Genomic DNA, 115,343 nt, shown 5'->3' with positions numbered 1-115,343 from the left:
GTAGATGGTGTTTTCTACTCAAGCATTATTTGCGAAAGAGACAAAATCGAAGAAATCATCGATGCTCGTACTTCCGATGCTATTGCATTGGCTTTGCGTTTTAACGCTCCTATTTTTACTTACAAAAACATTTTAGACAAAGCCGGAATTTATTTAAGCATCAATCCGTCGGAAACTACAAATGAAAATCCAGATAACGACAATATTTTAACTCCAACAGACACTTACGAAGAAGATGTTGTGGTTCCGGCGGATAACTATTCTGGTTATTCCCTAAAAGAATTGTACCAAAAATTAGACGAAGCGGTTCAAAACGAAGACTACGAAAGAGCCGCAAAAATTAGAGACGAAATTTCAAAAAAAGAATCATAAACTTCATACGTATATATGTATAAATATATTTTTTATGTATTGGCTTTATTTTTAAGCTTTACAACTTCAGCTCAAGAAATTGAGAAAAAATGGCAACTTTCTTCTTCAAATAAAGATTATTTAGAATTAAAAGGTGGAAGCTACGAACTTCACATTTCGTCAGACAGCTTAAAACAAAAAGGTGACTATTTAGTTCAAGATAATTTTATTTTCTTATTTGAAAATGGATCGGATTCTCCAACAAAACGTTTCGTAATTGAAACCAAAACCGACTCTACACTTACTTTAAAGAACAGAGGAAAAGCCTATTCGTTTTTCGCTTCAAACAAAGCTACTAAAGCGGAAGTAATCAATGGAGAAATCAAACCAAACGAAGGTTTTTCATTAAACAGTTTGTTAAGAGGAATATTAGGAATGTTAGCCTTATTAGGAATCGCTTATATTTTTAGTTCTAACAGAAAAGCTATCAACTGGAAAACCATTGGAATTGGATTAGGCGTTCAGTTAATCTTAGCAATTGGTGTTTTAAAAGTAGGATTTGTTAAAACCGGATTTGAATTCGTAGGAAGCTTATTCGTAAAAGTGTTAGATTTCACAAGAGCGGGAAGCGAATTCTTACTTGGAGGCATGATGAATGTAGATAATTTTGGATTCATTTTCTTATTTCAAGTATTACCAACAATCATTTTCTTTTCCGCATTGACTTCTTTATTATTCTATTTAGGAATCATTCAGATTGTTGTTAAGGGAATGGCAACGGTGTTAACCAAATTAATGAATATTTCAGGAGCAGAAGGTTTATCAACAGCTGGAAATATTTTCTTAGGTCAAACCGAAGCACCTTTGATGATTAAAGCCTATTTAGAAAAAATGAACCGAAGCGAAATCTTCTTAGTAATGACTGGAGGAATGGCTACAGTTGCAGGAGGAGTTTTAGCGGCTTACATCAGTTTCTTAGGCGGAAACGATCCTGTATTGCGATTAGAATTTGCGAAACACTTATTAGCGGCATCTGTAATGGCGGCTCCTGGTGCGATTATCATCTCAAAAATGTTATGCCCTCAAACAGAATCTGTAAATACAGATGTGGAAGTTACCAAAGAAAAAATTGGTTCCAATATATTAGATGCCATTGCAACAGGAACAACCGAAGGTTTAAAATTAGCAGCAAACGTAGCTGCAATGTTATTAGTTTTCATTGCTTTCATTGCGATGATTAACTACACTTTTGGAAAAATCGGACTTTGGACAGGCTTAAATGATGTTATTGCAGCAAATACTCCATATAAATCATTCTCATTAGAAACTATTTTAGGAATTATCTTTTCACCCTTAATGTGGTTAATTGGAATTGCTAAAGAAGACATGATGTTAATGGGACAATTATTAGGAATCAAATTAGCCGCATCCGAATTTGTGGGTTATATCCAATTAGCCGAATTAAAAAACGTAGCTAACGAAGTTCATTTCACTTTCAACAAATCGGTAATTATGGCAACCTATATGTTATGTGGATTTGCAAACTTTGCTTCTATCGGAATTCAAATTGGTGGAATTGGTTCATTAGCACCTAACCAAAGAAAAACATTATCAGAATTCGGTTTAAAAGCCGTTTTAGGTGGAAGTTTAGCCTCACTGTTATCAGCGACAATTGCAGGAATGATTATTGGGTAAAATTGGTAATAGGCAATTGGTGATAGGTAATAGGTTTAAAAACAGTATAAATTGATATGAGAAATTTTAGAGATTTAGAAGTTTGGAATTTATCTAGAGAACTAGTTAAAGAAATCTATTTCCTAATGAAAACCATGCCAGATGAAGAAAAATTTGGTTTAATTTCTCAGATAAAAAGAAGTGCAATTTCTATTCCTTCGAACATAGCTGAAGGTTGTGCAAAAAAATCAAATAAAGATTTTTCAAGATTCTTAGAAATTAGCCTAGGCTCTTGTTACGAATTAGAAACCCAATTAATTCTTTGTTCAGATGTTGAATTAATAAAAGAAGATATTATCGAAGAAAAAATCATATTGCTTCAAACTTTAGAAAAGAAAATAACCTCTTTCATAAATTATTTAGCAACACAATAACCCATCACCTATAACCCATTACCCATTACCAAATAATATGAAACAATATCACGATTTAGTAAAACACGTATTAGAAAACGGCAACCAAAAAGGCGACCGTACCGGAACTGGAACCTTAAGTGTGTTTGGTTACCAAATGCGTTTTGATTTAAGCGAAGGTTTCCCAATGGTAACCACTAAGAAACTCCACTTAAAATCGATTATTTATGAATTGTTGTGGTTTTTAAAAGGTGATACGAATATCAAATATTTACAAGAAAACGGTGTGAAAATTTGGGACGAATGGGCGGATGAAAATGGCGACTTAGGTCCGGTTTATGGACACCAATGGCGCAATTGGAACAGCGAAGAAATCGACCAAATTACCGAATTAATCGAAACATTAAAAACCAATCCAAACAGCAGAAGAATGTTGGTTTCTGCTTGGAATCCTAGTGTTTTACCTGATACTTCTGTTTCGTTTGCGGAAAATGTTGCCAATGGAAAAGCGGCTTTACCTCCATGTCATGCCTTTTTCCAGTTTTATGTGGCGGATGGAAAATTAAGTTGCCAGTTGTACCAACGCAGTGCTGATATTTTCTTAGGCGTTCCTTTTAATATTGCGTCTTATGCTTTGTTTACAATGATGATTGCACAAGTGTGTGATTTACAAGTAGGCGAATTCATCCACACCTTTGGTGATGCGCATATTTACAACAACCATATCGAGCAATTACAATTACAATTATCGCGCGAGTGCCGACCTTTACCAACGATGAAATTAAACCCAGAAATTAAAAATATTTTCGATTTCAAATTTGAAGATTTTACGTTAGAAGGGTATGACCCGCATCCGCATATTAAAGGTGTTGTGGCGGTTTAAATATTTAAATTATGAAAAACACTCTCTTACTTTGCTTTACATTATTTGTAATTAACGCCTTTTCTCAAAATGAACACACTAAAGACAATGTAGTCATACTTACTACAAATGACTCATTAAGCGGAAAAACGGTAGGAGATATCCCATTTGCCATAATTGAAGAAGTTCCAATTTATCCAGGCTGTGAAGACATTGAAAGAAAAAAAAGAATAGATTGTTTTCAAGAAAAAATGGGGGAACATATTAATATAACGTTTAAATACCCTTTAAAAGCACGCAAGAAAAACATTGAAGGAAGAGTACTTGTTTTATTCGTAATAAGCAAAGAGGGAGAGATTACGAACATCGAGACTAGAGGTGGCGATCCAATTCTACAAACCGAAGCATTACGAATAGTTAGACTTTTACCTAAAATGAAACCTGGAATGCAAAAAGGAAAACCTGTTAATGTAAAATACGCTCTTCCAATAAACTTCAAACTTCAATAACATGCTTACCATAATCGCAGCGGCATCAGAAAACAACGCTTTAGGAAAAGACAATCAATTGGTTTGGCATTTACCAGATGACTTTAAACGTTTTAAAACCATTACTTCTGGTCATTATATTGTGATGGGTAGAAAAACCTTTGAAAGTTTTCCGAAACCGTTACCAAACCGAACACACATTATCATTACGCGACAAAAAGATTACGAAGTTCCAGAAGGTTGTTTAGTAGCGAGTAGTTTGCAAAAAGCTATTGATTTGTGTCCAAAAAATGAAGAAGTTTTCATTATTGGCGGTGGTGAAATCTACAAACAATCTATTGAAATTTCGGATAAAATCGATTTAACGCGTGTGCACACCACTATTGAAGCGGATACTTTTTTCCCAGAAATTGACAAGACCAAATGGGAATTGGTTTTCGAAGAATTCCATGCTAAAGACGAAAAACACGATTACGATTTTACTTTTTTGACGTACATTAGAAAATAGTTTTTTAGAACGCGGATGACGCAGATTTAAGGAATTTTCACAGATTTTTTAAATTTCTTAAATCTGTATTCTAAAAAATATTTCTTTAATTTGAATTTTGAAGTTCAAATTGAATTTTGAAGTTGTATTTGATTTTTTATCAGTACTTTTGTGTTCCAAAAAATTGCAAAATGTCAAAAAATATTACGCCATATCAAGATTCTAACTTAGGAAAAAAAGAACAAGTTGCTCAAATGTTTGACACCATTTCTGAAAATTATGATGGGTTAAACCGAGTTATTTCTTTTGGAACCGATGCCAAGTGGAAAAAGAAAATCTTAAAAATGATTGCGGCAAAACAACCGAAAACCATTTTAGATATTGCTACTGGAACAGGTGATTTAGCGATTTTATTTGCAAACACTTCGGCAACCGAAATCATTGGTTTGGATATTTCGCAAGGTATGCTAGACATTGGGAAGAAAAAAATTACAGCTCAAAACTTGGATTCTAGAATTCAAATGGTTTTAGGTGACGGTGAAAATATTCCGTATCCTGATAATTATTTTGATGCCATTACGGTGGCGTATGGAGTTCGTAATTTTGAAAATTTGGAAAAAGGTCTAACAGACATTTTAAGAACATTAAAACCTGGCGGGCAATTGATTATTTTAGAAACTTCGGTTCCTACACAATTTCCTTTTAAACAAGGATATTATGTTTATACCAATTTCATCATGCCAACTATTGGAAAATTATTTTCAAAAGATAAAAAGGCATACCAATATTTATCCACTTCGGCACAAAATTTTCCTTTTGGAGAAGCGTTAAACAATATTTTGAGAAAAATTGGGTTTATAGACGTGAAGCACCTACCTCAAACATTTGGAGTTGCTACCATTTATCAAGCATCTAAAAAATAATATGAAGAAGTTTTTATTTTTATTACTTTTTTCACCCCTACTCTTTGCTCAGGAAGGCATGTTTAGTAAAGACCCAATTATCAATAAGGAAAATTGGAACAAACAGCGCGTTCACTGGGGCTATTACCTTGGTTTTAACAATTTAGATTTCAAATTTGATTATGCTTCGGTTACAGATGATATTGAAGTGGGAACCTCAACAGGATTTAATGTAGGATTGATTGGAAATTTACGATTAGCAGAATATTTCGATTTACGTTTTGAACCCGGATTAATTATTACCCAAAGAAACTTAACGTATCCTAACATTACCGATTTAGGTGATCGATTGAGAGAAGTTAAATCTACTTATATTTTCTTTCCAGTTCTTTTGAAATATTCAGCTTTGAGAACAGGAAATGTTAGACCTTATTTAGTGGGTGGAATCTCAACAGCGCTAAATCTTGGTAGTAATGCAGATTCGCCAGATGACAATTTCAACAATCGTTTTAGAATGACCAAATGGTCAAATTTTTACGAAGTTGGTTTTGGAATCGACTTGTATTTGGAATATTTTATCTTTTCTCCATCTATCAGAGGAGTTTTCAGTATGAACGACGAGTTAATCCGTGATAACGACCCGAATAGTCCTTGGACAGGAGATATTCAATCTATGAAAACTCGCGGGTTTTTCATCAATTTTTCGTTCCACTAAGCGTTAACTTCTTTTAAATTCACTCAGAATAATAGCGGTTGCAGTTGCTACATTAAGACTTTCTGTAATTTGAAGATTTCCAAAACGCGGAATAGCAATTCGATCCGAAACTAATTTTTCAACGGAAGACGAAATCCCATTAGCTTCATTTCCCATGATGATGATGCCTTCTTTTGGTAATTTTTCTTGGTAAATGTTTTTTCCATCCATGAAAGTTCCAAAAACCGGCAACTTGGTTTGCGATAAGAACGCTTCTAAATTTCCATACACCACATTTACTCTACTGATAGAACCCATCGTAGCTTGCACTACTTTTGGATTATAAATATCTACCGATTCTTCAGAACAAAATAACGTTTCAATTCCAAACCAATCACACAAACGAATAATCGTTCCCAGATTCCCAGGATCGCGAACATCGTCTAACGCCACAATTAGTCCTTTATCAACCATTTCTTTAGCTTTCGGAATTTTAAAAACCGCCAAACAAGTATTTGGAGTTGTTAAAGCACTAACTTTTTTTAATTCGGCTTCAGAAATGGCATGAACTTTGTTTTTTGGAACTGTAAGAAAATCTTGCTTTGTAGTAAACAAATCTTGCAATTCAAAGTTAGAATGTAACAATTCTTGAACTACCTTTACGCCTTCGGCAAAGAAAAGTTGTTCTTGTTTTCTATATTTTTTTTGTTGTAAACTCGTTATTAGTTTAATTTGGTTTTTACTAACCATAAAAATTGTATTTTTGACTAACTTTTAAAAAGTGCTTTGAGAAATAATTTATCAAAAATAACATTATTATTTGTAATCGGAACAATAATTTATTCGTGTTCGTTAGTTAAACGAGTACCCGAAAGCGAAAAATTATTGGTCAAAAACGAGATTTATATCAACGATAAAATCAACAAAGAAGAACGAATTAATAATTTATTAGTCCAACAACCGAATACTAAATTCTTAAATTATCCTTTTGGACTAACGCTTTACAACGCGGCAAAGCCAAATCCAGATTCCTCTTACAAAGCTTGGTTGAACCGAAAACCAAATCGAGTTAAAAGATTAAATCGTTTTTTATCCGCTAAACAAGTTGAACGATTAGGGAAATCATTTTTTGTTAGTGGATTGCCTAATTTCATGAAAGAAACAGGTGAAGCGCCTGTGATTATTGACAAAAAAAAGGCAGAACGCTCACAAGAACGATTAAGTGGCTTTTATTACAACAATGGTTATATTAAAAACGAAGTCACCCATTCGATAGATTCTGTAGGAAAGAAAAAAGGAAAAATTACGTATAAAGTCACCACTGGAAAGCCTTATTTCATTGATTCTATTTTCAAAATTATCGAAACTCCAATAATTGATACTCTTTATGCTCGTGAAGAAAAAAAGAGTTTTATAAAAAAAGGCGACCAATATAATTACACCAATTTTGATATCGAACGGAAAAGAATCACTCAATATTTAAGAAATAATGGTGTGTATCATTTTCAGGAAAGTAATGTGCGATATGATGCCATTCATGATGATTCCACTCAAAAAATGAATGTTAATATAAAAATTGAAGACCGATTAGTAAAAAAGGGAGATACTTTGGTTAAAAAACCTTTTTCGGTTTATAAAATTAGTCAGGTTAATATTTTTACGAACAATACTTCAAGGAAAGAACGCAATCAATTTAATGATAGCGTTACTTATAGAAACTTCAATATTTATAGTGCTGGAAAATTAAAATACAAACCAAAAGCCATCACCAACGCAATTTTTATTGAAAAAGGAAAATTATTCAGCGATAACGACAGAGCCTTAACTTCAAAATCGCTTAGTAATTTGAAAGTATTCAATTATCCAAACATTGAATATGTAGAAGATCCAAGCGACAGTACTAATTCTTCATTGATTGCTAACATCTACTTAATTAGTAAACCAAAATATATTTGGCAACCCTCGATTGATGTTACCACTTCAGATATTCAACAGTTTGGAATCAGCGGAAGAATGGCCTTTACTTGGCGAAATCTATTCAAAAGAGCCGAAATATTTGAGCTTTCAGCCAGAGGAAACATTGGCTCTTCAAAAGATTTAGCGAATCCAAACAATGTGTTTTTTAATATCTCTGAATATGGTTTAGAGGGGAAGCTTAGTTTTCCAAGAATTGTTTTTCCAGTAAACACTCGAAATATCATTAAAAAAGAAATGTTGCCAACTACCAATGCCAACATTGGTTTAACCAGTCAGCGAAACATTGGATTGGATAAAGAAAATTTAACTGGAGTATTTGGATACAATTGGATTCCAAAACAAAAACACACCGTTCGATTTGATTTATTGAGTATACAATTTATCAAGAACTTAAATCCAGAAAATTATTTTAATGTTTACTCCTCTTCGTATAACACACTAAATAATTTAGCTCAGCTTTATAGTGTTAATCCAGATTACTTGGATGATGATGACAACCTAACCGCACAAGGAGCTGTAAATTTTATTAATGATGTTGAAAACGGGGTTATAACATTCCCTTCAGATGATAACAACTATAAAACTATTAGAAGTATTGGAGAAAGAAGAGAACGTTTGATTGAGAACAATTTGATTGTTTCTTCTGGAATTACCTTTTCTAAGAATACAAAGACCAATTTACTTGACAATAATTTTTACTCAATACGAACAAAATTAGAATCTTCTGGAAATGTATTATCACTTTTAGCGGATACTAAGAACGAAGAACTGAATCAAAATGGAAACAAAACCTTGTTTGGAATCGAATATTCACAATATATCAAAGGTGAAGTAGATTTTATCAAGCATTGGGATTTTGGCAAGAAAAACACTTTAGCAATGCGTGCTTTCGCTGGTCTTGCAGTACCTTATGGAAATGCACAATCCATTCCGTTTTCGCGAAGTTATTTTTCGGGAGGATCTAATGACAATAGAGGTTGGCAAGCCTACAGCTTAGGACCAGGAAGAAGTGGCGGAATAAACGATTTTAATGAAGCCAATTTGAAATTAGCTTACAGTTTAGAATATCGTTTTAGAGTAGGAGGTAATTTTTATAGTGCTGTTTTTACAGACATTGGAAATATTTGGAACGTATTTGACAACATTACAGACAAAGATTACACCTTCAATGGATTTAGCTCATTAGAAGACTTAGCTGTTGGTTCTGGAATTGGTTTCAGATATGATTTTGATTTCTTCGTATTCCGTTTCGATTTAGGTTATAAAGCTTACGATCCTGCTAGAGAAGTGGGTGATCGATGGTTGAAAGGAATCAACTTTAGTAGAACGGTGCTAAATTTTGGTATTAATTATCCGTTCTAATTTTTTAAATTATTATTTTTGCACAACTATAACCAAAAAAATACAACTATGAGTCACAATATTAAACCGGGTGTTGCTACCGGAGATCAAGTACAAGAAATCTTTAATTACGCAAAACAAAAAGGATTTGCATTGCCTGCTGTTAATGTTGTAGGTTCAAGTACAATTAATGGAGTTTTAGAAACTGCAGCTAAATTAAAAGCACCTGTTATCATCCAATTTTCAAATGGTGGTGCTCAATTTAATGCTGGAAAAGGATTATCAAACGAAAATCAACAAGCAGCTATTTTAGGAGCTGTTGCTGGTGCAAAACATATCCACACTTTAGCTGAAGCTTACGGAGCAACAGTTATTTTACATACAGACCACTGTGCTAAAAATCTTTTACCATGGATTGATGGTTTATTAGACGCTTCTGAAAAACATTTTGCTGAAACTGGAAAGTCATTATTCAGTTCTCATATGATTGATTTATCTGAAGAGCCAATCGAAGAAAACTTAGAAATTTCTAAAAAATATTTAGAAAGAATGAGTAAAATGGGAATGACTTTAGAAATCGAATTAGGTATTACAGGTGGTGAAGAAGATGGTGTTGACAATTCTGATGTAGACAGCTCAAAATTATATACACAACCTGATGAAGTTGCCTATGCATATGAGGAATTAATGAAAGTAAGTCCAAGATTTACAATCGCAGCTTCTTTCGGAAATGTACATGGCGTTTACAAACCAGGAAACGTAAAATTAACTCCAAAAATCCTTAAAAATTCGCAAGAATACGTTCAAAATAAATTCAATACGGGTCACAATCCGGTTGATTTTGTTTTCCACGGAGGTTCGGGTTCAACTTTAGAAGAAATTAGAGAAGCTATTTCTTACGGAGTAATCAAAATGAACATTGATACGGATTTACAATTTGCTTTCACAGAAGGAATTCGCGATTATATGACGTCTAAAATTGATTATTTAAGAACTCAAATCGGAAGTCCAGACGGAGCAGACAGTCCAAATAAAAAACACTACGATCCAAGAAAATGGGTTCGTGAAGGAGAAGTTACGTTCAACAAACGTTTAGAACAAGCTTTTGCCGATTTAAATAACGTAAACACATTATAAATTTAGAATTTAGAATTTAGAATTTAGAAAAATCACTTCTAAATTCTAATTTCTAATTTATGACTTCTAATTTCAAGAAATATGGCTTGGTTTAAAAGAAAAGAAAAAGGAATTACAACTCCTACAGAAGCTAAAAAAGACGTACCAAAAGGTTTATGGTATAAATCTCCTACAGGAAAAATCGTTGATCAAGACGAATTAGCGAGAAACTTATGGGTAAGTCCAGAAGATGATTATCATGTAAGAATTGGTAGTAAAGAATATTTCGAAATTTTATTCGACAACAATGAATTTACAGAGTTAGATGCAAATTTAACTTCAAAAGATCCATTGAAATTTGAAGACACTAAAAAATACAGCGAGCGTTTAAAAGACGTTATGGATAAAACCAAACTAAAAGACGCAATTCGCACGGGTGTTGGAAAATCAAAAGGAAAAGATTTAGTAGTTTCTTGTATGGACTTTGCTTTCATTGGAGGTTCTATGGGAGCGGTTGTAGGTGAAAAAATTGCAAGAGCAATTGATTACTCAATCAAACATAAAATTCCTTTTGTATTGATTTCTAAATCAGGTGGTGCTCGTATGATGGAAGCGGCTTTCTCTTTAATGCAGTTAGCTAAAACTTCAGCAAAATTAGCTCAGTTAGCAGAAGAAAGAATTCCTTACATTTCATTATGTACGGACCCAACTACTGGTGGAACTACCGCTTCTTATGCAATGCTTGGTGATATTAACATTGGAGAACCAGGAGCTTTAATTGGTTTCGCTGGACCACGTGTTGTTAAAGACACAACTGGAAAAGATTTACCAGAAGGTTTCCAAACATCAGAATTCTTATTAGAGCATGGTTTCTTAGATTTCATCGCTCATAGAAAAGAGTTGAAAAACAAAATTAACTTGTATTTGGATTTGATTCAAAATCAACCAATCAGATAAAAAAAATCCCGATAGTTTCCTATCGGGATTTTTTTTGTTCTTTATATTCTTAGAAAGTGTATTTAATTCCACCATAAATATTTCTACCAGGAGCGTTAATTCCTGAAGCAAATACTCTGTATTGTGTATCTAAAATATTCTCTACTCCAGCAAAAAGAGTTCCGCCTTTTAACACTTGGAAACCTGCTTTAAAGTTATAAGTTTCCCAAGCTGGCATACCATTAGCTGGTGCATATTGTGCATTATCTTCACCACTTGTTGAATAATCTTTACTATCCTTTTTCCCATTGTACAACATATAACCTTCTAAGTTAAGTTTGTTATGTGTGTATGACAATCCAACTTTACCAAAATAAGGTGCAATATGATCTAATGGACGTTGTGAACCATCTTCCACTACTCTACCAAGCGTATAATTGAAATTAGCACTAAATAATAAATCAGAAATGATATAAACACTTACGTTAGTTGAAAATCCAGTAACAAAAGCTTTTCCTTTATTTTGATTGGCTTTTACTTGAGCATCAAATCCGTTGTAGTTAATAATACTTTGTCCGTTGTATGTAAAATCATCTGTTACAATGGCATCATACATTCTTGTATAGAAATACGTGCTTTCTAATTTTATTCTTTTAGAATCAGATTGAATTACGATACCTAAATCTCCGGTAATTGTTTTTTCTGGTTTTAAATCTTCGTTTGGCACAATTAAAATTCCTAATGAAGAAGAAGAACCTGCTCTTGATTCAAACACTTTAGCTAAGTCATCAATATTTGGCGCTCTAAATCCAGTAGCAATATTTCCTTTTAAAGCAAAGTTTTTTGATGTATTATGCATAATCCCTAAAGTTCCACTATAAGTAAAGTTTCCTTGAGAAATTGAGTTAAAAGGCAATGAAAATACCGAATTATCAGCAATTGTACTTTTTAAACTTGTATATCCAGCTCTAGCTCCTACATTCCAAAATGTTTTATCCGACACTTTTTCGTTATAAGAAATATACAAATCATTACGCATCATATTGTTATCTCCGTTTGGATAACGCGTGTTGATATCAGTTACAACTCCCGTATTGATATTATTAGCATAAGCCGTTGATTTTAAAGTTTCGTAATACGATTCAAAACCATAAAACAATTCTCCTTTAGTAAATTTCTTATCCAAATCTAACGAAACCGAGAACATGTCTACATTCTCTTCGTTGTGTTGTAAATTATAGTTTCCAAATCTTCTGTTGTGACGACTTTCTTTTACGTTTTGATAGGCTACATTAATTTTTAAATCGCTATTTAAAAACGCTTTCTCTTTTTGTAACGAATAAATCGCCAACAATCTATCCTGTGGACCGTAATACCATTGTGCAAATTTCAATCCTGAACCAGCCGTTTCGGTTAATCTATCATAACGATTAATATCGGATGTTGTTGAATACTGTAAATTCAAACCGTGTACAAATCCTGAATTTGTTTTGTAGGCAAATTTCTGCATGAAATTATACTGTTTGTAAGCCGACCCCACTTGTGTGTACTTATCATCATTTACATTTAATTGGTCAACACCACCAACTGTTGAAACATAATTAGGTCTTTCTCCAAAGTAATCCCCATTATGATTTCTTTCTTTACCCATTTTTAAATCTCCAAAATCATTAAATGAAAAGAAAGTCAAGGAAGCAAACTTTGAAGTAGCATAATTTAAATTCAGAGCAATCGATTTTTCCTCATTTACACTACTATAACGTGTATTAACCCCTCCAGTAAATTTGTTGTGAACCTCATTTAAAAACTTAGTATTCTTAGTTGTCATTGCAACTGAACCACCGAGTGCATCACTACCAAATAACGTAGAAGATGGACCATAGAAAACACCCACATTTTCTAACATATTTTCGTCAACTGTAATTACATTTTGCAAGTGACCTGCTCTGAATATTAAGTTATTCATTCTTACACCATCAACAGTGATTAAAACTCTACTTGCTTCAAATCCTCTAATCACAGGACTTCCACCGCCTTGTTGGGATTTTTGCACAAATAAGGCTCCTGAATTAGAAAGCATCTCAGCCGTACTTTGAAAGTTTTGAAAGTCGATTTGTTTTGCTGTGATTACCTCAACTTGATTAGGTAATTGTGTATACTTTTTGGGAACTTTATTAGAAATAACTACTTCATTCAATTCAGTAGCAGTGGTATCTTGTGCCGTTTGTGAAAACCCTAAAAAAGGCAATAACACTACAGCATAAAAAATAATTTTTTTCATTTTTATGGATTATTTATTCTAACTTAAACATGTATTAATATTGAATTACTGTATAACAATATTCTAATTAATTAAAAAGATTAAGAATAAATATTGGGCGGAGGCGAATCTACAATTAAAGATTTTGATTGATAAAAACCTGCATACACATTAACCTTAGTTGGGCGGTTTTTATCTATAAAAGGGAACCATGAAAAAACAGGTTGAAAATAAACCGATTTATAAAACTTATAAAGTAAATCTTGTTTTTCTTTGGATTTAGAATCGTGCTGACAAACACCAACCAAAAGTTCGTCTAATTGTTTGTTTAATTTTGTTTCTTTAAAATCCCACCAGCACCAATACTTGATAGAATCTTTTGAAACTACTTTATCTACAATATCATACATTTGATTGTTGAATTCAAACTCTTTTGAATGTTTCCATTGTAACTTTGTAGTCGTTTCAGTTTTGGCAAATTTTAAAAGAACTAATTCACTTTTATCAATTCCCGCAATCATTTTCCATTTCACTTCTTTTTTAACAACGCGCTTTCGTTGTTGAAGCCAAGAATAGGTTACAACAGCAGGCGCTATCAACATAAATAGCAAAAATATACTAATGATTTGCTTTTTCAATTTGGGATATTAACCTCCAAATATACTAAAAATTACATTCCGCTTCTAATGGCTTCTACAGGGTCTAATTTTGAGGCAGAAATTGCAGGAATAATTCCAGAAATCAATCCAATTAAGGCTGCTAAACCAGAACCTAATAACATATTTGCGGCACTCAAGACAAATTCAAAATCAAGAGCTGCTGAAAGTCCTAAAGCAATAATCCAAACTAAAAACATTCCCACAATTCCTCCAATTAAGGAAAGAATTACCGCTTCGAATAAGAATTGAAACAAAATGAATTTATTTTTAGCTCCTAACGCTTTTTGAATTCCAATTAAGTTGGTTCGCTCTTTTACCGATACGAACATAATATTCGCAATACCAAAACCTCCCACTAAAAGTGAAAACGCACTGATAATCCAACCAATCATATTCATTTGACCTACGATATTATCAATAAAATCAGTAAATCCAGAAAGCACATTCAAAAAGAAGTTATCGATTTCACCCGTTTTTAAACCTCTGAAATTTCTTAATTTCTGACGCAATTCGGCTTTGAATTCTTCGATGTCAATTCCTTTTTCAGGCTTAATTAACATGGCTGGAGTTAACGCTTTACTGTTATCGCCATACATTTTTCTTAGAAAATTTACAGGAAAAAATACGGCAACGTCATTACTATCACCAAACATGCCTTGCCCTTGTTTTTTCAAAACACCAATAACGGTAAAACGTTGGCCATATAAACGTACTTTTTTTCCGATTGGATCAGTGTTTTCAAACAAACCAGTAGCCACTTCACTTCCAATTACAATAACGGGACTTCCCGAATTGGACTCCGATTCATTAAACAAACGCCCTTTATCGATTTTAACCGGCTCGATATCAAAAAATTCTTCCGTTGAAGGTTTAACTCGAATAGAATTAACCGTTTTGGAATCGTATTTTATACTTTCGTTTCGGGTAAACAAATTGAACGACATTTTATCAATTCCATTAACACTTCGTCTTAAATACTCGTATTCTTCGTAAGTTACATCAGGAAATTGCTCACGCTTCCATCTTGGCACTTCAGAAGGACCGAATGAAAAACGCATTAAATAAACAGTATTCATATCCATATCACTCAAATCTTCCTTGATTTTTTTATCCATAGAATCTACCGCAGCCAACACCGCAATAATGGAAAAAATACCAATAGTAACGCCTAACAACGACAAAAGGGTACGCAATTTATTGTTGCGCAATGCATTGATGGCAAAACTGAAACTTTCTGAAAGTAATCGTAAATATAAAAGCATAATACTGAGCTATTACTTATAAGTAGAGCATTGAGGGAAAATGTTACAGTTGGAGGGAATTTATTTATATTTGGGAAATGAAATTAAACTAATGAAAAAGATAGAGTATTATTATTTTCTATTTTATTACAAAATATACAATTCGATTGAATATACTTCAAACCTATTAGGTGGTTCCTTTTTATCAGAAATGAAAACAGGAATTATCATGATAGCTTTAGAGTTTTGGTTAGTTTTATCTTCCTACAATTACTACACAGTTTTAACAAATCAAAAATTATATTTATCTTTAAAAAATCCTATAGTTTTTATTCCAATAATTATTATAATTTATTTAAAATATAAACTTTTTACTGATAAAAAGAAATGGTTGGACTACAAAAAAAAGTTCGATAAATTTTCATCAAATAAAAACAAAAAGAGCACATTAGTTACTACTCTTATTTGTTTAATTATAATTATTAATTTAATTTTTTCTTTTTATCTACTGAGCAAACTTTAGAATTCAAGAAGAACCAGATCAACTCTTCTTACAATCAAAAAATATAAAACAATAAAGTTTGACTATTTTAAGAAGTATAACTACTTTTGCACCACGAAAACAACAACATTTATCTGATACTATTCAGATACAACAACACAACACCATGAACACAACAAAAAAAATTGCTTCGGCATTGATTTCTGTATTTGACAAAAACGGTTTAGAACCTATTGTTAAAGCCCTTCACCAAAACAATGTAACCATTTATTCAACCGGCGGAACCGAAACTTTTATTAAAGATTTAGGTATTCCAGTAGTTGCTGTAGAAGATATTACGGCTTTTCCTGAAATTTTAGGAGGAAGGGTAAAAACCTTGCATCCAAAAATCTTCGGTGGAATTTTAAACCGTCAAGACCATGCTGGTGATGTGGAACAAATGAAAGAATTCAACATTCCGCAAATCGATTTAGTGATTGTGGATTTGTATCCGTTTGAAAAAACCGTTGCTTCTGGCGCTAGCGAACAAGATATTATTGAGAAAATCGACATCGGTGGAATTTCGTTAATTAGAGCAGCAGCTAAAAATTTCAAAGACACGGTAATTGTTCCTTCAGTTGAGCAATATGCCCCATTTTTGAATTTCTACACTGAAAACAACGGCGCTACAACTTTAGAAAACAGAAAATTATTAGCTTCAAGAGCTTTTAATGTTTCTTCACATTATGATTCGGCGATATTTAATTACTTCAACCAAACATTTGAAGAACCGGTTTTAAAAATCAGCGAGCAAAACGGAAATGTATTACGTTATGGCGAAAATCCACATCAAAAAGGATTTTTCTATGGTGATTTCGATAAAATGTTTACCAAAGTTCACGGAAAAGAATTGTCATACAACAATTTATTAGACGTTGATGCAGCGGTGAATTTAATGAACGAATTCAAAAATGATAATCCAACTTTCGCAATTTTAAAACACAATAACGCATGTGGTTTAGCAACAAGAAATACGATGAAAGAAGCGTATTTAGACGCTTTAGCAGGTGACCCAACTTCAGCTTTCGGAGGAGTTTTAATTGCGAATGGAAAAATTGATGTGGCTACAGCTAACGAAATCAACCAATTGTTCTGCGAAGTAGTAATTGCTCCGTCTTATGACCAAGAAGCGATAGATATTTTGGAAGAAAAGAAAAACAGAATTATCTTAATTTTAAACGATGTTGAATTACCTCAAACAACCGTAAGAACTTGTTTAAATGGAGTTTTAGTTCAGGATAAAGACAATGTTACCGATTCAAAAGACCATTTAAAAACGGTTACATCGGCAGTTCCAACAGCAGAAGAAATTGAAGATTTATTATTTGCTTCAAAAATTTGTAAACACACAAAATCAAACACGATTGTATTTGCTAAGAACAAACAATTATGTGCTTCTGGAACCGGACAAACTTCAAGAGTTGATGCGTTAAGACAAGCGATTGAAAAAGCGACTTCATTTGAATTTGATTTAACTGGAGCGGTTATGGCAAGTGACGCGTTCTTCCCTTTCCCAGACTGTGTTGAAATCGCAAATAAAGCTGGAATTACTGCGGTGATTCAGCCAGGAGGTTCAATAAAAGATGAGTTAAGTATCAATTATTGTAATGATAATAATATGGCAATGGTGTTCACTGGAATTCGTCATTTTAAACATTAAAATTTCACTTACAAAACATATTTCACAAGCGCATTAAAAAAAATATTTTAATGCGCTTTTAATTTGTATTTATTCCAGATTATTTTTATAATTTTGCGAGTTGAATACAATTATACAAAAAACGCTAAACCCTTATCAAACTTATGGGATTTTTTGATTTCATGACCGAGGATATCGCAATCGACCTTGGTACCGCAAATACTCTAATCATTCACAACGATAAAGTCGTGATTGACAGTCCATCTATCGTTGCAAGAGACCGAATTACTGGCAAAATTATTGCTGTAGGTAAAGAGGCCAACATGATGCAAGGTAAAACTCATGAAAACATCAAGACCATTCGTCCTTTGAAAGATGGGGTTATTGCTGATTTTGATGCGTCGGAACAAATGATAAAAATGTTTATCAAAAGCATTCCGGCTTTAAAAAAGAAATTATTTACGCCAGCACTTCGTATGGTAATTTGTATTCCATCTGGAATTACAGAAGTAGAAATGCGTGCAGTAAAAGAATCTGCTGAGCGTGTTAATGGTAAAGAAGTATATTTGATTCACGAACCAATGGCTGCTGCAATTGGTATTGGCGTTGACATCATGCAACCAAAAGGAAATATGATTGTAGATATTGGAGGTGGTACTACTGAAATTGCCGTTATTGCTCTAGGTGGAATTGTTTGTGACAAATCAGTTAAAATTGCGGGTGACGTTTTTACAAATGATATCATTTATTATATGAGAACCCAACACAATTTATTTGTTGGAGAAACTACCGCTGAAAAAATTAAAATTCAAATTGGAGCAGCTACTGAAGATTTAGATAGTGCTCCAGAAGATATGTCGGTTCAAGGACGTGACTTGTTAACAGGTAAACCAAAACAAGTAGATGTTTCTTACCGTGAGATTGCAAAAGCGTTAGACAAATCGATTCAACGTATTGAAGACGCCGTAATGGAAACCTTATCGCAAACACCACCAGAATTAGCAGCGGATATTTACAATACAGGTATTTATTTAGCAGGTGGAGGTTCGATGTTAAGAGGATTAGACAAACGAATTTCATCAAAAACAGATTTACCGGTTTATATTGCCGAAGATCCATTAAGAGCCGTAGTTAGAGGAACAGGAATGGCGCTTAAAAACATAAACAAATACAAAGGAATCCTGATTAAATAAAAAATAGTCCATGCAGCAAATAATTAATTTTATCATAAAAAACAGCCATCGATTGCTGTTTTTGCTGCTTTTGGGCATCTCATTTTCTTTGGTTGTAAAATCGCACTCCTATCACCGAAGCGAGTATGTAAATTCAGCTAACGTTGTTACTGGTGCCTATTATGAAAAAGTGAATGAGGTAAATGAATATTTCAGTTTAAAGCAAAAAAACAAAGATTTAGCTTCGGAAAATGCATTGCTTAAAGAATTGTTATTCAACAAAAAAGACACCATTTTGACTTCTAAAACATTATTTAGAAACGACCTCAACAATTACAATGTCGTGGTAGCCAAAGTGGTAAAAAACACCTTTAACACAAGGGAAAACTACATCACCATCAATTCTGGAAAAAATTCGAAAATTGAAATCGATATGGGAGTGGTGAATGACAAAGGAATTGTTGGTATTATAGAAAAAACTTCTGCAAATTATTCAACTATTTTAAGTGTCTTAAATACAAAATCAAAGATTAATGCTAAAATTAAAAATTCAAATCACTTTGGATCTTTAATTTGGGATGGACGAAATGTAGGTTTTGCACAACTAATTGACGTTCCAAGATTGGCTTCCTTAAAACACGGGGATTCAATTGTAACAGGTGGAAATTCAGATATTTTCCCAGAGAATATTCCAATTGGAAAAATTGATAAGATCTTCATCGACAAGAAAACAAATTATTATACTATTAATATTCGTTTGTTCAACGACATGACATCGTTAGGCTATGTTTACGTTATTGAAAACAAAAGAAAAAAAGAGAAACAACAATTAGAAGCAGCAACCATAGCACCAAAACAATAAGTGAACAATAGCGTTTTAAATAGCATCCGATTTGTAGTTTTTTTACTCTTACAGCTTTTAATATTTAATAATATTAATATGTTTGGGTATTTAAACCCGTATCCGTATGTTTTGTTTATTTTATTATATCCAGTTAATAGCAATAAAAGTGTTTTACTTTTAGGAAGTTTTGCAATGGGAATTCTTTTGGATATGTTTTGTAATTCGGGTGGAATTCACACTATGGCTTCTTTAGTTTTGGCTTACATAAGACCATCGCTTTTTAAATTTGCATTTGGATTAAGCTACGAATATCAAACGGTAAAAATTAATGATAAAATTTCGCCAGAGCGTATTACTTTATTGTTGTTAGCTATTTTTATTCATCATTTTGTTTTATTCTTTTTTGAATATTTTAGATTTGATTTATTCTTTACAATACTGATTCGTACACTTTTCAGTACTATTTTTACGTTTACTATATGTTTACTAATTCTATATATAATTAAGCCAAGTAAGCGATGAGAAAAGCTTTATTACCCGCCGTAATTATAATTACTTCGGTTATCCTGATTGCTAGAATATTTTACCTTCAGGTAATTGATGAAAATTTAAAACTACAATCCGAAAACAATGCCATTAAAAAAGTATTTGATTTTCCGGAGCGAGGCTATATTTATGATAGAAATGGCAAATTATTAGTTGCCAATCAACCATCATATGATATCATGGTGGTACCAAGAGAAATTAAAGATATTGATACTACCGAATTTTGTTCACTTTTACACATTACGAAAGCTGACTTTATTAAAAAAGTAGAAAAAGCAAGAGTGTATAGCCCAATATTACCATCTGTTTTCTTGTCTCAATTGAACAAAGCTGAATACGCAGCATTTCAGGAAAAAGAAAGAAAATTTGAAGGTTTTTATACGCAGAAACGTTCTTTACGAGATTATCAAGTTAAAGAAGGCGCCAACATTTTTGGATTCATAACACAAGTCAATGAAGCCATTCTGAAAAAAAACAAATACTACAACAGTGGTGATTTGATTGGAAAGCAAGGTGTTGAACAACAATACGAAGAAATTTTAAGAGGAGTAAAAGGAGTAAAATATTTACTTCGTGACAAACACAACAAAATTATTGGCCCATACAAAGAAGGAAAGTTTGATACTATTGCTCAACAAGGAAAAGACTTAACCTTAACTATCGATCACGCTCTTCAACAATATGGAACCGAGTTGATGATAAACAAACGAGGTGGAATTGTGGCTATTGAACCAAAAACAGGAGAAATTTTAGCTTTGGTTTCAGCTCCAACATACGATCCTGCACTTTTAGTAGGCAGACAACGCTCTAAAAACTTCACTGCTTTATACAACGATTCGATTTCAAAACCATTGTATGATAGAAGTCTTCAAGCTACATATCCTCCAGGTTCACCATTTAAAATTGTAACTGGTTTAATTGGATTACAAGAAGAAGTTATTGATGAACAAACAACTTTTTATTGTAATCATGGAGCCAATTTTGGACGTTTTATGAAATGCCACTGCGGACTACATACACTTCAGTTGAACAATGGAACTTACAAATCTTGTAATAGTTACTTTGGACATACTTACAAGCGAATTATTGAAAAATACTCCAATTCAAATTACAGTGTGGACAACTGGGCAAATCACGTTAAAAGTTTTGGATTAGGGCAATTTTTAGGAACTGATATGCCTATTGGAGCTAAAGGTTTAGTTCCTGATTCTAAACTTTACAAAAGAGTTTATAACGGTGCTAAAATTAGAAGTTCGTATATAATTTCAAATTCAATTGGTCAAGGTGAAGTTTTAACATCACCAATTCAATTAGCTAACATGATGGCTGCTGTTGCAAATGAAGGATATTACTTTACACCTCATATCGTTAAGAAAATTAAAGGTCAAAATTTAGATAAAAAATACACAACAAAGCATTATACAACAATTGATAAGCAATATTTCCAGCCTATAATTCAAGGAATGGAAGATGTGTATAATTTCGGTACTGCTTCTGGATTAAGAGTAGAAGGAATTAAAATTTGTGGTAAAACAGGAACAGCTGAAAATAAAATTAGAGTTGCAGGCAAAACTTATCAGTTAAAAGACCACTCCATCTTCGTGGCTTTTGCTCCAAGAGAAAATCCAAAAATTGCTTTAGCAGTATTCATTGAAAACGGATATTGGGGAAGTCGATGGGCTGGACCTATTGCCACCTTAATGATTGAAAAATATTTAAATGGTAAAATAACCCGTAAAGATTTGGAAACAAGAATGCTTAACGGAAGTATTGAAGACGAATATAGAAAAATTGAAAACATTATTTTCCAAAGAAAAGTAGATCCAACAAGAGTTCAAGATTCTTTAAACAAAGTCAATGTAGAAATTAGCGAAGCCAAAAAAGAAGAAGAGGAAAACTAAATGAAAAATCAAAGCGTAGGAAATAGAATCGATTACATCAGCATATTACTTTACATTGTTTTAGTGATTATGGGCTGGATGACTATTTATTCAGCTTCGTTACCATTAGAAGAAACTTCTATATTTGATTTATCTCAAATATATGGTCGTCAGATGCTTTTCATTGGACTAACAATTCCTTTGATTTTTATTATCCTATTTACTGATGCAAAAATCTTTGAACGCCTTTCGTTTGTGTTTTATGGTTTAGGAATTATACTACTACTTGGTTTATTTGTATTTGGAGTTACTAAAAAAGGGCAAACCAACTGGTATCAATTTGGTGGATTTGGTTTTCAACCTTCTGAGTTTGTCAAAACAGCAACAGCTTTATTATTGGCAAAATACCTAAGTTATTCCCAAATAAATTTAAAATACACAAAACATCAAATAATTGGATTAGCAATCGTTTTTATACCTGTTTTCTTAATTCGAATGCAACCCGACGCAGGTAGTGCCATGATTTTCGTTTCACTAATCTTTGTTTTAAATCGTGAAGGATTACCTAGTTGGTACTTTTTCTCAGGAATCATTGCCATAGCATTATTCTTTTTATCCTTAGTCATACAACCCATTTACTTAATCGCAGTTATTTTTGTGATAATGATAATACATTATGTTTTCAACAGAAAAATAACCCGAAATCCTATAGTTTACGGATTACTTTATTTAGTAATGGCGGGATTTGCCTTTTCCGTTAGCTATGTTTATGACAATGTATTAGAACCCCATCAAAAAGATCGTATTAATGTATTGATTGGTGATGATGTCGACATGAAGCGAGAAGGCTACAACTTAAACCAATCCATGATTGCAATTGGTTCTGGTGGTTTGTTAGGAAAAGGCTATTTAGAAGGCACTCAAACTAAAGGAGGTTTCGTTCCTGAACAACATACCGATTATATTTTCACAACCGTTGGTGAAGAATGGGGATTTATAGGAAGTGTTATTGTAATTCTGCTTTTTGCTGCTTTATTTTTAAGAATAATCTACTTAGCCGAGAACCAAAAAACCAAATTCAGTCGGGTTTATGGCTATTGTGTGGCAACGTATTTATTTACACACTTCTTTGTGAATATTGCGATGTTGATAAAGTTATTTCCAACGATTGGAGTACCACTACCCTTTTTCTCATACGGAGGATCAAGTTTGTGGGCGTTTACCATTTTACTTTTCATCTTTATCAAGCTCGATGCTAATAAAGTTAATGAATGGTAATTAAAAACTCCATCCTTTATAATCCGATTTTGCTTCTAGTTGATTTTCCAAGTTATCTGGTAAATTAGGATAAAAATCAATTCCGGTCATTTTTTCAATTTCATCAACCGAAACCACAAATTCATATAAAGGTTTATCAGAATCTTGATGTGGAACTAAAAAACCAATCATTTTATTCCCATCTTTTGACAAAAGCACTTTGTAAAAATAATTAGGAACAGAAACACGCTCTTTTCCAATAGTTTTTAAATTATCACTCAAAACCCCACCTGTAACAACATATAATCCATCATATTTTACCGCCCAATATCGCACTTTTTCTTCCAAACGATTCCATATTCCAGAATTAAATTCATGTAATTGCGGACTAATATTAGAAGTAAAAAAAGTTTCGTTGTAATCATCAAGCGTTTTCTTTCTATCTCCAGCCGGACACAAATGACCTTTGTCATAACCTGATTTTTTATAATTTCTCCAGTCTGCCGATTCGGTCTCTACTAATGGATCCTGTTCAAAAAAAGGTCTTTTGAAATTTGAATTTGTAAGATCTTCATTTTCTAAAAAATAAGCCACCCATTCGCTTTGTTCATGCTCTTCTGAATAGGAAAAAGAATAGGAATCGCGTTTATAAACATCACTTGTTGTAGAAGTGGGATAAAAATCGAAATCTGTATTAAGTTTGTTTTTAGAAATCGAAACCTCATCACTTTTAATTAAAAAATCTTCATCAATTCTTGACTCTTTGCACGAATAAAACAAAACTATAATTAGTAAGAAATACAATCTTTTCATGTTTTGGCTAAGTTTTTGTTACCTTTGTAAAGATAATTTTAAAATCCAAAATCATGAAAATTAAATTTTTATTTCTTGTAGCTTTTTTCAGTTTACAAGCTATGATTGCTCAAGAAACAGTTATCGATAGTGTTAAAGTGAAGCAAGAAAAACTACTTCAAGAGCAACAAAAAGCGGAAAAAGAAAGAATTAAAGCTGAAGAAAAAATACTTAAAGAACAGCAAAAGGCTGAAAAAGAGCGTCAAAAAGCTTTAAATGAAGCGGAAAAGGCAAAAAAAGAAGCTGAAAAAGCTCAGAAAAAAGCAGAAAAAGAACTAAAGCAAGCTGAGAAAGCAGCGGCTCAAAGAGAGAAAGCAAAAAATAATATCGAAAAAGCTAAGTCTAAAATTAACAACAACAAAAAAGATTTAGAAAAAGATAAAGAGAAATTTGAAAAGCTTAGAAGAAAAGGAAAATTAAGTACGGAAGACGAATTAAAATGGAGAGAGAAAATTCTTAAAAAGGAAAACAAAGCTTTAGAACTACAATTAGATTTAGAAAAAGCACAAAACAAACTTGACAAACTAGATTAATAAAAAATCCCGATTCTAACGAATCGGGATTTATTTTTAGGATTAATTCATGCTTAGCTTTTGTGGCAATCCTTTACCTTTTGCTAAAGATTTCATGTCTGAAATAATATTTAAAGTTTCTTCCATGTAAACATCTTTCTGCAAATCTTCATGCCAACGTTCTCTTTTTTGTTTCAAAATAGTGTCTTTTTCAAAAAGAGCTACCTCATCTGGTAAAGAAGAGAATTTTAATTTATTATTGTATTCTGAAATAGCTTTAAACTTCTTAGCTTTTGCATCAGAAGCATCCATTTCCTTTTTGAAATCAATCAGATTCAAACTAAAAACATTCTCGTCTTTACGTTCAAAAATCCATTTAGCATTCTCATCAATTAAGTTAAAAGTAGGATTAGCCGTTATTCTTTTCTTACTATTTGCAATTACGTTTTCAAAATTTGCATTCAAAGGTTGGTATTTAGCTGGCGCTATTTTATCCCATGGCATTGCACTTTCTTCATCACGTTCGCCCATATCTAAATAAGAGAAACGATCTGGAAAAACAATATCACTTCTTACGCCTTCTCTTTGAGTTGAACCACCATTAATTCGGTAGAATTTCTGAATGGTTGTTTTCAAAGCACCTAAATCTCCATAAGAATTACCTCTAATAAATTGATTTAAGTCAATCACATTTTGAACTGTTCCTTTACCATAAGAATGTTTACTTCCCACTACAATTCCTCTGTTATAATCTTGAATTGCAGCAGCAAAAATTTCTGATGCTGATGCTGAAAAATTATTAATCATCACTACAAGAGGTCCATCATATTGAACTCTTTTATCTGGATCAGGTAAAATTTCAGGATTTCTGCCTGGAGCTTTTACTTGAACAACCGGACCTTCAGGAATAAATAATCCAACCATTTTCACCACCGTCTCTAAAGAACCTCCACCATTATCGCGAAGATCCATTACTAAACCATCGATATTTTGAGCTTTTAATTTTTCTACCTCAGCGGCAACATCTTTAAAAGCATCTCTATTTTGTTTGTTTTCAAAACTGATATAGAATTTAGGAAGGTAAATAATTCCAAATCGTTTTCCATCTTTTTCAACGATACTCGATTTAGCAAACGTTTCTTCTGTTTCAACTTCATCTCTGATAATTGAAATCACTTTAATCGTTCCATCTACTTTTTTAACTGTTAAGCGAACTTCGGTTCCTTTGGGCCCTTTGATTTTTTTCACTACATCATCTAAACGCATTCCTGCAATATCAAGCGGTTCCTCTTTACCTTGAGCAACTTTTAAAATTAAATCACCCGCTTCTAATTCTTTACCTTTCCAAGCTGGCCCACCAGAAATTAATTCTGAAACTTCAACTCCCGATTCTTTCTTTTGTAAACGAGCACCAATCCCTTGGAATGTTCCGCTCATGCTTACATCAAATTTTTCTTTATCGTCAGGTGAAAAGTAAAAAGTATGCGGATCAAATCGTTCAACAATAGAATTTAAATAAATAGCAAACCAATCGTTTCTATCTAATTCATCTTCGATAAAATCAAAGTATTCGTTTAATGATTTCAAAGAATTCTTTCTCACATCCGCTTCAATTTCATCGAAAGATTTTACAGCTGTATTTGGTTCTTTTTCCTTTTTATCTTCTTCTAATTTTTGCTTATCTGTAATAGAAGAAAGTGCTTGTAATTTCAATTGCTTTCTCCATCTATCTTTTAAATCAGACTTATTTTTGGAGAAAGGCATTTTTTCATAATCTACATTAATCGTTTCCTTTTGATTAAAATCAAACGGTTTTGAAAGTACATCTTCATAAATATCTCGAGCTTCTTTCATTCTCTTTAACAAACGTTCGTTAGTTAAATTAAAGAATGTAAGGTCTTTATTTTTAATCATATCATCAATTGAATTTTCATATTTTTGAAACTCATCAATATCACTTTGAATGAAAAAACGTTTTGTAGGATCTATGTTATCCAAATATTTAGCATAGACTTTTTTAGAAAAATCATCGTTCATTTCGATTGGACTATAATGCCCTTTCTCTAAAACAAACGTTAACAATTCTAATAAAAGTTTATCTTTTTCAGGATCTTCTTTTTTCTGACTTGGAATAAAACTCCACAGTATTGCTGATAAAGCAGTTACCAACAATATAATCTTATAATTTCTTTTCATAAATTCCACTATTCGTTTCATTGAAAAATTTTCAACTAAATTACACAAAAAATCATGCCACAAGTGTGCAAATTACTATAATTTTTTGTTAAACCCACAAAAATTGGGCTTCAAAAAAAAGGTTTCGACATAAATTATTTAATTTAGCAAAAAATGTACAAAAAATGTCAAAACCACTGATACTAGTAACTAACGATGATAGCATTGTTGCTCCTGGAATTCGCGCATTAATTGAAGTGATGAAAGAATTGGGAGAAGTTGTTGTTGTTGCTCCCGATAGTCCACAAAGCGCAATGGGACACGCAATAACCATAAACAACACTTTAAAATTAGAAAAAGTACATTTAGACAAAGACCTTGAACAAGAATACAGTTGTAGCGGAACTCCCGTAGATTGTGTAAAAATTGCGGTGAATGAAATTCTAAAAAGAAAACCCGATTTATGCGTTTCAGGAATTAATCATGGTTCCAATTCTTCTATTAACGTGATATATTCGGGAACTATGAGTGCAGCAGTAGAAGCTGGAATCGAAGGTATTCCTGCTATCGGATTTTCGTTGTTAGATTACAGTTGGGATGCCGATTTTGACCCTATTAAATCTCATGTAAAACAAATTACATCTGAAGTTTTGAAAAATGGTTTACCAGAAGGTGTAATTTTGAATATTAATTTTCCAAAATTAAGCAAAGAAGATATCAAAGGAGTAAAAATTTGTCGTCAAGCGAAAGCCATGTGGCAAGAGGAATTTGACAAAAGAACGAATCCACAAGGAAAAGAATATTATTGGTTAACTGGCAAATTTGTCAATTTAGATAAAGGAACTGATACGGATGAATGGGCTTTAGAAAATGGTTATATTTCGATTGTACCGGTGCAATTTGATTTAACAGCACATCATGCGATGCAACAATTAAATTCTTGGGAATTATAAATTTAGACGATTAGAAAATGAAATATTATATCATAGCAGGAGAAGCTTCAGGCGATTTACATGGTTCAAATTTGATGAAAGCTTTGTATGAAAAAGACCCAACTGCCGAAATTCGTTTTTGGGGTGGTGATTTAATGCAAAACGTTGGCGGAACTCTAGTTAAGCATTATCGAGATTTAGCTTTTATGGGATTTATTGAAGTTGTAATGAATCTAAAAACGATTTTGAACAATATCAAAATCTGCAAAAAAGACATTGAAGCGTTTCAACCCGATGCGATTATTTTTATCGATTACCCTGGATTTAATATGCGCATTGCTACTTGGGCAAAAGAGCGAAATATCCCAACACATTATTATATTTCACCTCAAATTTGGGCTTGGAAAGAAAACCGTATCAAAGCCATCAAACGCGATGTGGATTATATGTATGTAATTCTTCCATTTGAAAAGGATTTTTACGAGAAAAAGCACAATTTCCCAGTTCATTTCGTTGGACATCCGTTAATTGATGCTATTTCTAGTAGAACTGAAGTTTCAGATGAAGTTTTCAGGAAAGAAAATAATTTATCTGAGAAACCAATAATTGCATTATTACCCGGAAGTCGCAAGCAAGAAATTGCTAAAATGCTTTCGATTATGCTTTCGGTAACCAACGATTTTCCTGATTATCAATTTGTGATTGCAGGTGCTCCAAGTCAGGAATATGAGTTTTACAAACCCTTTTTAACGAATGAAAATGTGAAATTCATTTCGAATAAAACTTATGATTTGTTAAGTCATTCGCACGCTGCTTTGGTAACTTCCGGAACTGCAACTTTAGAAACTGCGCTTTTTAATGTTCCTGAAGTGGTTTGTTATAAAGGAAGTTGGGTTTCCTACCAAATTGCTAAACGCATCATCACTTTAAAATACATTTCGTTAGTAAATTTAATCATGGATAAAGAAGTGGTTAAAGAATTAATTCAGGAAGAATTGAATACGAAAAACTTAAAATTAGAATTGAATAAAATTCTAAATTCAGATAGTCGTGCCGTTTTATTGCAAAATTATGCCGATTTAAAACAAAAATTAGGTGGCGAAGGCGCAAGTAAAAAGACTGCTGAGTTGATTGTAAATTCTTTCAAAAAAATAAAGAGAATTCCTATCGATTAAATATAAACTTAACAGATTTTTTATATTTTTGAATAAGAAGTCCCAACTCCTTTAAACTAAACACTACTTCAAAAACAAAAGTGATTGAAAGTATTTAAGTTTCCTTTACTCACCATTACCATTAGTTTCGCGATAGGAATTATTGCAGAATTTCACTTGCAGTGGAGTTTTCAAACACTTGTAATTTTACTATTTTCTTTTTTGGGAATTTTTAGCTTCCTCTTTTGGAAAAGTAAAAAAGCTTTGCTTCAAAATTCTCTTTTCGGAATTGCCACTTACCTACTCGCTTTTACTTTAGGAATGATGAGTTTTTATATTCATTCCGATTTGAATTCGAAACATCATTACACTAAAAAGTCATTTGAAGAATCCAATTCCATTCGAGCTATCGTTACCACAACTTTAAAACCGAATGAGAAATACTATAAATATTTTATTTCACTTTCGCACTTTAATGATTCGATTGCTTCTGGAAAACTATTGCTTTATGTTCCAAAATCAAATATTGAAACCTTACATTCTGGAGATGAAATTTGGCTGAATAGAGCGATTTATCCTGTTCCAAAAGCTTTCAATCCGTACCAATTTGATTATTCGAAATATTTAGAAAAACAAAACGTTTTTCATCAAATTTACACGCAAGAAAATCAAATTAAAATCATTCAAACGCATAAAACCATTGATTTTTACATTGAAAATTTAAGAAACAATCTTAGCCAAAGTTTCGATATTCATCATTTTGATACCAAAACCAAAGCTATAGTTGATGCCTTAATTTTAGGACAACGATTGGAATTAGACAAAGAAACGATTGCCGATTATTCCAATGCCGGTGTGATTCACATTTTAGCAATTTCGGGATTGCATATTTCTATCATTTACTTCTTTATTGTGTTCTTGTTGAAACCTTTGAAAAGAGTGAAATTTGGAGCGGAAATTCAATTACTAATCGTCTTAGCGATTTTATGGCTATTTGCTTTACTTACGGGTTTGCCGGCTTCGGTAACTAGAGCCGTGACATTGTTTAGTTTTATTAGCATTGGAAATTATTTCAATCAGCCGAAAGCGATTTATAATGCTTTAGCTATTTCCGCTTTTTTAATTTTATTGTTAAAACCGAATGCGATTTTTGATATTGGGTTTCAATTGAGTTATGCGGCCGTTTTATCGATTGTTTTGTTTCAACCTTTTTACAAGAAATTCTATTTTTCCGAAAATAAAATAGCAGTTTACTTTACCGATACGATTTTAGTTTCATTAGCAGCGCAAATTGGTGTTCTACCTTTGAGTTTGTATTATTTCAATCAATTGCCTTTGTTATTTTTATTAGCGAATTTAGTTATTATTCCACTTTCAAGTTTGGTTTTGATTGTTGGAATTGTGATTTTACCTCTAAATTATGTACTTCCTACAGTTGCAGTTTTCTTAGGGAAAATTTTAGAATTCAGCATTCAATTTATGAACGATTATATTCATTGGATTGCCCAATTTAAAAGCGGCATTATCACAAATATTTCGTTTTCGGGTTGGTTGACTTTTTCGATGTATTTAGTTATCGTTACTTTTATTTATTGGATGTATCACACAAAAATTAAAAATGTAAAATATATTTTAGCAACGATTTTACTTTTCCAATTGAGTTACATTAGTGTAAAATGGAATGAAAATCAAGGAAGTGAATTAGTTATTTTTAATGAAAAATCGACTTTAATCGGAATCAAAAATCAAAATAGTGTTATTGCGTTTACTGATATTCCGGAAAATCACAACACTACTTTAAATCATTACACTCGAGGAACGTTTTCCGATTCATTACGAATTTTCCCTATGCAAAATGCAATTTCATTCCGAAATAAAAGAATTTTGGTAGTTGATAGTTTAGGAATTTACAAAACCTCAATTAAACCTGAGATTGTAGTTTTAACTCAAAATCCTAAAATCAATCTAATCCGATTAATTCAAGAAATAAAACCAAAAGAGATTATTGCCGACAAAACCAACTACAAAAACACCATTAAACGTTGGGAAGCTACTTGTAGAAAAGAAAAAATCCCTTTCCATGCTATTGCCGAAAAGGGATTTTATAGTTTGAAATAAGTTTATTTCTTCTTGATAATTTGGTTAGCGCCGTCAATCCAAACTTTTGGACCACCAGCTACATAACCAGAACTTCCTAAAGCATTTAAATTTACTTTAGCGTCAGCCGTTTTTGCAGCACTTACAAACCAAACCGTTGGATAACCTCTAACTTGTAATTGTTGCTGTAGCTGCGCATTTTGCATTTTTACAGCATCTGTTTGTTCGTTTTTTCTAGGAAAATCTAATTCTACTAAAACCACATTATCTTTTGCCCATTTGATAAATTCTGGGGTTTTGAAAACTTCTTTTTGTAAACGAATACACCATCCGCACCAATCAGAACCTGTAAAAAACAAAAACATTGGTTTGTTTTCTTTGATTGAAATATCAGTTGCTTTGGACATATCGGTATGCCATGTTAACTCTTCTTGCGCTTGGATTGACATACTAGTCAAAGTTAAAAACGCTATTAGTAAAATCTTTTTCATATTTTAAATTTTATAAAACAAAATTAAGCAAATTAAATGCCAAAAATAGCTGTTACTTAACTTCTTGCATTAATTTTTTAATGATTGGCGAAATAGCAATCAAAAATACTCCAGCAACCAAAGCATAAATAGCTAACGTATAATAGCCATCTGTATAAGATTGTAATTTAGACATTAAAGTTGTTCCTCCATTAGATTGTGATATTGCGGCACCTAATTTTCCAGCAGCTAATTGCCCAAATGCGCTTGCCAAAAACCATAATCCCATCATCATTCCGAACAATTTTTTAGGTGATAATTTTGTGATAATTGACATACCTATTGGTCCCAAACAAAGCTCTCCAATTGTTGTTACTAAATAAGCAAACGTAAAAAGATTTAAAGAAGTTATACCGTCGATGTTTGCAAAAAACTTGGTATAATAGAACAAATAAAAGGAAGCTGAAAGAAATAAAAAACCAATTCCAAATTTAATTAACGTATTAGGTTCTATTTTTTTCTTTGCTAACCACAACCATAATAATCCTATTAGTGGGCTTAAAACAATAACAAAAAATGTGTTTGAACTATTATTAACAACATTAGGATCAATGGTAAAACCTAATAAATTAGAATTTAAATTATCTTTTGCAAATAGCGATAATGAACCGCCACTTTGTTCATAAATTGCATTGAATAAGAAGTAAAAAAAGATAAATGAAAATGCCGCAATTAACTTTTTTTGCAAGCTTATTTCACCTAATTTTAATAACTCAAAAACAAAATAACCAATTGCAACAATTCCAATTGTGTACATGAAATAATCAGTGTAATCGGTATTAATTACCATAGTATAAATGAATGGAATACTTAAAAGAGACCCTACATAAACAGCAATTTCTCTAATTTTTCTTTTCGATTCTGGCATTGCTAATAATGGTGAATCTCCAATTGGCCCAAGGTGTTTCTTTGTTAATAGAAAAGTTATTAAACCTGCTACCATTACAATTGCTGCTGCTAAAAAGCATAACGTCCATGAATGATATTTACCCAAATAAATACAAAGCGCACCGCCAAGTAAACCACCAATATTAATTCCTGCATAGAACATTCCGTATCCTGCATCCCTTCTTGGATCTTTTTCATGGTATAATTCCCCAACCATTGAAGAAATGTTAGGCTTGAAAAAACCTGTTCCTATAATTGAAAAAGCAATTCCATAATAAAACATTTGTTGAGGAGCAAATGCAATCAGTAAATTCCCAAGAATCATAACAATTCCTCCAAAGAATAATGATTTTTTAAAGCCTAAAATTTTATCCGCAAATATTCCACCTATGAATGTAAAAGCATATACAAAGGCCTGAATGGCACCATATTGCAAATTGGCAGCGTCATCTTTTAATAGAAGTTGATCCACCATAAAAAAAGTCAGCACTCCTCGCATTCCATAAAAACAGAAGCGCTCCCACATTTCTACCGTAAATAAATACCAAAGTTGTTTTGGATACTTTCCTTCAAAGTTTTGAATTTCTTCAATTGTAATTTGTTTTTCCATTCTTAGTGAATTCCTTTTTCTTGCATTACCTTATTAAGTTGTTTCAATAAAACAAACATCAACATAGTTGCAAACATTAATAATCCGAAGTTAACCCAAAAGAAATCTTGTTTGTTGTCATAGGTATCCCAAAGACTCGCTAAAACCCCACTTAATTTATTTCCGATAGAAGTAGATAAAAACCAACCACCCATCATTAAAGAAGTAATATTCGTTGGACTTAATTTGGAAACTACTGATAATCCCATCGGACTCAAAAATAATTCTCCAATTGTGATTACTCCATAATTGGCAACTAACCACCAAACGCTTACTTTTTCGGTTCCGTTTGCTCCCATATTTACCGCAGCAATCATTACTAAAACGGATAAAGCCGAGATTAATAACCCGAATGCGATTTTTGTTGGAGTTGATGGTTCTTTCTTTCTATTTCTTAAAAATGTGAAGAAAGCAACAACTAACGGAGTCAAAATAATTACCCAACCAGGATTGATTGACTGACTTAAATTGGTTGCCCAAAGTGAAACAGAAGCGCCTTCTTCAGGTAATTTATCTTTAGCTACGTTTCTAAAGTAAACCGGATAATCTACTGTTTTTTGAACTTCTCCATCTACTTTTTGAATTCGGAAACTCGAGTCGTATAATTCAACGGTATCTTTTTTGTATTCTACTTCTTTGGCTAATTTCAATCCATTGAAAACCGTTTGAGTGGTTCCTGTGATTTCTCTATCAGTATAACGGTCAGCCCAAGTTGTTAAAGCTGAACCATTCAATTTGAATACTGCCCAAAATAAAATTACCACTGCGAAAATGGTTAACAAAGCACCGATTGGTCTTTTGTCTTCTACTTTGGCTTTAAAATATAAACTTCCGTAGAAGAAAATTACAGGAATACAAGCGAAAATAAAAGCATCTGTACTATCCGAACCAAAAATATAACCGTTTGGATTAGCCTCAGAAGTCACTCCTTTTAACAACCAACCAATAACTCCAAAAACTGCAGATGGTACTAAGATAAACATTACAATTTTCCAGAACGGCATATCGCTTGGCTGTACACCTTTTTTCTCTGTTTTATCTCCGTAGTGTTTCGTCCCTAAAATGAAAACGATTACACCAATAAACATTCCAACTCCAGCCGCCATGAAAGCATATTGCCAACCTAATAAAATTTGTAAAGCAGCTCCAAAGAAGTTACAAATGAAAGCTCCCACGTTGATTCCCATGTAGAAAATGTTGTAGCCTTCGTCTTTTTTGTCTTTGTATTGTTCTTCGGTATAGAAATTACCTAAAAGTGTTGAAATATTAGGTTTAAAGAAACCATTACCCACGATAACTAATGTCATAGCGATGTACAGCATGGTAATATCATGAATTCCCATCATGAAATAACCCGCTCCCATCATAATTCCTCCGATTACGATAGATTTTTTGTAACCCCAATATCTATCAGCAACTAAGCCTCCAATAAAAGGAGTTAAGAATACCAAAGCAATAAAAGTTCCGTATAAATCGGATGCTTCTTTCTCGGTCATAGCGAATCCGGCTTCGACATCTTTCAGATAAAGGGTAAAAATACCAATCATTAAATAGTAACCGAAACGCTCCCACATTTCAGATAAAAACAAGTAAGGCAATGCTTTAGGATGACTTTTCCACATAATTTATTGTATTAAAAAAACAAACCTACAAGGGTTTCTTGTAGGTTTGAAAGATATAAAAAATATTTTTATTGACAATTAGCTAATACCATTCATCATTTTTTTCAATCTTGGAGATAATAAAGCTAAAATAACCGCTGCAATTCCACATAAAACAACGAATACCATGAAGAATTCATATAAATTATGGATTTCAAATCCTGCAAATGAAGTATATTCAGTTGGTAATTGTTCTTTTTCAAACAAAGCAATTTGTTCTGCTGTCAAAGTTACTTTTTTGTCTAAAACATCTTGAAGATTTACTCCAATAGCTTCTGCTTTTTGAAATTTATCACCTGTTGCTGGAATAATTGCTCCTAACGAACCCGCTAAAGCATAACCAGCAGCATTTGAGATAAAGAAAACTCCATATAATAAAGAAGCAAAACGTTTAGGTGCTAATTTACCAACCAATGACAACCCGATTGGCGATAAACATAGTTCACCCATAGTTTGAATTAAGTACAACAACATTAACCATTTGATTGCCAACAATCCAGAATTCCCTAAGTCTTTTACATTATGAGCAATAATAAAATAACTTAATGCAATTAAAGCCAATCCCATTGCTTGCTTTAGTGGAGAAACGGGTTCTTTTCCCTTAGCTCTTAACTTATCCCAAAGCAAACTGAATGGCAATGCCAACATTACAACGAAAATACCGTTAAAAATTTGCACCATTGACGGTGGCATGTTCCATCCAAAAATATTCCTATCCGTTTGGTTATCTGCGATAAAAGTTAATGACGAACCTGCTTGTTCAAAAGCCGCCCAGAAGAAAATAATAAAGAAAGATACAATATAAATTACCCAAATTCTTTGTCTTTCCACTTTGTTCTCAGCAGAACTCATAATTAAATAGGCTAAAGCAATACCAGCAGAATAAATAAATGGATAAATTATTCCTTTAATCAATTGTCCCATTGCTACATCCGAGAACCCAAATTCACCCACAAGCAAATATCTGAACACAAAGAATAAAGCTGCAAAAATTCCTATCGCAGTACCAATAGCAGTACCTGTAAATTTAGCTGTTTGTGTTTCTCCTTCCTCAAAATCATCCGCTCCATTATGTTTAGGCAATCCACCAATTGGTCTTCCTTCTGGCGTTACAACATATTTGTTTTTCAACATAATGAAAGTAATTGTTCCAATTATCATTGCGATTGAAGCTGCTAAGAAACCCCATTTGAAAGCAAAAATATCTCTAACTCCAGTAACTTCGTCTTTAACATCACCAACCCAAGGACAAATGAATTGACCTAAGAAAGCTCCGATGTTAATCCCCATATAGAAAATTGTGAAAGCAGAATCTAATTTATTTTTTTCTTGTTTTGGATACAAACTTCCCACCATTGAAGAAATGTTTGGTTTGAAAAATCCGTTTCCAAAAATGATAATAAACAAAGCAATCCACATGAATAATTTTGCACTTCCAATACTAGAATCAAATGTTGAAGCACTAATAAACAGAAGGAATTGTCCAATTGCCATTAATGTTCCTCCTAACATAATACTGTATCTATTTCCAATGTATTTATCAGAAATAAATCCTCCTAAAAGTGGAGTTAAATAACATAATGCCAAAAATCCACCATAAATAATGGCTGCATCTGCTTCTTTGATTAATAATGAATTTACCATAAATAATGTAAGAATTGCTCGCATTCCGTAGAAATTGAAGCGTTCCCACATTTCTGTTCCAAATAAAACCCACAACCCTTTAGGATGCCCCGTTTTTACAGCATTGTTTTCCATATAATTTGTTTTAGTTTAATAGTTAGTTTATAATTTTTCTTTAATGAAATTCGTCATTTTAGTGTACAATTGTAAGCGGGTTTTACCTCCATAAATTCCGTGGTTTTTATCTGGATAAATTGCCCAATCAAATTGTTTGTTAGCTTGAACTAAAGCTTCAACCATTTTCATTGTGTTTTGAACATGAACATTGTCATCAGCAGTTCCGTGAATTAATAAAAAGTTTCCTTTTAATTTACTTACGTGATTAATTGGTGAATTGTTGTCATAACCACTTGCGTTTTCTTGCGGAGTTTGCATGTAACGCTCTGTATAAATACTATCGTAATATCTCCAAGAAGTTACTGGAGCAACCGCAATTGCCATTTTGAATACATCAGCACCTTGGAACAAACAGTTAGATGACATGAAACCACCATAACTCCATCCAAAAATTCCAATTCTAGATGCGTCAACGTAGTTGTATTTTCCGATTACTTTAGCCGCATCAATTTGATCTTCTACTTCAAACTTTCCTAATTCTTTTTGCGTACATTTTTTAAAAGCTGCTCCTTTAAAACCTGTTCCTCTTCCGTCCACACAAGCTACAATGTAACCTTGCTGGGCTAACATCATGAACCAATAATCATTAGTTCCGTTCCAAGTATTCGCTACTTGTTGAGAACCTGGTCCAGAATATTGAAACATGAAAACTGGATATTTCTTTGTAGCATCAAAATTTTTCGGTTTGATTATCCAAGCGTTTAATTGATGTCCTTTTTCTGTAGTTAATACGAAAAACTCTTTTGGAGTTACATCGTATTTTGCTAATTTTTGCTCTACTGCTTCGTTAGAAACAATTGTTTTCACAACTGCTCCTGTCTTCGAATTATTTAGAGTGTACATTGGTGCTGAAGTTGCACTTGAATAGGTATTGATAAAGTATTGGAAATTCGGGCTAAAAGTTGCCGAATTTGTTCCTGTTTTTGATGACAATCTCATTTTAGATTTCCCATCAACCTTGATTGCATAAACATCTCTATTGATAGAACCATTTTCTACCGATTGATAATAAATCATTCCTGATTTTTCATCGAAACCATAATAGTTGGTTACTTCCCATTTTCCAGAAGTAATTTGTTTTTTTAATTTTCCTGATTTGTCATAGTGGTAAATATGATTGAATCCGTCTTTTTCTGATGTCCAAATAAAGCTATTGTCTTTTAAGAACGTTAAATTGTCGGTAACATCAACGTATGCTTTATCTTTTTCGTTTAAAACAATTTTTGTAGTTCCTGCGTTAGCATCTACAAAATGTAAATCTAAATTATTTTGATGACGATTCATTACTTGAACGCTTAAAGTAGCAGCGTCATTCGTCCATTTGATTCTTGGAATATAAAAATCTTTGTAATCTCCTAAATTGATTTTCTTTGTTGTTCCTGATTTTAAATCGAAAATGTGCAACGAAACTATTGCATTTTTTTCACCTGCTTTTGGGTATTTAAAAACCGTTTGTGTTGGATATAATCCTTCGTTGTACATATCCATCGAAAATTCTGGCACTTCGGTTTCATCAAATTTGATGTACGCAATTTTTGTTCCAGTTACATTCCAATCATACGCTTTTACGAAGGCAAATTCTTCTTCATAAACCCAATCTGTAATACCGTTAATGATTTTATTTTTTTGGCCATCTTGCGTAATTTGAATTTTTACACCTGATGATAAATCATGAACATATAGATTGTTTTCAAATGCGTAAGCAATTTTGGTTCCATCAGCGCTAAATGTTGGCTCTTGAATGGCATTTGTAGTAAAACTATTTACCGTTTTTGATGGAATATCGTAGATAAAATATTGTGCTGTAAAAGAGTGACGGAAAATTGGATTTGAATTCGTAGCAATTAAAATTTTTTTCTCGTTTTTATCGAATGAATAACTATCAATTGATTTAACTTCTGGATGATTTTTGGTATCGAAAAGAGTACTCACTTTTTCTAAAGTGGCAAAATCATACAAATCGATTTGGTAACTTTTCGAAGTTCTGTCGTAATTTAATACCGTGTATTGGTTGGTGTTCTTCATGGCGCTCAAAGCATCCATCCCTTTGGTTCTGAAAGCTCCGCCCCAAATTTCTTCTAAAGTAATTTTTTGTTGTGCTACAACTGATAATGAGCTTACTACAAAAAGTAAAATCGCTAAACTGTATTTTTTCATAATATTATGTTCTTAAAAAACTTCCAATTTTAGTGAAAATATATGAATTAACCATAATTTTAACTTGATTTAATAAACTTTTTGATTTTATAAAAATATTTAATTACATTTATATTTGAAACAGTAACATCGCTAAATGACAGTAACTCTACAAAATGGATTCTTTTTTTTATCCAACATCTCGGCTGTTGCCAGTCTATATGTTTTTATTTATTTAATTTTATTACTAACCGTTTTTGGGTTGTTTTTTAACTTTCAATTAAAATCGTCTAATATTGATTTTCGAACTTTAAGAAACACTATAAACCATCATTCCAACGCACAATATCGATATTATTTTTTGTATCTCGGATTGATTTTTCCGGTTGCCGAATTGTTCTATTTGATTTTTAATGAATCTAAAAGCATAAGTTCCTATTTTGAATTTCTCATTGGAGCTTTTTGTGTTTTCATTTTCATAATAACATCAAAGAAAGAAATAGCTAGATACAGTTATACTATTTTTAGAATTTGCTTTTATTTACTGCTTTTATCTGTAATTTATGGTTTTTTTAAAGAAAGCATGAACTTTCTTTTGTTTTCAAAATATTTATTACTGCTATTTTTTGCTTTTGCAATTTTTAAACGATTTACAACCTATATTATTTTTATTGGTATTAACTTTATTCTGTTATTCTTTCTTACCATTTTAAAAAATGAAGAAACATTAAATATCGTAACACTTATAAATGCTTTGTTTATTATTATGATTATTCATTTAGGGCAAATAATAAGAAACATTAAAGCAAATGAAAGGCTCATTTTTACTCAAGACATTATAAACAACACCAATTCAATAATTATTGCAGCAGACAATTTAGGAAATGTTCAATATTGTAATGATTCTATAACAAAAATTTTAGGTTACACTCCTGAAGAAGTTTTGGGAAAAGCATTTTGGTCTTTAACCGAAGACACCGAGTTTGAAGCCAGCGATTATTCAAGTAAATTTAAACCTAACGCTGTTTATTTTAGAAAGTTAAAATGCAAAAATGGCGAATATAAGTTTATTCAATGGACCGATTTTAAACAAACCAACAACACTTATGTAGCAACAGGACAAGATGTTACCTCAAAAATTAGTTTAGAAACTAAATATACCAATTTAATTCAAAATGCTAAAGACATTATCTATGAAAGCGATAGATATGGAAATATTATTTATGCTAACAAATTTTCAATTCAAACACTAGGTTACAAACTTGAAGAACTTTTAGGAAGACGCTTTAGTGATTTCATTAGAGAAGATTTTAAAAGCACTGTGTCAAAATTTTATGTCGATTCTATTTCTGAAACCGATGAATTTGACATTTTAGAATTTCCTATAATTAAAAAGAATGGCGAAGAAATTTGGGTTTCTCAAAAAGTAACCATTAAAAGAGACGAAAATGATATGGTCTCTGGATTTTCGTGTATAATTAGAGATATTACAGCTGCTAAATTAATAGAACTTGAAGAACACAAGCGAATTGAGGAAATCAGTCGATTAAATAATGTCTCAAATAAATTATCCACATTAAACTTTTCAACTTTTCAAGATTTAGATGCTTTAATCCAACATATTTGTAAAGAAACTGCTATCGGATTAAAAATTGACCGAGTGGCGCTTTGGAATTATGAGCAAGACCAAATTGATTTAAAAAACATTTATGTACATAGCAAAGACAAACATTATGCAGATTTGTCAATTCCTAAGAAAAATATTAGCAACTACATTTCAAATATTGAATCGCAACCAATAATTATTGCTTCAAATGTGTTTAAAGATGAATCCCTGGAAGAATTTACCGCAGAATATTTTCCAAAGTATGACATTAAATCATTACTAGATATCCCCATATACATAGGTGGTGAACTAAACAATATTTTGTGTTTAGAAGCTACTCACGAACTCAGATATTGGACAAATGAAGATATTAATTTCTCAAAAACTGTTGCCGAAATAATAGCGCTTGCAATTGAAACCACCAAAAGAAAAAATGCTGAAAACCAAATCATTTACAAAAATGAAATTTTAACCGCAATTGCAAACGTAACCAGCAATTTGTTAATTCACAAAGATAAATCTAAAATATTCGATTCGTCAATAGAGCAAATAGGAAAGGTTTTAAAAGTAGATCGCCTGTATTATTTTGAAAATGATATCAAAACAAATTTAATAAGTCAACGTTTCGAATGGGTTTCTGAAACGGATTTAGCAGAGATAGACAATCCTATTTTTCAAAATATACCTCACGAAGAATTTGCAGATTTTATACAAATTATATTAAATAAGAAACCTTACATAAATTTAACCAAGAATGTTCCAGAAAGCAATTTCAAAGATATCTTAATTGACCAAAATATTGTTTCTATCTTAATAATTCCTCTTTTTTACAAAGATACTTTTTTAGGCTTTATTGGCTTTGACGACTGTAAAACTGAACGCATTTGGAATGACGAAAAAATCAGCATTTTACTTACATTAGCAAACAATATTGCTTCAACAATTATTAGAATCAACAATGAAAAGGCAATTGCAGAAAGCGAAGAAAAATTTAGACTGTTAGCAAATAACATTCCTGCTTCTGTTTTCTTAGTTAAATATGACACTGCTCGAACAAAAGTTTATCTAAACGATGAAATTGAAAAATTAACAGGATACCATCGCGATGATTTTATGAGTAATAAAGTTACATTACTCGACCTTTATCATCCCGAAGAAAAAGAAGAGTTAAGATTCAGAATAGAAGAAGCTTTACACAACAGAAAACCTTACAAAGTTACCTGTAGAATTAGACGAAAAGATGGCAATTACGTTTGGATTGAAGAATATGGTGAAGGCATTATCATTAATAACGAAGTTGCATACATTGAAGGCGTTTTAATTGATATTACAGAAAGAAAAGTTGCCGAAGAAGCCGTTATTGCAAAAGAATTAGCCGAATCTTCCAATAAAGCTAAATCAGAATTCTTGGCTAATATGAGTCATGAAATCAGAACACCATTAAATGGAATTATTGGCTTTAGTAATTTGCTTTTAAACTCCGATTTAACAGAAATTCAAAAACAACATTTAGAAACCGTTAATCAATCGGCATCTACTTTACTAGATGTCGTTAATGACATTTTAGACATTTCAAAAATTGAAGCTGGAAAATTAATTATCAATAACGAAAAAACAAGTTTACATTCCATCATAAATCAATGCATTGATATGATGAAATTAATGGCACATCAAAAAAACCTTGAACTCATTGTAAACATTCATAAAAATGTACATTGTGCTATTTGGGTAGATGAAATGCGATTAAAACAAATTTTACAAAATCTTCTTAATAACGCAGTCAAGTTTACTCAAAAAGGGCAAATTGAGCTAGAAGTTTCGTCGACCAACATAAATGATAACTCGTCTAAAATTAAATTTAGTGTTAAAGATACCGGTATTGGAATTAAAAAAGGAAACAAGAAAAAAATCTTGGAAGCTTTTACACAAGAAGACAATTCTACAACACGAAATTATGGAGGAACTGGACTTGGATTAACCATAACCAACAGCCTTCTTAAATTAATGAATAGTAAATTAGAAATTGATAGCGAACCTAATGTTGGTTCAACTTTTAGTTTTGAATTAGAATTAAAATCAGAATTTTGTAACAACCATTTAAATACAAATAATCAAAATTTAAAAAAAGCTTTAATAATTGAGGAAAATCAATTGGTAGCATCAATAATCCAAAATATGTTGGAAAACATAACTATTGATGCCGACATTTATCAAAATAGTATCGAAAATATTGCTGCATATGCCACAGAAAACAAATACGACTTATTGCTTTTGGATTTAGAATATTTGTCTGAAACACTTACAATTAAAATCATAAACGAATTAAATAATTTACCAAATCTTTCGGTAATTGTGATGCAAAATTCCAATTCTAAATTTAATGAAACTGGAAACAACAAAAACGTTCAGAGTATTATAAAACCTTTAAAACACGAAGCTTTACAAAACTTTCTTAATCAAAATTACTCCGAAACCAAACAACCAACAAAAAACGCTAAGGAAGATATTTCGTTGCATTCACCTAGTATTTTAATAGTTGACGACAACAAAATAAACATGTTGTTAACCAAGACATTAATCCAAAACAAAGTACCAAATTGCATCATTTACGAAGCAAGAAATGGTCAAGAAGCCGTTGATTTAGCAGTAGAAAACAATCCTGACATCATTTTCATGGATATTCAAATGCCAATAATGAATGGTTATGAAGCAACAACTGAAATTAGAAAAACAAATCCAAATACAATAATTATTGCCATTACAGCAGGAATCATTACAGGCGAAAAAGAAAAATGTTTAGAAATTGGGATGAATGATTTTATCATTAAACCAATTGATAAAATTTTATTTGAAACCACTTTAATTAAATGGATAAATAGTCTTCCTAATTAATCCAATTAGTATCTTTGCCTACTATTTGAAAAAAAATTCACCGCTATGAATCAAAATGTTAAAGGCTTTTCAAAATTATCTAAAGAAGAAAAAATAAATTGGATTACCAATACGTACTTTGTTAATCCTGAAGAAGCAAAAGAAAGCATCACTAAATATTGGAATTCCGACGAAAATTTACAAAGACTTCACGACGAATTCATTGAAAATACCTTAACCAACTTTTATCTTCCTTACGGAGTAGCGCCAAACTTTACCATCAACGGAAAAAGTTACACAATTCCTATGGCAATTGAAGAAAGTTCCGTGGTTGCAGCAGCTTCAAAAGCAGCGAAATTTTGGGGTGAACGCGGTGGCTTTAAAGCTACCATTATCAATACCGAAAAAATTGGTCAAGTTCACTTTCTTTTCAATGGAAATTCAGAAAAACTAACTGCTTTTTTCAATAAAATAAAACCAACATTCTTCGAGGACACACAAGAAATCACCAAAAACATGCAAAAGCGTGGTGGCGGAATTTTAGATATTAAACTTAGAGATAAAACCAATGAAATTCCAAATTATTACCAATTACATGCTACTTTTAATACCAAAGATAGTATGGGTGCGAATTTCATTAATACGTGTTTAGAGCAATTTGCTAAAACATTAGAAAATCAAGCGCAAGAATATTCCGATTTTACTTCGGAAGAAAAAAACATTCAAATTGTAATGAGTATTCTGAGCAATTTTGTACCAAATTGTGTCGTACGAGTTGAAGTTTCTTGTCCAATAGACCAACTTTCAGATGATAAAAACATAGATTCAGCTGAATTTGCTCAAAAATTTGCAACCGCTGTACGAATTGCAGAAGTAGAACCCTTTAGAGCAGTAACGCACAACAAAGGCATCATGAACGGAATTGACGCCGTAGTGTTAGCAACAGGAAACGACTTCAGAGCAGTAGAAGCTGGAATTCATGCCTACGCAAGTAAATCGGGACAATATTCGAGTTTATCGCATGTAAAAATTGAAAACGATATTTTTACTTTTTGGATGGAAATTCCTTTAGCATTGGGAACAGTTGGTGGTTTAACTTCGTTACATCCTTTAGTGAAATTCTCAATGGAATTATTAGGAAAACCATCGGCAGAAGAATTAATGCAAATTGTAGCGGCGGCTGGATTAGCACAAAATTTTGCAGCACTTCGTTCGTTAACGACCACAGGAATTCAACAAGGTCATATGAAAATGCATTTGATGAATATCTTAAACCAACATCAAGCTACCAAAGAAGAGAAACAAAAAGTTTTAGAGTATTTCAAAGACACAACGGTTTCGCATAGTTTAGTAGTAGATTATTTGGAAAAAATTAGAAGTTAATGGAAACCCAAACGTTTTATAGTAACGGAAAATTACTCATCACAGGTGAATACGTTGTTTTAGATGGCGCAAAAGCATTGGCTTTACCCACAAAATTCGGGCAAAGTTTAGTGGTAAAACCAGGTATCAATCACCAAATCAAATGGACGAGTTTTGATTCGGATGAAAGTGTTTGGTTTGAAGCTATGATTTCGTTCGAAGAAATAAAGCACAAAATTGTTTCTGACAGCAATTCCGCCGTAAAAAACACTTTGATTGAAATTTTACACCAAGCTTTTATTCAAAATCCATCGTTTTTAGAAAAAGAAGGTTACGAAATTGAAACCCACCTGACTTTTCCAAGACTTTGGGGTTTAGGAACATCTTCTACTCTTATTAACAGCATAGCAGATTGGCTAAATATTGATGCATTTGAACTGTTGCAAAAAAGTTTTGGAGGTAGCGGTTATGACATTGCTTGTGCGAAATCAAATTCGCCAATAGTGTATTATTTAGAAAGCGAAAAACCACATTTCAAAGCGATTCATTTTAATCCATCATTCAAAGAAAACATTCATTTTGTGTATTTGAATCAGAAGCAAAGCAGCAAATTGGCAATTGCGAATTATATGTCGAAACACCATCATGTAAATACTGTAATTTCAAAAATCAACACCATAACTTACGACACCATAGATTGCAAAGAAGGAAAAGAATTTGCTAAACAAATGGAGAAGCATGAAATTATCATGAGTGATGTTTTAGAAATTGAAACCATTCAAGAAAAACTTTTTCCAGATTTTAAAGGTGTAATTAAAAGTTTGGGGGCTTGGGGCGGTGATTTTGTAATGGCAATATCTAAAGACAATCCTACAGCTTATTTTAAAGAAAAAGGATATTCAGTTGTACTTTCTTATGAAGAAATGATTTTATAATACTGCTTTCAAACCGATATAAAACAAAAAAACCACTCATATGAGTGGTTTTTGTGGTACCTCCAGGGATCGAACCAGGGACACATGGATTTTCAGTCCATTGCTCTACCATCTGAGCTAAGGTACCTTTACAATTTAGAGCATTACTGCTTGTTGATTGCGGGTGCAAATATAGAACGATTTTTATATTTTCCAAAACAATTAATAAAAAAAATCAATTTGTATATTTGCACTTCATAAAACAAAACCATGCTTTTAACAATCGATGTTGGAAATTCAAGAATTAAAGTTGCTGTCTTTGAACACAATAAGCAAGTTGACTTTTTTATTTTTGAAACAAAAGAGGCACTAAAAAATTTTAAAAATATTTTTAAAAAATATTCCAATCTTCAAAAAATCATTCTTTCTTCGGTTGGAAAACTAGATGAAGACGTGGTGAATTATATCAAAAGTCAGTTTCAAACAGAAATAATCACACACAAATCAAAGTTTCCTTTCACAAATTTATATACAACACCAGAAACTTTAGGAATAGATCGAATGGTTTTAGCCGCTGGCGCTACTTTAATTTACCCAAATCAAAACAAATTAATTATTGATGCTGGAACTTGCATTACCTATGATTTCGTGAATTCTGAAAATCAATATTTAGGAGGCGCTATTTCACCTGGCATAAAAATTAGATACAAGAGTTTAAACAATTACACTTCAAAATTGCCGTTATTATCTTTAAGTGAAAATTTTGATGTCATTGGAAATAGTACAAAAAGTGCTATTCACAACGGAGTAATTAACGGAGTTCTCTTTGAAATTGAAGGGTTTATTTCACAATATTCTCTTAAAAATCAAGATTTAACAATAATTTTAACAGGAGGAGACGCAGAATTTTTGGCTAAAAGATTAAAAAGCACCATATTTGCCAATTCAAATTTCTTACTAGAGAGTTTGAATATCTTATCAATTTATTTAAATGAAAATGATTAAAAGAATAATTGTTGTATTAAGTATTTTTTTCTCTTTAACGTCGTCAGGACAAGAGCAAACATCTTCACCCTATTCATCTTATGGATTAGGCGAGATAAAATATAAAGGAACTACAGATGTAAAAGCTCTTGGCGGTCTTGGAATTGCAGGAGATAGTATCAATATAAACTTACTAAACCCAGCCTCGTATTCTAAAATAAAATTAATCTCATTTGCTGTTGGAGGAACAACATCTTTCACAAATATTCAGAACAACTCTGAATCCGACAAATCAAAAAGAACAAGTCTTGATTATTTGCTAGTAAGCATCCCTTTAAAAAAACTAGGGGTAACATTTGGCCTTATGCCTTATTCGTCTGTTGGATATAAAACAAAGAGTAATTTTACAGAATTAGATGGAAGTGAAAGGTTTAAATCTAAAATTGGAAGTGGTAATGTCAATAAATTTTTTACTGGACTTGCTTATTCATTTAATAAAAATCTTAGTGTTGGTATTGATTTTGGATATCACTTTGGAACAACAGAAAACGATTTTACCGAGAGTTTATATTCTCCAATAATCTTACAATACGGCACTAAAGAAAGAAACACTTCAAAAACAAATGGATATTCAATAAATACAGGTATTCAATATTCAAAAAAAATAAGCTCAAAATTAAATTTATTAACGAGTTTTACATTTAGTCCCGAAACAAAATTTAAAAACACAAACGACAGAGTCATTGCAACTGTCACTTATTCAAATAGTGGGTCAGAAGCCTCTTTTGATGTAAGCGATGTTGTAACAACAAAAATAAACATGATAAATCCTTCAAAATTTAGTTTTGGAGCTGGAATTGGAGAAGCAAAAAAATGGTTAATTGGAACCGATATTACTTTTATTAATAATAAAAAATTAATAAACAGATTTGATATGGGTTCAGCCGTTTCATTTGAAAATTCTACCAGAATTGCTGTTGGAGGATATTATGTTCCTAAATACGATTCCTTTTCAAATTATCTAAACAGAATTGTTTATAGAGCAGGATTTAGATATGAAAACACTGGATTAGTAATAAATAACACCAGTATTAATGATTATGGCATGAATTTTGGACTAGGTTTACCAGTTGGTCTTTCTAGAATAAACTTAGGAGTTGAATTTGGAAAAAAAGGAACAACTTCAAACAACTTAATAGAAGAAAAATATTTCAACCTTAGTATTGGTTTATCATTAAACGATATTTGGTTTAAGAAAAGAAAAATTGATTAATTATTTATAGTACCCAAAAAATGAAAACGAAATTAACTTTACTATTTATAGCAGCAGCTAGTTTTTTTGTTCAAGCACAAAACACAGAAGCTTGTACTGAAACTTTAAGCTTAATGACTACTTCAGTAAAAGCGAAAGATGTAGCAAGTTATGATTATTTAACAACTTTAAGAAAAGATTGTCCGTCTTTCCATAAAAGCATTTACTCTTATGGTGAATTAGCTATCAAAATGAAAATTGAAAAAGCAACAACACCACAAGATAAAGAAAAATACGTTCGTGATTTATTAAAATTATATGATGAGCACGATCAATATTTTCCTGGAAATGGCGCTGGAAATAAAATGAAAAAAGGTTTAGTGTTGTTTGAAAACAAAGTTGGAACAACTGATGAAGTATTTCAATTACTAGATGTTGCATTCAAAACTGACTATGCAAACTTTAAGTATGCAAAAGCGATGTATGTTTATTTCGAAATTTTAGTAAACAACCACAAAGCTAATAAAGGCGTAGAATTACAACAAGTATTTGATAAATATGACGATATTTCTAAAAAACTTGATGAAGAAGAAAAAGAATTATCTGAAGAAAATGATACTTTTTTAACAAAAGAAGAAGCAGGGCAAGCATTAACTGACAAAGAAAAAGCCAGAAAAGCCAGAATTGAAAACAGTTTAGAAATTTTTGGAAATGTTAGAAATGACATGGACAATATTGTACTAGAATTATCTACTTGTGAAAAACTTATTCCATTTTACCAAAAAGGATTTGAGTTAAACAAAACGAATGAAGAGTGGTTAAAAAGAGCCGCAAATCGTTTAGATGTAAAAGGATGTGATTCTGACCCAATATTCTCAAAAATATCTGAAGCGCTATATAAATTAAATCCAAGTGCTGACGCTGCGTATCAGTTAGGTGTAGTGGAAATTCAAAGAAAAAACACTACTAAAGCTTTAGATTATTTTAATCAAGCTGCTAACTTATTCACAGATAACACTAAAAAAGCAAATGTGTATTACAGAATTGCAACAATGTATAGCAAATCAAACAAGGTACAAGCTCGTACTTATGCGAGAAAAGCTTTGTCTGTAAAACCATCATTTGGTAAAGCCTATTTATTGATTGCACAACTTTATGGAGGTAGCATCAACGAATGTGGAGCAACTCAATTTGAAAAAAGAGCTGTATATTGGCTAGCTGCTCAATATTGTGATAAAGCTGGCGCTGTTGACTCATCAATCAAAGGATTGGCAAGCAAAACTGCCGCAAGTTATAGAGCAGCAGCACCTTCTACATCTGAAATTTTTTCAGAAGGAAAGCAAGGACAAAGAATTGCTTTTAACTGTTGGATTGGTGAAAGCGTAGTTGTACCAAACATTGGTAAATAGTGAAACTATTCATTAAAAATAATATTTTAAACATGGTCACGATATTTATCGTGACTATGTTTTTTTCGTGTGAAAGCGACATCAAAAAAGTACAACAACTTAGCGAAACAAGTTTTATACCTACTGGAGAAGCCGACACAATTAACCTGAAATATACTGATTCTGGCAAAATCAAGTCGATTTTAAAAAGTCCAAAAATGTTAGATTACAGTAACATTACAAATCCTTTTACTGAGTTCCCAAAAGGCATCCATGTTACATTAATTGACAACAATGGAAATACTACTACCGTTGTTTCAAACTATGCCATTTCTTACAAAAAAACAGACATCATTGATCTTCAAGGCAATGTAATAATTAGCTCTCAAAACGGTAAAAAACTAGAAACTTCTCAATTGTATTTTGATCAAAAAAACGAATGGTTCTTTACTGAAAAACATTTCAAATATACCGATGAAGCGGGAGGCTATTTAGAAGGTCCAGGTGTAGATTTCAGCAAAGACTTTAAAGTTTTTAACATGCAACAAAGTAGCGGCGAAGTAAACACTACTGACAAATAATTGTTTTGCAATTTGCTTTTTATTACATTTGATAAATTTATTAAATCATGACTTATTTAAAATTCATTCAATATATCTATTTAATTTTTGCAGTTTTCTCTCTATACGATGCTTTTGATAAATTCAACAAAAATGAAGATTACCTTTTAAGCATTATTATTGCTGCTGTTTCTATAGGGATGTTTTTCTTCAGAAGACATTTTCACAACAAATACCAAAAAAAATAAACTCTAAATGGAGATAGCCATTATTGTAATTTGCTTACTACTTTCGGCTTTCTTTTCTGGAATGGAAATCGCTTATGTTTCTTCAAACAAAGTATATTTATCTATAGAGAAAAGACAACAAAACTTTAATGCCTCTATCCTTAATAAACTTACAGAAAAACCCTCACAGTTTATAACTTCAATGCTCGTTGGAAACAATGTTGTATTAGTAGTTTATGGTATTTATTCTGGAGATTTAATCATCAATTGGCTAGAAGGCTTTTTTGAATTTACAGCATTTATTGGATTGTTGCTTCAAACATTAATTTCAACGGCAATCATCTTATTAACAGCAGAATTTCTTCCAAAAGTTTTCTTTCAAATTTATGCAAATTCCTTTATTAAGTTTTTTGCCGTTCCAAGTTATTTCTTTTATCAATTATTTTTTTGGCCAACAAAATTTATCATTTGGATTTCAGATATTATTTTGAGAAAATTCTTTAAAACTCCGGGCGATCAAGTAAAAGAATATTTCAGTAAAGTAGAATTAGGAAACTATATTACCGAACAAATGAACAATGTTTCGCAAGACAATGAAATCGATTCCGAAATTCAAATATTCCAAAATGCACTTGAGTTTTCCGATTTGAAAGCGAGAGATATTATGACGCCGAGAACCGAGATTAGCGGTGTTGACATATTAGATACTATTTCAGAACTAAAAGATTTATTTATAACAACAGGCTATTCTAAATTACTGATTTACCAAAATTCTATAGATGATATTTTAGGATATGTGCATTCATTCGAATTGTTCAAAAAACCCAAAACCATCAAAAGTATAATGATTCCTGTGGAATATATTCCAGAAACAATTTACATCAAAGATGCTTTAGATTTACTAACTAAAAAAAGAAAAAGTATTGCAGTAGTTTTAGATGAATACGGCGGAACATCTGGAATCATAACCGTGGAAGATATTATCGAGCAACTTTTTGGAGAAATTGAAGATGAACATGATTTAGACGAAGAATTAATAGACGAAATCATAGAAGAAAACACATATTTGTTCTCTGCCCGACTAGAAGTTGAATTCTTAAATGAAAAGTACAACTTACAAATTCCAGAATCGGATTCGTACACAACTTTAGGCGGTTACATTGTAAATTACACAAAGGAAATTCCGACAAATGAAGAAAAAATAATCATCGAGAATTTTGAAATTATCATCCATTCGGCAAGTAATAAAAAAATCGAATTGGTTCGTTTTTCAGTAAAAGAAGAAAAAAGATAAAAATCTTTAAAAATTTGAAGTAAAATATGACTTTACTATTTTATTATTAAATAGATAATTGTATTTTCGCCCTCTGAAAAAAATTAAACACAAATAAAAATGGCAGTTTTATCTAAAATTAGACAACGTTCATTCTTCCTAATTATTATCATTGCTTTAGCATTGTTTTCATTTGTATTAGCAGATGTAATTCAAAGTGGTACATTTAGCACAGGAGCTAATAATGTAGGCTCAGTTAATGGAACAGACATTGAAGCACAAGAATTTATGCAAAATGTTTCAAACATTGAAAAACAAGGTCAAGGTACTAGCACTACTCAAGCAATGAATAGCGCTTGGGAACAAGAAGTTAGAAGAATTATCCTTACAGAAGAATTCGATAAATTAGGTTTAAAAATTGGTAGCGAACAATTAATTAACGTTATCAAACAAAATCCTAACTTAGCTCAAAACCCTCAATTTTTGAATGCTGCTGGTCAATTTGACGAAAATAAATTCAAAGAATTTTTGAAAGGAATCAAAAATGCTCCAGACCAAACACAATGGACAGAGTGGAAAACGTTTGAAAAAAATGTTGAAAGATATGCTGTAGAGCAAATGTATAACACTATGATAAAGTCTGGTGTTTACACTACTAAAGCAGAAGGTAAATTCCAATACAAATTAGAAAACGACAAAGTAGATTTCGAATATGTAACTGTTGCTTTTTCAACAGTAAATGATGATCAAGTAAAAGTTTCTGATGCTGAGATTATCGACTTTATGAAAAAATCTCCTAAGAAATACAAATCTGAAAATACAACAAGTATTGATTTCGTTTTAGTAGAAAACAAACCATCAAAAGAAGACGAACAAGCAATGTTATCTTCAATTGGTGATGTTAAAGTAAAATTTGACTCAGTTGCAAATGTTGGAGAATTTGTAAATGCCAATTCAGATATTAAATTTGATTCTACTTATTTAGCGAAAAAAGATTTACCTCTTGATTACCAAGAAGCATTATTCAATTTACCTGTTGGAGGTGTTTATGGACCATACGTTTTCAACGGACACCAATGTATTTCTAGAATGATTGCTAAAAAAGGAAATGCAAGTGCAAAAGCTAGTCACATTTTATTAGCTTACAAAGGAGCTCCTCAATCTACTGCTACTAGAACTAAAGAAGAAGCTCAAGCTTTAGCAAATGATTTATTAGCTCAAGCAAAAGCAAATCCAGGAAACTTTGCTATGTTAGCAATGACAAACTCAGACGATCCAGGATCTAAAAATAACGGTGGTGAGTATGACAATATCACTCCAGGACAAATGGTACCTAAATTTAATGACTTCGTATTCAATAATCCTGTAGGCTCTATCGGTGTTGTTGAAACTGATTTTGGTTTCCACGTAATCAAAGTTACTGATAAATATGATGCTGTTTTAATGGGAACTGTAGCTCAAAAAATTCAACCATCTGAGGCAACTATTGATGCTATCTATACAAAAGCGAGTCAATTAGAAGCTGATGCTAATGAAAATTCAGATTTTGCAGCTTTAGCTAAAAAAGCAGGATTAGAATTAATACCAGCTACTAACTTAAAAGGATTCGACGAGTACGTTCAAGGAGTGGGTTCTCAAAGAGAAATCATCAGATGGTCATTCAATAAAGATACAGAAATTGGTGATGTTAGACGTTTTGAAGTTCCTCAAGGTTTTGTTATTGCAAAATTAAAAGATAGAAACGAAAGTGGATTATTACCAATTGACGTAGCAAAACAACAAGTTGAACCAATTATCAGAAACCAGAAAAAAGCTGAAATTATCAAGAAAAAAATGAGTGGCGCTTCTTTAGAAGCAGTTGCAAAAGCTTCTGGAGCTTCTGTTCAACCTGCTATGGGAGTTTCATTAAAAATGCCTGTTATTCTTAATATCGGTAATGAACCTAAAGTTGTTGGTAAAGCATTTGGATTAACTGCAGGTAAAACTTCTGAAATTATTGAAGGAAATTCAGGTATGTTTATGGTAAGAGCTAAAGCAGTAACTAAAGCACCTGAAGTACCAAGTTACACAACTTACATTACTCAAGATAGAACTCAAAATCAATCATACGCTATCTCTAAAGCATACACAGCTTTAAAAGATAAAGCAGATATAAAAGATAACAGAGCTAACTTCTAAGAAGAATTTCATATAATAAAAAAAGGCTATCCGAAAATCGTGATAGCCTTTTTTTATTTAATTTGTTTTATAACATAGGTTACAATACCCCAAATTATAAATTCGTTATGTGGTTCAATTTGAATGGGAGCATAACTTGGATTTTCGGGCATTAAAAAAAGAGCTTCATCTGTTTTCTTGATTCGTTTTACTGTAAACTCACCATCTATAAAACAAACCGCTACAGCATTATTTCTTGGCTCAAGACTTCTGTCAATTACTAAAATATCGCCATCATCAATGCCTGCTCCTATCATGGAGTTTCCACTTGCTTTGGCATAAAAGGTTGCTTCTTTATTTTTAATTAATAAATGATCTAAACTTACTTTTGATTCTTCAAAATCAGCTGCTGGCGAAGGAAATCCCGCTTTAATTTCACTTGAAATAAATGAAGTTTCAATCGGATTTTCAAAATCAGGAACGAAGAAAGTTATTTTGGAATTTACTTGCATTTTACTTCTAGTAATTCGTTAAAATTCGTAGTATATCGATTGGATAAATGATTCTGTTTCATTTTCCAAGTTCGTTTTAAATCTTGTGACGCTAATCTAAGTTTACGCTCGCCTGTTTTCGCCTGAACTGCATCCATAACTTCCATAAGTTTTTGGTATTTGGGATTCTCCTCATCAAAAAGCTTAAATTGGCGTTGCGAAGAAGGTACAATCTCTGAAACTATAACACCTGCTTTTTTGTAGGCTGTTCCTTCTTGATACAACTCTTTAAGCATGGAAATCGCAATTTTACTAATTGAAAAAGAAGTATTGGAAGGGAAAGATAAAGTTTGCATGCGATAAAAACTATACTTTTCACCATTAGCGTTAAATGGATCTTTTCGCAAATACAAAGTAACCGCATTACAACAGGAATTTTGCTTACGTAATTTCTCAGAACAAACACTGGCAAAAGTTACTACTCGCTCTTTAAGTTCATTAAAATCAGTAATATCTTTCTCAAAACTTCTCGTTACAGCGATATTTTTCTTTGCCTTAGGTTCTTCCATTTCTAAAACTGATTTCCCTTCTAATTCATACTTCAAACGCATTCCTACAATGCCCATTTCTTTTCGAATAAAGGATTCATTATGCGGAAGTGTAAAATCGTAAGCTGTTTTGATATTTTTAGCTTGCATTTTTTTGGTAAGACGGAAACCAATACCCCAAACATCTTCAATTTTAGTCCATTTTAAAGCTTTAATCCGTTTTTCTTCGGTATCGATAACATAGATTCCATTTGTGCGTTCTGGAAACTTTTTAGCTATTTTATTAGCTACTTTTGAAAGTGCTTTTGTAGGTGCAAAACCGATTCCGATTGGAATACTTAACCATTTCAAAATTCTGTGTTGGATTTCTGCACCATAAACATTGAAATCAGGAATTGTCATTCCTGAAAAGTTTAGAAAAGCCTCGTCGATGCTATACACCTCAACATTTGGCGTATAATTTTCCAAGATCTTCATCACTCTATGGCTCAAATCGCCATACAAAGCATAATTGGAAGAAAAAACGTGAATATCATGTTGCTTTATCAAATCGCGAACTTGAAATTCAGGTGCGCCCATTGGAATTCCCAATGCTTTAGCTTCGTTACTACGCGAAATGATACAACCATCATTATTAGACAATACCACAACAGGTTTGCCATTTAATTGAGGCTGAAAAACACGTTCACACGAAACGTAAAAGTTATTACAATCGACTAAAGCATACATCTTGTAAAGTTACTTCAACTTTCACAAAAAGAAAATGAATCAATTGTTAATGTTAATAAAAAACCCAACAACTAGAAAAAGTCGTTGGGCTAGTAAATTATATAAAATCAAACTACAGCTAGTCATTCAGTTTTAAAACCGCCATAAATGCTTCTTGCGGAATTTCTACATTTCCAACTTGACGCATACGTTTTTTACCTTTTTTCTGTTTTTCTAAAAGTTTACGTTTACGTGAGATATCTCCACCGTAACATTTTGCCGTTACGTCTTTTCTTAAAGCTTTGATAGTTTCACGAGCGATAACTTTTGCTCCGATTGCAGCCTGAATAGGAATATCAAACTGTTGTCTTGGGATTAATTCTTTTAGTTTCTCACACATTTTTTTACCAATGTTGTATGCATTACTTTCATGAATTAAAGCCGAAAGCGCATCTACTGGTTGTGCATTTAATAATACGTCTAAACGAACTAATTTTGATTCGCGCATTCCTATTGGATGGTAATCAAAAGAAGCATATCCTTTAGAAACGGTTTTTAATCTATCGTAAAAATCAAATACGATTTCCGCTAATGGCATATCAAAATTCAATTCTACTCGTTCGGTAGTTAAATAGGTTTGATTTGTAATTAAACCACGTTTTTCGATACACAAACTCATTACATTTCCAACGAAATCAGATTTTGTAATGATGGTTGCTTTGATATAGGGTTCTTCTACTCTATCTAATTTTGAAGGTTCTGGTAAATCCGAAGGATTGTTTACAATTAAAATCGTATCAGGTTCTTTTTTGGTGAATGCATGGTACGAAACGTTAGGAACCGTAGTAATAACGGTCATATCAAACTCACGCTCTAAACGTTCTTGGATAATTTCCATGTGTAACATTCCTAAGAATCCACAACGGAAACCAAATCCTAACGCAGCCGAACTTTCCGCTTGGAAAACTAATGACGCATCGTTCAATTGTAGTTTTTCCATCGAAGCACGCAAATCTTCGTAATCTTCTGTATCTACAGGATAAATTCCGGCGAAAACCATTGGTTTTACATCTTCAAATCCTAAAATTGCATTTTTTGTTGGTTCTTTAGCATCCGTAATCGTATCTCCTACTTTTACCTCTTTAGCTTCTTTAATTCCTGAAACTAAGTAACCAACATCACCAGTCGAAATTACGCTTTTTGGAACTTGATTCAATTTCAATGTCCCAACCTCATCCGCATAATATTCGTTGCCAGTAGCCATGAATTTAATCTTCTGACCTTTTTTGATTTCTCCGTTAAGAACACGGAAAATAACTTCAATTCCTCTAAAAGGATTGTAATGTGAATCGAAAATCAAAGCTTGAAGCGGTTCATCTTTATCTCCTTTTGGAGCTGGAATTTTCTCAATAATAGCTGCCAAAATATTTTCAACACCAAAACCTGTTTTTCCAGAAGCATGAATAATATCTTCTAATTTACATCCTAATAAATCGATAATATCATCACTAACTTCTTCAGGATTAGCACTTGGTAAATCCACTTTATTTAAAACCGGAATAATTTCCAAGTCGTTTTCTAAGGCCAAATACAAATTCGAAATCGTTTGTGCCTGAATACTTTGCGCTGCATCTACAATCAACAAAGCACCTTCACAAGCGGCAATCGAACGAGAAACCTCATATGAGAAATCCACGTGACCAGGAGTGTCGATTAAGTTTAAGATATAATCTTCTCCTTTGTATTTGTACTCCATTTGAATGGCGTGACTTTTTATGGTAATCCCACGTTCGCGCTCCAAGTCCATGTTATCTAATAACTGAGCTTTTTCTTCGCGAGCCGAAACGGTTTGTGTAGCACTCAACAATCTGTCGGCTAACGTACTTTTTCCGTGGTCAATGTGTGCAATAATGCAGAAATTTCTAATGTGTTTCATTCTTCAAGTTCAATGTCAAGTTCAAATTCCAATAGCAATTCTTTCGAACAATTAATCTGCAAATATAAAGCAAAGTTTTGATTTATAAGGCCGAAACTTGAAACCTTAAACTTGAAACCAACAAAAATTTGTATTTTTGCAAAAAAAATTGAAGCACCATGCCTAAAATTGGTAACATCATATTACCCGATTTTCCTTTATTATTAGCCCCAATGGAAGACGTAAGCGACCCACCATTTCGTCGTTTATGCAAATTACATGGTGCTGATTTGATGTATTCTGAATTTATTTCTTCGGAAGGATTGATTCGTGATGCCATGAAAAGCAAACAAAAATTAGATATTTTCGATTACGAACGTCCAGTTGGAATTCAGATTTTTGGTGGTGATGAAGAAGCTATGGAAATGTCATCGCGAATAGTTGATGCCGTTCAACCAGATTTGGTGGATATTAATTTTGGCTGCCCAGTTAAAAAAGTAGTTTGTAAAGGTGCTGGAGCAGGCGTTTTGAAAGATGTTGATTTGATGGTTCGTTTAACCAAAGCAGTAATCAAAGGAACAAATCTTCCGGTTACAGTAAAAACACGTTTAGGCTGGGATGAAAGTTCAATTAATATTGACGAAGTTGCCGAGCGTTTGCAAGATATTGGTGTGCAAGCCTTAACGGTTCATGCCAGAACACGTGCGCAGATGTACAAAGGACATTCCGATTGGAGTCATATTGAACGTGTAAAAAACAATCCAAGAATTACGATGCCAATTTTTGGAAATGGTGATATTGATTCACCAGAAAAAGCTTTGGAATACAAAAATAAATACGGTTTAGACGGAATGATGATTGGTCGTGCTGCGATTGGTTATCCTTGGATTTTTAATGAAATTAAACATTATTTCGCCACAGGAGAAAAATTAGCTCCACCAAGCATGAACGACCGTATTGAAGCCGCAAGAAATCACTTAATTTGGAGTATCGAATGGAAAGGCGAACGTTTAGGCATCAACGAAATGCGTCGTCATTATACCAATTATTTCAAAGGCATTCACGGATTTAAAGAATACAAACAAAAATTGGTTACCACAGATGGTATTAATCAATTGTTAGATGTGTTTACGGAAATTGAGCAGGTGTATGCGGATTATGTTTTCGAGGGGTAATTATCTACCCATGATACACCCTAGAAAACACAATCTTTCCGTCTTTAATTTCTAAAACTTCGGCTACCAACATATCGGGTTCACCAGCTACTTGACGAGTATATTCCATAAAAACTCGGTCGGTATTAGCGGTTAACGAAGTTACTTTGTAGTGTAATGTTGGTAATCTATCAAAAGCGTCTTGCCACCAAACGCGCATCGCTTCTTTTCCGATAATTAAACCATTAGTTTCGGGTTGACGAATTTTTAATTTCGGACTGAAATGTTGGGCTTCGTCGTCGTATAATTCTAATAATTTCTCTAAGTTTTTGGTATTAAAAGCATCGAACCATTTAATGGCGATTTGTTGTAGTTGATTTGGCATAAAGTATAGATTTTAACGCAAAGAGCGCTAAGTTTTTCGCAAAGTTCGCAAAAGGTTATTAAATAAAAAAAGACACATAAAATAATCTATGTGCCTATGTGTTTTAGAAAATGTTTTTATGCATTTTTAATGTTGATGATTTCTTGTTCGGTTAAGAATCTCCAATCGCCTCTTGGCAAATTTTTCTTAGTTAAACCTGCGAAAGTTACACGGTCCACTTTTAAAACATCGTATTTTAAGTGTTCAAAAATTCTACGAACGATTTTTACGTTTGAAGTTTTCATTTTCAAACCGATTTCACTTTTTGGCTGATCTTCAATATAAGTAATTTCTTCCACGTAAACTCTATGATCGTCAATCGTTAATCCCTTTTGGATGTGTTCTAAATCTTCAAACTTTAAGTTCTTATCTAACGAAACTTGATATACTTTCGATGAACGTTGGTTTGGAGCGGTGAATTTTTGGATAATTTCAGTATCATTGGTAAACAACAACAAACCGGTTGTGGTTTTGTCCATTCTTCCCACAGGTTGTAATTTGGCTTTAGTTGCATTTCGAACTAAATCCAAAACATTAGCTGAGCCTTGCGAATCATCTCCTGCTGTAGAAAAGTTTTTTGGCTTATTTAATAAGATATATTCTTTCTTTTCTGGCGTGATGTTTACACCATCAAACTGTACTGAATCGGTCAATTTTACTTTGTAACCCATTTCGGTAACAACAACACCATTTACTTTTACATTTCCACTTTGAATGTAAATATCCGCATCTCTACGGCTACACATTCCCGAATTAGAAATATAACGATTTAGACGAATTTCATCTGGATTAGATGGTTTTTTTGGAGATTTTGGAGCTTTAGGCGCTTCTTTAGCTGCTTCTGGTTTTGTTTTAAACTTAGAAGGTGCTTTACGAATTGGCGCATTTCCTCTTGAATTACTATCTTTTTTGTAACCTCCTTGTCTTCCTGAACCTGGACGACTTTTATCGCTATCTTGATGACGTGACATATTATAAACAATTTTTGCAAAGATATAACTAATATGTGGAAATCAATTTTTTGCCGTGAATTAAAACCGTTGGTTCAATTAAAACAATGCAAAAAACCCCTGAAACAATGATAAATTTCAATAGAAAATGAAGTTTTAGGTACTCCGGCTTTGAAGCTGCTCTCCATAGAAGCAAAAGAAAAAACAGCAGAGCCATTAAACTCAGATAAAAGTAAATATCCATGTAACCTACATCATACACTTCAATTAAAAAATAAACAGGAATTAGAGTAGAAATCGTTAAAACTGAAATAATAGACTTCGCCATTTTTTCTCCAAAAACCACTGGAATCGTCTTGTAATCGGCTACCAAATCCCCTTCAATATTTTCTAAATCTTTAATTAATTCCCGAATTAAAATCAATGAAAATAAAAATGTAGCATGAGCAAACATTACCTCGTAAAAGTTTTTATAATACATCAAAATTCCAAAGAAAGGCAAAACAGCCAAAACAGCGGCCGTGATGTTTCCAATTAAGAACATTTTTTTCAATTTGTGCGAATAAAACCAAATCAAGAAAATATAAGTCGAAAAGAACAAAACCGCACGCCAAGATATGAAAAACATCAATAAAGCGACAATGAAATTAATTCCGAAATAGACTTTCAACTTGGTTTCCTGACTCACCAAACGGTCAATCATGGCTTTTTTTGGGCGATTGATTAAATCCTTTTTCGCATCATAAAAATTATTAATAATATAACCCGAAGCAATGGTTAAAGTAGAAGCGACCACGATTAAAAACAAACGCCAATCGAGAATAATATCCAACGCTCGTTTCTCAGGAGCCAAGATGAATATGGCTGAAAGATATTGTGCTAACGCCACGACCCAAATATTATATCCTCTAATCACAGAAAAGAAGCTGAAGATTTTAGTAAGGACTAACTTGGATTTACGGGTGAGCATTTTTACTTATTTTTTCTTTTATGAATTTAACAACTGTAACCAAAATCATCATACAAATTAAATAAGTAATCAAATTGTCGAATGGATCTGTAAAATAATTCCAAAAATTAATTTGTAATTCCTTCGGAATGGTATCGTTTATCAAGTAATTGTATCTTAATTTGTAAATTTCGATAAGCAATAACTCGTTTAAAGGAGTTAAAAATACTAATGAAAGAATTGAAACCCAAATAAGACTATTTGAAATTTTTTTAATAAAAAACAACAAACCTATTAAAGGCAAAATGAACGGTAAAAAAAACTCTAAATAACTTGAAAAATAAAATGAATTATCATTCTGATTTTTATCAATTGTATGATATAAAATTAGTTCTAATAAGTATTGATAATTCAGCAAAACAAACAAAAAAATCAATAAAAGCAAACGTTTTGGGTATTGGCGAAGTTGGGGCATTCAAGGCACAAATGTTCAATCTAGCACAAATTTTGATTAGGATTCCAATGCTCAAATTTACTACTTCTGCCCCAATTTTGCCAATACCGTGTTAGTGGCAGTTTTATTGTTTCGGCTTCTTTGTCAAGTCAATATTAAAGTTTGCATTAATGATTAACCCGTTGTTATTTTGAAATACATTTTGACCGTTTATTTGTCTGCCGAACTGAACGGTTTGATTTAAATATCCGCCTTCAATTCTAATGTTTTTGTTAAAGCGATACCCAAGTAGAATTCCAATTCTATTCTGGTCAAAGATATTAGCATTTACATTTTCTCCAAATCCAACAAAAATTTCGTCATACAATGCAATGTAAGGTGTCTTGTCTTTTATTTCCTTTCCTTTTAAAGGCACTTGAAGTCTTACCATATATCGCATTCTGTTTAGTAGTGGAAATTCATCTTCCTTTTCTACGTTAGCTGAACTATATCGTCCAACAAATCTTTGCTCTAACATAAAACGGTGAGAAAAATCTACTATACCTTCCTTATGAGATAGTTGCACCATTTGAAATAATCTGTGTTCGGTAAAATCTCTACCAAGTCCGTTTATAGGTATTTCGCCATAGGGAAATGTTTCTATCCAAGCGTAACCTGCTCTAATCAATACTCTTGGATTGAGTTGGTAATTTACGCCAACTCTTAAAAGACTTTGTTGCCATTCTGTTATGTAATTATCCCTACGCCATTGATATTCGGTATGTAATCCAAATTTTTCTGACAATTTGAAAGTGCCAAAATAATTGTACCAACCAATGTTTTCGTGGGTTTTTATACGATTATTTTGACCTGTAACATTATTACTAATGAAACAAGTCAAAACAAGTATAATCAATAAATTTCTATTCATTTTATTTTACAAATTCAAGTGTTCCGTCTGTTAAACGATAAAATGCACCTACAATTTTAATTTCACCTTTGTCTTCCATTTCTTTTAGAATAGGACTTTTTTCTCTAATTTGTTGCATAGCATATTTCACATTGTTTTCACAAACGTGTTTCACAAATTCATCATTCTTTGAAGTTTTTTCTCCTGCAAAATCTTGGCTCATTACCACAGCTGGTTTTATTTTTGCAAGCATAGCAGTAATATTTCCTAATTTTACGTTATCAATAGCACCTTTCACAGCACCACAATGTTGATGTCCCAAAACAAAAACTAATTTTGCACCTGCAACTTTACAAGCAAACTCCATACTTCCTAAAAGGTCTTCATTTACAAAGTTACCTGCTACTCTGCCTACAAAAATGTCGCCTATACCTTGGTCAAATACATCTTCAACTGGCACACGACTGTCTAAACAACTTAAAACAACTGCTTTGGGAAATTGTCCTGGTGCTGATTTACGAGCCTGTTCGCTATGGTCTCTTTGAGTTGTTGTTCCTGACTGAAAGCGTTTGTTGCCATCTACAAGATCTTTAAGAACTGCGTCAGGTGTCAAAGCAGCTTGTTGTTCTTTGGTCATTACGTGATTAATTACTTGTTCTGTTTTGTTTTCTGTTGAAACTTCTTTTTGTGTTTCCGTCTTTGCTCCTTGGTTACAAGAAAATAGGGTTAATGAAACCATTGCTGTTGCTAAAATCTTTCCGTACATTTTTGAATAAATTTTTGTTTTGCCTACTTCTTAATACGGTGTTCGGCTAGTCCGTTTTATGTTCAATTATCGTTAGTTTGACTTTTTTAGGGTGTCTGCGAAAATTGCCACTAACTACAATATTTAATAATTATTTTGGAATACCTAAATCCATTATCCACAAAAGAAAAATAGGAATTTTCTAGAGGATTTAAAAATTCATTATTAAAAATTTCTTTTTTAAAAAAAGCTTTACTCCAGCTGTTGTAAAACAACAAATAAGCAATAGAAAAGCATTTTAAAAAAACAATGTAATATTCCATTAAAAATTATAAACTACCTCTAATTTATAGTCTTTTAAGGATTCTTTTGCTTTGTCTAAATCTTGGGTAAATCCTAAAATATAACCGCCACCGCCAGAACCACATAATTTCAAATAGTAATCGTTCGTGTCGATTCCTTTTTGCCACACTTGGTGAAATTGCTCTGGAATCATAGGTTTAAAGTTATTCAAAACTACTTTTGATAATTGTTTGGTATTTTCTAATAACGATTTTACATCGCCATGCAAGAAATTTTCCACACAAGCATCGGTATATTTTATGAATTGTGATTTTAACATCGTACGGAACCCGTTATCCTTTAAGTTTTCCATGAAAATCGAAACCATTGGAGCTGTTTCGCCCACAATTCCTGAATCAATTAAGAAAACCGCACCTTTTCCTTGTGTACTTTGACTTGGGATTCCGGTTGGTTCAATATTGTCTTTTGAATTGATTAAAATTGGAATACTCAAATAACTATTCAACGGATCTAAACCTGAACTTTTTCCGTGGAAAAACGATTCCATTTGAGAAAATATTGCCTTAAGTTGCAATAATTTCCCCCGAGTTAAATTTTCTAAAACGGTGATTTTATCATTAGCATATCTATCGTAAATAGCCGCCACTAAAGCACCACTACTTCCTACTCCATATCCTTGCGGAATACTTGAATCGAAATACATTCCGTTATTTACATCATTTTGCAATGAAGCTAAATCGAAAGTTACCAACTCAGGTTGCTCTGTTTGCAATTGCTCTAAATAAACAACGAATTTTTTTAAACTTTCGTTAGATTTAATAGCGCTTTCAGACGAATTTCCATCGTTCTTTAAAGCACCATTGTAAAAATTATAAGGAATTGAAAGTCCTTTCGAATCTTGGATAATTCCGTATTCTCCGAAAAGTAATATTTTTGAGTAAAAAAGTGGTCCTTTCATTTTTTAGTATTCAGTTTACAGTTTATAGTAATCAGATTTTTAATTTCTAGTATTCAATGCTTTCAATTAAATCTTCAAGATTCAAAAAATTACCATTTTCATCAAGTATTACATTTTGACAAACAAATGTAACTTGATCCTCAGATAATTTATCTAAAAGACCCATTTTTTCTAATTGAAATATACATTTAATTCCTTTTATCACCTCTGGATCTTCTGTCTCATTGAGCAATTTCAACAATTCTATCTTTTCTAATTCAACGTCCATTTCAATAAATTTATGTTATCTTTTTAGGATTTTGTCTAGTGTCAAACACGGATACAATGTAAATTTTCATGTAATCAAAACGATAAAAAATAGTAACTTGTTTGATGACGACGCATTTATGGTAATTACTACTTTTTGATTTTGGAAACAATTCAGGCGATTTTTGAATTAAATCTAAATTCACCTTTAATGTAACTAAAAATTTATCACTAATCCTAACAGACCATTTATCAATCAGATAATCAACAATCGCTTTAATTTCAGTTTTGCTTTGGGAAGAAAAAACCAACTCTCTCATTTCCAACCAAAGTACTGCTTTATTTCTTCGTAGGAATGAACTCTACCTTCAGCTATATCACGTTCTCCTTCTTCAATTCCTTCTTTGGCATAATTAGGCAACTCATCCCACCAATCCTTCTTTTCATTCACAAAAATATTCTTAATGTAAGTTGCAACCGAAAGATTTTCCGTTTCTCTCAGCATTTTCATAAGCTCTAATTTTTCCAATCGAATATCCATTTTTATTGAAATCTATGGTAAATATACGAATTATTTTAATTGATTTGCACCATTCCCAATTTCATCGCAAATATACTGACCATTTTGACAATAGTCAACTAATTCATCTTGAATAAATTGCAATACATTTTCTTTTACACTTTCAGGATACAAAACGTGTACATTGGCACCAGCATCTAATGTAAAACAAACGGGAATTTGTGTTTCATTTCTGAACTTCCAAATTTTATTGATAATTTCTAATGTATTGGGTTTCATCAAGATAAAATATGGCATTGAAGTCATCATCATGGAGTGTAAAGTCAAGGCTTCGCTTTCTACAATTTTGACGAATTCTTCTATATTTCCAGATGTTAAAATCGCTTTTATTTTGGATAAATTTTCGTGAGCTTGAGCAAAACGTCTTTCTGCATACGGATGATTGTGCATTAAATCGTGCCCAACCGTACTCGAAACTTGCTTTTCTCCTTTATCGACTAACAAAATCGTGTCTTGATAGTTTTTGAAGTTTTGATGAATTTCTGAAAATTCTACTCCAAACAAATCCGAACTTCCGTTAATTTCTGCATGATTTCCCCAAACTACTACTTCACCTTTGATGCTTCTGCACGCGCTTCCGCTTCCTAATCTTGCTAAAAATGAAGCTTTTGAATAAAAATAGTCGTCAGAAATCGTTGGATTAATAGCTTTTTCCAAGCTCATAATATTCATGGCTAAAGCTGCCATTCCAGAAGCAGAAGAAGCAATTCCTGAACTGTGCGGAAACGTATTTTGTGTGTCGATTTTAAAATGATATTCTTTCAAAAAAGGACAATATTTTTCGATTCTTTCGAAGAATTTTTGAATTTTTGGTTTAAAATCTTCTTTCGGTTTTCCTTCAAAAAGTAAATCGAATGAAAAACTATTGGTTTCCGATTTTTTAACTACTTCCAACTTCGTAATTGTCTTACAATTGTTTAACGTAAAACTTATGGAAGGGTTTGCTGGAATTTGATTTTCTTTCTTGCCCCAATATTTTACTAAGGCAATATTACTGGGTGCGCTCCATTCGAAACTAGCCGATTCAATGGAATTATATGAGTTTGCGATAAAATTTTTTTCGGTAAGCATAGCTTAAAATTTTGACAAAAATACCGATTTTGATTGATTTGTTCCCTTGATATTTCGTTAATTTGCCTATAAAATTGAAAACATGAACAAATATCTTAAAATAACATATTGCGTTGCCATTTCTTTGGCGGTTGGTTACTTATCGAGCAACGTAACACAATCTAGTATAAAAACCTGGTATCCAACAATTGAAAAACCAATTTTCAATCCCCCAAATTGGGTTTTTGCACCGGTTTGGACTATGCTTTTCATCCTAATGGGAATTGCTGCTGGAATGGTTTGGAATAAGTTAGAATCGAACAAAGAATTGGTAAAAAAAGGATTGTTATTTTTTACAGTTCAACTTCTTTTGAATGCTTTATGGTCTTATTTATTCTTTGGATTAAATAATATTTTATTAGCATTTATTGAGATTATTCTGCTTTGGTTAATTATTTACGAAACGTATTACATCTTCAAACAAGTTGACAAAAAAGCAGGATATTTATTGATTCCGTATTTGGGTTGGGTTGGATTTGCTACAATTTTAACAGGAACTATTTATTGGTTGAATCGATAGTTATAAGCACTTATTGAGCGATATTCTCAGCAACAATAAATCCGCCTGTCCAAGCATTTTGAAAGTTAAAACCACCTGTTATTGCATCGACATTAAGAATCTCTCCAGCGAAAAACAGATTTGGTAGCACTTTGCTTTCCATAGTTTTGAAGTTAACTTCTTTTAAGTCGATTCCACCAGCGGTAACGAATTCTTCTTTGAAGGTGCTTTTTCCGTTAACCTGAAATTCAGCATTAGTTAATTGTTCGGCTAACGTATTTAGTTGTTTTTTGTTGACATCGGCCCATTTGGTTTCTTCAGTTATTCCGGAAGCTTTAACCAAATTTTCCCAAAGACGTTTAGGCAACTCGAAATGTGCGTATTTAGAGACTAATTTTTTAGAATTTTCTTCTTTAATGGTTTTCAACAAATCGATTGCTTCTTCAAAATCGGTTTCGTTTAACCAATTCACTTGAATGGCAAACTGATATTTTTTATCTGCCAATTCTCGAGCTCCCCATGCTGAAAGACGTAAAATTCCGGGGCCACTCATTCCCCAATGCGTAATCAACAAAGGTCCGGATGCCTGCAATTTTGACTTTTTAACTTTTACCGAAGCAACCGTGGAAAGCCCCATCAAATCTTTAATTCGAACATCTTTAACATTAAAAGTAAATAATGACGGTACTGGCTCTATTATTGAATGTCCTAAATTTTGTAATAACTCCCACATTTTTGGATTACTTCCCGTTGCCATTACCACTTTTTGACAACTAAAAGCCTCATGATTCGTTGAGATTTTCCAATAATTTTCACCTTGATACAATTCCTGAACACTATGTCCAGTTAAAACATCGATTTTTAATTTTTGAGCTGCTTTTAAAAAACAATCTATAATCGTTTGCGAAGAGTTGGAAACCGGAAACATTCTACCATCTTCTTCAATCTTTAATTCTACTCCATGCTTTTCAAACCAGTCAATCGTATCTCCAGAGCAAAATTGATGAAATGGTCCTTTTAATTCCTTTTCGCCTCTTGGATAAAATTTCACTAAATCATTGGGTACAAAACATGCATGTGTAACATTACAACGACCACCACCAGAAATTCGAACTTTTTCTAAAACGCTTTTTCCACGTTCTAAAATAGCTACTTTCAATTTTGAATTTTTCTCTACAATATTAATTGCAGTGAAAAATCCGGCAGCACCTCCGCCAATGATGATAATATCGTATTTTGAGTTCAAATGATTTATTTTTTGCAAAGTTATAATTATTTAAATTGTTTAAATTTAATAATCGAACATAAAAAAACTACTATTTATTTTTTTATAAATAGTAGTTCAAGGCAATTATATTTTGTTTAAAAAATAAATTTAATCCAGTTTTCCTTTTCATTAGAAGTAACTCTAGCAAAGTAAATTCCTCTATCTGATAGCTGCAAGTTCAGTTCATTACCCGATAAAACCAATACCGATTTTATTTTTTGACCCGTAATTGAATAAATATCTAGATGAATGTCATTAGCAGATAAATTTAAAACATTTCCTTTTACGACGCTCACTTTTACCTCTTGTTGAAAATCAACTGAAGATAAGGTGCCCGGGGTAAATCCATAATTGGTTCCAATCAAATCCGCGGATTTTCTGCTACCATTAAAATTTCTTATGATAAAATACCAATTATTCACATAAGTAGACTGAGGAATTAATCCACTAGTTTGAGTAAACTCACTAAAATAATTTCTAGTTGCTAAATTTAAAGTTGCTACATATGCACCAACAGAGCTATTCCAAGTTAATGGAACTAAAGTTCCTGGATCAGTCCAAATATCATGATAATCCCATGTTGATGAAATCCCGTCTGTTTCTAAACCTGTATAGAGATATAAATTAGGGTCTCCTAATGGATTAAATAAAGAATAATCTCCTGTTGAACCATACGTTACAGTTATAGTACCACTATTCATTCCAAAAGGATTCGGAGTAACTATCAACTGAGATTGAACAAACTGAAAAAACAAGATAAGACTAATAAGTAATGTTTTTTTCATAATGATAATTAATTAAGTTAATAAATATTTAAACTAAAAAAGAAAACTTTAAAAATTACTAATTTACCAATACAAAGTATTGCCAAGGCAAAATTGTGTAAACTTGTTTTTCGTTTAGCCCCATCATTTTACCTGTCATATAATTTATAAATTCACCTGTAATCGCAATTTTTGTATTTATTGGATTGTTTGAAAAATTCGCAATATAAACTACTTTTTTACCATTTTTTTCACGAACAAAAGCTAAAACATTCGTATCATCATCTGTTTTAATTCTAGTATATTTAGCTTTGTTTTTTCCTCCATTCAACGCAGGATTTTCAGTTTTTAGCTTTCCTAATTTTGCTCTTAATTCCCAATCTTTTCCTTTTGTTTTTGGAATAGAATCTTTTTCGAAAAACTTCAAACTGTGATTCAAACCATATTCATTTCCACTGTAAATTAATGGCATTCCGGGCATCACATAAGATAAAGCAGTCATCGCTTCTTCTGCTTTTCCTAATCTTCCTTTAACCGTTCCATTCCAAGAATTTTCATCATGATTGTCAACAAAATTCATAAGAATATCGTCAGCACTATATTTGCTTTCGTTTTCCTTCATGAATTTATCCCATTCTTTTACTGAATTTTTCCCTTGAGCGATTCTATTCATGGTATGATGTGACTCCCAATTGTAAGCCATATCAAACAAACCATCTTTTAATAATTCAGGCTCCCAAGCCTCTGCTAACATGAAAATATTTTTTTCTTTTCGCAATTGTGGGATAGCTTGTTGCCAAAAATCTAAAGGCACATTACTAGCTACATCGCAACGGAAACCATCAATGTTTTCGTTTTTAATCCAATGCAACATATCAGAAGTCATTTCCTTGCGAAGTTCTTGATTATCATAATTCAAATCTGCTACATCTGACCAACCCCATGACTTTCCTGTTTCTGGGTTGATTGGATCGATGATTTCTCCTTTAGCATTTTTTGTGTAATATTCTGGATGTTCTTTGATCCAAACGTGGCCCCAACCTGTGTGATTTGGCACCCAATCCAAAATCACATACATTCCATTTTCATGAGCTGTTTTTACTAAATTTCTAAAATCTTCAATTGTTCCAAACTCTGGATTTACTTTTTTGAAATCGGAAACTGCGTAGTAACTGCCTAAATATTTGTGTTGCTCTTCTTTTGGCATTTCAGATGCAAATTTGCTATCATCGCCACCAGTAGCTTTTCTCTTTGTTTGTGAAATTGGAAAAATAGGCATTACCCAAATGATTTTTACTCCTAATTCTTTTAATTGCGGGATGTCTTTGGTAAATGCATTAAACGTGCCTTCAGGAGAATATTGGCGGATGTTTACTTCGTAGATAATTCCGTTTTCTTCCACTTCGGGAGAAAATTTTGCAATTTCTTTTGGCGTTTCTGTTGCTGATGGTTTATTTTCATTTTTGCATCCGATAACCAATATAGCAGTTAATGCAATGACAATTTTCTTAATCATATCTTTTTATTTCAATTCTAAAATCATAGACGTTTTACCTTCAATCGATAATTCGTTTTTCAAATCGATTGTTTTTCCAGAAAGAATATCACTTCCAGAAATAAATGATTTTATGTTCTCTTGAAAACGAGTAAGGTTTAACTTTTGAGTATCCGGTGCATTATTAATGACTACCATTACCGTTTCTTTATCGTTGTGACGGAAATACACATACACATTATTTTCAGGAATGTAATGCGTTAATTTTCCAGTGTGAATCACTTCTTTATTTTTTCTCCAATTCAATACTTTCTTGGAAAAATCGAAATATTTTGCTTGTTCTGCTGTTCTTCCACTAGCAGAAAAAGCATTGTTTTTATCCTCTTTCCAACCACCAGGAAAATCTTGACGAATATCGGCATCTCCTTTTCCTTTATCGCCCGCCATTCCAATTTCAGAACCGTAGTACAATTGTGGAATTCCGCGCATCGTTGCCATAATGGTCATTCCTAATTGGTACTTTTTGAAATCGTTTTGATAAATGTGATTAAAACGACCAGTATCATGATTTTCTAAGAAAATCAATAAGTTATTTGAGTCGGCATACAAGAAATCGTTAACGAAATTCTCGTAAAACTTAATCATTCCGTTGCTCCAATCCGCTCTATCTTCATTAAAAACGTTTCCAAAAACATCATGTAATGTAAAATCCATTACACTTGGACAATTAGAATTGTAGCTTTGAATTTTAGCAATCGGACTATCTTTTTGCCAATACGAAATTTGGGCTTGATCGTGCATCCAAACTTCACCAACAATATTAAAATACGGATATTCGTCAGTAATTGCTTTTGTCCATTTTGCAATTCCTTCTTTATCGTTGTACGAATAGGTATCCACACGGAATCCATCTAAATCGGCATACTCAATCCACCAAATCGCATTTTGAATTAAGTAATTCAATACCAAAGGATTCGACTGATTTAAATCGGGCATGCTGGGTACAAACCAACCGTCCATACAATATTTAGCATCGCGTTCTGAACCATTAATATCGTATTGCGTGGTCATGCGATAATTACTTTGGACATAACCCGGAAATTGATGAAACCAATCGTAAGTTGGCATATCTTTAAACATCCAATGTTCGGCTCCCCAATGATTCGTAACGTAATCTTTGATTAATTTCATGCCACGTTTATGCATTTCATCGGCTAGTTTTTTGTATTCTTCGTTGGTTCCGTAACGAGGATCAATTCTGTACACATCAGATTGTCCGTAAGTGTGGTACGAATAGCCTTTGTCGTTATCTTCACACATGGGTGTACTCCAAATTGCTGTTGCACCTAATTCTTTGATGTAATCTAAATTATTAATGATTCCTTGAATATCGCCACCATGTCTTCCTCCTGGTAAACTTCTATTAGCTTTTTCTTGTAATTCAGGTGAAGAATCATTGTTTGGATTTCCATTTGCGAAACGATCTGGCATTAACAAATACATCACATCAGAAGCATCAAAACTTTTACGAAGTGCCGAATTTGGTTTTCTTTTTTTGATTTCGAAATTTCTTTTGAAAGATTTTTTACCATTGGTAAACGTAAATTGCAATTCTTGCGCTTTTACATTTTTGGTATCAATTGTAACGAAAAGATAGTTCGGATTTTCGGTTTTAGTTACATTCGTAATTACAACATTACTAGAAACTTGTACCGAATTTTGAGCGATATTCTTTCCGTAAAACAATACTTGAACTTCACTTTTATTCATTCCTTCGTACCAAAACGGTGGTTCCATTCGGTCAATTTGTGCCGAAAGCGATAGTGTGAATAAGGTAATTAGTGAGAAAATTATTTTTTTCATAGCTTTTTTATTTAACCTCAACAATACTAATAGCGTAGCCACCACCAGCTGCCGTTCTCAATTGCAATTTAGTCTTATTAGTTACTTTTTGTTTTGAAATTTTGTATGCTTGTGGATTGGTTTTATAATCCGCATCGGCAGCATCAGCGTAAATGGTGGCTTCGTATTTTTTCCCTTTTTCTAAAAAATCTAATGTAATGGTTGATGTTCTAGCATTATAACCGTTTGAATTCCCAACAAACCAATTGTTAGAATTTTTATCTTTTCGAGCAATCGTAATGTAATAACCTGGCTCAGCTTCTAAATATTTTGAAGTTGACCATTCAACAGGAACATCTTTAATAAATTGGAACGCATCTAAGAATCGATTGTAGTTTTCTGGTAAATCGGCAGCCATTTGAAGTGGCGAATACATCACTACATACAATCCTAATTGATTCGCTAATGTTGTATTAACGTGTGAATTGTTATTTGGATTCAATTTGGCAATATCCATTTCGAAAATCCCTGGAGTGTAATCCATTGGCCCACCCAATAAACGTGTGAAAGGCAACAATGTAGTATGATTCGCTTTTGAACCACCAAACGCTTGAAATTCCGTTCCACGTGCCGATTCATTAGCAATCATGTTGGGATATGTTCTGCAAATTCCAGTTGGACGAACGGCTTCATGCGCATTAATCATTATTTTGTAATCTGCAGCTTTTTCAATCACATACTGATAATGATTTAGCGTAGATTGACTGTAATGATGTTCACCTAAAGGCAAAATATTACCCACATAACCCGTTTTAGCAGCGTCATAACCATTGTCGTTCATAAATTGAAATGCCTTATCTAAATGGCGTTCATAATTTCTTGTTGAACCAGAAGTTTCGTGATGCATAATCATTTTCACACCTTTAGATTTGGCATATTCGTGAATTCCTTTCACATCAAAATCAGGATAAGGTGTTACAAAATCGAATACATAATCTTTTTCGTGACCGAACCAATCTTCCCAACCTTCGTTCCAACCTTCAACTAATACTGCATCGAAACCATGTTTAGCAGCAAAATCGATATATTCTTTTACGTGTTTGGTATTCGCTGCGTGTTTTCCGTTTGGTTTAGCTTTTGTAAAATCGGTAATTCCTAATTGTACCGATGGAATTTCATCAGTGTAAGCCCAAGAGCTTTTTCCAGTAATCATTTCCCACCAAACACCGATATATTTTACAGGTTTAATCCAAGACGTATCTTCGATTTTACAAGGTTCGTTTAGGTTTAATGTCATTCGAGAAGCTAAAATATCACGAGCATCAGAACTCGCAATTATCGTTCTCCAAGGTGAAACACATGGCGCTTGTAAATGACCTTTATTCCCTTTAGCATCTGGAGTTAAATGAGATTGAAAAACTAGATTTTCATTATCTAAATTCAGGTGCATACAAGAATAATTGATTAATGCTGCTTCGTGAATGTTGATGTAAATTCCGTCAGCAGTTTTTAACATCAAAGACGTTTGAACTCCCGTATCTGAAAATTGCTTTTGAGAAGCATTATCGGTAACTGCTTTTTTAAACAATCCTCTAATTTCAGTTAGCTTACTTTCAGTAAAATCGTATTCTTGTGTATCATAATCGCCTGGAATCCAAAATGCGGTATGGTCACCAGTCATAGCAAACTCCGTGCGTTCTTCTTTTACTACAAAATACGTTAGGTTTTTTTGTTCTGGAAATTCGTAACGAAAACCTAAACCGTCGTTAAATAATCTAAAACGAATGATTACTTGTCGTTCCGTTCCATTTTGTTTCAGTGTTAGCGCTAATTCGTTGTAGTGGTTACGGATTTCGGTTTCTTCCCCCCAAACGGTTTTCCAAGTTTCATCGAAAGTGTTACGAACTTCGTTTACCAATTTAAAGTCATTTAATAACGACTTTTTATCTTTTTGAAGTTCTAAACCCAACTTACTTTTTTTGATGATTTCTTTGTTTTTCATGAAAAGTTGGTACGTTGGTGTACCATCATTTTCTAAAGCGAAAATCATCTTGAAATTTCCATTTGGCGATTTTAATTCTTGAGCATTCATCCCAAGAATCGAAAAAACCATTACTAATACTGAAACAAAATATTTATTCATATGTTTAAATTTTATTTTTTAGCGGTAACATATGGTATCGCCTTTTTTAATCATAGGTGTTTGCTTATGCAAACTTTTTGTTAATGGCGATTTCATGTCTTACTATTTTATTAATTGCGATTCTCCGTTTACAAAAACATCCACATCTGAATTCCCTTCGATAGAAACGTTAGTTCCTTCTTGTTTTACTTCAACTTTTACAATGGCGTTTCTGAAATTCACCTTGAAGGAATACCCTTTCCATTGTGCTGGAATTTTTGGTTCAAAATGCAATTGATTATTTCTAACGCGCATTCCACCAAAACCTTCAACGATGCTCATCCAAGTTCCCGCCATAGAAGTGATGTGTAATCCTTCTTCTACTTCTTTGTTATAATCATCTAAATCTAAACGCGAAGTTCTTAAATAAAAAGTATACGCTTGTTCCATTCTGCCCAAAACAGCCGCTTGAATCGAATGCACACAAGGCGAAAGCGAACTTTCGTGCACTGTAAATGGTTCGTAAAAATCGAAATGTTTTTCTAATTGTTCTTTGGTAAAATGATCTTCGAAGAAATAGAATCCTTGTAATGTATCGGCTTGTTTGATATATGGTGAACGTAAAATTCTATCCCAAGACCATTTTTGATTGATTGGTCGTTGCGATTTATCTAAATCAGCAACTGTGATTAATTCTTTATCTAGGAAACCATCTTGTTGTAAATATACGCCGTGTTCTTCAGAATAAGGGAAATACATATTATCTGCCACTTTTTTCATTTCTGAAATTTCGGCTTGTGATAATTTCACTTTATTCATGATTCGGGTATAATCCGATGGATATTCGTTTTCAATTTTATTGATTTGCTCAACAGTGTAATCAATACACCATTTTGCTATGTAATTCGTATACCAATTGTTGTTTACGTTATTTTCGTATTCATTTGGTCCCGTAACACCGAGAATTACATATTGATTTCTGTACGTTGAAAAAGTAGCTCTTTGATGCCAAAAACGCGCAATTCCGATTAAAACTTCTAAACCTTTTTCTGGAATATAGGAATAATCACCTGTAAATCGGTAATAGTTATAAATAGCGAAAGCGATGGCACCATTTCTGTGAATTTCCTCGAAAGTAATTTCCCATTCGTTGTGACATTCTTCACCATTCATAGTTACCATTGGATACAAAGCAGCACCATTTTTGAAACCTAATTTTTCAGCATTTTCGATGGCTTTATCTAATTGATTGTATCGATACGCTAATAGATTTCTTGCTACTTGTTGGTCTTTGGTAGCCATATAAAAAGGAATACAATACGCTTCAGTATCCCAATAAGTAGAACCTCCGTACTTTTCACCTGTAAATCCTTTTGGACCAATATTTAATCTGGAATCTTTTCCTAAATAAGTTTGATTCAATTGGAAAATATTAAAACGAATTCCTTGTTGTGCTTTTACATCGCCATCAATGGTAATATCGCTCATTTCCCAAATTTTAGCCCAAGCTTGTTTTTGGTTTTCTGTTAATTGAGAAACGCCAATTTCTAAAGCTTTAGCAATGCTATTTTTTGCACCTATAATTGTGTTTTCATGATTCATTGAAACGGCATAACCGCCAATTTTTTGAATAGTAGTCGTTTGTCCCTTCGTTACCGCAACTTGGTAGCAAAACTGAATCTTTTCTTTCGTTTCTTCAACACTTACGGGCGCTACACTCAAATTTGAACCTTCTAACAAAATACTATTTTGCATAAAAGTAGTTGCCGTGAAATGCGTTTTGAAAGTTCTTGCGGTTACGAAAGCTTCATTGCCCGAATGTTTTACGCTAATTGGTTCCCAAAACTTTTCTTCCCAATTGGCATCTTCGTTATGAACTCCAGCATCCACATAAGGCTTGAAAACAATTTTTGCATCCGAATTCAAAGCGGTGATTTCGTAGTTGATAACCCCAACTTCATCCAAATCTAAAGACAAGAAACGTTGAACTTTTACAGCGATTTCGATTCCATTTGCTAAAGTGGCATTAAAAGAACGATAATAAATTCCTTCTTTCATGTTCAACTCACGACGAAAATTAGAAACCGAATGACATTTAGCTAAATCTAAATTTTCGCCATTGATTTCGATGTCAATTCCTATCCAATTTGGTGCGTTTAATACTTTTGCGAAATATTCTGGGTAGCCGTTTTTCCACCAACCTACTTTGGTTTTATCGGGATAATAAATTCCGGCAATGTAGCTTCCTTGAAACGTTTTGCCTGAATAGTGTTCTTCAAAATTAGCGCGTTGCCCCATAGCACCGTTTCCGATACTAAATAAACTTTCAGAAGATTTAACTCGTTCTACATCAAATCCTTCTTCAATAATCGACCAATTGTCGGGTTGTATATAATCTTGATTCATTTTTGTAATATGTCAATTTGTTAATGTGTCAATTAGTTAATTTCTTAACCAATTAATTGAGATAAAAAGGTTTCATCAATAAAAGTGAAATCTTTAAAATTGTACTTTGCTTCGTGTAAGACGGTGGCATCACCGATTCCTACACTAATCATGTTGGCAATATTAGCCGCTTGAATTCCCGCTACTGAATCTTCAAAAACGATGGCATTTTCATTGGAAACACCAACCAATTGTGCTGCTCTTAAAAATACTTCCGGATCTGGTTTTGCGTTGGAAACGTCATTTCCATCAACGATAGCATCAAAAAAGTGCATAATGTTAGTTTTTTCTAAAATAGGTCGCGCGTTTTTACTTGCCGAACCCAAAGCAATGAATTGGTTTTTACTTTTCAGATATTCCAATACTTTTAGTACACCTGGAAGAATTTCGCTTTCGTCCATGTCTACTAAATAGGAAAGGTATTCTTCATTTTTTTGAACCAACCATTTGTTTTTATCTTCTTGGGAAGCTTGAACATTACCCAATTCTAAAATAATATCTAACGAACGGACACGGCTTACACCTTTTAAACCTTCGTTATGTTCGTGCGTAAATTCGATTCCTAATTGGTTGGCCAACTTTTGCCAAGCTAAAAAATGATATTTAGCCGTGTCAACAATTACGCCGTCAAGGTCGAATATGAATGCTTTTTTCATTTTCTAAATATCTTTTTGATCTTTAACTTTTAACACCAAAAGTGCTGCCAATAGGAAACTTACACCACTCATAACAATAGCATAAATAGCATGGTCGTTATAAACGTATTTCACTAAAGGACCGCCAATTAAGGCATTGATAATTTGTGGAATTACAATAAAGAAGTTGAAAATCCCCATGTAAACGCCCATTTTTTTTGGTTGAATAGAACCCGCCAAAATAGCGTAAGGCATAGCCAAAATACTTGCCCAAGCAAATCCGACTAAAATCATTGAGAAGATTAAAGCTTCTTTATTTGGCATAAAGTATACAGAAATCAATCCGATTCCACCTAAAACTAAAGAAAGCGCGTGTGTTTTTCTTCGTCCAATTTGTTTTGCTATGTAAGGTAACGCAAAAGCTACTACAGCTGAAACTGCATTGTAAACTCCGAAAATAATCCCAACCCAATCTCCTGCCGATTGATATTCTGGACTTTTAACATCATTAACAGATAATCCATAAAGATGTTGAGCAATCGCAGGAGTTGTAAAAACCCACATACCAAACAATCCAAACCAGGAGAAGAATTGTACCCAACTTAGCTGACGCATAGTTTCTGGCATTTTAGCGAAATCTGTAAAAACATCTGAAAGTTTGGCTTCTTTGGTTTCACCAATAGCTTCTTTGTGTTCTTTTTCGTCTCTAAATTGTTCTAATTCTTCTGGAGAATATTCTTTAGTAGTTAAAACGGTAACTAAAATAGAAGCCACTAAAATTAGAGCTCCAATAATAAAAGAATAAATTAAGTTTAATGGAACGGCAGAAGTTTCTGAAGGTTGATTACTGATTCCAAACCAATTGGTTAATACATATGGCAACCATGATCCTACCACGGCTCCAATTCCAATTAATGCGGTTTGAACGCTAAAACCTAACGTATGTTGGTCTGCCCTTAAATTATCTCCCACCAAAGCACGGAACGGTTCCATTGCAATGTTAAAAGACGCATCCATAATCATTAACATTCCGGCACCCACCCAAAGAGCAGGCATGAAAGCAATGAAAATTTCGGCTTGCGGCATTAAAATTAAACCAACTGATGCTAGAATTGCTCCTGCTAAGAAATAAGGTTTTCTTCTACCAAATTTAGACCAAGTGTTATCGCTATAATGTCCGATTATAGGTTGTACAATCAATCCCATTAAAGGAGCAATTATCCAAAACCATGACAATTCATGAACATCGGCACCAAAAAGTTGAAGAATTCTACTTGCGTTAGCATTTTGTAGGGCAAAACCCATTTGGATTCCCAAAAAACCGAAACTCATGTTCCAAATTTCCCAGAAACCTAATTTACGCTTTTCCATTATCGTAATTTATTGATTAATAAACCGATAAGCGTTCTATGTGCTTATCAAAACTTATGTTTTTAGAAGTGAAGTTACAAGCTTTGATTTCACAAATATAAAAGGTTATTTTTAATAAATAATTGCTTTTTGTCAAATATTTTTTAATCGAATTGAGTAAAATAAATTTTTAATCGATTGATTTTCAATTTATTAAACCAAACTATCACGATTTCGTAGATTCTCGAATTATTAGATTAGTTTCGATGATTTCGGTTTTGTAATGTTCGTCTTCTTCATCTTCCAATTCCAATCTTTTGATTAACATTTCGGCAGCTTTTCTTCCCATTTTTATACCGTTTTGACTGATGGTTGTAATGGTTGGAGTAGAATATTTAGAGATGATTCCATCTGTGAAAGCTACAACCGATAAATCTTCTGGAATTTTGATTCCTTTTGACATTGCTAATTTAATGGCTGTTACCGCAAACAATTCGTTAACCGCCAAAATAGCATCAACCGTTTGATTTTCTAATAATTCATTAATTTTTTCATCACAATGTTCTGTGTCTTCTATTCGAATTATTAAGTTTTCATCTACTTCTATTCCGTGATCATGTAAAACGTTTAAATAACCATCTGTTCTTAATTTACCAACACTAACATAATCAACTGTCGTTAGTAAAGCGATTTTCTTTAAGCCTTTAGAAATTAAGAAATTAGTTGCCTCATAAGCAGCTAATTGGTCATCGATAATTACTTTATCGCATAAAATATCATTAGAAATTCTATCAAAAAGGACTACTGGCATTCCTTGATTAATTACTTCTTGAAGATGGTGAAAGTCTTTCTTTTGTTGGGTTTCCTTTGATAAGGACATGATAAATCCATCTGTACTACCATTGGCTAACATTTCCATATTGATAACTTCTTTGTCGAAAGACTCGTCTGATAAGCACACAATAACGTTATAACCACATTCGTTTGCCACTTGTTCAATTCCGCTAATTACCGTAGCAAAAAAGTGATGTACAATCTCAGGAATGATAATCCCAATTGTCTTAGTTTTCTTATTCTTTAAACTTAACGCAATATTATTAGGCTTATAGTTGTATAATTTAGCAAAAGCTTGTACCTTTAAGCGAGTATCTTCGCTGATTTCTGGGCTATCACGAAGTGATTTTGAAACTGTTGAAATAGACACATCTAATTCTTTTGCGATTTGCTTTAAAGTAACTTTTCTTCTCATAAGAATTTTAGTCGGTTATAATTTTTTAATAAATGTAACTTATTTTTTTTGGTATTGCAATATTATGCTAAAAAATAGCTCAAATCCATAAAGTTTTCAACACGAAAACGTTTTCGAAAGGTTTTTCGCAAAACTCATTTTTTTTTGTATAGATTTTTACATAAATTTAACATTAGAAGTGAATTTACAAGCGATTAAAAAACAATTTAACCTAAACAATTTGTATGAAAACACTGCAAAAAAAGTTATTGCTTTTGCTACTGATGTTACCTTTTGGTTTATTGGCTCAAAACACTCTAAAAGGAGTTGTTTTAGATGGTTCTTCTAGCCAGCCTTTACCTGGAGTTAACGTATTAGTTGCAGGCACAACAAATGGAACTACTACCGACTTTGATGGGAATTTCACTTTAACTAACATCAAAAAAGGAGATAAAATTGTATTCTCATATATTGGATTCAAAGATGAAACTCTAACTTATGAAAATCAAACTACCGTAACGATCACTTTACAAGAAAATCAACAAGAATTAAAAGATGTTGTTGTTATCGGTTATGGAACAACAACTAAAAAAGATGCTACAGGTTCTGTAACTTCAATAACATCAAAGGAATTTAATAAAGGAGCAATTGTATCCGCAGATCAGTTACTTACAGGTAAAGCACCTGGTGTTAGAATAACGAACAATGGTGGACAACCAGATTCTGCACCAAATATTAGAATCAGAGGAGGATCTTCTTTAAACGCTAATAGTAGTCCTTTATTAGTTATTGATGGTATACCAGTTGATAATACAACTCCTGCTGGGGTTTCTAATCCATTATCATTGATAAACCCAAATGACATTGAAAGTTTCACTATTTTGAAAGATGCTTCTGCAACTGCAATTTATGGTTCTAGAGCTTCAAATGGAGTTATTATAATTACAACTAAAAAAGGAAGCAAAGGAAGTCCAGAATTTAATTATTCTTCAAGTGTTTCATTTGGAAAAGTTTCTAAAAAAATAAATGTGATGGATGGAAATACATTCTCTAGATTTATTCAAGAATACCATCCAGATTTAGTCAATAATTTAGGTGTCGCTGACCCAGATGCACCAATAGGAACTGTTGACGATCCAAGTACACCTGACGTTATTGAAGGTCGTATATTATCTAACACAGACTGGCAAGATGCAATTTTCAGAAACTCTATTTCTACAGATCACAACTTCAGTGGAAGAGCTAATTTATTTGGATATTTACCATTTAGAGCATCTATTGGATACACTAGAAATGAAGGTATCGTGAAAACTAATGATTATGAGAGATATTCTTATTCTATCAAAATGAATCCAAACATGTTTGATAATCATTTGAAATTAGATATTAATGCTAAAGGAATTATCACTGACAAAAATGCTATAGATGAAGGAAGTGCTTTAGCTGGTGCTGTTAATATGGACCCTACAAAACCAATCTATGATTCTAACAGTATTTTCGGAGGTTATTATCAAACCATGACTGCAAGCAATCCAAATGTAGTAAGTGGTCAATACAATCCAGTTGCGCTTTTAGAACAAAGAAGCAGACCAGAAAGAAGTATCCGTTTCTTAGGAAATATCGAAATGGATTATAAAATGCACTTTTTACCAGAATTAAGAGCAGTTGTGAATTTAGGGCTAGATGCTTCTGAATCAAAAATCAGAGAAACTTTTACTGATAATGCAATTGCAACATATAACGGAACAAACGTCGTATTTAATCCTGGAAAAAATTATGAAGAAAACCAAACTATCACAAATACAACATTTGATGGTTATTTAGTTTATACTAAAAATATGGATGGTTTACTTAAAAAATTCGATATTCAAGGAGGCTATTCTTATCAAAACTTTAAAAATGATGGTAACAGAGAAATTTATCAATACAATCCAACAACCGGAGTTAGAGAACTTGTTATAAACCCAAATAATCTTAACAACAGATATTATAACGAATTAAATTTACAATCATTTTTTGGTAGAACAAACCTTGATTTTGCAAACAAATATTTATTAACACTTTCTTTCAGAGCTGACGGATCATCTTTATTTAGAGAAGAAGATAGATGGGGGTTTTTCCCAGCAGCAGCATTAGCTTGGAAAATAAAAGAAGAAGACTTTCTTAAAAACGTAACTTTTGTTAATGATTTAAAATTACGATTAAGTGCAGGTAGAACTGGTCAACAAGATATTACTGGAAGTGTAGGTTTTTATCCATCAATTCCTTTATTCTCAATTGGTAGTACAACTAGTCAATACTTACCTGGTTCAAATTTATATTCGGCATTACCATTCAATGAAAATTTAACATGGGAAAAAACTTCAACTGTAAATGCAGGATTAGATTTTAATTTCTTTAAAAACAGCTTAATCAGTGGTGCATTTGATATTTATTATAACAAAACTTCTGATTTATTAGCGAGAGTTCCTACAGCTCCTGGACAGTATTTAAGTGATAGCTTTATAACAAATGTTGGAAAAACAGAAGGTAAAGGTTTTGAACTTAATTTAAACATTAAACCTATTTCTAACGATAATTCTACACTTGAGTTCTATTCAAATATTGCCTACAATAGTGTTGAAGTAACAGATTTAGGAGATGTTGAAAGATTAAACGCTGGAGGTGGATTACCTGTTGGAACTAATGTTAACTCTCAAGTAAATGCTGTTGGTTACCAACCTTATGCTTTTTGGTTATTCCAACAATTATATGACACTAATGGAAATGTAATCCCAGGAGCATTTGTTGACAGAAATGGAGATGGACAAATTACTAATGACGACCGTTACTATGTAGAAAGAACCCCAAAATGGACTTTTGGATTTGGATTTAACTACAACTATAAAAACTGGGATTTTGGAACAAGCTTTAGAGGACAATTTGGTGGACAAACTTACAACTCTAGAATTCTTACTTCAGGATGGATTAATGCAGCTGTACCAACAAACTCTAGTAGCTTATCAAATGTCTTAGATTTCTATGCAGGTGAAGCCAGTACATCTTTCATGAATTTTAATGGAAATGAAAAATTCTCAGATTACATGGTTGAGGACGCAACATTCTTAAGATGCGAAAATATAGTTTTAGGATATAGATTTAACAAATTCTATAAAGATGCTTCTTTAAGACTTTACGGAGCTGTTAATAACGCATTCCTTGTAACTAAATATGGCGGTCAAGACCCTGAGAATTTTGGCGGAATTGATAACAATTTCTATCCAAGACCAAGAGTATACACAGTAGGTTTAAGTTTAGATTTCTAAAAAAAAAACTATGAAAAAAATAAAATTATTTAGCTTAATTGCATTACTATCAGTCTCACTTTCATGTACTGATGATTTAAATACTGAGCCAGTAGTAGAACTATCATTAGAACAACTTTTGGCACAAGACCCTAATGCAATAAATGGAATTATGTCAAAACTATATGGTTCATTTGCTTTGTCAGGACCTAATGGCCCAGGTAGTTCTGATATTAGTGATGACCCAGGAGAATCTCCATTCTTGAGAGGTATTGTAAATTTACAAGATTTTACTGCAGATGGAATGAAAAACAGATGGGGTGATGATGGTTTAGACCAATTAACAACTGCAACAAACTGGGATGAAAATAATAAATTCTTCAGATATTTATACAATAGAGTTTACTATACAGTACCACAATGTAACAACTTATTAGTTGTATTAAACTCTGTATCTATAGACAATAAAGATCAAGTTGTTGCAGAAGTTCGATTTTTAAGATCTTTAGCTTATTACTACATGATTGATTGTTTTGGAAAAGGAGTATTAGTAACTGAAGCACAAAATGGTGTTTCAACTCCATTACCTGAATCAACAAGAACAGAGTTATTTAATTTTGTTGAAAGCGAATTGATTCAAGCAATTGAAAATTTACCTCAAACCAATTCATATGGTAGAGCTAATAAATATGCTGCTTCAATGTTATTAGCAAAATTATATATGAATGCAGAAGTATATACAGGTACTCCTAGATACACAGATGCTTTAACATATATTAATAAAATCATTAACGAAGGTGGTTATGTATTAGATGACAACTTTGTAGAAGTTTTCTCTGCAGATAACTACATGTCTTCTGAAATTATTTTTCCTTTAATTGCTGATGCAATTGTAAGTCAAAGTTTTGGAAATACAACCTATATCATTAATGGTAGTATGAATAGTGCTACTATGACAACAACTCTATTTGGTAACCCTGGAGGTAATGATGCATGGGCAGGTCACAGAGCAACTAAAGCTTGGTATGGTTTATTTGGTCCATTAGGTTCTTCAACAGATGATAGAGCTGATTTATTTTGGACAACTGGACATACTTATGAAATGAATGATTATAAAGAATGGACAAATGGATATCCTTCAACTAAATTTAGAAATACAAATTTCCATTCTTCTTCGGGAACTCCTACTGTTTTTTCAAGCACTGATTTTCCACTTTATAGATTGTCAGATGTTTATTTAATGTATGCAGAATGTGCAATAAGAGGTGCAGGAGGAACATTAAGTCAAGCTGCAACTTATGTTAACTTGGTAAGAAATCGTTCAAATGCTACTTCAATAACTGAATCTGATCTTACATTAGACTTTATTCTAGACGAAAGAGGAAGAGAACTTAATTTAGAAGGACACAGAAGAAGTGACTTAATTCGTTTTGGAAAATTCACAGGTGGTTCATACCTATGGCCTTGGAAAGGTAACGTTCAAACTGGAACAAGCATCCCAAGCACATATAATGTTTTCCCAATTCCTCTAACTGCTTTACAAGCAAATCCAAATTTAACTCAAAACCCTGGTTATTAATATTAAAAGTATATCAAATATGAAAAATTTATTAAAAATAGGTGCATTAGCAATTTTATTTATAGCAAATGTGTCATGTGAAAATGATGATCAAACAATTATTAACCCTAGTGGTGGACCAGAATTATTAACTCCATTAACTGGAAGTGCTTATGTTCTTAATCCTGCCACAGCCTCTGCAGAAGTTACAACTTTAGTTTGGGATCATGCTGATTATGGTGTTCAAACTGAAATTAATTACGAAGTAGAAATGGCTCTTGCTGGAACTGACTTTGCAACAATTTACTCTGGAGGAACAACAAATAGTCGTTTTTACACATACACACATGAATCTTTAAATGCAATTGCTTTAGCAGCTGGTTTAGTACCTTATACAGCTGGAGATTTGGATGTAAGAATTAAATCATCTTTAGGAACAAATGGAGATGTAGTAGCTTACTCAAATGTAATTACTATTACAGTAACTCCTTACACAACAGATTTACCAAAAATAGCAGTTCCAGGAAATCACCAAGGGTGGAGCCCGCCTACCGCACCTTTAATGGCATCTTCTGGATTTGGTCAAACAAATTTTGAAGGATACATTTCTCTAGATGGAGAGTTCAAGTTTTTAAGACCTAAAGCAGATGGTACTTTTGATTGGGATGGTGATAGCGCAGATTGGGGTGATGACGGTACTTTTTCAGGTGTTTTATTAAACACTGGTGAAACTAATTGTACTGCAACAGCTGGATATTACTGGGTTAAAGCAAACACAGCAACTTTAACGTATTCAATTACTCCAATCACAACTTGGGGGATTATTGGAAGTGCAACTCCTGGAGGATGGGATTCTTCTACACCAATGACTTATAATCCAACAACTAAAAAATGGTCAATTGTAGTAACTCTTGTTGATGGTGAATACAAATTTAGATCAAACAACATTTGGAATGCAGGATCAGTACAATACAATTTAGGAGGCTTTCAAGCTGATAAAGTTGGGGACGATTATGCGGGCGAAAGCATGAGCTATGGTGGAGCAAATTTAGTTGTAACCGCTGGTACTTACCTTGTAGAATTAGACTTGTCTAATCCAAGAGCATACACGTATACATTAACACCACAATAATAAATTTAAAAAGGGTTGTCTTTTTATTAGACAACCCTTTTATTAAATAAAAAGCTATGAAAAAAAACCTACTATATATATTATTATTTTTAACAACTCTTTTTGTTAAGGCACAAGTAACTATTACACCAAGTAGTTTTAATGTAACTGACGCTATTACTATAACAGTTTCCACAGCAGCAAATACTTGTAATCAACTAGGAACATCTCCCACTAAGGTGTATATGCACGCAGGAGTTGGAGATGACTCAAACGCATTCGGCTTTGGAGTTGTAGGAAATTGGGGTCAAGATGACAGTGTAGGATTAATGACAAATAATGGTGACGGAACATGGAGTATCACTTTAACACCAAGCGTTTATTTTGGATTAAATGCTTCTCAGCAAGCAAATGCAACTAAACTTGGGATGGTTTTTAGAAATGCAAATGGTAGCCAAACCTTAAAATTACCTCCATCTTGTGGAGATTTTATTTTTAATGTTGGAACTTTTCAGGTGAACTTAACATCACCAACCAATAATAGCTCTACTATAATGAGCTCTGGTGGAAACTTAACTATCTCAGCAACAAATACAGGTGGAAATGCAAGTTATAATTTAAAAGCGAATGGCTCGAGCATTAACACAGCTACAACAACATCGTATACTTTTAATCATACAAATATTACAACAAACACAAGTTATGAATTAGAAATAACATTGGGCGCTACAACTATAACAAGAAGATTTTCAGTAATTGTAAATCCAGGAAGTACTTCTCAAGCAATCCCCCTAGGTTTAGTAAACGGAATCAACTACAACACTTCCGACAACACTAGAGCTACCTTAGTTTTAGAAGCCCCTGGTAAAGATTTTGTTTATGTGGCTGGTAGTTTTAACAACTACACACCAAACAGTAGCTTTGCAATGAAGAAAGATCCTTCAAATGGTAAATTTTGGCTAGAACTTACTGGACTCACTCCTGGAGCCAACAACACCTATCAATATTGGGTAGTGGATCAAACTCCTATTGCTAATTCTCCGGCTTTAGTAAAAGTTGCTGACCCTTGCTCAACTATGGTTCTATCTCCATACGATGATTCAGGCATTTCAAGTACTAATTTTCCTAGTTTACCAACATATCCTTCCGGACAAGAACGTGAAGTAACTTGGTTTAAAACTGGAACAACTCCTTATAATTGGCAGGTAACCAACTTTACAAAACCAAATAAAGACAAACTAGTAGTTTACGAATTATTAGTGCGTGATTTCGATGCCAATAGAAGTTATCAAAACATAATTGATAGAATTCAATACTTCAAAAACTTAGGGATTAATGCAATCGAATTAATGCCTGTTATGGAATTTGAAGGAAATGAAAGTTGGGGTTACAACACTGCTTTTCATATGGCTTTAGATAAATCCTACGGAACTCCAGAAAAATTCAAAGAATTAGTAGACATCTGTCATCAAAATGGAATCGCTGTGATATTAGACATTGCCTTTAATCATGCTTTTGGAAGAAATCCTATGGTAAGAATGTGGATGAACGATCCTGATGGAGACGGTTGGGGTGGGCCAGCTAGTGATAATCCTTATTTTAACACTACAGCAAGACATAGTTATAGCGTGGGAGAAGATTTTAATCATTCTTCTACACTAACTAGAAATTATGTAAAACAAACCATCAAACATTGGATTACAGAATATAAAATTGATGGTTTCCGTTGGGATTTAACAAAAGGATTTACACAAAACTGTACTTCAGGAGATGATACATGTACTAATGCATACCAACAAGATCGTGTAGATGTATTAAAAGAATATGCAGATTATTCTTGGAGCTTAGATAATGACCATTATGTAATATTTGAACATTTAGGAACTGATAATGAAGAACAGCAATGGGCAAATTACAGATTAGGAGAAGGCAAAGGAATTATGATGTGGGGAGAAATGTATACGCAATATAAAGAACTTGCTATGGGATTCTCAACACAAAATATTTCTAGAATGGGGCATACAAGTCGCGGATTTACTGGAAAAAGATTAATTGGATATCCAGAAAGTCATGACAAAGACAGAATGATGTATGAAGCCTTAACTTATGGTAATGGCGGTGGAACAGCTCCAGTAAATGGAAATCTAACAAATGCTTTAGCAAGAATGGGAGCTCTAGGAGCTATGAGTATTTTAGTTCCTGGACCAAAAATGATTTGGCATTTTGGAGAACTAGGAAACAACCAATCTATCTATACTTGTGCGAATGGTACAATTAATGATGAAAGTGCCTTTTTCCCTGGCGATTGTAAACTTGATACTAAAGAACAAGTACAATGGACTGAAAATTGGTTAGCTGATGCAAGAAGAACTGCTATATTAAGCGATTGGTCTAAGATGATAAGTCTTAAAACAACTGAACCTGTATTTAGTTCTGATTTTGCAATTAGTCCTGATGGAAGTAATATTCGTCAAAGATTATATGTTTACAACAACTCCTACCCTACTACACAATTGCGAAATGTAGTAGTAATTGCAAATTTCTCTGTTGGTAACCAAAATATTAATCCAAGTTTTCCAACAGATGTTTATACCTATCCAATGACTTGGTATAATTTAATGGATAACACTCCTGTAACGATTACAAGTCCAACAGCAACGATCGCTTTAACTCCGGGACAATTTAGAGTATATGGAAATAAACCTTCAACTTTATCTTCTAACGATTTAGAAGTGATAAAAAGCAACATTGACATATATCCAAATCCAACACGAAACAGTTTTGCTCTTTCTGTAGACGTAACCCATGTTGAGATTTATTCAATAACTGGACAATTAATAAAAACATTTTCAGATGTAATCTCTAATCAACAACTAGATATTACTAATCTTGAAACTGGAATGTATTTAATAAAAATAACAGATAGTAACGGTATAAGCCAATCAAAAAAATTAATAAAAGAATAAGTTTATAGTTAGGTTAATAAAAAGCCGATTGTGTATTCAATCGGCTTTTTTTTGATGTCATAAATTAAAAAAGCTCCAACTTTCGTTAGAGCTTTAAGTGCGGGTAATAGGACTCGAACCTACACGCCTCGCGGCACCAGATCCTAAGTCTGGCATGTCTACCAATTTCACCATACCCGCGTATGCTTTATTGTGGGTGCAAATATAAGTAATTGCATTAAATATGCAAACACAAACCACATTTATTTTAATAAAAAAACCTCTCCAATGGAGAGGTTTTTAATATGTTGCTAAATAAAATTATTAAGCTTCGAATGGAATTACAGATACAAATGATTTGTTTTCTCCTTTTTTCTGGAATTTTACAACTCCATCAACTTTAGCATGTAAAGTATGATCTTTACCCATGTAAACGTTTTCACCTGGGTTGTGCTTCGAACCTCTTTGTCTAACAATGATGTTTCCTGCAATAGCAGCTTGACCACCATAAATCTTAACGCCTAAACGTTTCGATTCTGATTCTCTACCATTCTTCGAACTACCGACACCTTTCTTGTGAGCCATGACGTAATATTTTTAAATGTTATTCTTCAGTTTTTGGTTTTTTTGTTGCTTTAGCTTTTGGCTTAACTTCTTCAGTAGCTTCAGTTACTTCAACTTCAACTTCTTTTTTAGCAGCTTTTTTCTTAGCACCAGCAGCAACGATTCCTTCAATTAAAATTTGAGTGAAAGATTGTCTGTGACCGTTTTTCTTTTTGTAACCTTTTCTTCTTTTCTTTTTGAAAACGATTACTTTATCACCTTTTAAGTGTTGTAACACTTTGGCTTCTACTGAAGCACCTTCTACAGCTGGGGCGCCTAAAGTTACTGTTCCGTTTTCATCTAATAAAAGAACTTTATCAAAAGAAACTTTAGTTCCTTCTTCTGAAGCTAAACGGTGAACATAAACCTTTTGGTCTTTGCTTACTTTGAATTGTTGCCCTGCTATCTCTACGATTGCGTACATAACAATGATTTTAGTTAAAAATTTTAAGGTTGCAAATATACAATAATTTATAAACCAAACAACTATCTACTTAATAAAAATAATAGAAATCGTAATTTCAAAAAATTTTCAACATAAAAACACGCTTTAATTGTAACATTATCCCGAAATTGCGTCTTATTACAATTATATCAAACAAATTAATAACGTATGAAAAAATCTTTAATGGCTTTGGGTACTGCACTAATGCTTGGCGGAACTGCTTCTGCTCAAAAAGTAACATTCGAGGAATTTGATTTAGACAATGGATTACACGTTGTGCTTCATCAAGATAATTCTGCACCTGTGGTAATTACATCGGTAATGTACCATGTAGGAGCAAAAGACGAACAACCAAACCGTACTGGTTTTGCTCACTTTTTTGAACACCTTTTATTTGAAGGAACAAAAAACATCGGTAAAGGCGAATGGTTTAAACTAGTTACAGCAAACGGAGGAAACAATAATGCTAATACTACTGACGACAGAACGTATTATTACGAAGTTTTCCCTTCAAACAATCTAGAATTAGCTATTTGGATGGAATCAGAACGATTAATGCATCCTGTAATCAACCAAATTGGTGTTGATACGCAAAATGAAGTAGTTAAAGAAGAAAAAAGATTACGTGTAGACAATCAGCCTTATGGGAATTTGATTAAAGCTGTAAAGGAAAACATGTTTAAAGTGCATCCATACCGATGGACTACCATTGGAGAAATGGAGCATTTAGATGCGGCTACTTTAGAAGAATTCTTAGCTTTTAATAAAAAATTCTATGTTCCAAACAATGCGGTTTTAGTAATTGCAGGTCAGTTTGACAAAGCACAAGCAAAAGAATGGGTGAAAAAATATTTTAGCGCTATTCCAAAAGGAGCACCAGTAACAAGAACTAAAGTAGAAGAAGCGCCTATTACTAAAGAATTTAAAGCAACTTGGCAAGATCCAAACATTCAAATTCCAATGTTAGTGGCTTCTTACAGAACACCTTCAATGAAAACGCGTGATGCTAGAGTTTTAGATATGATTTCAGCTTACCTTTCTGATGGAAAAAGTTCAAAATTATACAAGAAAATTGTAGACGATAAAAAAATGGCATTACAAATTGGTGCTTTCAACTATAGTCAAGAAGATTACGGAATGTATTTAATCTATGGTTTACCAATGGGAGAAAATACTACGGAATCTATCTTAAAAGAAATTGATGAGGAAATCGTAAAAATGCAAAACGAATTAATTTCTGAAAAAGATTTCCAAAAACTTCAAAATAAATTCGAAAGCAACTATGTAAGTAACAATGCTTCTGTTGAAGGAATTGCAGATAATTTAGCTACTTACTATATGTTATATGGTGATATCAACTTAATCAATACTGAAATTGATATTTATCGTTCTATCACAAGAGAAGAAATCAGAGATGTTGCAAAAAAATATCTAAATTCAAACCAAAGAATGATTTTAGATTATGTTCCTGCTAAAGACAAAGCTCAAAACTAAGATTTGAAGAATATGAAATCGCCACAAATACCTTTGCGAAAGCAAATACCTATAAATAAAAAGGCGATACCATACGTTACATCTGAAAAATAAAATTTAAACATATGAAAAAATTTATATACATAGCAGCCAGTTTATTTTTAACAATAACTATGCAAGCACAAGACAGACCACAACCAAAAGCAGGACCAGCTCCTACGATCAACATCAACAAACCACAAAGTTTTGTACTTAAAAACGGTTTGAAAGTTTTAGTTGTGGAAAATCACAAGTTACCACGCGTTTCTTTTAATCTAACTTTAGATAACCCGCCTTATGCAGAAGGGAACAAAAAAGGAGTTTCTGATATTTTAAGCGGAATGTTAGGTAACGGAACAGAAACGGTTACTAAAGACGCATACAATGAAGAAATCGACTTCTTAGGAGCAGATATTAATTTTTATGCTTCTGGAGCTTCAGCAAACGGACTTTCAAGATATTCAAAAAGAATTTTAGAATTAATGGCAGATGGTGCATTAAACCCATTATTTGACCAAAAAGAATTCGAAAAAGAAAAAGAAAAAATCATCGAAGGTTTAAAAGCAGATGAGAAAAGCGTAACAGCTATTGCACGAAGAGCTGAAAATGTTTTAGTTTTTGGAAAAGAACATTACAAAGGCGAATTTACTAGCGAAGAAACTTTAAAGAACGTTACTTTAGATGATGTTGTAATGAACTACAACACTTATTTCGTACCTGCTAATGCTTATTTAGTAATTGTAGGAGATGTTAATTTTAAAGAAGTTAAAAAAGAAGTAGAAAGACTTTTCGGAACATGGAAAAAAGCTACTGCTCCACAGTTAAGCTATTCAAATCCTAAAGACGTTCAATACAGCCAAATCAACTTTATTGATACTCCAAACGCAGTACAGTCAGAAATTTCTTTGGTTAACTTGTCAAACTTAAAAATGACAGACAAAGAATATTTTTCGGTTTTATTAGCTAATCAAATTTTAGGTGGTGGCGGTGAAGGAAGATTATTCCTAAACTTACGTGAAAAACATGGTTGGACATATGGAGCTTACTCTTCAATTGGAGCTGGAAAATACATCAACAAATTCCGTTCAAGTGCTTCAGTAAGAAATACAGTAACGGATAGTGCTGTTGTTGAATTTTTCAATGAGTTAAAAAGAATCAAAACAGAATTAGTTTCTGAAGAAGATTTAAGAAATGCAAAAGCAAAATATGTAGGTAACTTCGTAATGCAAATTGAAAAACCATCAACTATTGCGGGTTACGCTTTAAACAAAGAAACACAAGGTTTACCTGAAGATTTCTACGAAAATTACATCAAAAACATCAATGCTGTTTCTGCTGAAGATATCAAAAATGCTGCTAACAAATATTTCTTATCTGATAAAACAAGAGTTGTTATCGTAGGAAAAGCAGCAGATGTTTTACCTGGTTTAGAAACAATGAGCAAAAGAGAAAAATTACCAATTTTCTACTTTGACAAATATGGTAATCCAACAGAAAAACCAGAAGTTAAAAAGCCAATTCCTGCAGGAGTAACAACTCAAACTGTACTTAACAACTACATCAATGCTATTGGTGGCGAGAAAGCGGTTAAAAATGTAAAAACGTTAGCCGTAATGTCAGCTGGAACGGTTCAAGGAACGCCTTTAGAATTAGTAGTAAAAACAGCTCCTAAAAAATTAGGCGTTGAAATGAAGGCTATGGGAATGGTAATGATGAAACAAGTTGTTAACGAAAAAGAAGCTTACATGGTACAACAAGGTCAAAGAAAAGATTTCAAAGACCAAGATTTGAAAGACATGCAAGATATGGCAGGTAACTTTAAAGAATTATCTTTATTAACAGATAAAGATGTTACTTTAACAGGTATTGAAAATATTAATGGTACAGATGCTTATGCTATCAAAAATGGAAAATCTACTTATTACTATGATGTAAAAACTGGATTTAAAGTGGCTGAAGCTCAAGAATTAGAGCAAGGTGGTCAAAAAATGACACAAACTACTTACTACCAAGATTATAAAGATGTAAAAGGATTGAAATTCCCTTACAAAACCATCATGAATGTTGGTATTGAAATCGAATTAATTACTACTGAAGTTAAAATTAACGAAGGTGTAACGGATGCAGATTTCAAATAATAAACAAAACATGAATCTGGAAAGCGCTCAAGAAATTGGGCGCTTTTTTATTTTTTACTCGAAAAATAAACTCCAACTAAAACAATTAAAGCTCCTAATAATTGAATTACCGAAAGCGTTTCGTTCATAAATAAATAGCCCAAAATAAAAGCAACCACAGGAATAATATAAGTTACCGAAGAAGCAAAAACAGGTGATGAAAGCTGAATCAATTTGAAAAATAAAATATTCGAAAATCCAGTTCCAACAATTCCTAAAATGGCAATAAAACCTAAAGAAGTTTGTACTTTAGTCTCGTGAACAATATCAAAAAAACCAGTAAAATACAAAACGATTAAAGCTGGAAAAAACATAATCAAGAAGTTACCCGTACTAATGGTTAACGGTTTTAAATCAGATAAGTATTTTTTAATTAAATTGACATTTACCCCGTAAAAAACAGAAGCTATTACAACTAAAATGGCATAATAATAATTTTCAGTAGTGTTTTCTCCTTCACCAAATAACACTAACAAAGCACAACCAATAAATCCAATAATGACGCCGAAAACTTGAGTTCGTTGAACACTCATTCCGAAAAACAGCAACCCTACTAATAAGGTGTTTAACGGAGTTAATGAGTTTAAAATAGAACTGATAGAGCCGTCAATTTTTGAAAGCGCAAAAGCAAATAAAAATGCAGGAATAAAGGTGCCACATAAAGCTGTTAATGCAATGTATTTCCATTTATGCAATGGAATTTGGGGTATGTGTTTAAATCCAACGGTAATTAGAAATAATGCAGCAAAAAGAATTCTTAAACTTCCTAATTGAATTGAATTCACTCCTTTTAATCCTAATTGCATTAAAATGAATGAGCTACCCCAAACGCATCCTAAAAAGACCAATAAATACCATTTTGTTGAATTGTTTTCCATAACACAAATTTATGTTTCAAAATTCAGGCTTTATTTTTAAAAATGCACTATGATTTTTAGTAATTTTGCAAAGTCTTTATCAAGAGGCTTTTAATTTAAAAATATTCCTATGAAAAATTTAAAAAATATTGGCTTTGCTTTTATAGTAGCTCTTTCTTTTGCAAGTTGTAAACAAGAAAACAAAGAAGTAGCAGTTGAAGAAACTAAAAAAGAAATTGTTTCTGAAGCGGATTTAGCCAAAATGCAAACTGCAAGTTTTACTATCGACGGAATGACTTGTGCTATGGGTTGTGCCAAAACTATTGAAAACAAATTAGCAGCACAAGAAGGTGTTGGACAAGCAGTTGTGGATTTCGACACTAAAATTGCAACTGTAAAATTCGATGCTGAAAAACAATCGTTAGAATCTTTGACTAAAACCATTGAAGGCGTTGCTGGAGGTGATTCTTACAAAGTAACGGAATCGAAAAAAATGTAATAAAAAAAGACGCCTTCGATTATCTCAAGGCGTTTTTTTTTATTGTTTCCATTCTAAGGTTTCCATAATTCTTCGCATATCTTCTTTTAGATATTGAGCGGCAGGCAAGATGGAATCAAAATTTGGTTTTGCATAAAAATATACACTTCCCACAATGAAGTTTTTTGTGCTATCGGTAGCATAGAATTGTGCATTAGTTGCTGCATTTCCACCTACTTCATAAAACATTCCGTATACCTTTTTCTTGTCGTTAATAAAAGGTTGTTCTAGAATATCATCTGCTTTTACAACGTGGTCGTAAGTTAGTTTTTGAGCATCGCGTAATAATTTATCAATATCGTTGTTTACTGATTTGTGCGTCAAGTAAATCGTAGCTTTCATCTTTGGATAATTAATTTCAAAAGCGCATGATTTATCTTTGATTAAGGCTAAATTGTTTTTCTCAAAAGTAAAGGAACAATCCGAATTTAATTTAGAATATTTGGCTTTTGGATATTCTAAACTTAATTGTCCTTTTGGTTTTGGTAAGGTTTCATCTCCACAAGAAATCAAACTTAAAAACAATCCCAAACAACTTAATCTTGCTATATTTTGTATCATAATTACAATAACGTAACTTTTATTTGTTTTATTCTTCTCTTATCTACATTTTCGATGGTAAAAATAAGATTATGAAACGTTATTTTCTGTCTTTTTTTAGGGAAATTTCCAGAAATCTCAAGTAAAAAGCCAGCTAAAGTCTCGGCTTCACCTTTTTTGCTTTCGAATTCGTTTTCGTCCACTTCAATTATTCGATAAAAATCTTTCAAGCTAATTTTACCTTCGAAAAGGAAATTCTTATCATCAATTTGGGAATATATCAAATCTTCATCATCAAATTCATCGCTAATATCGCCAACAATTTCCTCTAAAACATCTTCTAAAGAAATAATTCCCGAAGTTCCTCCATATTCATCTACCACAACCGCTAAGTGACTTTTCATGCCTTGAAAATCTTTCAATAAATCATCTAACTTTTTGTTTTCTGGAACGAAGAATGGTTGGCGTAATAATTTGGTCCATTCAAAATCTTCGCTATCGATATGGGGAATCAAATCTTTAATAAATAATATACCTTCTATTTGATCGATATTTTCTTTGTAAACCGGAATTCGAGAATAGCCTTTTTCGATAATTTTTGGCATTACTTGCGCGAAACTTTCTTCGATATTCAAAGCAAAAACATCAATTCTCGGACTCATTACTTGGCGTACTTCGGTATTTCCGAAAGTTACAATTCCTTCTAAGATTTTCTGTTCGCCATCAGTAGTATCGTTTTGCGATGTTAATTCTAGCGCTTGAGAAAGTTGATCAACCGAAAAATTTCCTTTTTGTACATTGAGTTTCTTCTCGATAAAAAGAATTCCGTTTCGCATTGGTACACTAATCGGAGATAAAATGTTATTCATAATCGAAATAGGAATTGCAACTTTTTTAGCAAACTCCATATTGTTTCGATTGGCGTAAATTTTTGGTAAAACTTCTCCAAAGAGCAAGATAAAAAACGTAACCACTACAACCTCCAAAACAAATCGAAGAACAGAAGATTCGATTCCGTTAAACAAACGTCCGCTAAAAGAAGAGAAAATAATTACGATGGCAATATTCACAAAATTATTAGCCACTAAAATGGTTGCTAACAATTTTTTAGGTTTTTCTAATAATCTTGAAATAAGTGTTCCGCTGTTGTAATCTTTGTTTGAAATATCGTCAATATCCTTTTGAGACAAAGAAAAAAGTGCCACTTCTGAGCCCGATATAAAGGCAGAACAAGCAAGCAATACCACAATTGCGATTATTCCAAAAAGGAATTCAAAATCTATCGAATGGAGAAAACTGGCAGGATCAGGATCCAAATTACATCAATTTAGTTAAACATTAAAATCGTCAGGTGCGCTACCTGTTGGTAAAGATGATTTACTTAAATCAGTCTCTTTTTTGGTATTTAAGAATGTAAATTCTGTTACCTGAATTTCAGTAGTGTATTTTGTAGCACCATCTTCAGCTTGCCATTGACGCGATTTGATACGGCCTTCAATGTAAATTTTATCGCCTTTAGAAAGGTATTTTTCGCAAATTTCGGCTGCTTTATTTCGAACAACAATGTTGTGCCATTCTGTAGAAGTAATTTTTTCTCCAGTAGTTTTGTTGATGTACACTTCGTTTGTCGCTAAAGGAAAACGTCCGATACAATTACCACCTTCAAAGTAGTGCATTTTAACTTCGTCACCTAAATGACCTATCAAAATAACCTTATTTAATGTTCCGTTCATGGCTTATATATTTATTAGGGTTAATCAAAAATAGTAATTTAAAGTGAATTACAATAATTTGCAACGATAAAATTGTGAATTACTATTGGAAAAGGAAGTTTTTCAATTTCTGTAAGTGGTTTTGAATCAGGTAATTTTGAATCGAATTGTACTTCAAAAAAGCGAATATTTAAATGTTGGTGCGATAACTTATGCAGTTTAACATCGTTGTGAAGTGATATAACCTCAACAGGCTTCAAACTAAAGAATTCCATTTTAGAAACTTGTTCGATAATTTCATTTTCCGATAATTGACTTTCGGTTTCAAAAACTGGAAATTCGTACAAATTTTCCCAAATTCCTTTTCCTTCGCGCTTTTGAACAATGAAATTTGAATCGGAATCTTTTAAGATTAAATAATTTAAGAAACGAGGAGTTACTTTTGTTTTCTTGGTTTTAACCGGAAGTTCGTTTACTTTTTTGTATTGAAGTCCGGCACAACTTGAATTTAAAATACAAGCTTCGCAATTTGGATTTTTCGGAACACATTGCAATGCACCAAACTCCATAATTGCCTGATTAAATAAAGCAGGATTTTCTTTTACAAGTACTTCCTGAGCCAATTGTTGAAATTCTGTTTTAGTTTTCGGAACAGAAATATCACTATCTACATTAAAATAACGACTCAATACTCTAAAAACATTACCGTCTAATACCGCAACAGGTTCGTTAAATGAAAAAGAAGCAATAGCTGCTGCAGTATATTCTCCAATACCTTTTAATTGTAACAACTCTTTATAAGTTGATGGAAATTCGCCATTTAATTCAAAAGCGATGTGTTTTGCAGTTGCATGAAGGTTTCTAGCTCTTGAATAGTAGCCTAAACCTTGCCATAATTTTAAGACTTGTTCTTCATCAGCATTAGCTAAGTCAAAAACCGTTGGAAAAGCTTCGGTAAATGTTAAAAAATAGGGCAAACCTTGCGCTACTCGCGTTTGTTGAAGCATGATTTCAGACAGCCAAATCCAGTAAGGATTGGTTGTGTTTCGCCACGGCAAATCGCGCTTGTTCTGTAAATACCAATGAATTAAAGAGTTAGAAAATTCCATGTTTTTTAATGAGACGACAAAAATAAATCTTTAGTAATTAAAATTTAATCAATTAACGTTGATTTATTGTTTTTTTAATTCTTATATTTGCAAACTCAAAAAAATACACAAAATAAAAATACGAAAGAAAATGACGAAAGCAGATATCGTAGCGAAAATTTCAGAGAAATTAGGACTTGAAAAAGGAGATGTTCAAGCAACAGTTGAGACTTTTATGGAAGAAGTGAAAAACTCGTTAGAAACTGGTGACAATGTTTATTTAAGAGGTTTTGGAAGTTTTATTATCAAAACAAGAGCTGAAAAAACAGGAAGAAACATTTCTAAAAATACTACAATTAAAATCCCTGCACATAACATTCCAGCATTTAAACCTGCTAAAGTGTTTGTAGAAAGCGTTAAAGAAAAAACAGAAGTTACAGTATAAAAACTATTTATTAATCTAAACACCAACATGTTATGCCAAGTGGTAAAAAAAGAAAAAGACATAAGGTAGCAACTCACAAACGTAAAAAAAGAGCGAGAGCAAACCGTCATAAAAAGAAAAAGTAGTTTAAAACTACTTTTTCTTTTTTAGAAAAAAAGTTCATTGAAATGAATCAATTTTAAGTTGATTCCCAGGTAAACTGCCTGTAAAAAATGTTTAATCCATCTGTTCGCCTTGGCGAATGGATAAAAATGTACTGCATGAACAAAGAGTTAATTATTAGATCTGGTTCAGACGCTGTAGATTTTGCCTTATTAAAAGATGGAAAACTAATAGAATTACACAAAGAAGAAGAAAAGCAAAGCAATTTTGCGGTTGGCGATATTTTTATTGCTAAAATCCGTAAACCTGTGGCTGGTTTAAATGCCGCTTTTGTGAACTTAGGCCATGAAAAAGATGCATTCTTGCATTATCACGATTTGGGCCCAAATTTACCTTCTTTGATGAAATTTATTAAACTTGTAAGCGCAGGTAAATTAAAAGATTATTCACTCAAAAATTTTCCTTTTGAAGCTGAAATTGATAAAGATGGCGTTATAACCGACATTCTAAGCGCCAATCAATCACTTTTAGTTCAAGTAGTGAAAGAGCCTATTTCGACTAAAGGTCCCAGAATTAGTTCTGAGATTTCATTAGCCGGAAGATATGTAGTTTTGGTTCCTTTTTCAGATCGTGTTTCTGTTTCTCAAAAAATAGAATCAAGAGAAGAAAAAGACCGATTAAAACGACTGGTTCAATCTATCAAACCAAAAGGATTCGGTGTTATTGTGCGAACAGTAGCCGAAGGCAAAAAAGTAGCCGAACTAGACAAAGATCTACAAACATTGATGGACCGCTGGTCTGCTATGTGTAGAAGATTACAAACGGCTCATCATCCATCAAAAGTATTAGGAGAACTAAATAAAGCTTCTTCTATCTTACGAGATGTATTTAATGATACCTTCACTGGAATTCATGTTGATGATGAAGATTTGTATCTTGAAACGAAGGAGTATTTGCAAGAGATAGCTCCGGATAAAGTGTCAATCGTAAAACACTATCAGTCTAAGGAACTGCCTCTTTTTGAAAAATATAATATTGAGCGACAAATAAAAATGTCTTTTGGGAAAACAGTTTCCATGAGCAAAGGTGCGTATTTGATTATAGAACACACAGAAGCTTTACACGTTATCGACGTGAACAGTGGAAATCGTTCAGCAAAGGCATCAAGCCAAGAAGATACTGCTCTAGAAGTAAATATGATTGCTGCAGCCGAAATTGCACGTCAGTTACGACTTAGAGACATGGGTGGAATTATTGTAGTGGATTTCATTGATATGCAAAATCCAGAAAATCGCAAGGTATTGTACGATTTCTTAAGAGAAGAAATGAGTGACGATAAGGCCAAGCATAAAATCTTGCCTCCTAGCAAATTTGGATTAATTCAAATTACTAGACAAAGAGTTAGACCAGAAGTCAATATTAAAACAAGAGAAGAAGACCCTAATAAAGAAAATGGGGAAATTGAAGCTCCGATTTTAATTATTGACAAAATAGCGTCTGATCTTGAACGCATTATTAAAGACCATAAAAAGGTTGTTTTAAACGCACACCCTTTTGTGGCAGCATACCTTACTAAAGGTTTTCCATCCTTACGTTCGAAATGGTTTTTCGAGCATAAGAAATGGGTGAAAATTATACCTCGTGACGCTTACACGTATTTGGAATATCATTTCTTTGATAAAGAAGGAAATGAAATTAAATAAATTAAAAAACCGCCTTTCGAAAGATTGGCGGTTTTTTTGTTTATAAAATTTATTTTGATTTTAAAAACGTGAGACAAATTGTTTTATTTTTGCTATTAAACACTTTAATATGCCTTACTCAATTATTAACAATTTAGATATCTTAGAATTCACAAAGAGTTGCTACGAATATGATATTGATTTGTTTGATAATAAAAAATGCGGTATTGTTAAAGTATATGGAAATGAAAATCAACCAGCACTTTTTTTAAAAGAAGTTGAAGCTTTTGATTTTGAAACTTTAAAACAAATAGCCAAAATTCAAAAAGCATGTTGGAATTTTCAAAAAGTGTTATTTCTCTACGTTTATACCAAAACAGAAATCAGAATTTATAATTGTTCAAAAAAACCTTTTGGTTATGATGACAACATTAAAGAAACAGATTTTAAAAACAAACTAGAAGAATTAGAGCTTTATTCTTGTAAAAAAACTGACGTAGAAAAGCTAAAAACCTTAAATACTCTTTTTTCAAGAATTGCTATTGATACGGGTTTTATATGGTCATCTGTAAAGTCTATAGAACTAAGAAAAAAAATAAACCTTGAAACAAGAGTTGATAAATTTTTGGTTCAAAGCTTAATCAATACAGCTAAAGCGTTAGAGAAAAATGGATTAAGTGAGAATAAATTAATTATTCATAAATTGATAATGCGTTCTTTATTTCTATTTTATTTAGAAGACAGAAAGGCGACTCCAGCAGAACTTTATCAAAAATTTTTGCCCAAAGCAACCTCTTTCTTTGATGTTTTAGAAGATGTTGAAGCAACATATAATCTTTTTGAACGACTATCTAAAGATTTTAATGGAAGTCTTTTTAATTTTGAAGAAAACGAAAAAGATTTTATTACAAAAGAACATTTGTTTTTAATTAAAAAATGTTTTTTTGATGGAAATATAGAGGATTATCAACAACGATTATTCAGTGGGAAAATATTTGATTTCAGTATAATCAGAATTGAATTATTAAGTGAAATTTACGAAAATTTCTTATCGGAATTAGATAAAAAGGAAAAGAAAAATTCAGGAACTTTTTATACACCACCATCATTAGTAGAATTAATTCTGAATGAAAAACTTCCAATAGATAAGGATAAAACTGAATTTAATGTTAAAATATTAGACCCAAGTTGTGGTTCTGGAATTTTTTTGGTTCAGAGTTTTAAAAGATTAGTAAAGCGTTATGAAAACAAACACAATTTAAAACTAAATGATTTTACTGTTTTAGTAACTATTCTTAAATCAAATATTTATGGCATTGAGCTAGACCCAAAATCAATAAAAGTAGCTGCTTTTAGTTTGTATTTGGCTTTATTAGACCATCTTGACCCAAAAACAGGTTGGTGGAATGGTGCAATTAAGTTTCCCTATTTAATAAATGACCCAAATGATTCGAGTTTAAAAAAACAAGGTCACAATTTATTTGTTAGAGATACTATTTCTGATTTATCTGAAATCAAAGCATTGCAAAATTTTGATTTAATAGTTGGAAATCCGCCATTTGGAACAAAAAAATTATTGTCAACAATAACGGCTTATTGCAAAAAACAAAATTTTGCTCAAGAAATGGTTTTGCCATTTTTACACAAAGCTACACTTTTAGCTCCCAAAGGTAAAATAGCTTTGATTTTCAACTCCAAAGTTCTAACCAATACGGGTGGAACGTATCAAAATTTTAGAAAATGGTTATTTAACGACAATCATGTAGAAAAAGTATATAATTTTTCTATTTTGCGTAAAGCTCCAAAGTTTTCAGGAGGTCAACTTTTTGGCTCTGCTGTTGGCCCAATTAGTATTATCTTTTATCAAAAAGAAATTCCAGAAAGTCAAAAAGAATCAATTACCTATTACGCACCAAAAACCTATATCAAGAATGATATTTTAGAAGGAATTGTGATTGATTCTTCAGATGAAAAGTATTTACCGAGAATTGAATGTCAAAAGTCAGATACAAAAATTTGGAAAATTGCTATGTGGGGAAGTTATTTTGATTTTGAGTTGATTGAAAAGTTAGAGGAAAAATACAACACTCTTGAGAATTATTTTGAAGCAAACAAAAATGAATGGCAAAAAGGAAGCGGACTTCATTCGCCTGATATAAAACAAATTAAGAACAATAAGTTTTTTAAACCAAACAAAGTTATTAATACAGGTTCGATTAATAAATATTATACTTCTCGAAATGCAATAGTTGATAATTCTAAAATATATCGACCAACTAACGAGCTTCTTTATAAAAGTCCTTTTTTAATAATTAAAGAAGGACAAAAAGAAAAAGAATTCTGTTCAAGTTTAATAGATTTTGATTGCTATCACATGAGTTATAGCATTGTAAATAAAGATATTAAGATTTTAAAAGTTTTATCTGCCTATATAAATTCTATTTTTTCAAATTATTATCTTTCTTTAAGTTCAGCCTCATGGGGAATTGAAAGAGAAAGAGTTCAGTCAAATGAAATGTTAGAATTGCCTGCAATAATTGAGAAAATAGAATTAATAAACATTGAGAAGCTTTCTTCTAAAATCGATGAAATTATATCAATAAAAAAATCAAATGATCTAAATCAAGACATTTCTCATTTAGAAAAACAAATAGACAAAATCATTTATAAAAATATTTTAAAATTATCTGAAGACGAACAAATCATCATTCAAGATACGTTAGACTACAGTTTAGATTTATTTGAAAACCAAGAAAAATCAAAAGCAGTCTTTCCAGTAATTGATATTGATACTTATTCAAAAAGAATAACTAAAGAGCTAAATAAATGGCTTGACGATGTTGATTTAAAAGTTTCTGCAACGCATTATTATATCAATTCAAATTGTCCATTATATATGATTAAACTGTCTTTTGGAAATGAGCTAAAAGAAACTAAAATTTCAAATGAAGATATTTATTTCGGACTTAAAAAAATAGAAAAAAAACTTTGGCATGAAGAAGGTCAAAATATTTATTTCAGAAAGAAATTAAATTATTATGATAACGAAGATGTTTACATCATAAAACCTAATCAGAGAAGGTTTTGGAGTGAAACTGCCGCTATGGAAGACTATAGAACGTTGTTAGTTGAAATTCTTAAAATGAAAGAATAATGGCAGGAACTTTATCTTCTTTTATCTTTAGAGGTTTTCAAAATAAGTTCAATAATTTGTGTATAAATTTGTTGATTGATGCATACCATTCTTCAATTTCTGGAAATTCTATCTCATTAGATTTTGAAGAAAATGACATTACTGCAATTTTACACCATTATATAGATGAAAACCCAAAAAGAAAAGAATGGGAAATATTTACTAATCGTGAAGAATATCTTTTTGATAAAGATTCTATTCAAGTTAAAGAATTTGCAGCTAAATTCTCAAGAATAGACATGAGATATTCTACATTTTGGGAAGGAGAAGAATATAAATATTTTGTAGAAGCCAAAAACTTAAAATCTAAGGTTTCTAGTTTAAAGAGAAGGTATATTGCAACTGGAATTGATAACTTTTTGACTGGTGGAAAATATGAGAACTGCGATGGAATTTTGCTTGGTTATATTCTAGAAGGAAGCTCGGAAAATTGTAAAGAAGGCATAAATAAATTACTTTTAAAGGATAAGAGAATAAATGAAATAATCAATTATAATGAGTTAATTATCAATAATCATAAAATCTACGAATCCTCTCATTCGCAAAGAAATATAAAACATTTATTTTTTGATTATTCAATTGGTACTGATGAGTAAAATTCAATCAAAAATCCTAAAAGCATTAAAAACCAATAAGTTCAATCCCACAAAATTAGGAGAAAGAAAATGGTATAACTATTTCATTTCTATTGATGAATTGGTTTGAGCAAGAAATTTTATAGACGGTTATCTAATTCATATTTATTCTGATGAATACAAAACCGAACATTTAGCAACTTATACATTGTCTTATGATGTCTATAATAAAAAAGATATATTACAAATAAATTATGAAAAAATAGATTAAACAAAAACCGCTTTTCGAAAGAATAGCGGTTTTTTTGTTTTTATTCACTTTCAAATTGTACTTTTCGCCTGATTTCATTACCAAATTCATCTACTACAGTAATGACATGGAATCCTGTTGTAGCAAAAATAGGTTTCTCATGAAAGGTTTTTGTATTTCCTACATACTTATCATCTAAATACCAGAATAACTCCGCATCTGAATTAGAATGTGCTACTTTGATGATAGTCGGCTGCACTTTACTTTCAAAATCTTTAGTTAATATAATTTTAGTGTTAGCTTTTGGATAGATAAAATCCATACGTTTGTCTTGTAAAGCATCAACGCAATCGCTTCTAAAAGGCGGTAAATTTTGATAATTTACATTCTTACTTTTATAATACCATTCCATAACCGGAGGCAAAACAAACCAAGATTTAGCTACCATTTCATCAACGTTTTCGCAATGGCTATTGACTCTAAATTGCTGATTTTTATCTAAATGAATAATTTTATGATACGGACAATTGTTTGTTTTTTTTGCTGTTTTTGGAATCCATTGTTTTATTTTCGGGCAATGGTCTTGTGCTAAATAACCCGAAAGGGCACAAACCTCGACAGGATCTAAGTCGTTATACGGCATTTCAAACCATTTCGATTTTGGTAATAATCTGAATACATCAAACAGAATAGGCGCTGCACTATCAACTCCTGTTAATAATGGTCTTCCTTCGCCTGTGGCATTTCCTACCCAAATTCCCACTACGTAATCTTTAGTTACACCAATTGCCCATGCATCTCTACTTCCAAAACTCGTCCCTGTTTTCCATGCGATTTCTAATGAAGAATCGTAAAATTTCCACGCTTCATCGCCTTCTGGTCGGTTGACTTCTTTCATCGCATTAAAGGTTTGCCAAATAGCGCCAGCACCAAAAATGTTTTTCTGACGCGAACTTTTTCCAAAATCAGGTTGAAAATTTGCATCGTAATTCAAATTTAGCATTTCATTTTTACGATATTTCGAATCGTTTTGATTGAAATACGTTAGCGTGGAAGACATATAAGCATAGGCTTTACATAAATCCCATAAATTGGATTCGGCACCTCCTAAAATCAACGACAAACCATAATTAGAAGGTTGTCGGTTGACATTTCGCAACTTCAACTGTTGCAATTTTTCATAAAACTGATTCACAGAATAATCTTGCAACATCAAAACCGATGGAATGTTCAACGAACGCGCCAAAGCTCTACTCGCAGGAACAGCACCATCATAAGTCAAATTAAAATTCTGAGGCGAATACCCTGAAATTTGGGTTGGAACATCGGGAACCAAAGTTTGCGGTAAAATATAGCCGTCATTCAACATGGCAGCGTACAAATAAGGTTTCAAAATACTGCCTGTACTTCGTGGCGCTTCAATAATATCAACATCTTTTTGATGTTCTTTATCGGTAGGACTATTTCCAACATACGTGATTACATTTCGCGTTTTCACATCGACCACTAAAACCGAAATATTATACACTTGATTTTGCTTGTAATAGTTATAATATTGTTTTACAATTTCGTTCGTGCGTTCTTGCAAATCCAATTGAATGGTGGTATTTATTTTTTCTGCTGGATGTTCTTTTGCTACTTTTTGAACCAAATGAGGCGCAATTTGTGGTACATCAAACGGTTTTTGAGGTAAACTTTCTTGTAATGATAATTCATAAGTTGCTTTGTCAATGACTTTATCTGTGTACAATTTCTTTAGCAATCTGTTACGTTTCGCTAATAATCGTTCTTGATTTTTTCCGGGATAAATTAAACTTGGCGCATTGGGTAAAACCGCTAAAGTAGCTGCTTCCGCCCATGATAATTGATGCGGTTGTAACCCGAAATATTTCCAAGATGCCATTTCTAACCCTACTACATTACTTCCAAAAGGTGCATGAGCACAATATAATTCTAAAATTTTATCTTTCGAATGGCGAAATTCTAATCGGGTTGCGAGAATTATTTCAATTCCTTTTTCAAAATAGGAACGCGACTTTCCTTTTCGGTGCAAACGAATCACTTGTTGGGTTAATGTACTTCCTCCACGAACCACACGATTTGCTTTTCGATTTTGCTTAAAAGCATGATACATGGAAATTGGGTTAAACCCAAAATGCTTATAAAAATGTTGGTCTTCAAAAGCAACAATACATTTTTGAAATTTATGTGGCACACTATCACTTTCTGGAAAACGCCATTGACCATCGGAAGCGATTTTAGCTCCTAAAAGTTGCCCATCTTGACTTTCAATTACGGTCGAATAGTTGTTTTCGAATAGTTGTCTTGGGAGTGAAAAATAGTAAACCACCACAAGCAATAAGCTTATGGCAGTTTTAATTTTATTATTCCTAATTTTAGTTTTTAATCGAGTAAACCAACTTACTCTTTCACTATTTGCACCCATTGTCCTTTGGTTCTTGCCAAATAATTATTGTCGTACATCGCCTCACATTGCACTCCTGGGAAATAATATTTTCCTAAGTAAGTGGCATTTAACAACATGGTAAACGTTTTGGTTTCACCAGCTCTAATTCCGAAATAGAATTGTGTTCTGTCATCGCGAATATCAATGTAATCAGCTTTGTTTTCGGCATAACTTCCAAAATCGGTATAACGTGAATTCATAATTTCAAATCCAGAAGGAACAATTTGCGAAAGAGCTACATTTTCTAATGTTTCATCCGATTGATTTCTAATGGTTACTTTCGCTACGATTTCGGTTCCTTGTTTTACAGAACTTAAATTCAGAACAGTTCCTTTTCTATCTTTATAAACTACTGAAGTTGAGAAGTTTTTCTGAATTTCTTTTTCTTGTCCAACAGGTAAAATACCACTATTTAAGACACGAACATAAAGTGTTCCGCTGTTTTTATTTTGAATCGTTACCGAATTCGAACCTTGTTTTACTACTAAATTTCTATCTACAAATGCTTTTTTAGAGCTAATGGTTTCCGATTTTCCAGCTACTGAATACGTCATATTCACACCTTTTCCACCATTTTTAAGTGCAAATTTGGACATCGCATACAATCCAAAAGCTGTTGTTTGCGTACTCATATAACGATTAGACGATAAATCTTTAGCTAATTTGTTTGCCATTTCATACGCTTTCGTTTTGTTATCTACCAAAATGTACGTTTCTAAAACCATAGCTCTATTTCTTTCTTCCGAACCATAGTAATAATCTGCATATCGTTTGTCTTCTTGAGTAGTTGTTGTTCCTATCAAAGATAATGCGGCTTTCTTTTGACCGGCTAAAGCATAAGCGGCAGCTAATCGTAATTTGGATTCGTTTGAGATTCCAGTGGTTTCTCTTAATCTGTTCATTGAACCCATATCAGCTGAACCTGCTAATGCTAGAGTGTATAAACGATACGCTTGAGCAAAGTCATTGCGATATTGCGCGTTGAATCGCCATTTTTTAGCTTCGGATTGTTGGAATGAAATCCATTTATTTTTAAATCCGATTGGTAAAACATAGCCTTTTTTATCTGCTTCAATTAAGAAATGTCCCGCATAAGAGGTTGACCAATCATCCACATAATTATTGCCTTGCCAATAACTTAATCCACCATTTGATAGTTGGAAATTCCCTAATTTTAGAATTCCAGCATTAATATTTCGTTGAATTTCTGCTTTTTTGTTAGCATCAACATCCATAATATCCGCCAAATACAATTGTGGAAATACAGCCGAAGTCGTTTGCTCCACACAACCATGTGGATATTGAATCAAATAACTCAATCGACCATTAAAATTGATGGTTGGGAAAGACGAAACTTCTAATCTTGCTTTATTACTTCCTGCTACTCCAAATGTTTTCCAATTGATTGTTTTGGAACCGTTTGCTGGAATTACCATGTCTACGTAATCATTGGTAACCGGATTTGGATTCGTAATATCAACTTCTACCCCATAGGTCGATTTTTCTTTTCCTGATGTGGCAATGACTTCTATTTTTCCAATTCCTGTTGCGCTTCCAACTTCTAAATTAAAATAGATTACTTTTTCATCTGGCGAACTGAAACTTACATTTTGAGTTGCATTTCCAATAATTCGTACTCCGTTATTCGTTTTTAATTGAACATTAACATTTTTCACTTGGCTTTCCATTGCGAAAACGGTTACTGGCAACATAATTCTTTCGTTTGGAGAAATTTTTCTTGGCACCGAAGCTAATACCATAACCGGTTTTCTCACAAAAGAAGTTTTTTCTACACTTCCGTAAGCACTTGTTTTAGCATCACCAGCAACAACCATTGTTCGCACCGAACCAACATAATTTGGTAAAGTAATGGTGTGTGATTTGGTTTGTCCTTTTTCCAATTTGAATGGTCCTAAATATATAACAACTGGTTTAAATCGATTAGCTTTTTTAGCATTTCCGCCCGCTAAATCTTGGTCACCACCAATGCTGAAAATTTGGTTGATTTTTCCACCATAAGCACCAATTACATCATCATAAACATCCCAAGTTTTTACGCCAAGCGCTTGTCTTGAATAGAATTTTTCCCACGCATTTGGCGTTTTAAATCGGGTTAAATCTAACAAACCATCATCTACAATTGCAATAGTATAGGTCATTTCTTTACCTGATTTTTCACTTACTTTTACGATAGTTTTTTGTTCCGGTTTTAACACCGCAGGAATTGATACTTCAGGCTCTAAAACGGTATTTTTATTGATTACTTCTACAGGCAAAATTCCATACATTCGAATAGGTGTATCGTTTATCGTAGAAGCATGTGGTTTTAACAACGAAATATGGAAATACACATTTGGCGCCATATCACCTGTGATAGGAACTTCTACTTGTGTTTCGCCTTTTTTAGTGGTTGCCCAAAGAGTTTTAATAACTTTCGAACCATTTTCAATCGAAATTAAAGCTCTTCCGCCTTCACTGGATGGAAAAGAAACGATAGCATTTTCTCCAACATTATATTTCTCTTTATTAGTTGTAAACACCAACATATTTGCCGTTTCGCTACTTCCTTGACGTGATTTTCCTGACCAATAAGGCCAATCGACATAAGAAGTTAAACTTGTTGCGTGACCATCATTTGTATCTTCTACTCGAATTAAATATCTTCCCCAATCGGCTTCTGGAATTTTAAATTGAACGCTTGCTTTTCCTGATGCATCAGTTGAAACCACGTAGTTTCTATAAGCGGTTGTTACTTCAGAAGAATTGTATTGTGATAAATCATCTCCGTCTGAATTCCACCACCAACGCCATTCTACTTTGTACACACGAACTTCTAAGTTTTTAACTGATTTTGGTTTACCCAATTCATCCAAAGTCACAATATCATAACGATTTACTCTATCGGTTTCTAATAAGCCGTATTTGTTTGGTTCTGGTGCTTTTATCCCAACATAAGTTTTAAATGGAGAAAACGTTGCGGTTGCTACATCTGTACTAAAATCACCTCCGTTTTCAAAGGCTTTTGTTTGAAAAACCATTTTCAGTTTTCCTGGCGCTTGACTAGTGATTTTTGGTTGAATCGCCACTTTAGCTTTTCCTAAATCATTTACTTTTCCAGAAAAAACGTTTACTTCTTCGGTATAAAATTTACGTACTTCGTCATCAAAATCATATTTTTCATATTTTTTGAAAACGGTTTGTTGTTCCAAGAATTTAGCTTGCATTTCTACTTTCAAGTTTTTCGCAACTGCTCCATGCAACCAAGCTACTTCGACTTCGCCACCATTTAGCCTATTACCAGAAAGTTGTTTATCAGCAAAACTATTTTTGATTTTTAAACGATTTGGCTTAATGGTTTCAATCTTGATGCTTTTGTAAAAATGAACACCACCAATTGAAATTTTTGCTTCCCAATTTCCTGTTGGATCGCTATCTTTTGTAGCTAATTTGAATTTGTAATGATTCAAGCTATTGTATTTTTGAACCATTTGGTAGCGCATTTTTCCTTGTGGATCGCTAAGTCTAAAAGTTATTGGATGCGATTTTTCTAATTTGCTTTCTACATCATTTAGCATGAAAGCCAAGTGTAAAGTATCGCCAGGACGCCAAACACCTCTTTCGCCATAAATAAAACCTTTTAAACCTTTTTGTAATTCTTCGCCACTTACATCAAAATTACTTACAGATAACGATTGTCCTTCATCGAGTTTTACGTAAGTTGTGTTTTTATCTTTGGTAACAATAGCAAAATAAGCATATTTCTTTAATTCTGTTTTAGCTATTCCGTCGCTATCCGTTGTAATAGTTCCTAAAAGTTGTTGTTGAAAATTATACAACTCAATTTTTGCTGCTGCTTCTGGTAGTGTTGATACAATATTGTTTACAGCAAAAACATAAGAACCATTTTCGCCACGTTTTGCAATAACACCTAAATCAGAGGCAATAACATTTGTAAAAATGGTATTGTTGTAATAATACGAATCGGTACACGGATCTTCTCTTTCATACCAATCGTAACCTTCATAATAGTAATCATCATAATAATCATGATTGCTTCTTACTTCATCATCTTGCTCTTGTTCTTCGTTGTTTTCTTCATCTACATAAGCAGAAGTGCATTTGTAAAGTGAATATTTACGCTTATAAGATATTTCAACTCGATAAATAGCCCCTGGATTAGGAGTTATTACTTTAGATAAATCAATAGCATAAGCATTCCATTTGCTAGAATTTTGCAATTTGTTTTTATTTAAAGCAATCGTTTTTTTAACAATTGGTTGCGCTACTTTTCTTAGGTTTCTACTTCCGTTTAGTTCATTGTCTTGAAGGAATTGTAGAATGTTGTTTTTGTAAATTTGGTACACTTTAACATCAACCGCACTCAAATTTACTGATTCAAAATTAATTTTTAAGTTGTTTGAACTTGGCAAAATAGTTCCGCTTTTTATAAAACGAACTCCTGGTTTTACTTGTTCGAAAGTAACTTTCTCCGAGAAATTTTGTTTCATTTTGTAGCCGTCTTCACTTTCTATTCCTTGAAAGACTTCTACTAAAAGTTCTCCTTTTAAAGGTTCATTAAAAAAGACTTTTAGTAAATTTCCTGCTGTTGCAAAACGTAAATTAAGAGCTGACTCAACTTGTACCAAACCAGAAAAATCTTGATCTCTGTTTAAAGGATCGGAAAAGTTTAATAACAATACCTGATTGTTGTCTTTTTCAACTTCTGCAGAAACAATTTTAAAGTTGTTTTTTCCAGGAATATCATAAAGCATTTCGCCTTTTTGGTCAATGTCAAAAGGATTTCCATCCCAAGAAATTTTGATTTTACTATCTTCAACTTGTCTTTTAATACTATCTATTACAAATTTGTATTCTTTTTTGTTGCTTAACTCTTTTACAAACTTAACTTTTACTGTTTTATCTTCTTGATTAACAGCAATTAACTTTTTAGCAGTTTCAAAATCCAAATCATCGCTCGATGTTATGACTCCGTTCAAATATTGATAATCTTTACTATACGATTGTAAATCGTTTGTAGTAACCATAAAATCTTGCTTTATGGTTTTGATTGTAAAATTGAAATCTTTTAGTTTATCAGGAACATTCGTTAATTGAGATAAATGAAGCGTAACTTGGTATTCTTTGTTCTGATCTAATTTTTTTTCAGGAATAAAAGCAATTGTGTTATTAGAAAGCGCAACTACTTTACCACTAACACTCGGATTGATAGTAAATAAATTTTCATCTAACTCTTCATTTGCAGTCCATTCTTTTTTATCAAATGCTAAAACAACTCTAATATCGCTACTTGCCGAGACCAATCCCGAACTAAAGTTGAGAATATACGCTTTGAAAAGAGAGAAATCAGAATTGAAATCTTTAGCGCTTTTAGAGCACGACAAAGCTACAATCAATACAAATATCAATTGTAAAAAACGAGTTGTTTTCATTTGGAAGGAGATTAGAGAGTTAGTTTGTTTTTGTTCTCAAATTAGCAATAACAAAAACCGTGCAAATTCTTATGTAAATATAAAAATATTTTTTGAATAAAATCCTTACAAAAATTTATCGCTTATTTTTAAAAAAAGTTTTCATTAAATCGGCACATTCTTTTTCTAAAACACCTGAAATTACTTGGGTTTTCGGGTGTAATTGGGTTCCCATTTTTTGAAACCCACGATTTTCATCAGAAGCACCAAAAACAATTTTAGAAATTTGAGACCAATACAAAGCACCGGCACACATTTGGCAAGGCTCTAATGTCACGTATAAAGTACAATCTTTCAAATATTTTCCTCCGATGAAATTCGCAGCACTGGTTATAGCTTGCATTTCGGCATGAGCGGTGACATCATGAAGCAATTCTGTTAAGTTGTGTGTTCTTGCAATGACGCGATTGTCAATCACAATAACAGCTCCCACTGGAATTTCACCTTTTTCAAAAGCAATTTTGGCTTCTTGTAAGGCTTTCTTCATAAAAAAGTCGTCGGTAAAAATATTCTCCATAAGTACAAAAATACAACAACCAATTCTTACTTTTGTGCTGTGATGGAAAATTTGCTTTCAAAAATTAACAACCCAACCGATTTAAGGAAACTTCCTGAAAATCAATTACCTCAATTAGCCAAAGAATTGAGAGATTTTATCATTGATATTGTTTCAAAAAAGGAAGGGCACTTGGGAGCAAGTTTAGGTGTTGTTGAATTAACAATCGCATTGCATTACGTTTTTAATACGCCAGAAGATTTGTTGGTTTGGGATGTAGGTCATCAAGCTTACGGTCATAAAATTCTAACCGAAAGACGTGATATTTTCCATACTAACAGAGAATTGAACGGGATTTCGGGTTTCCCAAAGCGAAGTGAAAGTATTTATGATACGTTTGGTGTTGGACATTCCTCGACTTCAATTTCGGCTGCTTTAGGAATGGCTTTGGCTTCACAATTAAAAGGAGAAGTTGAAAAACAACACATTGCAGTGATTGGAGATGCATCAATAGCAAGTGGAATAGCTTTTGAAGGTTTGAATCATGCAGGAGTTACCGATGCGAATTTATTGGTAATTTTAAATGATAATGCCATTGGAATTGACCCAAGTATTGGTGCGTTGAAAGATTATTTGACAGCAGTCAAGGAAGGAAAAAATCCGAAAGAAAACAATATCATCAAATCTTTAAATTTCGATTATTCGGGTCCGATTGATGGTCATGATTTACCTAAGTTAATTTCGGAATTAGAACGATTAAAAACAGTTAAAGGCCCAAAATTCTTGCATGTAATTACAACAAAAGGCAAAGGATTACAATTGGCTGAAGAAGACCAAGTAAAATATCACGCACCTGGAAAGTTTGATGCTGAAACTGGAAAAATCCATCCGAAAGACGAATCGCATCTACCTCCAAAATTTCAAGATGTTTTCGGAAATACTTTAGTAGAATTAGCGAAGCAAAATGAAAAAATCATTGGAATTACTCCGGCTATGCCTACAGGAAGTTCTATGAAATATATGATGGAAGCTTTTCCAAAACGTGCCATTGACGTTGGAATTGCTGAGCAACATGCCGTTACCTTAGCAGCCGGAATGGCAACACAAGGAATGGTAGTTTTTTGTAATATTTATTCTACTTTTCTACAACGCGCTTATGATCAAGTAATTCATGATGTGGCTTTACAAAATTTACCTGTTATTTTTTGTTTAGACAGAGCAGGTTTAGTGGGTGAAGATGGTGCAACTCACCACGGTGTTTTTGATATTGCCTATTTGAATTGTATTCCAAACTTAATTATCGCAGCTCCAAAAGATGAAATCGAGTTGCGAAATATTATGTTTACGGCTTCAAAAGGTTTAAATCATCCTATCGCCATTCGCTATCCGAGAGGAAGAGGCGAAAATGTGAATTGGGAACAACCTTTTGAGAAAATGGAAATCGAAAAAATAAGAGAACTTCAAAAAGGAAGTAAAGTTGCGATTTTATCAACAGGAACTATTGCTAATAATGTTTCAAGAGCATTAAGTGAAGTGAGAAATTCAGAATTGTTTTCACATTATCATTTTCCATTTATAAAACCTTTAGACAATTTAGCTGTTCAAGAAATTGTAAATTCTCATGATGAAATCATTACAATTGAAGATGGCGTTATTAAAGGTGGATTTGGAGAACAAATTAATTCAGTAGTTGCTAATCACAATTTAAATAAAAAGGTTTTAAATCTCGGAATTCCTGATATGTTCATAGAACATGGAACAGTTTTTGAGTTACAACAACTTTGCAAAATAGACGTTAATCATTTAATACAAATATTTAATACTTTTTCAAATGCTTAAAAAAGCTTACTTCTTAGGATTATTTTTTATTTGCTTACAAGCTTCATCACAAATTGTTAGAACAAAATTACCAGATTCAATATCTAATTGGAAAAAAGAAAATGTTATTGGTTTAGATATCTCTCAAATTACGTTTGTAAACTGGAATGCTGGAGGTAATAATTCGATTTCTGGATTATTAAAAGGGAAATTCTTAAGAACTTATACTAATGATAATTTGCTTTGGAAAAACGAATTAATCGCTCGTTACGGGATAAATAAGCAAGAGAAACAAGATGTAAGAAAAACTGATGACCAGTTTCAATTAAATTCTACTTTTGGTTATAGAACTGATACCATTTCAAATTGGTACTATGCTGGAAAATTCAATTTCAATACACAATTTGCCAATGGTTATGCTTATCCAAATACTGATTTAGCAATTTCGAAACCATTTGCCCCAGCGTATACTTTTTTGGGTATTGGAGCAGAATATTCAAGAAAAGATTTGAATCTAAATTTATACATTTCACCATTAACTCAGAAAATCACCATGGTTTTTGATCAAAGATTAGCCGATCAAGGAGCCTTTGGAGTTGAAAAAGCAGTTTATGATGAATTTGGGGTGTTAATTAAAGAAGGAAAAAATATTCGAAATGAAACAGGTATTTTAATTACAAATCAGTGGAAAACTGAAATTTATAAGAATATTAATTTTGAACACAGAATATCGCTTTATACAGATTATATCAATAAATTTGGAAATGTAGATGTTGATTGGCAAATGCAATTTGATATGATTGTTAATCAATATGTAAAAGCAAACATAGGAACTCACCTTGTGTATGACGATGATATTAAGTCTAAAGAAGAAGAGGGAGGGGTTCAGGTTATAAAAGGACCTAAGATTCAATTGAAACAATTATTAGGAATAGGTATAACATATATATTTTAAAATACAATAAAAAAAGGCCTCGCAAATGCGAGGGCACTGAAAAACATCTACTATTTTGATTAGTGCCGTTTTTAGTCAATAAAAAAACGCTTGTAACAGGATTTTAAATATCCGTTATAAGCGTTTTTCTTTTTGCAACTGTTTTTTATTGTAGGTTGTATAAGTTTGTT

At 32.5% G+C, this 115,343-nt stretch carries 89 protein-coding genes and 2 tRNA genes (1 of these 91 running past the window's edge); 46 read left to right on the top strand and 45 right to left on the bottom strand.

Annotated features, from left to right (window positions below):
- From ACE3PD_RS07975 to ACE3PD_RS07940, 8 genes are all read left to right on the top strand, one after another.
- Nucleotides 1–372, top strand: the 3' portion of a protein-coding gene (locus tag ACE3PD_RS07975; protein WP_374401264.1) for a bifunctional nuclease domain-containing protein. Its footprint begins 252 nt before the window's first position; 372 of the gene's 624 nt are visible here — the last part of the coding sequence; the start codon falls outside the window, past its left edge; it ends in the stop codon at nt 370–372.
- Between the two features lie 15 nt (nt 373–387).
- Nucleotides 388–2,046, top strand: a complete 1,659-nt coding sequence (locus tag ACE3PD_RS07970) for a NupC/NupG family nucleoside CNT transporter (RefSeq protein ID WP_374401262.1) — start codon at nt 388–390, stop codon at nt 2,044–2,046.
- Nucleotides 2,047–2,102: 56 nt separating this feature from the next.
- Entirely contained in the window at nt 2,103–2,459 is a 357-nt protein-coding gene (locus ACE3PD_RS07965; RefSeq protein ID WP_374401260.1) for a four helix bundle protein, read from the top strand.
- A 37-nt stretch (nt 2,460–2,496) separates the two neighbouring features.
- Nucleotides 2,497–3,321 (top strand): thymidylate synthase, encoded by an 825-nt coding sequence (locus ACE3PD_RS07960; protein WP_333808878.1) that lies wholly within the window; start codon nt 2,497–2,499, stop codon nt 3,319–3,321.
- A gap of 11 nt (nt 3,322–3,332) precedes the next feature.
- Nucleotides 3,333–3,809: an energy transducer TonB gene (locus tag ACE3PD_RS07955; RefSeq protein WP_374401257.1), complete on the top strand. Its 477-nt coding sequence runs from the start codon at nt 3,333–3,335 to the stop codon at nt 3,807–3,809.
- 1 nt (nt 3,810) lies between these two features.
- Nucleotides 3,811–4,296 (top strand): dihydrofolate reductase, encoded by a 486-nt coding sequence (locus ACE3PD_RS07950; protein ID WP_374401255.1) that lies wholly within the window; start codon nt 3,811–3,813, stop codon nt 4,294–4,296.
- Between the two features lie 170 nt (nt 4,297–4,466).
- Nucleotides 4,467–5,198, top strand: a complete 732-nt coding sequence (gene ubiE / locus ACE3PD_RS07945; RefSeq protein WP_374401253.1) for a bifunctional demethylmenaquinone methyltransferase/2-methoxy-6-polyprenyl-1,4-benzoquinol methylase UbiE — start codon at nt 4,467–4,469, stop codon at nt 5,196–5,198.
- 1 nt (nt 5,199) lies between these two features.
- Nucleotides 5,200–5,892: a porin family protein gene (locus ACE3PD_RS07940; RefSeq protein ID WP_374401251.1), complete on the top strand. Its 693-nt coding sequence runs from the start codon at nt 5,200–5,202 to the stop codon at nt 5,890–5,892.
- Nucleotides 5,893–5,895: 3 nt separating this feature from the next.
- Here ACE3PD_RS07940 and ACE3PD_RS07935 read toward each other — a convergent pair whose 3' ends face one another.
- A complete protein-coding gene (locus tag ACE3PD_RS07935; protein WP_374401249.1) occupies nt 5,896–6,621 on the bottom strand; it encodes a TrmH family RNA methyltransferase in 726 nt (241 codons plus the stop codon).
- Between the two features lie 36 nt (nt 6,622–6,657).
- On the opposite strand from ACE3PD_RS07935, the gene ACE3PD_RS07930 reads away from it, so the two are divergent.
- From ACE3PD_RS07930 to accD, 3 genes are all read left to right on the top strand, one after another.
- Nucleotides 6,658–9,210: a BamA/TamA family outer membrane protein gene (locus ACE3PD_RS07930; protein WP_374401247.1), complete on the top strand. Its 2,553-nt coding sequence runs from the start codon at nt 6,658–6,660 to the stop codon at nt 9,208–9,210.
- A gap of 48 nt (nt 9,211–9,258) precedes the next feature.
- Nucleotides 9,259–10,326, top strand: coding sequence for a class II fructose-bisphosphate aldolase (fbaA, locus tag ACE3PD_RS07925; RefSeq protein ID WP_374401245.1), 1,068 nt, complete (start codon nt 9,259–9,261; stop codon nt 10,324–10,326).
- An 81-nt stretch (nt 10,327–10,407) separates the two neighbouring features.
- Nucleotides 10,408–11,262, top strand: coding sequence for an acetyl-CoA carboxylase, carboxyltransferase subunit beta (accD, locus tag ACE3PD_RS07920; RefSeq protein ID WP_374401243.1), 855 nt, complete (start codon nt 10,408–10,410; stop codon nt 11,260–11,262).
- 49 nt (nt 11,263–11,311) lie between these two features.
- Here accD and ACE3PD_RS07915 read toward each other — a convergent pair whose 3' ends face one another.
- The 3 genes from ACE3PD_RS07915 to ACE3PD_RS07905 form a co-directional block, all read right to left on the bottom strand.
- On the bottom strand, nt 11,312–13,522 hold the full coding sequence (locus ACE3PD_RS07915; protein WP_374401241.1) for a TonB-dependent receptor plug domain-containing protein: 2,211 nt from the start codon (nt 13,520–13,522) through the stop codon (nt 11,312–11,314).
- 80 nt (nt 13,523–13,602) lie between these two features.
- Entirely contained in the window at nt 13,603–14,139 is a 537-nt protein-coding gene (locus ACE3PD_RS07910) for a hypothetical protein (protein WP_374401239.1), read from the bottom strand.
- Nucleotides 14,140–14,171: 32 nt separating this feature from the next.
- Nucleotides 14,172–15,422 (bottom strand): ABC transporter permease, encoded by a 1,251-nt coding sequence (locus ACE3PD_RS07905; RefSeq protein ID WP_374401237.1) that lies wholly within the window; start codon nt 15,420–15,422, stop codon nt 14,172–14,174.
- A 647-nt stretch (nt 15,423–16,069) separates the two neighbouring features.
- Here ACE3PD_RS07905 and purH point away from each other — a divergent pair.
- The 6 genes from purH (at nt 16,070) to rodA (ending at nt 23,301) form a co-directional block, all read left to right on the top strand.
- The gene (gene purH, locus ACE3PD_RS07900) at nt 16,070–17,602 is read left to right on the top strand and encodes a bifunctional phosphoribosylaminoimidazolecarboxamide formyltransferase/IMP cyclohydrolase (RefSeq protein WP_374401234.1); all 1,533 of its coding nucleotides are present in this window, start codon (nt 16,070–16,072) and stop codon (nt 17,600–17,602) included.
- A 143-nt stretch (nt 17,603–17,745) separates the two neighbouring features.
- A complete protein-coding gene (locus ACE3PD_RS07895; RefSeq protein WP_374401232.1) occupies nt 17,746–18,774 on the top strand; it encodes a rod shape-determining protein in 1,029 nt (342 codons plus the stop codon).
- 10 nt (nt 18,775–18,784) lie between these two features.
- Complete coding sequence (mreC, locus tag ACE3PD_RS07890; protein ID WP_374401230.1) at nt 18,785–19,615, top strand: rod shape-determining protein MreC; 831 nt, start codon at nt 18,785–18,787, stop codon at nt 19,613–19,615.
- The gene (locus tag ACE3PD_RS07885; RefSeq protein ID WP_374401228.1) at nt 19,616–20,119 is read left to right on the top strand and encodes a rod shape-determining protein MreD; all 504 of its coding nucleotides are present in this window, start codon (nt 19,616–19,618) and stop codon (nt 20,117–20,119) included.
- Complete coding sequence (gene mrdA, locus ACE3PD_RS07880; protein WP_374401226.1) at nt 20,116–22,044, top strand: penicillin-binding protein 2; 1,929 nt, start codon at nt 20,116–20,118, stop codon at nt 22,042–22,044. Before ACE3PD_RS07885 ends, mrdA begins: the two co-directional genes overlap by 4 nt.
- The gene (gene rodA / locus ACE3PD_RS07875; RefSeq protein WP_374401224.1) at nt 22,045–23,301 is read left to right on the top strand and encodes a rod shape-determining protein RodA; all 1,257 of its coding nucleotides are present in this window, start codon (nt 22,045–22,047) and stop codon (nt 23,299–23,301) included.
- On the opposite strand, the gene ACE3PD_RS07870 is transcribed toward rodA, so the two are convergent.
- Nucleotides 23,302–24,093 carry a DNA/RNA non-specific endonuclease gene (locus ACE3PD_RS07870; RefSeq protein ID WP_374401222.1) on the bottom strand — a complete coding sequence of 264 codons (792 nt, stop codon included), beginning with the start codon at nt 24,091–24,093 and terminating at the stop codon, nt 23,302–23,304. It abuts the gene before it with no gap.
- 53 nt (nt 24,094–24,146) lie between these two features.
- Here ACE3PD_RS07870 and ACE3PD_RS07865 point away from each other — a divergent pair, with 53 nt between their 5' ends.
- The gene (locus ACE3PD_RS07865) at nt 24,147–24,665 is read left to right on the top strand and encodes a hypothetical protein (RefSeq protein WP_374401221.1); all 519 of its coding nucleotides are present in this window, start codon (nt 24,147–24,149) and stop codon (nt 24,663–24,665) included.
- Nucleotides 24,666–24,707: 42 nt separating this feature from the next.
- Here ACE3PD_RS07865 and ACE3PD_RS07860 read toward each other — a convergent pair whose 3' ends face one another.
- Entirely contained in the window at nt 24,708–26,861 is a 2,154-nt protein-coding gene (locus tag ACE3PD_RS07860) for a carboxy terminal-processing peptidase (protein WP_374401219.1), read from the bottom strand.
- A gap of 143 nt (nt 26,862–27,004) precedes the next feature.
- On the opposite strand from ACE3PD_RS07860, the gene surE reads away from it, so the two are divergent.
- From surE to ACE3PD_RS07845, 3 genes are all read left to right on the top strand, one after another.
- On the top strand, nt 27,005–27,772 hold the full coding sequence (surE, locus tag ACE3PD_RS07855; RefSeq protein ID WP_374401217.1) for a 5'/3'-nucleotidase SurE: 768 nt from the start codon (nt 27,005–27,007) through the stop codon (nt 27,770–27,772).
- A 17-nt stretch (nt 27,773–27,789) separates the two neighbouring features.
- Nucleotides 27,790–28,926 (top strand): lipid-A-disaccharide synthase, encoded by a 1,137-nt coding sequence (gene lpxB / locus ACE3PD_RS07850; protein WP_374401215.1) that lies wholly within the window; start codon nt 27,790–27,792, stop codon nt 28,924–28,926.
- Between the two features lie 84 nt (nt 28,927–29,010).
- Nucleotides 29,011–31,023, top strand: coding sequence for a ComEC/Rec2 family competence protein (locus tag ACE3PD_RS07845; protein ID WP_374401213.1), 2,013 nt, complete (start codon nt 29,011–29,013; stop codon nt 31,021–31,023).
- A gap of 2 nt (nt 31,024–31,025) precedes the next feature.
- On the opposite strand, the gene ACE3PD_RS07840 is transcribed toward ACE3PD_RS07845, so the two are convergent.
- The 5 genes from ACE3PD_RS07840 to ACE3PD_RS07820 form a co-directional block, all read right to left on the bottom strand.
- Entirely contained in the window at nt 31,026–31,493 is a 468-nt protein-coding gene (locus ACE3PD_RS07840) for a thioredoxin family protein (protein ID WP_374401211.1), read from the bottom strand.
- A gap of 52 nt (nt 31,494–31,545) precedes the next feature.
- Complete coding sequence (locus ACE3PD_RS07835) at nt 31,546–33,030, bottom strand: peptide MFS transporter (RefSeq protein ID WP_374401209.1); 1,485 nt, start codon at nt 33,028–33,030, stop codon at nt 31,546–31,548.
- Between the two features lie 2 nt (nt 33,031–33,032).
- Entirely contained in the window at nt 33,033–34,691 is a 1,659-nt protein-coding gene (locus tag ACE3PD_RS07830) for a peptide MFS transporter (protein ID WP_374401207.1), read from the bottom strand.
- A 78-nt stretch (nt 34,692–34,769) separates the two neighbouring features.
- The gene (locus ACE3PD_RS07825; RefSeq protein WP_374401205.1) at nt 34,770–36,488 is read right to left on the bottom strand and encodes a peptide MFS transporter; all 1,719 of its coding nucleotides are present in this window, start codon (nt 36,486–36,488) and stop codon (nt 34,770–34,772) included.
- A gap of 27 nt (nt 36,489–36,515) precedes the next feature.
- Nucleotides 36,516–38,687 carry a S9 family peptidase gene (locus tag ACE3PD_RS07820; RefSeq protein ID WP_374401203.1) on the bottom strand — a complete coding sequence of 724 codons (2,172 nt, stop codon included), beginning with the start codon at nt 38,685–38,687 and terminating at the stop codon, nt 36,516–36,518.
- A 745-nt stretch (nt 38,688–39,432) separates the two neighbouring features.
- Between ACE3PD_RS07820 and ACE3PD_RS07815 the strand changes: the two genes are divergently transcribed.
- From ACE3PD_RS07815 to ACE3PD_RS07805, 3 genes are read left to right on the top strand one after another with little or no spacing between them, the layout of a single operon-like run.
- Nucleotides 39,433–43,164, top strand: coding sequence for a PAS domain S-box protein (locus ACE3PD_RS07815; protein WP_374401201.1), 3,732 nt, complete (start codon nt 39,433–39,435; stop codon nt 43,162–43,164).
- Nucleotides 43,165–43,209: 45 nt separating this feature from the next.
- A complete protein-coding gene (locus tag ACE3PD_RS07810; protein ID WP_374401199.1) occupies nt 43,210–44,526 on the top strand; it encodes a hydroxymethylglutaryl-CoA reductase, degradative in 1,317 nt (438 codons plus the stop codon).
- Nucleotides 44,526–45,440 (top strand): GYDIA family GHMP kinase, encoded by a 915-nt coding sequence (locus ACE3PD_RS07805; RefSeq protein WP_374401197.1) that lies wholly within the window; start codon nt 44,526–44,528, stop codon nt 45,438–45,440. The genes ACE3PD_RS07810 and ACE3PD_RS07805 overlap by 1 nt, the downstream gene beginning before the upstream one ends.
- A gap of 54 nt (nt 45,441–45,494) precedes the next feature.
- On the opposite strand, the gene ACE3PD_RS07800 is transcribed toward ACE3PD_RS07805, so the two are convergent.
- Nucleotides 45,495–45,567 (bottom strand) — tRNA-Phe (locus ACE3PD_RS07800).
- A gap of 122 nt (nt 45,568–45,689) precedes the next feature.
- Between ACE3PD_RS07800 and ACE3PD_RS07795 the strand changes: the two genes are divergently transcribed.
- The 7 genes from ACE3PD_RS07795 (at nt 45,690) to ACE3PD_RS07765 (ending at nt 53,281) form a co-directional block, all read left to right on the top strand.
- Entirely contained in the window at nt 45,690–46,424 is a 735-nt protein-coding gene (locus ACE3PD_RS07795) for a type III pantothenate kinase (protein ID WP_374401195.1), read from the top strand.
- Nucleotides 46,411–47,676, top strand: a complete 1,266-nt coding sequence (locus tag ACE3PD_RS07790; RefSeq protein ID WP_374401193.1) for a hypothetical protein — start codon at nt 46,411–46,413, stop codon at nt 47,674–47,676. Before ACE3PD_RS07795 ends, ACE3PD_RS07790 begins: the two co-directional genes overlap by 14 nt.
- A 20-nt stretch (nt 47,677–47,696) precedes the next feature.
- Nucleotides 47,697–49,064: a tetratricopeptide repeat protein gene (locus ACE3PD_RS07785; protein ID WP_374401191.1), complete on the top strand. Its 1,368-nt coding sequence runs from the start codon at nt 47,697–47,699 to the stop codon at nt 49,062–49,064.
- A gap of 32 nt (nt 49,065–49,096) precedes the next feature.
- Nucleotides 49,097–49,624, top strand: coding sequence for an LPS export ABC transporter periplasmic protein LptC (gene lptC / locus ACE3PD_RS07780; protein ID WP_374401189.1), 528 nt, complete (start codon nt 49,097–49,099; stop codon nt 49,622–49,624).
- A gap of 47 nt (nt 49,625–49,671) precedes the next feature.
- Nucleotides 49,672–49,851: a hypothetical protein gene (locus tag ACE3PD_RS07775; RefSeq protein WP_374401187.1), complete on the top strand. Its 180-nt coding sequence runs from the start codon at nt 49,672–49,674 to the stop codon at nt 49,849–49,851.
- Nucleotides 49,852–49,858: 7 nt separating this feature from the next.
- Nucleotides 49,859–51,124, top strand: coding sequence for a hemolysin family protein (locus tag ACE3PD_RS07770; RefSeq protein WP_374401185.1), 1,266 nt, complete (start codon nt 49,859–49,861; stop codon nt 51,122–51,124).
- A gap of 99 nt (nt 51,125–51,223) precedes the next feature.
- Nucleotides 51,224–53,281: a peptidylprolyl isomerase gene (locus ACE3PD_RS07765; RefSeq protein ID WP_374401183.1), complete on the top strand. Its 2,058-nt coding sequence runs from the start codon at nt 51,224–51,226 to the stop codon at nt 53,279–53,281.
- Between the two features lie 53 nt (nt 53,282–53,334).
- Here ACE3PD_RS07765 and ACE3PD_RS07760 read toward each other — a convergent pair whose 3' ends face one another.
- The 3 genes from ACE3PD_RS07760 to lepA form a co-directional block, all read right to left on the bottom strand.
- Nucleotides 53,335–53,772 carry a LexA family protein gene (locus ACE3PD_RS07760; protein ID WP_374401181.1) on the bottom strand — a complete coding sequence of 146 codons (438 nt, stop codon included), beginning with the start codon at nt 53,770–53,772 and terminating at the stop codon, nt 53,335–53,337.
- Nucleotides 53,763–55,028 (bottom strand): Y-family DNA polymerase, encoded by a 1,266-nt coding sequence (locus tag ACE3PD_RS07755; protein ID WP_374401179.1) that lies wholly within the window; start codon nt 55,026–55,028, stop codon nt 53,763–53,765. The genes ACE3PD_RS07760 and ACE3PD_RS07755 overlap by 10 nt, the downstream gene beginning before the upstream one ends.
- 118 nt (nt 55,029–55,146) lie before the next feature.
- Nucleotides 55,147–56,943 (bottom strand): translation elongation factor 4, encoded by a 1,797-nt coding sequence (gene lepA / locus ACE3PD_RS07750; RefSeq protein WP_374401177.1) that lies wholly within the window; start codon nt 56,941–56,943, stop codon nt 55,147–55,149.
- A 158-nt stretch (nt 56,944–57,101) separates the two neighbouring features.
- On the opposite strand from lepA, the gene dusB reads away from it, so the two are divergent.
- The gene (dusB, locus tag ACE3PD_RS07745) at nt 57,102–58,097 is read left to right on the top strand and encodes a tRNA dihydrouridine synthase DusB (RefSeq protein WP_374401175.1); all 996 of its coding nucleotides are present in this window, start codon (nt 57,102–57,104) and stop codon (nt 58,095–58,097) included.
- A gap of 4 nt (nt 58,098–58,101) precedes the next feature.
- Here the strand turns inward: dusB and ACE3PD_RS07740 are convergent, their stop codons facing one another.
- The 10 genes from ACE3PD_RS07740 to ACE3PD_RS07695 all read right to left on the bottom strand — a co-directional run bounded on the left by ACE3PD_RS07740 (nt 58,102) and on the right by ACE3PD_RS07695 (nt 65,645).
- Complete coding sequence (locus tag ACE3PD_RS07740; RefSeq protein ID WP_341682124.1) at nt 58,102–58,461, bottom strand: nuclear transport factor 2 family protein; 360 nt, start codon at nt 58,459–58,461, stop codon at nt 58,102–58,104.
- A gap of 116 nt (nt 58,462–58,577) precedes the next feature.
- Nucleotides 58,578–59,471: a pseudouridine synthase gene (locus tag ACE3PD_RS07735; protein WP_374401173.1), complete on the bottom strand. Its 894-nt coding sequence runs from the start codon at nt 59,469–59,471 to the stop codon at nt 58,578–58,580.
- A 28-nt stretch (nt 59,472–59,499) separates the two neighbouring features.
- On the bottom strand, nt 59,500–60,420 hold the full coding sequence (locus ACE3PD_RS07730) for a geranylgeranylglycerol-phosphate geranylgeranyltransferase (RefSeq protein ID WP_374401171.1): 921 nt from the start codon (nt 60,418–60,420) through the stop codon (nt 59,500–59,502).
- Between the two features lie 557 nt (nt 60,421–60,977).
- Nucleotides 60,978–61,763: a DUF2490 domain-containing protein gene (locus tag ACE3PD_RS07725; protein ID WP_374401169.1), complete on the bottom strand. Its 786-nt coding sequence runs from the start codon at nt 61,761–61,763 to the stop codon at nt 60,978–60,980.
- Between the two features lies 1 nt (nt 61,764).
- On the bottom strand, nt 61,765–62,508 hold the full coding sequence (locus ACE3PD_RS07720; RefSeq protein WP_374401167.1) for a carbonic anhydrase family protein: 744 nt from the start codon (nt 62,506–62,508) through the stop codon (nt 61,765–61,767).
- 301 nt (nt 62,509–62,809) lie between these two features.
- Nucleotides 62,810–63,748, bottom strand: a complete 939-nt coding sequence (locus tag ACE3PD_RS07715; RefSeq protein WP_374401165.1) for a mevalonate kinase — start codon at nt 63,746–63,748, stop codon at nt 62,810–62,812.
- A gap of 46 nt (nt 63,749–63,794) precedes the next feature.
- The gene (locus ACE3PD_RS07710; protein ID WP_374401163.1) at nt 63,795–64,016 is read right to left on the bottom strand and encodes a hypothetical protein; all 222 of its coding nucleotides are present in this window, start codon (nt 64,014–64,016) and stop codon (nt 63,795–63,797) included.
- A 10-nt stretch (nt 64,017–64,026) separates the two neighbouring features.
- On the bottom strand, nt 64,027–64,314 hold the full coding sequence (locus ACE3PD_RS07705) for a type II toxin-antitoxin system RelE/ParE family toxin (RefSeq protein ID WP_374401360.1): 288 nt from the start codon (nt 64,312–64,314) through the stop codon (nt 64,027–64,029).
- A complete protein-coding gene (locus tag ACE3PD_RS07700) occupies nt 64,311–64,499 on the bottom strand; it encodes a hypothetical protein (protein ID WP_374401161.1) in 189 nt (62 codons plus the stop codon). Before ACE3PD_RS07700 ends, ACE3PD_RS07705 begins: the two co-directional genes overlap by 4 nt.
- 66 nt (nt 64,500–64,565) lie before the next feature.
- Nucleotides 64,566–65,645, bottom strand: coding sequence for a diphosphomevalonate/mevalonate 3,5-bisphosphate decarboxylase family protein (locus ACE3PD_RS07695; RefSeq protein ID WP_374401159.1), 1,080 nt, complete (start codon nt 65,643–65,645; stop codon nt 64,566–64,568).
- Nucleotides 65,646–65,727: 82 nt separating this feature from the next.
- Here ACE3PD_RS07695 and ACE3PD_RS07690 point away from each other — a divergent pair, with 82 nt between their 5' ends.
- Nucleotides 65,728–66,204, top strand: coding sequence for a TspO/MBR family protein (locus ACE3PD_RS07690; RefSeq protein ID WP_374401157.1), 477 nt, complete (start codon nt 65,728–65,730; stop codon nt 66,202–66,204).
- 10 nt (nt 66,205–66,214) lie between these two features.
- Here ACE3PD_RS07690 and ACE3PD_RS07685 read toward each other — a convergent pair whose 3' ends face one another.
- The 9 genes from ACE3PD_RS07685 to ACE3PD_RS07645 all read right to left on the bottom strand — a co-directional run bounded on the left by ACE3PD_RS07685 (nt 66,215) and on the right by ACE3PD_RS07645 (nt 79,352).
- Nucleotides 66,215–67,429 (bottom strand): NAD(P)/FAD-dependent oxidoreductase, encoded by a 1,215-nt coding sequence (locus ACE3PD_RS07685; protein ID WP_374401155.1) that lies wholly within the window; start codon nt 67,427–67,429, stop codon nt 66,215–66,217.
- A 116-nt stretch (nt 67,430–67,545) separates the two neighbouring features.
- Nucleotides 67,546–68,235: a T9SS type A sorting domain-containing protein gene (locus tag ACE3PD_RS07680; RefSeq protein WP_374401153.1), complete on the bottom strand. Its 690-nt coding sequence runs from the start codon at nt 68,233–68,235 to the stop codon at nt 67,546–67,548.
- A 58-nt stretch (nt 68,236–68,293) separates the two neighbouring features.
- Nucleotides 68,294–69,727, bottom strand: coding sequence for an alpha-amylase family glycosyl hydrolase (locus tag ACE3PD_RS07675; RefSeq protein WP_374401358.1), 1,434 nt, complete (start codon nt 69,725–69,727; stop codon nt 68,294–68,296).
- A gap of 9 nt (nt 69,728–69,736) precedes the next feature.
- On the bottom strand, nt 69,737–71,572 hold the full coding sequence (locus ACE3PD_RS07670; RefSeq protein WP_374401151.1) for a glycoside hydrolase family 13 protein: 1,836 nt from the start codon (nt 71,570–71,572) through the stop codon (nt 69,737–69,739).
- A 7-nt stretch (nt 71,573–71,579) separates the two neighbouring features.
- Nucleotides 71,580–73,694 (bottom strand): glycoside hydrolase family 97 protein, encoded by a 2,115-nt coding sequence (locus ACE3PD_RS07665; protein WP_374401149.1) that lies wholly within the window; start codon nt 73,692–73,694, stop codon nt 71,580–71,582.
- Between the two features lie 102 nt (nt 73,695–73,796).
- Complete coding sequence (locus ACE3PD_RS07660) at nt 73,797–76,079, bottom strand: glycoside hydrolase family 65 protein (RefSeq protein ID WP_374401147.1); 2,283 nt, start codon at nt 76,077–76,079, stop codon at nt 73,797–73,799.
- Nucleotides 76,080–76,123: 44 nt separating this feature from the next.
- Entirely contained in the window at nt 76,124–76,774 is a 651-nt protein-coding gene (gene pgmB / locus ACE3PD_RS07655; protein ID WP_374401145.1) for a beta-phosphoglucomutase, read from the bottom strand.
- Between the two features lie 3 nt (nt 76,775–76,777).
- Entirely contained in the window at nt 76,778–78,124 is a 1,347-nt protein-coding gene (locus ACE3PD_RS07650) for an MFS transporter (protein ID WP_374401143.1), read from the bottom strand.
- 205 nt (nt 78,125–78,329) lie between these two features.
- Nucleotides 78,330–79,352 carry a LacI family DNA-binding transcriptional regulator gene (locus tag ACE3PD_RS07645; RefSeq protein ID WP_374401140.1) on the bottom strand — a complete coding sequence of 341 codons (1,023 nt, stop codon included), beginning with the start codon at nt 79,350–79,352 and terminating at the stop codon, nt 78,330–78,332.
- A gap of 224 nt (nt 79,353–79,576) precedes the next feature.
- Here ACE3PD_RS07645 and ACE3PD_RS07640 point away from each other — a divergent pair, with 224 nt between their 5' ends.
- Genes ACE3PD_RS07640 through ACE3PD_RS07625 form a run of 4 tightly spaced genes read left to right on the top strand, consistent with a single transcriptional unit; the run spans nt 79,577 to nt 88,250 of the window.
- A complete protein-coding gene (locus tag ACE3PD_RS07640; RefSeq protein WP_374401138.1) occupies nt 79,577–82,636 on the top strand; it encodes a SusC/RagA family TonB-linked outer membrane protein in 3,060 nt (1,019 codons plus the stop codon).
- A gap of 10 nt (nt 82,637–82,646) precedes the next feature.
- Entirely contained in the window at nt 82,647–84,194 is a 1,548-nt protein-coding gene (locus tag ACE3PD_RS07635; RefSeq protein WP_374401136.1) for a RagB/SusD family nutrient uptake outer membrane protein, read from the top strand.
- A gap of 19 nt (nt 84,195–84,213) precedes the next feature.
- Nucleotides 84,214–85,305, top strand: a complete 1,092-nt coding sequence (locus tag ACE3PD_RS07630; protein WP_374401134.1) for a SusE domain-containing protein — start codon at nt 84,214–84,216, stop codon at nt 85,303–85,305.
- Nucleotides 85,306–85,361: 56 nt separating this feature from the next.
- Nucleotides 85,362–88,250 (top strand): alpha-amylase family glycosyl hydrolase, encoded by a 2,889-nt coding sequence (locus tag ACE3PD_RS07625; RefSeq protein ID WP_374401132.1) that lies wholly within the window; start codon nt 85,362–85,364, stop codon nt 88,248–88,250.
- A gap of 98 nt (nt 88,251–88,348) precedes the next feature.
- Here ACE3PD_RS07625 and ACE3PD_RS07620 read toward each other — a convergent pair.
- The 3 genes from ACE3PD_RS07620 to rplU all read right to left on the bottom strand — a co-directional run bounded on the left by ACE3PD_RS07620 (nt 88,349) and on the right by rplU (nt 89,256).
- Nucleotides 88,349–88,430 (bottom strand) — tRNA-Leu (locus ACE3PD_RS07620).
- Nucleotides 88,431–88,553: 123 nt separating this feature from the next.
- A complete protein-coding gene (rpmA, locus tag ACE3PD_RS07615; protein ID WP_026711141.1) occupies nt 88,554–88,814 on the bottom strand; it encodes a 50S ribosomal protein L27 in 261 nt (86 codons plus the stop codon).
- A gap of 19 nt (nt 88,815–88,833) precedes the next feature.
- Entirely contained in the window at nt 88,834–89,256 is a 423-nt protein-coding gene (gene rplU, locus ACE3PD_RS07610) for a 50S ribosomal protein L21 (protein WP_194094158.1), read from the bottom strand.
- 189 nt (nt 89,257–89,445) lie between these two features.
- On the opposite strand from rplU, the gene ACE3PD_RS07605 reads away from it, so the two are divergent.
- Both ACE3PD_RS07605 and ACE3PD_RS07600 read left to right on the top strand, forming a co-directional pair.
- Nucleotides 89,446–90,771 (top strand): M16 family metallopeptidase, encoded by a 1,326-nt coding sequence (locus tag ACE3PD_RS07605; protein ID WP_374401129.1) that lies wholly within the window; start codon nt 89,446–89,448, stop codon nt 90,769–90,771.
- Nucleotides 90,772–90,875: 104 nt separating this feature from the next.
- Nucleotides 90,876–92,927, top strand: coding sequence for a M16 family metallopeptidase (locus ACE3PD_RS07600; protein WP_374401127.1), 2,052 nt, complete (start codon nt 90,876–90,878; stop codon nt 92,925–92,927).
- A 47-nt stretch (nt 92,928–92,974) separates the two neighbouring features.
- Here the strand turns inward: ACE3PD_RS07600 and ACE3PD_RS07595 are convergent, their stop codons facing one another.
- A complete protein-coding gene (locus ACE3PD_RS07595; protein WP_374401125.1) occupies nt 92,975–93,844 on the bottom strand; it encodes a DMT family transporter in 870 nt (289 codons plus the stop codon).
- Between the two features lie 109 nt (nt 93,845–93,953).
- Between ACE3PD_RS07595 and ACE3PD_RS07590 the strand changes: the two genes are divergently transcribed.
- On the top strand, nt 93,954–94,322 hold the full coding sequence (locus ACE3PD_RS07590) for a heavy-metal-associated domain-containing protein (RefSeq protein ID WP_374401123.1): 369 nt from the start codon (nt 93,954–93,956) through the stop codon (nt 94,320–94,322).
- Nucleotides 94,323–94,361: 39 nt separating this feature from the next.
- On the opposite strand, the gene gldD is transcribed toward ACE3PD_RS07590, so the two are convergent.
- Genes gldD through mutY form a run of 4 tightly spaced genes read right to left on the bottom strand, consistent with a single transcriptional unit; the run spans nt 94,362 to nt 97,722 of the window.
- Nucleotides 94,362–94,922, bottom strand: coding sequence for a gliding motility lipoprotein GldD (gene gldD, locus ACE3PD_RS07585; protein WP_374401121.1), 561 nt, complete (start codon nt 94,920–94,922; stop codon nt 94,362–94,364).
- Nucleotides 94,923–94,924: 2 nt separating this feature from the next.
- Nucleotides 94,925–96,217: a gliding motility-associated protein GldE gene (locus tag ACE3PD_RS07580; RefSeq protein ID WP_374401119.1), complete on the bottom strand. Its 1,293-nt coding sequence runs from the start codon at nt 96,215–96,217 to the stop codon at nt 94,925–94,927.
- 15 nt (nt 96,218–96,232) lie between these two features.
- Nucleotides 96,233–96,634, bottom strand: coding sequence for a single-stranded DNA-binding protein (locus ACE3PD_RS07575; RefSeq protein WP_111567417.1), 402 nt, complete (start codon nt 96,632–96,634; stop codon nt 96,233–96,235).
- Nucleotides 96,635–96,672: 38 nt separating this feature from the next.
- Complete coding sequence (gene mutY / locus ACE3PD_RS07570; protein WP_374401117.1) at nt 96,673–97,722, bottom strand: A/G-specific adenine glycosylase; 1,050 nt, start codon at nt 97,720–97,722, stop codon at nt 96,673–96,675.
- A 118-nt stretch (nt 97,723–97,840) separates the two neighbouring features.
- Between mutY and ACE3PD_RS07565 the strand changes: the two genes are divergently transcribed.
- The 4 genes from ACE3PD_RS07565 (at nt 97,841) to ACE3PD_RS07550 (ending at nt 103,719) form a co-directional block, all read left to right on the top strand.
- Nucleotides 97,841–98,146 carry an HU family DNA-binding protein gene (locus ACE3PD_RS07565; protein ID WP_255671098.1) on the top strand — a complete coding sequence of 102 codons (306 nt, stop codon included), beginning with the start codon at nt 97,841–97,843 and terminating at the stop codon, nt 98,144–98,146.
- Between the two features lie 260 nt (nt 98,147–98,406).
- A complete protein-coding gene (locus tag ACE3PD_RS07560) occupies nt 98,407–99,951 on the top strand; it encodes an Rne/Rng family ribonuclease (protein WP_374401356.1) in 1,545 nt (514 codons plus the stop codon).
- A 109-nt stretch (nt 99,952–100,060) separates the two neighbouring features.
- Nucleotides 100,061–103,084 carry a class I SAM-dependent DNA methyltransferase gene (locus ACE3PD_RS07555; RefSeq protein ID WP_374401115.1) on the top strand — a complete coding sequence of 1,008 codons (3,024 nt, stop codon included), beginning with the start codon at nt 100,061–100,063 and terminating at the stop codon, nt 103,082–103,084.
- Nucleotides 103,084–103,719 carry a hypothetical protein gene (locus tag ACE3PD_RS07550; RefSeq protein ID WP_374401113.1) on the top strand — a complete coding sequence of 212 codons (636 nt, stop codon included), beginning with the start codon at nt 103,084–103,086 and terminating at the stop codon, nt 103,717–103,719. The genes ACE3PD_RS07555 and ACE3PD_RS07550 overlap by 1 nt, the downstream gene beginning before the upstream one ends.
- A gap of 290 nt (nt 103,720–104,009) precedes the next feature.
- Here the strand turns inward: ACE3PD_RS07550 and pbpC are convergent, their stop codons facing one another.
- The 3 genes from pbpC to ACE3PD_RS07535 form a co-directional block, all read right to left on the bottom strand.
- The gene (gene pbpC, locus ACE3PD_RS07545) at nt 104,010–106,394 is read right to left on the bottom strand and encodes a penicillin-binding protein 1C (protein WP_374401111.1); all 2,385 of its coding nucleotides are present in this window, start codon (nt 106,392–106,394) and stop codon (nt 104,010–104,012) included.
- Nucleotides 106,370–111,865: an alpha-2-macroglobulin gene (locus ACE3PD_RS07540; RefSeq protein WP_374401109.1), complete on the bottom strand. Its 5,496-nt coding sequence runs from the start codon at nt 111,863–111,865 to the stop codon at nt 106,370–106,372. The genes pbpC and ACE3PD_RS07540 overlap by 25 nt, the downstream gene beginning before the upstream one ends.
- A gap of 115 nt (nt 111,866–111,980) precedes the next feature.
- Nucleotides 111,981–112,421 (bottom strand): nucleoside deaminase, encoded by a 441-nt coding sequence (locus tag ACE3PD_RS07535; RefSeq protein ID WP_374401107.1) that lies wholly within the window; start codon nt 112,419–112,421, stop codon nt 111,981–111,983.
- Nucleotides 112,422–112,463: 42 nt separating this feature from the next.
- On the opposite strand from ACE3PD_RS07535, the gene ACE3PD_RS07530 reads away from it, so the two are divergent.
- The gene (locus ACE3PD_RS07530) at nt 112,464–114,239 is read left to right on the top strand and encodes a 1-deoxy-D-xylulose-5-phosphate synthase (RefSeq protein WP_374401354.1); all 1,776 of its coding nucleotides are present in this window, start codon (nt 112,464–112,466) and stop codon (nt 114,237–114,239) included.
- Nucleotides 114,232–115,173, top strand: coding sequence for a DUF3078 domain-containing protein (locus ACE3PD_RS07525; protein WP_374401105.1), 942 nt, complete (start codon nt 114,232–114,234; stop codon nt 115,171–115,173). The genes ACE3PD_RS07530 and ACE3PD_RS07525 overlap by 8 nt, the downstream gene beginning before the upstream one ends.
- Nucleotides 115,174–115,343 lie beyond the last annotated feature (170 nt).

The organism is Flavobacterium sp. (assembly GCF_041911335.1).
Classification (GTDB): Bacteria; Bacteroidota; Bacteroidia; order Flavobacteriales; family Flavobacteriaceae; genus Flavobacterium.
This window is presented reverse-complemented; position numbering and strand designations above follow the sequence as displayed.

What these genes read in the sequence shown, in the direction of transcription:
- ACE3PD_RS07530 (WP_374401354.1), top strand. Translation starts at nt 112,464, where the DNA reads ATGGAAAATTTGCTTTCAAAAATTAACAACCCAACCGATTTAAGGAAA.
- ACE3PD_RS07870 (WP_374401222.1), bottom strand. Translation starts at nt 24,093, where the DNA reads ATGAAAAGATTGTATTTCTTACTAATTATAGTTTTGTTTTATTCGTGC.
- ACE3PD_RS07670 (WP_374401151.1), bottom strand. Translation starts at nt 71,572, where the DNA reads ATGAAAAAAATAATTTTCTCACTAATTACCTTATTCACACTATCGCTT.
- rplU (WP_194094158.1), bottom strand. Translation starts at nt 89,256, where the DNA reads ATGTACGCAATCGTAGAGATAGCAGGGCAACAATTCAAAGTAAGCAAA.
- ACE3PD_RS07805 (WP_374401197.1), top strand. Translation starts at nt 44,526, where the DNA reads ATGGAAACCCAAACGTTTTATAGTAACGGAAAATTACTCATCACAGGT.
- ACE3PD_RS07605 (WP_374401129.1), top strand. Translation starts at nt 89,446, where the DNA reads ATGAAAAAATCTTTAATGGCTTTGGGTACTGCACTAATGCTTGGCGGA.
- mreC (WP_374401230.1), top strand. Translation starts at nt 18,785, where the DNA reads ATGCAGCAAATAATTAATTTTATCATAAAAAACAGCCATCGATTGCTG.
- ACE3PD_RS07680 (WP_374401153.1), bottom strand. Translation starts at nt 68,235, where the DNA reads ATGAAAAAAACATTACTTATTAGTCTTATCTTGTTTTTTCAGTTTGTT.
- ACE3PD_RS07940 (WP_374401251.1), top strand. Translation starts at nt 5,200, where the DNA reads ATGAAGAAGTTTTTATTTTTATTACTTTTTTCACCCCTACTCTTTGCT.
- ACE3PD_RS07635 (WP_374401136.1), top strand. Translation starts at nt 82,647, where the DNA reads ATGAAAAAAATAAAATTATTTAGCTTAATTGCATTACTATCAGTCTCA.
- purH (WP_374401234.1), top strand. Translation starts at nt 16,070, where the DNA reads ATGAACACAACAAAAAAAATTGCTTCGGCATTGATTTCTGTATTTGAC.
- ACE3PD_RS07735 (WP_374401173.1), bottom strand. Translation starts at nt 59,471, where the DNA reads ATGTCACGTCATCAAGATAGCGATAAAAGTCGTCCAGGTTCAGGAAGA.
- ACE3PD_RS07630 (WP_374401134.1), top strand. Translation starts at nt 84,214, where the DNA reads ATGAAAAATTTATTAAAAATAGGTGCATTAGCAATTTTATTTATAGCA.
- ACE3PD_RS07725 (WP_374401169.1), bottom strand. Translation starts at nt 61,763, where the DNA reads ATGAATAGAAATTTATTGATTATACTTGTTTTGACTTGTTTCATTAGT.
- rpmA (WP_026711141.1), bottom strand. Translation starts at nt 88,814, where the DNA reads ATGGCTCACAAGAAAGGTGTCGGTAGTTCGAAGAATGGTAGAGAATCA.
- ACE3PD_RS07830 (WP_374401207.1), bottom strand. Translation starts at nt 34,691, where the DNA reads ATGTGGAAAAGTCATCCTAAAGCATTGCCTTACTTGTTTTTATCTGAA.
- ACE3PD_RS07720 (WP_374401167.1), bottom strand. Translation starts at nt 62,508, where the DNA reads ATGTACGGAAAGATTTTAGCAACAGCAATGGTTTCATTAACCCTATTT.
- ACE3PD_RS07840 (WP_374401211.1), bottom strand. Translation starts at nt 31,493, where the DNA reads ATGAAAAAGATTTTACTAATAGCGTTTTTAACTTTGACTAGTATGTCA.
- ACE3PD_RS07540 (WP_374401109.1), bottom strand. Translation starts at nt 111,865, where the DNA reads ATGAAAACAACTCGTTTTTTACAATTGATATTTGTATTGATTGTAGCT.
- ACE3PD_RS07860 (WP_374401219.1), bottom strand. Translation starts at nt 26,861, where the DNA reads ATGAAACGAATAGTGGAATTTATGAAAAGAAATTATAAGATTATATTG.
- ACE3PD_RS07550 (WP_374401113.1), top strand. Translation starts at nt 103,084, where the DNA reads ATGGCAGGAACTTTATCTTCTTTTATCTTTAGAGGTTTTCAAAATAAG.
- ACE3PD_RS07825 (WP_374401205.1), bottom strand. Translation starts at nt 36,488, where the DNA reads ATGGAAAACAATGCTGTAAAAACGGGGCATCCTAAAGGGTTGTGGGTT.
- ACE3PD_RS07810 (WP_374401199.1), top strand. Translation starts at nt 43,210, where the DNA reads ATGAATCAAAATGTTAAAGGCTTTTCAAAATTATCTAAAGAAGAAAAA.
- pgmB (WP_374401145.1), bottom strand. Translation starts at nt 76,774, where the DNA reads ATGAAAAAAGCATTCATATTCGACCTTGACGGCGTAATTGTTGACACG.
- lpxB (WP_374401215.1), top strand. Translation starts at nt 27,790, where the DNA reads ATGAAATATTATATCATAGCAGGAGAAGCTTCAGGCGATTTACATGGT.
- ACE3PD_RS07865 (WP_374401221.1), top strand. Translation starts at nt 24,147, where the DNA reads ATGAAAATTAAATTTTTATTTCTTGTAGCTTTTTTCAGTTTACAAGCT.
- ACE3PD_RS07755 (WP_374401179.1), bottom strand. Translation starts at nt 55,028, where the DNA reads ATGTATGCTTTAGTCGATTGTAATAACTTTTACGTTTCGTGTGAACGT.
- ACE3PD_RS07895 (WP_374401232.1), top strand. Translation starts at nt 17,746, where the DNA reads ATGGGATTTTTTGATTTCATGACCGAGGATATCGCAATCGACCTTGGT.
- ACE3PD_RS07575 (WP_111567417.1), bottom strand. Translation starts at nt 96,634, where the DNA reads ATGAACGGAACATTAAATAAGGTTATTTTGATAGGTCATTTAGGTGAC.
- ACE3PD_RS07740 (WP_341682124.1), bottom strand. Translation starts at nt 58,461, where the DNA reads ATGCCAAATCAACTACAACAAATCGCCATTAAATGGTTCGATGCTTTT.
- ACE3PD_RS07765 (WP_374401183.1), top strand. Translation starts at nt 51,224, where the DNA reads ATGGCAGTTTTATCTAAAATTAGACAACGTTCATTCTTCCTAATTATT.
- ACE3PD_RS07525 (WP_374401105.1), top strand. Translation starts at nt 114,232, where the DNA reads ATGCTTAAAAAAGCTTACTTCTTAGGATTATTTTTTATTTGCTTACAA.
- ACE3PD_RS07965 (WP_374401260.1), top strand. Translation starts at nt 2,103, where the DNA reads ATGAGAAATTTTAGAGATTTAGAAGTTTGGAATTTATCTAGAGAACTA.
- ACE3PD_RS07625 (WP_374401132.1), top strand. Translation starts at nt 85,362, where the DNA reads ATGAAAAAAAACCTACTATATATATTATTATTTTTAACAACTCTTTTT.
- ACE3PD_RS07785 (WP_374401191.1), top strand. Translation starts at nt 47,697, where the DNA reads ATGAAAACGAAATTAACTTTACTATTTATAGCAGCAGCTAGTTTTTTT.
- mrdA (WP_374401226.1), top strand. Translation starts at nt 20,116, where the DNA reads ATGAGAAAAGCTTTATTACCCGCCGTAATTATAATTACTTCGGTTATC.
- ACE3PD_RS07790 (WP_374401193.1), top strand. Translation starts at nt 46,411, where the DNA reads ATGAAAATGATTAAAAGAATAATTGTTGTATTAAGTATTTTTTTCTCT.
- ACE3PD_RS07595 (WP_374401125.1), bottom strand. Translation starts at nt 93,844, where the DNA reads ATGGAAAACAATTCAACAAAATGGTATTTATTGGTCTTTTTAGGATGC.
- ACE3PD_RS07915 (WP_374401241.1), bottom strand. Translation starts at nt 13,522, where the DNA reads ATGAAAAAAATTATTTTTTATGCTGTAGTGTTATTGCCTTTTTTAGGG.
- ACE3PD_RS07795 (WP_374401195.1), top strand. Translation starts at nt 45,690, where the DNA reads ATGCTTTTAACAATCGATGTTGGAAATTCAAGAATTAAAGTTGCTGTC.
- ACE3PD_RS07555 (WP_374401115.1), top strand. Translation starts at nt 100,061, where the DNA reads ATGCCTTACTCAATTATTAACAATTTAGATATCTTAGAATTCACAAAG.
- ACE3PD_RS07935 (WP_374401249.1), bottom strand. Translation starts at nt 6,621, where the DNA reads ATGGTTAGTAAAAACCAAATTAAACTAATAACGAGTTTACAACAAAAA.
- ACE3PD_RS07970 (WP_374401262.1), top strand. Translation starts at nt 388, where the DNA reads ATGTATAAATATATTTTTTATGTATTGGCTTTATTTTTAAGCTTTACA.
- ACE3PD_RS07660 (WP_374401147.1), bottom strand. Translation starts at nt 76,079, where the DNA reads ATGAATCAAGATTATATACAACCCGACAATTGGTCGATTATTGAAGAA.
- ACE3PD_RS07705 (WP_374401360.1), bottom strand. Translation starts at nt 64,314, where the DNA reads ATGAGAGAGTTGGTTTTTTCTTCCCAAAGCAAAACTGAAATTAAAGCG.
- ACE3PD_RS07645 (WP_374401140.1), bottom strand. Translation starts at nt 79,352, where the DNA reads ATGAGAAGAAAAGTTACTTTAAAGCAAATCGCAAAAGAATTAGATGTG.
- accD (WP_374401243.1), top strand. Translation starts at nt 10,408, where the DNA reads ATGGCTTGGTTTAAAAGAAAAGAAAAAGGAATTACAACTCCTACAGAA.
- ACE3PD_RS07665 (WP_374401149.1), bottom strand. Translation starts at nt 73,694, where the DNA reads ATGAATAAATATTTTGTTTCAGTATTAGTAATGGTTTTTTCGATTCTT.
- dusB (WP_374401175.1), top strand. Translation starts at nt 57,102, where the DNA reads ATGCCTAAAATTGGTAACATCATATTACCCGATTTTCCTTTATTATTA.
- ACE3PD_RS07760 (WP_374401181.1), bottom strand. Translation starts at nt 53,772, where the DNA reads ATGCAAGTAAATTCCAAAATAACTTTCTTCGTTCCTGATTTTGAAAAT.
- ACE3PD_RS07905 (WP_374401237.1), bottom strand. Translation starts at nt 15,422, where the DNA reads ATGCTTTTATATTTACGATTACTTTCAGAAAGTTTCAGTTTTGCCATC.
- pbpC (WP_374401111.1), bottom strand. Translation starts at nt 106,394, where the DNA reads ATGGGTGCAAATAGTGAAAGAGTAAGTTGGTTTACTCGATTAAAAACT.
- mutY (WP_374401117.1), bottom strand. Translation starts at nt 97,722, where the DNA reads ATGGAATTTTCTAACTCTTTAATTCATTGGTATTTACAGAACAAGCGC.
- ACE3PD_RS07835 (WP_374401209.1), bottom strand. Translation starts at nt 33,030, where the DNA reads ATGGAAAAACAAATTACAATTGAAGAAATTCAAAACTTTGAAGGAAAG.
- ACE3PD_RS07820 (WP_374401203.1), bottom strand. Translation starts at nt 38,687, where the DNA reads ATGAAAAAATACAGTTTAGCGATTTTACTTTTTGTAGTAAGCTCATTA.
- ubiE (WP_374401253.1), top strand. Translation starts at nt 4,467, where the DNA reads ATGTCAAAAAATATTACGCCATATCAAGATTCTAACTTAGGAAAAAAA.
- ACE3PD_RS07815 (WP_374401201.1), top strand. Translation starts at nt 39,433, where the DNA reads ATGATTATTCATTTAGGGCAAATAATAAGAAACATTAAAGCAAATGAA.
- ACE3PD_RS07690 (WP_374401157.1), top strand. Translation starts at nt 65,728, where the DNA reads ATGAACAAATATCTTAAAATAACATATTGCGTTGCCATTTCTTTGGCG.
- ACE3PD_RS07535 (WP_374401107.1), bottom strand. Translation starts at nt 112,421, where the DNA reads ATGGAGAATATTTTTACCGACGACTTTTTTATGAAGAAAGCCTTACAA.
- rodA (WP_374401224.1), top strand. Translation starts at nt 22,045, where the DNA reads ATGAAAAATCAAAGCGTAGGAAATAGAATCGATTACATCAGCATATTA.
- ACE3PD_RS07775 (WP_374401187.1), top strand. Translation starts at nt 49,672, where the DNA reads ATGACTTATTTAAAATTCATTCAATATATCTATTTAATTTTTGCAGTT.
- ACE3PD_RS07640 (WP_374401138.1), top strand. Translation starts at nt 79,577, where the DNA reads ATGAAAACACTGCAAAAAAAGTTATTGCTTTTGCTACTGATGTTACCT.
- fbaA (WP_374401245.1), top strand. Translation starts at nt 9,259, where the DNA reads ATGAGTCACAATATTAAACCGGGTGTTGCTACCGGAGATCAAGTACAA.
- ACE3PD_RS07715 (WP_374401165.1), bottom strand. Translation starts at nt 63,748, where the DNA reads ATGAAAGGACCACTTTTTTACTCAAAAATATTACTTTTCGGAGAATAC.
- ACE3PD_RS07960 (WP_333808878.1), top strand. Translation starts at nt 2,497, where the DNA reads ATGAAACAATATCACGATTTAGTAAAACACGTATTAGAAAACGGCAAC.
- ACE3PD_RS07710 (WP_374401163.1), bottom strand. Translation starts at nt 64,016, where the DNA reads ATGGACGTTGAATTAGAAAAGATAGAATTGTTGAAATTGCTCAATGAG.
- ACE3PD_RS07730 (WP_374401171.1), bottom strand. Translation starts at nt 60,420, where the DNA reads ATGCTCACCCGTAAATCCAAGTTAGTCCTTACTAAAATCTTCAGCTTC.
- lepA (WP_374401177.1), bottom strand. Translation starts at nt 56,943, where the DNA reads ATGAAACACATTAGAAATTTCTGCATTATTGCACACATTGACCACGGA.
- lptC (WP_374401189.1), top strand. Translation starts at nt 49,097, where the DNA reads ATGGTCACGATATTTATCGTGACTATGTTTTTTTCGTGTGAAAGCGAC.
- surE (WP_374401217.1), top strand. Translation starts at nt 27,005, where the DNA reads ATGTCAAAACCACTGATACTAGTAACTAACGATGATAGCATTGTTGCT.
- ACE3PD_RS07700 (WP_374401161.1), bottom strand. Translation starts at nt 64,499, where the DNA reads ATGCTGAGAGAAACGGAAAATCTTTCGGTTGCAACTTACATTAAGAAT.
- gldD (WP_374401121.1), bottom strand. Translation starts at nt 94,922, where the DNA reads ATGATACAAAATATAGCAAGATTAAGTTGTTTGGGATTGTTTTTAAGT.
- ACE3PD_RS07770 (WP_374401185.1), top strand. Translation starts at nt 49,859, where the DNA reads ATGGAGATAGCCATTATTGTAATTTGCTTACTACTTTCGGCTTTCTTT.
- ACE3PD_RS07950 (WP_374401255.1), top strand. Translation starts at nt 3,811, where the DNA reads ATGCTTACCATAATCGCAGCGGCATCAGAAAACAACGCTTTAGGAAAA.
- ACE3PD_RS07955 (WP_374401257.1), top strand. Translation starts at nt 3,333, where the DNA reads ATGAAAAACACTCTCTTACTTTGCTTTACATTATTTGTAATTAACGCC.
- ACE3PD_RS07560 (WP_374401356.1), top strand. Translation starts at nt 98,407, where the DNA reads ATGAACAAAGAGTTAATTATTAGATCTGGTTCAGACGCTGTAGATTTT.
- ACE3PD_RS07650 (WP_374401143.1), bottom strand. Translation starts at nt 78,124, where the DNA reads ATGGAAAAGCGTAAATTAGGTTTCTGGGAAATTTGGAACATGAGTTTC.
- ACE3PD_RS07695 (WP_374401159.1), bottom strand. Translation starts at nt 65,645, where the DNA reads ATGCTTACCGAAAAAAATTTTATCGCAAACTCATATAATTCCATTGAA.
- ACE3PD_RS07590 (WP_374401123.1), top strand. Translation starts at nt 93,954, where the DNA reads ATGAAAAATTTAAAAAATATTGGCTTTGCTTTTATAGTAGCTCTTTCT.
- ACE3PD_RS07600 (WP_374401127.1), top strand. Translation starts at nt 90,876, where the DNA reads ATGAAAAAATTTATATACATAGCAGCCAGTTTATTTTTAACAATAACT.